The organism is Veillonella rogosae JCM 15642, from assembly GCF_002959775.1.
GTDB lineage: Bacteria > Bacillota > Negativicutes > Veillonellales > Veillonellaceae > Veillonella > Veillonella rogosae.
The window spans coordinates 115,343-230,685 of record NZ_PPCX01000010.1 but is presented as its reverse complement, the minus strand read 5'-3'; the positions used below and the strand labels follow the sequence as shown (position 1 = coordinate 230,685).

The 115,343-nt window shown below is 40.6% G+C and carries 100 protein-coding genes and 1 other RNA gene (2 of these 101 running past the window's edge); 76 read left to right on the top strand and 25 right to left on the bottom strand.

All coding sequences use genetic code 11. The features are described from left to right. A protein-coding gene (locus VRHSUH09_RS06270; protein ID WP_105081703.1) for a PD-(D/E)XK nuclease family protein crosses the window boundary here: on the top strand, positions 1-2,026 show its 3' portion. Its footprint begins 1,487 nt before the window's first position; only the last 2,026 of its 3,513 coding nucleotides appear in the window; its start codon lies off the left edge, out of view; the stop codon is at positions 2,024-2,026. Next, entirely contained in the window at positions 2,016-5,930 is a 3,915-nt protein-coding gene (gene addA, locus VRHSUH09_RS06265) for a helicase-exonuclease AddAB subunit AddA (RefSeq protein ID WP_105081702.1), read from the top strand. Before VRHSUH09_RS06270 ends, addA begins: the two co-directional genes overlap by 11 nt. A 245-nt stretch (positions 5,931-6,175) precedes the next feature. On the opposite strand, the gene VRHSUH09_RS06260 is transcribed toward addA, so the two are convergent. Beyond that, complete coding sequence (locus VRHSUH09_RS06260; RefSeq protein WP_105081701.1) at positions 6,176-7,117, bottom strand: diacylglycerol/lipid kinase family protein; 942 nt, start codon at positions 7,115-7,117, stop codon at positions 6,176-6,178. A gap of 224 nt (positions 7,118-7,341) precedes the next feature. Here VRHSUH09_RS06260 and VRHSUH09_RS06255 point away from each other — a divergent pair, with 224 nt between their 5' ends. Beyond that, positions 7,342-8,049, top strand: coding sequence for a GntR family transcriptional regulator (locus VRHSUH09_RS06255; RefSeq protein WP_054746960.1), 708 nt, complete (start codon positions 7,342-7,344; stop codon positions 8,047-8,049). 160 nt (positions 8,050-8,209) lie between these two features. On the opposite strand, the gene VRHSUH09_RS06250 is transcribed toward VRHSUH09_RS06255, so the two are convergent. Continuing rightward, the gene (locus VRHSUH09_RS06250; protein ID WP_043006169.1) at positions 8,210-8,605 is read right to left on the bottom strand and encodes a helix-turn-helix domain-containing protein; all 396 of its coding nucleotides are present in this window, start codon (positions 8,603-8,605) and stop codon (positions 8,210-8,212) included. A 189-nt stretch (positions 8,606-8,794) separates the two neighbouring features. On the opposite strand from VRHSUH09_RS06250, the gene crcB reads away from it, so the two are divergent. Continuing rightward, positions 8,795-9,175, top strand: a complete 381-nt coding sequence (gene crcB / locus VRHSUH09_RS06245) for a fluoride efflux transporter CrcB (protein WP_054746956.1) — start codon at positions 8,795-8,797, stop codon at positions 9,173-9,175. Between the two features lie 114 nt (positions 9,176-9,289). Continuing rightward, positions 9,290-10,270, top strand: coding sequence for a molybdopterin-binding protein (locus tag VRHSUH09_RS06240; protein ID WP_105081700.1), 981 nt, complete (start codon positions 9,290-9,292; stop codon positions 10,268-10,270). A gap of 197 nt (positions 10,271-10,467) precedes the next feature. Here VRHSUH09_RS06240 and VRHSUH09_RS06235 read toward each other — a convergent pair whose 3' ends face one another. The 3 genes from VRHSUH09_RS06235 to VRHSUH09_RS06225 form a co-directional block, all read right to left on the bottom strand. Next, a complete protein-coding gene (locus VRHSUH09_RS06235; protein ID WP_005385164.1) occupies positions 10,468-10,698 on the bottom strand; it encodes a hypothetical protein in 231 nt (76 codons plus the stop codon). A gap of 9 nt (positions 10,699-10,707) precedes the next feature. Next, positions 10,708-11,520, bottom strand: coding sequence for a metallophosphoesterase (locus VRHSUH09_RS06230; RefSeq protein ID WP_105081699.1), 813 nt, complete (start codon positions 11,518-11,520; stop codon positions 10,708-10,710). A 138-nt stretch (positions 11,521-11,658) separates the two neighbouring features. Continuing rightward, on the bottom strand, positions 11,659-12,432 hold the full coding sequence (locus VRHSUH09_RS06225; protein WP_105081698.1) for a DUF4931 domain-containing protein: 774 nt from the start codon (positions 12,430-12,432) through the stop codon (positions 11,659-11,661). Positions 12,433-12,549: 117 nt separating this feature from the next. Between VRHSUH09_RS06225 and VRHSUH09_RS06220 the strand changes: the two genes are divergently transcribed. The 4 genes from VRHSUH09_RS06220 to VRHSUH09_RS06195 all read left to right on the top strand — a co-directional run bounded on the left by VRHSUH09_RS06220 (position 12,550) and on the right by VRHSUH09_RS06195 (position 16,576). Continuing rightward, positions 12,550-13,071, top strand: coding sequence for an 8-oxo-dGTP diphosphatase (locus VRHSUH09_RS06220; RefSeq protein WP_105081697.1), 522 nt, complete (start codon positions 12,550-12,552; stop codon positions 13,069-13,071). A gap of 90 nt (positions 13,072-13,161) precedes the next feature. Beyond that, positions 13,162-14,259, top strand: a complete 1,098-nt coding sequence (gene mutY / locus VRHSUH09_RS06215; RefSeq protein WP_105081696.1) for an A/G-specific adenine glycosylase — start codon at positions 13,162-13,164, stop codon at positions 14,257-14,259. Between the two features lie 16 nt (positions 14,260-14,275). Then, complete coding sequence (locus VRHSUH09_RS06210) at positions 14,276-15,457, top strand: metallophosphoesterase (RefSeq protein ID WP_105081695.1); 1,182 nt, start codon at positions 14,276-14,278, stop codon at positions 15,455-15,457. A gap of 717 nt (positions 15,458-16,174) precedes the next feature. Beyond that, entirely contained in the window at positions 16,175-16,576 is a 402-nt protein-coding gene (locus tag VRHSUH09_RS06195; protein WP_054746943.1) for a hypothetical protein, read from the top strand. Positions 16,577-17,218: 642 nt separating this feature from the next. Here VRHSUH09_RS06195 and VRHSUH09_RS06185 read toward each other — a convergent pair. Then, entirely contained in the window at positions 17,219-18,574 is a 1,356-nt protein-coding gene (locus VRHSUH09_RS06185; RefSeq protein WP_105081693.1) for a class II fumarate hydratase, read from the bottom strand. Positions 18,575-18,853: 279 nt separating this feature from the next. Between VRHSUH09_RS06185 and VRHSUH09_RS06180 the strand changes: the two genes are divergently transcribed. Both VRHSUH09_RS06180 and VRHSUH09_RS06175 read left to right on the top strand, forming a co-directional pair. Then, positions 18,854-20,935: an OPT family oligopeptide transporter gene (locus VRHSUH09_RS06180; RefSeq protein ID WP_105081692.1), complete on the top strand. Its 2,082-nt coding sequence runs from the start codon at positions 18,854-18,856 to the stop codon at positions 20,933-20,935. 11 nt (positions 20,936-20,946) lie between these two features. Continuing rightward, positions 20,947-21,789: a polysaccharide deacetylase family protein gene (locus VRHSUH09_RS06175; RefSeq protein ID WP_054746939.1), complete on the top strand. Its 843-nt coding sequence runs from the start codon at positions 20,947-20,949 to the stop codon at positions 21,787-21,789. 100 nt (positions 21,790-21,889) lie between these two features. Here the strand turns inward: VRHSUH09_RS06175 and VRHSUH09_RS06170 are convergent, their stop codons facing one another. From VRHSUH09_RS06170 to VRHSUH09_RS06155, 4 genes are all read right to left on the bottom strand, one after another. Beyond that, a complete protein-coding gene (locus VRHSUH09_RS06170; protein ID WP_245875964.1) occupies positions 21,890-22,693 on the bottom strand; it encodes an IS3 family transposase in 804 nt (267 codons plus the stop codon). Positions 22,694-22,716: 23 nt separating this feature from the next. Continuing rightward, entirely contained in the window at positions 22,717-23,268 is a 552-nt protein-coding gene (locus VRHSUH09_RS06165) for a helix-turn-helix domain-containing protein (protein WP_245875963.1), read from the bottom strand. Between the two features lie 240 nt (positions 23,269-23,508). Continuing rightward, positions 23,509-24,876: an S-layer homology domain-containing protein gene (locus VRHSUH09_RS06160; protein WP_054748166.1), complete on the bottom strand. Its 1,368-nt coding sequence runs from the start codon at positions 24,874-24,876 to the stop codon at positions 23,509-23,511. A gap of 180 nt (positions 24,877-25,056) precedes the next feature. Next, positions 25,057-26,700 (bottom strand): S-layer homology domain-containing protein, encoded by a 1,644-nt coding sequence (locus VRHSUH09_RS06155; protein WP_054748165.1) that lies wholly within the window; start codon positions 26,698-26,700, stop codon positions 25,057-25,059. 525 nt (positions 26,701-27,225) lie between these two features. Here VRHSUH09_RS06155 and VRHSUH09_RS06150 point away from each other — a divergent pair. The 6 genes from VRHSUH09_RS06150 to VRHSUH09_RS06125 all read left to right on the top strand — a co-directional run bounded on the left by VRHSUH09_RS06150 (position 27,226) and on the right by VRHSUH09_RS06125 (position 35,320). After that, the gene (locus VRHSUH09_RS06150; RefSeq protein WP_009352456.1) at positions 27,226-27,963 is read left to right on the top strand and encodes a (Fe-S)-binding protein; all 738 of its coding nucleotides are present in this window, start codon (positions 27,226-27,228) and stop codon (positions 27,961-27,963) included. A 12-nt stretch (positions 27,964-27,975) separates the two neighbouring features. Next, on the top strand, positions 27,976-29,421 hold the full coding sequence (locus tag VRHSUH09_RS06145; protein WP_105081691.1) for a LutB/LldF family L-lactate oxidation iron-sulfur protein: 1,446 nt from the start codon (positions 27,976-27,978) through the stop codon (positions 29,419-29,421). Further along, positions 29,421-30,143: a LutC/YkgG family protein gene (locus tag VRHSUH09_RS06140; protein ID WP_054748163.1), complete on the top strand. Its 723-nt coding sequence runs from the start codon at positions 29,421-29,423 to the stop codon at positions 30,141-30,143. The genes VRHSUH09_RS06145 and VRHSUH09_RS06140 overlap by 1 nt, the downstream gene beginning before the upstream one ends. A gap of 186 nt (positions 30,144-30,329) precedes the next feature. Further along, complete coding sequence (locus tag VRHSUH09_RS06135) at positions 30,330-31,721, top strand: cation:dicarboxylate symporter family transporter (RefSeq protein WP_105081690.1); 1,392 nt, start codon at positions 30,330-30,332, stop codon at positions 31,719-31,721. Between the two features lie 377 nt (positions 31,722-32,098). Then, entirely contained in the window at positions 32,099-33,652 is a 1,554-nt protein-coding gene (locus VRHSUH09_RS06130) for a nitrite/sulfite reductase (protein ID WP_105081689.1), read from the top strand. A gap of 852 nt (positions 33,653-34,504) precedes the next feature. Further along, on the top strand, positions 34,505-35,320 hold the full coding sequence (locus VRHSUH09_RS06125) for a nitroreductase family protein (RefSeq protein WP_054748161.1): 816 nt from the start codon (positions 34,505-34,507) through the stop codon (positions 35,318-35,320). A gap of 97 nt (positions 35,321-35,417) precedes the next feature. On the opposite strand, the gene VRHSUH09_RS06120 is transcribed toward VRHSUH09_RS06125, so the two are convergent. Continuing rightward, positions 35,418-36,236: a MetQ/NlpA family ABC transporter substrate-binding protein gene (locus tag VRHSUH09_RS06120; protein ID WP_009352377.1), complete on the bottom strand. Its 819-nt coding sequence runs from the start codon at positions 36,234-36,236 to the stop codon at positions 35,418-35,420. 263 nt (positions 36,237-36,499) lie between these two features. Between VRHSUH09_RS06120 and VRHSUH09_RS06115 the strand changes: the two genes are divergently transcribed. The 3 genes from VRHSUH09_RS06115 to VRHSUH09_RS06105 all read left to right on the top strand — a co-directional run bounded on the left by VRHSUH09_RS06115 (position 36,500) and on the right by VRHSUH09_RS06105 (position 38,903). Further along, complete coding sequence (locus VRHSUH09_RS06115) at positions 36,500-37,666, top strand: iron-containing alcohol dehydrogenase (RefSeq protein WP_054748160.1); 1,167 nt, start codon at positions 36,500-36,502, stop codon at positions 37,664-37,666. A 240-nt stretch (positions 37,667-37,906) separates the two neighbouring features. Continuing rightward, the gene (locus tag VRHSUH09_RS06110; protein ID WP_105081852.1) at positions 37,907-38,572 is read left to right on the top strand and encodes an AzlC family ABC transporter permease; all 666 of its coding nucleotides are present in this window, start codon (positions 37,907-37,909) and stop codon (positions 38,570-38,572) included. After that, on the top strand, positions 38,565-38,903 hold the full coding sequence (locus VRHSUH09_RS06105) for a branched-chain amino acid transporter permease (RefSeq protein ID WP_009352382.1): 339 nt from the start codon (positions 38,565-38,567) through the stop codon (positions 38,901-38,903). Before VRHSUH09_RS06110 ends, VRHSUH09_RS06105 begins: the two co-directional genes overlap by 8 nt. Positions 38,904-38,980: 77 nt before the next feature. Here VRHSUH09_RS06105 and VRHSUH09_RS06100 read toward each other — a convergent pair whose 3' ends face one another. Next, on the bottom strand, positions 38,981-39,832 hold the full coding sequence (locus tag VRHSUH09_RS06100; protein WP_105081688.1) for an aldo/keto reductase: 852 nt from the start codon (positions 39,830-39,832) through the stop codon (positions 38,981-38,983). Between the two features lie 111 nt (positions 39,833-39,943). Between VRHSUH09_RS06100 and VRHSUH09_RS06095 the strand changes: the two genes are divergently transcribed. The 14 genes from VRHSUH09_RS06095 to VRHSUH09_RS06025 all read left to right on the top strand — a co-directional run bounded on the left by VRHSUH09_RS06095 (position 39,944) and on the right by VRHSUH09_RS06025 (position 59,394). After that, on the top strand, positions 39,944-41,062 hold the full coding sequence (locus VRHSUH09_RS06095) for an efflux RND transporter periplasmic adaptor subunit (protein WP_105081687.1): 1,119 nt from the start codon (positions 39,944-39,946) through the stop codon (positions 41,060-41,062). A gap of 100 nt (positions 41,063-41,162) precedes the next feature. After that, positions 41,163-42,098 carry a DUF2156 domain-containing protein gene (locus VRHSUH09_RS06090; protein ID WP_054748155.1) on the top strand — a complete coding sequence of 312 codons (936 nt, stop codon included), beginning with the start codon at positions 41,163-41,165 and terminating at the stop codon, positions 42,096-42,098. 191 nt (positions 42,099-42,289) lie between these two features. Beyond that, positions 42,290-43,483, top strand: a complete 1,194-nt coding sequence (locus VRHSUH09_RS06080; protein ID WP_105081685.1) for a GNAT family N-acetyltransferase — start codon at positions 42,290-42,292, stop codon at positions 43,481-43,483. Position 43,484: 1 nt separating this feature from the next. Then, a complete protein-coding gene (locus tag VRHSUH09_RS06075; protein ID WP_105081684.1) occupies positions 43,485-44,354 on the top strand; it encodes an RluA family pseudouridine synthase in 870 nt (289 codons plus the stop codon). Between the two features lie 393 nt (positions 44,355-44,747). Continuing rightward, entirely contained in the window at positions 44,748-49,331 is a 4,584-nt protein-coding gene (gene gltB, locus VRHSUH09_RS06070; protein ID WP_105081683.1) for a glutamate synthase large subunit, read from the top strand. Positions 49,332-49,452: 121 nt separating this feature from the next. Beyond that, an RNA gene (gene ffs, locus VRHSUH09_RS06065) (signal recognition particle sRNA small type) lies at positions 49,453-49,552 on the top strand. Positions 49,553-49,786: 234 nt separating this feature from the next. After that, entirely contained in the window at positions 49,787-52,288 is a 2,502-nt protein-coding gene (dnaX, locus tag VRHSUH09_RS06060) for a DNA polymerase III subunit gamma/tau (RefSeq protein WP_105081682.1), read from the top strand. A 50-nt stretch (positions 52,289-52,338) separates the two neighbouring features. Beyond that, a complete protein-coding gene (locus VRHSUH09_RS06055) occupies positions 52,339-52,668 on the top strand; it encodes a YbaB/EbfC family nucleoid-associated protein (protein WP_008602262.1) in 330 nt (109 codons plus the stop codon). Then, positions 52,669-53,265 (top strand): recombination mediator RecR, encoded by a 597-nt coding sequence (recR, locus tag VRHSUH09_RS06050; protein ID WP_105081681.1) that lies wholly within the window; start codon positions 52,669-52,671, stop codon positions 53,263-53,265. It abuts the gene before it with no gap. A 1-nt stretch (position 53,266) separates the two neighbouring features. Next, the gene (locus VRHSUH09_RS06045; protein WP_105081680.1) at positions 53,267-53,521 is read left to right on the top strand and encodes a hypothetical protein; all 255 of its coding nucleotides are present in this window, start codon (positions 53,267-53,269) and stop codon (positions 53,519-53,521) included. A gap of 9 nt (positions 53,522-53,530) precedes the next feature. Beyond that, entirely contained in the window at positions 53,531-56,119 is a 2,589-nt protein-coding gene (locus VRHSUH09_RS06040; protein WP_105081679.1) for a 3'-5' exonuclease, read from the top strand. Then, the gene (locus tag VRHSUH09_RS06035) at positions 56,119-57,123 is read left to right on the top strand and encodes an RluA family pseudouridine synthase (RefSeq protein WP_105081678.1); all 1,005 of its coding nucleotides are present in this window, start codon (positions 56,119-56,121) and stop codon (positions 57,121-57,123) included. The genes VRHSUH09_RS06040 and VRHSUH09_RS06035 overlap by 1 nt, the downstream gene beginning before the upstream one ends. 311 nt (positions 57,124-57,434) lie before the next feature. Further along, positions 57,435-58,559, top strand: a complete 1,125-nt coding sequence (locus tag VRHSUH09_RS06030; RefSeq protein WP_105081677.1) for a cation diffusion facilitator family transporter — start codon at positions 57,435-57,437, stop codon at positions 58,557-58,559. A gap of 262 nt (positions 58,560-58,821) precedes the next feature. Further along, entirely contained in the window at positions 58,822-59,394 is a 573-nt protein-coding gene (locus VRHSUH09_RS06025; RefSeq protein WP_054748147.1) for an immunity protein YezG family protein, read from the top strand. Positions 59,395-59,472: 78 nt separating this feature from the next. Here the strand turns inward: VRHSUH09_RS06025 and VRHSUH09_RS06020 are convergent, their stop codons facing one another. Continuing rightward, entirely contained in the window at positions 59,473-60,915 is a 1,443-nt protein-coding gene (locus VRHSUH09_RS06020) for an amino acid permease (RefSeq protein WP_105081676.1), read from the bottom strand. A 286-nt stretch (positions 60,916-61,201) separates the two neighbouring features. On the opposite strand from VRHSUH09_RS06020, the gene VRHSUH09_RS06015 reads away from it, so the two are divergent. The 4 genes from VRHSUH09_RS06015 (at position 61,202) to VRHSUH09_RS06000 (ending at position 64,831) form a co-directional block, all read left to right on the top strand. Continuing rightward, entirely contained in the window at positions 61,202-61,714 is a 513-nt protein-coding gene (locus VRHSUH09_RS06015) for a pyridoxamine 5'-phosphate oxidase family protein (RefSeq protein WP_105081675.1), read from the top strand. 222 nt (positions 61,715-61,936) lie between these two features. After that, entirely contained in the window at positions 61,937-62,698 is a 762-nt protein-coding gene (locus tag VRHSUH09_RS06010) for a hypothetical protein (protein WP_054748145.1), read from the top strand. Positions 62,699-62,788: 90 nt separating this feature from the next. Continuing rightward, positions 62,789-63,463 carry a hypothetical protein gene (locus VRHSUH09_RS06005; protein ID WP_043006157.1) on the top strand — a complete coding sequence of 225 codons (675 nt, stop codon included), beginning with the start codon at positions 62,789-62,791 and terminating at the stop codon, positions 63,461-63,463. A 54-nt stretch (positions 63,464-63,517) separates the two neighbouring features. After that, a complete protein-coding gene (locus tag VRHSUH09_RS06000; protein WP_009352328.1) occupies positions 63,518-64,831 on the top strand; it encodes a hypothetical protein in 1,314 nt (437 codons plus the stop codon). 272 nt (positions 64,832-65,103) lie between these two features. Here VRHSUH09_RS06000 and VRHSUH09_RS05995 read toward each other — a convergent pair whose 3' ends face one another. Further along, positions 65,104-66,471: an NCS2 family permease gene (locus tag VRHSUH09_RS05995; RefSeq protein WP_105081674.1), complete on the bottom strand. Its 1,368-nt coding sequence runs from the start codon at positions 66,469-66,471 to the stop codon at positions 65,104-65,106. Between the two features lie 144 nt (positions 66,472-66,615). Here VRHSUH09_RS05995 and VRHSUH09_RS05990 point away from each other — a divergent pair, with 144 nt between their 5' ends. The 3 genes from VRHSUH09_RS05990 (at position 66,616) to aroD (ending at position 69,607) form a co-directional block, all read left to right on the top strand. After that, the gene (locus VRHSUH09_RS05990; protein WP_105081673.1) at positions 66,616-67,032 is read left to right on the top strand and encodes an RrF2 family transcriptional regulator; all 417 of its coding nucleotides are present in this window, start codon (positions 66,616-66,618) and stop codon (positions 67,030-67,032) included. 240 nt (positions 67,033-67,272) lie between these two features. After that, positions 67,273-68,505 carry an MFS transporter gene (locus VRHSUH09_RS05985; protein ID WP_105081672.1) on the top strand — a complete coding sequence of 411 codons (1,233 nt, stop codon included), beginning with the start codon at positions 67,273-67,275 and terminating at the stop codon, positions 68,503-68,505. 307 nt (positions 68,506-68,812) lie between these two features. Next, entirely contained in the window at positions 68,813-69,607 is a 795-nt protein-coding gene (gene aroD, locus VRHSUH09_RS05980; RefSeq protein ID WP_105081671.1) for a type I 3-dehydroquinate dehydratase, read from the top strand. Positions 69,608-69,812: 205 nt separating this feature from the next. On the opposite strand, the gene VRHSUH09_RS05975 is transcribed toward aroD, so the two are convergent. The 7 genes from VRHSUH09_RS05975 to aroF all read right to left on the bottom strand — a co-directional run bounded on the left by VRHSUH09_RS05975 (position 69,813) and on the right by aroF (position 77,958). Beyond that, positions 69,813-70,430 (bottom strand): type II toxin-antitoxin system RelB/DinJ family antitoxin, encoded by a 618-nt coding sequence (locus VRHSUH09_RS05975; protein ID WP_009352452.1) that lies wholly within the window; start codon positions 70,428-70,430, stop codon positions 69,813-69,815. Positions 70,431-70,790: 360 nt separating this feature from the next. Further along, a complete protein-coding gene (locus VRHSUH09_RS05970) occupies positions 70,791-72,026 on the bottom strand; it encodes a shikimate kinase (protein WP_105081670.1) in 1,236 nt (411 codons plus the stop codon). A 123-nt stretch (positions 72,027-72,149) separates the two neighbouring features. Then, on the bottom strand, positions 72,150-73,289 hold the full coding sequence (locus VRHSUH09_RS05965) for a bifunctional chorismate mutase/prephenate dehydratase (RefSeq protein WP_105081669.1): 1,140 nt from the start codon (positions 73,287-73,289) through the stop codon (positions 72,150-72,152). Continuing rightward, positions 73,276-74,370 (bottom strand): chorismate synthase, encoded by a 1,095-nt coding sequence (gene aroC, locus VRHSUH09_RS05960; RefSeq protein WP_105081668.1) that lies wholly within the window; start codon positions 74,368-74,370, stop codon positions 73,276-73,278. The genes VRHSUH09_RS05965 and aroC overlap by 14 nt, the downstream gene beginning before the upstream one ends. 72 nt (positions 74,371-74,442) lie before the next feature. Further along, positions 74,443-75,711: a 3-phosphoshikimate 1-carboxyvinyltransferase gene (aroA, locus tag VRHSUH09_RS05955; RefSeq protein WP_105081667.1), complete on the bottom strand. Its 1,269-nt coding sequence runs from the start codon at positions 75,709-75,711 to the stop codon at positions 74,443-74,445. A 106-nt stretch (positions 75,712-75,817) separates the two neighbouring features. After that, positions 75,818-76,870, bottom strand: a complete 1,053-nt coding sequence (gene aroB, locus VRHSUH09_RS05950) for a 3-dehydroquinate synthase (protein ID WP_105081666.1) — start codon at positions 76,868-76,870, stop codon at positions 75,818-75,820. Positions 76,871-76,944: 74 nt separating this feature from the next. Next, positions 76,945-77,958, bottom strand: a complete 1,014-nt coding sequence (gene aroF, locus VRHSUH09_RS05945; RefSeq protein ID WP_105081665.1) for a 3-deoxy-7-phosphoheptulonate synthase — start codon at positions 77,956-77,958, stop codon at positions 76,945-76,947. 728 nt (positions 77,959-78,686) lie between these two features. Here aroF and VRHSUH09_RS05940 point away from each other — a divergent pair. The 3 genes from VRHSUH09_RS05940 to VRHSUH09_RS05930 all read left to right on the top strand — a co-directional run bounded on the left by VRHSUH09_RS05940 (position 78,687) and on the right by VRHSUH09_RS05930 (position 80,717). Beyond that, positions 78,687-79,103, top strand: coding sequence for a GNAT family N-acetyltransferase (locus tag VRHSUH09_RS05940; protein ID WP_054748137.1), 417 nt, complete (start codon positions 78,687-78,689; stop codon positions 79,101-79,103). An 85-nt stretch (positions 79,104-79,188) separates the two neighbouring features. After that, the gene (locus VRHSUH09_RS05935; RefSeq protein WP_105081664.1) at positions 79,189-79,647 is read left to right on the top strand and encodes a DIP1984 family protein; all 459 of its coding nucleotides are present in this window, start codon (positions 79,189-79,191) and stop codon (positions 79,645-79,647) included. Between the two features lie 431 nt (positions 79,648-80,078). Further along, positions 80,079-80,717, top strand: coding sequence for a hypothetical protein (locus tag VRHSUH09_RS05930; RefSeq protein WP_054748133.1), 639 nt, complete (start codon positions 80,079-80,081; stop codon positions 80,715-80,717). An 83-nt stretch (positions 80,718-80,800) separates the two neighbouring features. Here VRHSUH09_RS05930 and VRHSUH09_RS05925 read toward each other — a convergent pair whose 3' ends face one another. Both VRHSUH09_RS05925 and VRHSUH09_RS05920 read right to left on the bottom strand, forming a co-directional pair. Then, on the bottom strand, positions 80,801-81,829 hold the full coding sequence (locus VRHSUH09_RS05925; protein ID WP_009352283.1) for a ribonucleotide-diphosphate reductase subunit beta: 1,029 nt from the start codon (positions 81,827-81,829) through the stop codon (positions 80,801-80,803). 74 nt (positions 81,830-81,903) lie between these two features. Further along, complete coding sequence (locus VRHSUH09_RS05920; RefSeq protein ID WP_105081663.1) at positions 81,904-84,186, bottom strand: ribonucleoside-diphosphate reductase subunit alpha; 2,283 nt, start codon at positions 84,184-84,186, stop codon at positions 81,904-81,906. Positions 84,187-84,626: 440 nt separating this feature from the next. Between VRHSUH09_RS05920 and VRHSUH09_RS05915 the strand changes: the two genes are divergently transcribed. After that, a complete protein-coding gene (locus VRHSUH09_RS05915; protein WP_105081662.1) occupies positions 84,627-85,142 on the top strand; it encodes a flavodoxin family protein in 516 nt (171 codons plus the stop codon). Between the two features lie 84 nt (positions 85,143-85,226). Here VRHSUH09_RS05915 and VRHSUH09_RS05910 read toward each other — a convergent pair whose 3' ends face one another. Then, positions 85,227-86,786, bottom strand: a complete 1,560-nt coding sequence (locus tag VRHSUH09_RS05910; RefSeq protein WP_054748128.1) for a hypothetical protein — start codon at positions 86,784-86,786, stop codon at positions 85,227-85,229. A 147-nt stretch (positions 86,787-86,933) separates the two neighbouring features. Between VRHSUH09_RS05910 and VRHSUH09_RS05905 the strand changes: the two genes are divergently transcribed. The 8 genes from VRHSUH09_RS05905 (at position 86,934) to tnpA (ending at position 95,317) form a co-directional block, all read left to right on the top strand. Further along, entirely contained in the window at positions 86,934-88,106 is a 1,173-nt protein-coding gene (locus VRHSUH09_RS05905; RefSeq protein WP_105081661.1) for an iron-containing alcohol dehydrogenase, read from the top strand. A 24-nt stretch (positions 88,107-88,130) separates the two neighbouring features. Continuing rightward, positions 88,131-88,961 carry a hypothetical protein gene (locus VRHSUH09_RS05900; protein WP_054748127.1) on the top strand — a complete coding sequence of 277 codons (831 nt, stop codon included), beginning with the start codon at positions 88,131-88,133 and terminating at the stop codon, positions 88,959-88,961. Between the two features lie 30 nt (positions 88,962-88,991). Further along, positions 88,992-89,858, top strand: coding sequence for a hypothetical protein (locus VRHSUH09_RS05895; RefSeq protein WP_105081660.1), 867 nt, complete (start codon positions 88,992-88,994; stop codon positions 89,856-89,858). 147 nt (positions 89,859-90,005) lie between these two features. Continuing rightward, positions 90,006-90,917 carry a hypothetical protein gene (locus VRHSUH09_RS05890; protein ID WP_105081659.1) on the top strand — a complete coding sequence of 304 codons (912 nt, stop codon included), beginning with the start codon at positions 90,006-90,008 and terminating at the stop codon, positions 90,915-90,917. Positions 90,918-91,026: 109 nt separating this feature from the next. Continuing rightward, a complete protein-coding gene (locus tag VRHSUH09_RS05885) occupies positions 91,027-92,064 on the top strand; it encodes a nicotinate-nucleotide--dimethylbenzimidazole phosphoribosyltransferase (protein ID WP_105081658.1) in 1,038 nt (345 codons plus the stop codon). A gap of 9 nt (positions 92,065-92,073) precedes the next feature. After that, complete coding sequence (locus tag VRHSUH09_RS05880; protein ID WP_105081657.1) at positions 92,074-93,387, top strand: DUF389 domain-containing protein; 1,314 nt, start codon at positions 92,074-92,076, stop codon at positions 93,385-93,387. Between the two features lie 361 nt (positions 93,388-93,748). After that, a complete protein-coding gene (locus tag VRHSUH09_RS05875; RefSeq protein WP_054748121.1) occupies positions 93,749-94,582 on the top strand; it encodes a MetQ/NlpA family ABC transporter substrate-binding protein in 834 nt (277 codons plus the stop codon). Between the two features lie 270 nt (positions 94,583-94,852). Continuing rightward, positions 94,853-95,317, top strand: coding sequence for an IS200/IS605 family transposase (gene tnpA / locus VRHSUH09_RS05870; RefSeq protein WP_038125930.1), 465 nt, complete (start codon positions 94,853-94,855; stop codon positions 95,315-95,317). A 240-nt stretch (positions 95,318-95,557) separates the two neighbouring features. Here tnpA and VRHSUH09_RS05865 read toward each other — a convergent pair whose 3' ends face one another. Then, positions 95,558-96,448 (bottom strand): PocR ligand-binding domain-containing protein, encoded by an 891-nt coding sequence (locus VRHSUH09_RS05865; RefSeq protein ID WP_105081656.1) that lies wholly within the window; start codon positions 96,446-96,448, stop codon positions 95,558-95,560. Positions 96,449-96,972: 524 nt separating this feature from the next. On the opposite strand from VRHSUH09_RS05865, the gene pduB (VRHSUH09_RS05860) reads away from it, so the two are divergent. The 23 genes from pduB (VRHSUH09_RS05860) to VRHSUH09_RS05750 form a co-directional block, all read left to right on the top strand. Next, positions 96,973-97,674, top strand: coding sequence for a propanediol utilization microcompartment protein PduB (gene pduB, locus VRHSUH09_RS05860; RefSeq protein WP_105081655.1), 702 nt, complete (start codon positions 96,973-96,975; stop codon positions 97,672-97,674). 21 nt (positions 97,675-97,695) lie between these two features. Further along, complete coding sequence (locus tag VRHSUH09_RS05855; protein WP_054748429.1) at positions 97,696-99,357, top strand: propanediol/glycerol family dehydratase large subunit; 1,662 nt, start codon at positions 97,696-97,698, stop codon at positions 99,355-99,357. Positions 99,358-99,366: 9 nt separating this feature from the next. Then, complete coding sequence (locus tag VRHSUH09_RS05850) at positions 99,367-100,065, top strand: propanediol/glycerol family dehydratase medium subunit (protein ID WP_008602326.1); 699 nt, start codon at positions 99,367-99,369, stop codon at positions 100,063-100,065. Between the two features lie 11 nt (positions 100,066-100,076). After that, a complete protein-coding gene (locus VRHSUH09_RS05845) occupies positions 100,077-100,613 on the top strand; it encodes a diol dehydratase small subunit (protein ID WP_105081654.1) in 537 nt (178 codons plus the stop codon). 18 nt (positions 100,614-100,631) lie between these two features. Then, entirely contained in the window at positions 100,632-102,458 is a 1,827-nt protein-coding gene (locus tag VRHSUH09_RS05840) for a diol dehydratase reactivase subunit alpha (RefSeq protein WP_105081653.1), read from the top strand. Continuing rightward, positions 102,455-102,829 carry a glycerol dehydratase reactivase beta/small subunit family protein gene (locus tag VRHSUH09_RS05835; protein ID WP_060924422.1) on the top strand — a complete coding sequence of 125 codons (375 nt, stop codon included), beginning with the start codon at positions 102,455-102,457 and terminating at the stop codon, positions 102,827-102,829. Before VRHSUH09_RS05840 ends, VRHSUH09_RS05835 begins: the two co-directional genes overlap by 4 nt. A 27-nt stretch (positions 102,830-102,856) precedes the next feature. Continuing rightward, positions 102,857-103,912, top strand: a complete 1,056-nt coding sequence (locus VRHSUH09_RS05830) for a cob(I)yrinic acid a,c-diamide adenosyltransferase (protein ID WP_060924421.1) — start codon at positions 102,857-102,859, stop codon at positions 103,910-103,912. A 10-nt stretch (positions 103,913-103,922) separates the two neighbouring features. After that, positions 103,923-104,645 (top strand): MIP/aquaporin family protein, encoded by a 723-nt coding sequence (locus VRHSUH09_RS05825; protein ID WP_060924420.1) that lies wholly within the window; start codon positions 103,923-103,925, stop codon positions 104,643-104,645. A gap of 80 nt (positions 104,646-104,725) precedes the next feature. Beyond that, positions 104,726-105,088 (top strand): ethanolamine utilization microcompartment protein EutS, encoded by a 363-nt coding sequence (gene eutS / locus VRHSUH09_RS05820; protein WP_008602338.1) that lies wholly within the window; start codon positions 104,726-104,728, stop codon positions 105,086-105,088. A 13-nt stretch (positions 105,089-105,101) separates the two neighbouring features. Beyond that, on the top strand, positions 105,102-105,542 hold the full coding sequence (locus VRHSUH09_RS05815) for a EutP/PduV family microcompartment system protein (protein ID WP_024066327.1): 441 nt from the start codon (positions 105,102-105,104) through the stop codon (positions 105,540-105,542). A gap of 18 nt (positions 105,543-105,560) precedes the next feature. Beyond that, positions 105,561-106,568 (top strand): nicotinate-nucleotide--dimethylbenzimidazole phosphoribosyltransferase, encoded by a 1,008-nt coding sequence (locus tag VRHSUH09_RS05810; RefSeq protein ID WP_054748421.1) that lies wholly within the window; start codon positions 105,561-105,563, stop codon positions 106,566-106,568. Positions 106,569-106,612: 44 nt separating this feature from the next. Next, positions 106,613-106,894 (top strand): propanediol utilization microcompartment protein PduA, encoded by a 282-nt coding sequence (pduA, locus tag VRHSUH09_RS05805; protein ID WP_008602344.1) that lies wholly within the window; start codon positions 106,613-106,615, stop codon positions 106,892-106,894. Between the two features lie 2 nt (positions 106,895-106,896). Continuing rightward, on the top strand, positions 106,897-107,739 hold the full coding sequence (gene pduB, locus VRHSUH09_RS05800; RefSeq protein ID WP_105081652.1) for a propanediol utilization microcompartment protein PduB: 843 nt from the start codon (positions 106,897-106,899) through the stop codon (positions 107,737-107,739). A gap of 91 nt (positions 107,740-107,830) precedes the next feature. Beyond that, positions 107,831-108,010 (top strand): hypothetical protein, encoded by a 180-nt coding sequence (locus VRHSUH09_RS05795; RefSeq protein ID WP_105081651.1) that lies wholly within the window; start codon positions 107,831-107,833, stop codon positions 108,008-108,010. 59 nt (positions 108,011-108,069) lie between these two features. After that, positions 108,070-108,615 (top strand): BMC domain-containing protein, encoded by a 546-nt coding sequence (locus VRHSUH09_RS10600; RefSeq protein WP_218017064.1) that lies wholly within the window; start codon positions 108,070-108,072, stop codon positions 108,613-108,615. A gap of 44 nt (positions 108,616-108,659) precedes the next feature. Continuing rightward, the gene (gene pduA, locus VRHSUH09_RS05785; protein WP_005385294.1) at positions 108,660-108,935 is read left to right on the top strand and encodes a propanediol utilization microcompartment protein PduA; all 276 of its coding nucleotides are present in this window, start codon (positions 108,660-108,662) and stop codon (positions 108,933-108,935) included. A 6-nt stretch (positions 108,936-108,941) separates the two neighbouring features. Continuing rightward, the gene (gene pduL, locus VRHSUH09_RS05780) at positions 108,942-109,562 is read left to right on the top strand and encodes a phosphate propanoyltransferase (protein ID WP_105081650.1); all 621 of its coding nucleotides are present in this window, start codon (positions 108,942-108,944) and stop codon (positions 109,560-109,562) included. A 10-nt stretch (positions 109,563-109,572) separates the two neighbouring features. After that, a complete protein-coding gene (gene eutJ, locus VRHSUH09_RS05775; protein ID WP_245875997.1) occupies positions 109,573-110,412 on the top strand; it encodes an ethanolamine utilization protein EutJ in 840 nt (279 codons plus the stop codon). A gap of 1 nt (position 110,413) precedes the next feature. Next, a complete protein-coding gene (gene pduM / locus VRHSUH09_RS05770; protein WP_105081648.1) occupies positions 110,414-110,905 on the top strand; it encodes a PduM family microcompartment protein in 492 nt (163 codons plus the stop codon). Next, positions 110,892-111,158, top strand: a complete 267-nt coding sequence (locus tag VRHSUH09_RS05765; RefSeq protein WP_009352229.1) for a EutN/CcmL family microcompartment protein — start codon at positions 110,892-110,894, stop codon at positions 111,156-111,158. Before pduM ends, VRHSUH09_RS05765 begins: the two co-directional genes overlap by 14 nt. A gap of 128 nt (positions 111,159-111,286) precedes the next feature. Next, complete coding sequence (locus tag VRHSUH09_RS05760; RefSeq protein ID WP_245875996.1) at positions 111,287-112,717, top strand: aldehyde dehydrogenase family protein; 1,431 nt, start codon at positions 111,287-111,289, stop codon at positions 112,715-112,717. Positions 112,718-112,728: 11 nt separating this feature from the next. Next, entirely contained in the window at positions 112,729-113,847 is a 1,119-nt protein-coding gene (locus VRHSUH09_RS05755; protein WP_054748413.1) for a 1-propanol dehydrogenase PduQ, read from the top strand. 436 nt (positions 113,848-114,283) lie between these two features. Next, a protein-coding gene (locus tag VRHSUH09_RS05750; RefSeq protein WP_105081646.1) for an acyl-CoA dehydratase activase-related protein crosses the window boundary here: on the top strand, positions 114,284-115,343 show its 5' end (the start). 3,197 nt of this gene lie beyond the right edge of the window; 1,060 of the gene's 4,257 nt are visible here — the first part of the coding sequence; it begins with the start codon at positions 114,284-114,286; its stop codon lies beyond the right edge, outside the window.

Sequence of the window (115,343 nt, the reverse complement as noted above, 5' to 3'; positions counted from 1 at the left end):
ACAAGTGCCTGAGCGTCTCTATGAATGGGCAAAAGACGCTGAAACGGTGGGGGATCAAGAGTCTAAAGCCAGCCATGAACAGATGTACAATGCGGTTATTTCTTTCATAGATGAAATCTCTATGGTCATGAAGGATGAAGTGTTGACCCTAGATGAGATGATGTTGCTCCTCGAAGAAGGCTTGAGCGATGTAAATTATTCCATGATTCCTCCGTCCTTAGATCATGTGGTAATCACTACCATCGAACGTGGTTATAGCCAATGGTGGCCTAAGGTATTTGTAATGGGCCTCAACCAAGGTGTATTCCCACAAAGCATGGGTGATGAAGGCCTTATTAAGGATAAAGAACGTCAGGAATTGGCGGAGGCCGGCATTACTTTGGCGGAAGGGGCGTTGCCGAAGGCTTTCAACGAAAATTTCCTATTATACCTAGCTATGACGCGAGCATCCGATTCCTTGACGCTGTCCTATGCAAGTTCTGGCGAAGATGGAACAGGCCTTGAGCCATCCCTCGTGGTGAAACGACTAGAATCCCTTGGTTATGTAGATAAGGCGGTAGAGATTCCACTCTCCATTGCACCTGATACTGAGTCGGATTATGTATGGAGACCTTTACAGAGTTTGTCCCTGTTGTCTGAGCGCTGGGGCGCCCTCTTTAGTGGTCATGAGGTCAATCCATTGTGGTGGGGCCTCTATAACTGGGCTCGTGAAAGCGACACCTACCGACCTCGTTTAGGTGAAGTATCTCGTGGTATTCGAGACAATAATGATGTACCTGTCATTACAAAGGATTTAGTGAATGGATTGTTCCTATCTAAAGGCTATATGTCTGGTTCTGTGACGCGTCTAGAGAGATATCAGCAATGTCCGTTCAAGTTCTATGCTCAATATGGTTTAAAACTAGAACCGCGTCGGGTGCGCTCCTTTGGTGCTCCTGAAATAGGTACATTCCTTCATGCTAACCTAGAGCGTTTAGGTAATTATCTATTAGATAACAATAAACAATGGCGTGACCTTAACGAAGAGGATCAACATAACTTGTGCCGTACGGTAGCGGAAGAAATTTTACAAGAGAATCAGGGCGGCGAGGAAACGAGTGATGCCTACCAAAAGGCAATCGAGCAGCGTGTACAACGAACATTACATGTGACGGTAGATCGCCTTGTGGAGTGGTCGAAGCGCAGTGATTTTGATACGAAATACTTAGAGCAAGATTTTGGCCGTCAAGGTGGCTGGGATCCAATTCGCGTACCCCTTGGGGAAGACCGTTATTTACGCCTCATCGGTCAAATTGACCGCATCGATGAATATACAAGAGATGGTCAAACCTATGGCATGGTTATTGACTACAAATCGGGCGGCGCCCATGTGACGGCCCAAGATGTATACTATGGGCTTAAATTGCAGCTTATGACCTATCTATTGGCCTTAGAATCCGCTTATGGTAAAACGCAAGGCGAATCTATAGCTCCTGCGGCTGTGGTGTATTCCTATGTGAAAAATCCTAAAATTCCTGCCGATGCGCCTATATCTTATGAAGATGCAATATCTTTGGCTAAAGAAAGCGATGCATGGCAAAACAGTGGATACTTCTCTGATGATATCGAGTTGTTGACGCATATTGACAATAAATTTTTGTCCTATGGAGCTAAACGGGGACCATATGTACCAATCGCTACGAAAAAGGATCAAACTATTTCTAGTAGAGATTTACGTAAGGTTAAGAATCCTGGCGAATTTGACGTGATGTGTCGTTACACCAATCACGTAATGGCTGACATCGGTCGCCATATCGGGGACGGTCAATTCCCAATTCAGCCTTACCAGTTAAATAAGAATAGACCTTGTACATACTGTGATTACAATACTGTATGCCGTTTTGACTCTAGTCGAAATCGATATAATTATTTGTCTAAACTGTCCGAAGCTGATGCGTTAGAACGGATGAAAGAGGCTCTAAACGACGGAAATAACAGTAGCGATAGAAATAATAGTAACGAAGGAGGTGAAAACCATGGGTGTTAAATGGACGCCAGAGCAGGAGTCTGCCATCATAGCGCCTAAGGACTCGTCCTTAGATAATCAAACTTTGCTAGTCGCTGCAGCTGCTGGCTCAGGCAAAACGGCGGTTCTCGTAGAGCGTATTATTACTCGTCTTAAAGACATGGATAACCCGTTATCTGTTCAAGAGCTCATGGTTGTAACCTTTACAAAGGCGGCAGCTCAAGAGATGAGTGCTCGTATTGGTCTTGCTTTGGCTAAAGCCATGGAATCCACCGAGGATGCAGCCATGCAAGAGCGCCTTGAACGACAGCTCAACCTGTTGCCATCTGCTCATATTTCTACATTGCACTCCTTCTGCCAATGGGTGATTCGGTCTTACTTTTACAAGCTAGATATTAACCCTACAGCTCGTATCGGTAACGAAGCAGAAATGGCATTGTTACAACAAGAGCTGCTAGCTGATTTATTAACTAAATCCTATGAAGAGGGCCTTTATAATATCTATGAATTGGCGGACTTCTTCAGCGATGATAAATCGGATGCAGGCTTAACGGCGAAGATTATGTCTTTATATAACTACGCCATGTCTCTCGCTAATCCTGATGGGTGGCTACGAAAATCCTTAGAGCCTTATAAAGAGGCTATGACTGCAAACCCAAGTGATACACTATGGGGCCAATATATGTGGGATAACCATGTAGCTGTTATCGACCGCATTCGCGAGCGCTTAGAGCGGATGGAACAAATCTTATTGGATCCAGTGGGGCCTCATAAATGGCAAAACATATATGATAACCAACTAGCTGCACTAGGCATGCTTTCATCAGCTCAAACTTGGGATGATATGGGTGAAGCTTGTAAGCATACGGATACCTTTATTAAGGACCAGTTCCGCATGGGGTCAAAAGAGGCACAAGCCTTTGATCCTATATTGGTAGCAGAGTTTAAATCCTTAGGTTCCCAAAATAAAGATGACCTTAAAGCGATGCAAGCTTCTGTGTTTACCGTGCCAGAAGCTACCTTGCAAGACCAGTTCAAGGCTCAATATCCAATCATCGAAGGTTTAGTAGAGCTCACGATTGCGTTCCATAAGGCGTATCGAGATATGAAACAAGAACAAGGTATCATGGACTTTAGTGACTTGGAGCATCTATGCTTAGCCCTTCTCGTTGAGCCGGGCACAGAGGATGATCCTCAGCCGTCCGATGTAGCGAAGGAACTGCAAGATACTTTCAAAGAAATCATGGTCGATGAATACCAAGATACGAACGGCGTGCAAGAGACGATTATCAACTTGATTTCTCGCGTCGATAACAGGTTCTATGTAGGGGACGTGAAGCAAGCGATTTATAGCTTCCGTATGGCCGACAGTTCTCTATTTATGGAGAAATACAATACCTACGGTGACACTGATGCGGTAGAGCGCCGTATCGACCTAGCAAAGAATTTCCGTTCTCACGAAAATATTTTGGCTGCTACGAACTTCTTGTTCTATCAAATCATGACGGAAGAGGCGGCAGAGCTCAATTATACTGAGGCAGAATCCCTTATTCCTGGTCGCATCGTAGAGGATGCACCGGAGGATTGGGTTGGAGGAGACGTGGAATTGCAGCTCTTAGATGTTAGTAAGGATACCCTCAGCGCTAGTGAAAGCGACGAAGACGAAGGGGATGATCCTGAAAATAACGAGCGTGAGCTAGATTTCATCATTCAAAAGATTAAGGAAATTCACGGTGCCAAGAAAAAGGTGCAAAATCCAGATGGTACGTTCCGTCAAATCGAGTGGCGCGATTTTGCTATTTTGCGCAGATCCTTGGCTGGTTGGGGCACTCGTGCTGTAGAGGCTATGCGCCAAGCGGGTATCCCTGCGGTGGTAAACGAGCGAGATGGCTACTTTGAAGCACAGGAAATCCAACTTTTGCTAGCGTTGTTATCCATCATAGATAATCCGGAACAAGACTTGCCAATGGCAGCAGTCTTGCACTCTGGTCTCGTTGGCCTTGATGCAAATGAACTAGGTGCACTGCGCCTATCTGGAGATGGTTCTCTGTGGTCTCTCATGCCAGCCTATGCTGAAGAGGCTCAAGATGAGCGTTTATTAGCGATTATTGACCATATGGAGCGTTGGCGTACCTTGTCGCGCCGTCACGGTGTAACAGATTTGCTATGGGATATTTACGAATCTCAAGATTATGTAAACTATGTAGGTGCCATGCCGAATGGTCTCGTGCGACGTGCGAATGTACTCGCTCTGTATGACCGAGCTAAGGGCTATGAGGCATCTGGCTTCCGTGGACTCTTTAGATTCTTGCGCTTCGTTGAAAGCTTGCGCGATAGCAACCAAGATATGCCTCTTGCCAATGTGGTGAGTGAAGCGGACAATGTGGTGCGCCTCATGACCATCCACAAGAGTAAGGGCCTTGAATTCCCTGTGGTGTTCTTATCTGGCGTTCAAAAACGGTTCAATATGATGGATCTTCGTTCAGAGCTCCTCATCGATAAAAACGCAGGACTTGGTCTTAAGGGATACTTCCCAGATATTCGGGTGTCTTTCCCAACTATGCCGTGGTTCTACGTGAAAGACGTCAAAGAGGCGGCCCTCAAAGCAGAGGAACAGCGTATTCTCTATGTAGCGTTAACACGGGCTCGAGATAAATTGTTCCTAACGGGCTTTGTAAAGGGGTTCAAGAATTCTGCAGGTAAATTATCTAGTCTTGGGGAACTCATTAACAATGTTGCCGCTGTAGAAGGCCAACAGTTGCCGACGGATATTATCACCCAAGCTAATACGTATTTAGAATGGTTAATTATGGGCTTTACCCGTCATTTAGACGGTGGTAACCCATTACGCGTAGCCATTGAGTACGAAGGACCGACCTATTTTGACTTACCAGATAAAAAATGTCATATCAAGGTCGAAATCCACGATGGCTCTCTCTACGGTGACCTCGATTATAAAGCAGATATCGATGAAACTACCATCAATAAGGTACGAGAATTGCAAGCTGTTAATTCCGTGGAACTGCCACCGGAAATCGAAGACCGTTTTAACTATACCTATCCGTACAGCGACGCTACGCGGCGCACGGCTAAGATTTCCGTCAGTGAATTGAAACGACGATTCCAAGAACGAGAACTTGAAGCAGGCACTATTGATACCCTAAACGAACCGATTATAACGGTAGATGCAGGGGCTAAACGAGCCGTTTCAGATGCAATCTTAGGTCAAGCTATTAAGCTAGATATTCGTAATGCTAATAGCGATGCTACAAATAATGCTGATAGCGACGCTACAAATAATGTTGATAGTGATGCTACAAGTAATGATACTGTACCAACTATTACAGTTTCAGCTGATGATTTAGCGAATTCCGTATTCGGCCGCAAGCCTCAAGCACTGCAGTCCGAAGAGGATGTGTTGACGGGGGCTCAATGGGGTACCTTGATGCATGAGGCCATGCAATGGCTTCCTCTTGCACAGTATACTCAAGCTTCTTTAACGAAAGAGCTTGATGCACTTGTAACGAAAGGGACTTTCACAGAGGAAGAACGAAATCTATTGAGTGATACAAGCCTCTATAAATTCTTTAGTTCTGACCTTGGGAAGCGTCTTATCAATGCGAAGCGCATAGAACGTGAATTGCCGTTCAGTATGCTTTTTGAAGGGAAACGCGTATATGATACCTTAGAGGATGGGGAAGATCTATTCCTCCAAGGTATTATCGATACTGCCTTTGAAGAGGACGGTGAGTGGGTTCTCGTAGATTACAAGACAGACCGCGTCAAATCTGGGGAAGACCTCATCAAGCGCTACAAAATACAAATGGACCTCTACAAAGAGGCTTTGCAGCGATTGACGGGGATGCCTGTGAAAGCATGTTATATCTATAGCTTCCGCTTGCATGATGCAATCATTATAGATTAGCCTATAAAAATCCTATGATTGGCATAAGGCTGTACTTATGCGTAGTGTATAAATCTATACAGATGTAGCCTATAGTCTAGCAAATATAAAAAGCTCTTTATCCTTGGATAGAGAGCTTTTGTGTTATAGATTACTATATAGTTTCGTGTTATAGATTACTATATAGTTTCGTGTTATAGATTACTATATAGTTTTGTGTTATAGGTTGCTATATAGTTTCGTCTTATAGATTTCTCTACAAGTACTTAAATGTGCGGTAGTTTAGGCAAATTCAAAGCCTTTTTCTTTTTGTGTTTTGATGGGGCAAATACTTTTAATACCCGTGGCAATACTTCGATATCTACTGGCATAGATGGGCCTGGATCGCCATCCATATTGGTTGCTAAATCATCAATATTAGATAAGAGCTCGATGGATGCTTTATTCACAGTTAATGTAGTTGTATAACGAGAGTTATAAATGGCACCACTAATGATGAGCGGTATTACGCTGAGAATATCGAGAATAAAGTATTCTTTGAAGATGATGATACGCATGTAGCCATCATCGACAGAGGCTTCAGGCATAAACCGTTCAAAACTAGATACTACATTGGTAAGCAATGCTAAAACGAGAGGGGATTTACAGATAAAGTCGTCGTTCTCCGTTTTGATGCGGTATGTATAGTCTTTAGTGGTAAATAACGCTTGGCCTGCGCGCAAGAAGTAGGCGAGAGGGCCGAGTATGCTTTTCTCCTTTGGCGTAACCTCTTCTACTACCTTAGGGATAACGCCTGCTGCGATGTTGTTGCAGAAATATTTGTCATTGCAACGACCAATATCAATTGTTCTTGTTTCATTGATATCGATGCGTTTGATCGCTTGAGTTGGATTTTGGTGAATCCCAAGTGCGCGAGACATATCGTTAACAGTTCCAACAGGGATAAAGCCAAAGGTAGATTTGAATCCCCCTTGAGCAATGCCATTGACAGTTTCGTTAACAGTACCGTCACCACCCATGCAAAATACTGCATCGAACCCGCGTTCGCAAGCGTCTTTAGCAAAACGTGTCGCATCGCCTTCACCGGTGGTGAATTTGACCTCAATCGTTTCGAATAAGGTGCTCAATTTCCATTGTAAGTCGAGGGCATACCGGCGTGCCGCCCCGCCCCCTGATACAGGATTGATGATAACCAAACAACGGCTCATAGTGTACTTCCTTACTTTCAAAAATGAGATATAGCTAGTATCTATTGTTAGATTACTAGATTGACAGTTTTAGATATGAGTTTTATAATTATTTTGTATACACTGTATTAGATATTGTGTGCAACATATTTTATAAAAATGTTTCGTATAATATATTATACTCATTTTAACCGTTCTTTGAAAGTGTGAAAGATAGGATGAGTATTAAGGTTTAGGGGATTTAAATGGGAAGACAAGATTCTAAAGATAGATATAATTTGTCCGCAGTGGACTCTATTGAACGATTGCCACTTAGCGAACAAGTATATTTAACATTAAAAACAGCGATTTTAACAGGCGAATTGATGCCTCAAGAAAAGCTAAACGAAGTAAAGATTGCAGAACAGTTACAAGTGAGTGCTACACCAGTACGTGAAGCATTCCGTAAATTGGCTAAAGATAACCTCGTAGTTATCGTTCCTTGGAAAGGTGTTACTGTAAAAGCAGACACTCCAGAGGAAATCATTGCATTATATCAAGTGCGCGAAGTAATGGAAGGTCTTGGTGCAAGACTGTGTGCACGTCATGCTACAGAAGAACAAATTAAAGAATTGCGAGATATTTGTAAAGAAATGCATAAAATCGAAGATGCTACAGAACGCGTTGAGATTAACAGTCGTTTCCATACAATGATTGCTCATTACTCTGGTAATGAACGTATCGTAGACTACTTAGCAAGCTTCCGTGAACGCGTTAATCGAGACATGTACATCAGCTCCTTCAATGCAGTTCGTACACATGATTGCGATGATGAACATGATCAAATCGTAGACGCTATCGAACGTCATGACGAAGTAGCGGCAGAAACAGCTATGCGTCAGCACATCAACAATGCATTTATCTTCAAAAAAGCAAATGCTGAAGTGCAACACAAAAAACTTAATGAAGTATAATGTCTAACGTGCCCATAGGCATAATGACACAAAAGGCTCCGCCCATGGCGGAGCTTTTTTGACTGATAAAACAGTTAAATCAGTTAAACCCGTTAAAATAGTTAATCTAGTTAATCTAGTTTATCTAGTTAATCTAGCTAATTTAGTTAATTTAAGATAACTAATTAACATGAGTTTTTTTGTGTAAGTTGTTAACGGTTTGGTTTTTGGTATGGTTTAGAAACTCTAGCCTCTTGTAGTGTGATGTTAGGTGAGCATTGCAGTTTTTATAGTCGACGATGCGCAACCGCACTAGTTGGCCTACGTCGATTTGAAAGGCTTGAGCGATTTTAAACAAAATCTCTAAGGACATGCCAGAAATGCCCGTGCCACACTCTAGTTTGCTTAAATAACTGCGGCTGATGCCGACGTGGCGGGCTAACTCATGTTGGGACATATTTAGAGATACGCGGATATTGGCGATTTTATGGCCTAAACATACATATTGATGTTGTAAAATTGGATCTTCGTACGTATTAATCCGCAGTTCGGTCAATGGTGCCGTTGAGGGGTTCATAGGGACTCCTTCCTTTTCCCGACTCTCTAAATATAGTATACTGAGACTGTTAGCGATTGACTAATATAGAAAACTAGATAATTATCGGTTATTACAGATAATTACACGAATTGTGAAAGTCTTACTACCTATATACTTTGGTACTGTGACCAAAGCAGTTAATATGTTGTTGTAAATAGAGGAGGCCTTATGGAAAAATATATAGCCGTTGCTCTCGGTGGAGCTGTAGGTGCATTATGCCGCATGGCTCTTGGTGAATGGGTGATGACAAAGGTGGGCTCCTTTCCGTATGGTACGGTCGTAGTTAACCTTATCGGTTGCCTCATCATCGGCCTCGTGTTAGGGCTCTACATGCAAAAGCCAGATTTACCACAATGGGCTAGATTCTTCCTTGTTGTAGGCGGTCTTGGCGCTTTCACTACCTTTTCTACCTTTGCCTTTGAAATGCTACAACTCATGATGGCTGAGTCCTATGTACAAGCCTTATTCTATGGCTTTGTACAAGTTGTAGGCGGGTTAATTCTTTGCTGGTTTGGTGTAGTATTGGCGCGTATGCTCTGGGCTATCTAATCCAAGCGAATAAGGTGACTTGAGTTACAGCGTAAATACATCGATTTTTATATGATTATTTAGTAAGAGATTTAGATAGAATACCAGATTATAGAAATTATAGAGGGAGATATTATGAAATCTATTAGAACACAAGATGCCGTAGGGCATGCATTATTACACGATTTAGTTCGCATCGTTATCGGCGAGGTGAAAGATACGCCGTTCCGCCGTGGTCATGTTATTACAGAAGAGGATATTCCTAAATTATTAGACCTCGGCAAAGAGCATATTTTCGTTATGGAACCTGAAGATGAAGGCTTCTTGCACGAAGAGGACGTAGCTCGCGCTTTGTATCGTATGGCGGACGGCGAAAATATGCACGAAGGCCCAATGGCACAAGGTAAAATTGAAGCCATTGCAGACGTAGATGGCTTATTCAAGGTCGATGTAGAACGATTACATGCTATCAACAGCATTGGTGAGCTTACTATTGTAACGAGATTTAATAATACACCTGTGAAAGCAGGCGAAAAATTAGCAGGCATGCGTTGTATTCCTTTATTATTAGAGGAACAACAAGTAGAGGATGCTAAGAAAATTGCTAATGGGGATCCTTTACTTCATGTAAAACCATTCGTGCGCAAAACAATGGGCATCGTTACTACTGGCTCCGAAGTATTTGAAGGTCGTATTAAAGATGCTTTCACCCCAATAATTGAAGAACGATGCGCAGAATTTGGCGTCACAAAAGTGGCTCATGAAATTGTAACGGATAATACGGATGATATCGTGGCGGCTATCGACAAGGTAAAAGCAGCTGGCGCCGACATTATTTTCTGTACCGGCGGCATGAGCGTTGATCCTGACGATTTAACACCGGGCGCCATTAAACGCTATGCAGATCGGGTAGTGACATACGGATTACCTGTATTGCCAGGTTCTATGGTTTGTATTGCGTACTGTGCTGATGGCACACCGATTCTCGGCGTTCCAGGTGGCGTATTGTTCAGCAAACCAACGGCATTTGATGAAATCTTGCCACGCCTCGTAGCAGACGATGAAATCACTAAAGAAGACTGCATTCGCATGGGTCATGGTGGTTTCTTAGGGTAGTCCTTTATCTATATAATGTATCAAAGTTTTACTGTACAATGGGTGAGTAGCCAATTGTAAAACTTTAAAATTATATACGCATATGTAAAAAGCGGGTAGATCTGATCTACCCGCTTTGTGATATTCAAGCAGTTATGTTTTATTAAATGATTTTTCCTAGTGTAGGTTGGCTATAGCGTTTTAATGTTAATGTATCATTAAAATGATTTTTTCCCCAGTGTAGGATGGCTACAGCGTTTTAGCGTTAGCGTATCAATCATGTGAACTGCTTCGTCCAAGGTGATATCTTCACGCTTTGTCGGTGTTTCGAGGACCGCCAAAGGATGGTCCGTGCCTACTTCACCAGAGGGCAAGTAAATATATTCTTGGTTGATAGTATCGCCAAAGATATAGCCCGCTTGTAAATGCTCTTTATGAATGCGACTCATAGTCTCTCCTTATATGATCTGTTTTAGTGTAAAGCCTAGATAGTCTGCAGATACTAGCTCTAGTTTGGTTGTGCCAAATTCCTTTGGAATGCGTTTAAAGGAAATTTGATCGTGTAAATGACCAAAGATACAAGTATCTACTTTGTATTGCTCCATAAGGTCCGTAAAGCCGGAAGGGGCGTTGGACTCGTTGAATGGAGGATAGTGTAACAATAGCAGTTTTGTTACTGGTATGGTGTGTATATCTATTGTTAATGGCTCTGATGTTTCAGAACCTGTTGTTTCCATGTTTGTTTCAGCTGTGTGCTGTTCTAGGAGTGTTTCCACAGCCCTATCCATTTCTTGTAATGCTGATTCGGTGCGCATCAATTCTCTTTCGTAAATAGATTGATCCGTTTCTGGTGAGAAATGGGAGTCACCAGGGCAGAGATAGGCACGAGTTCCACCAAAAGCGATGATGCGAGGGCCTTCTTCTGTTTGAATGAGCTCTGATGTGCCATGGCCTTGTATAAAGGTAATAGCATCACCCATGAGGTTACGCATCTTGTTTGCTGAGGCCCACCAGTAGTCGTGATTGCCGCGAATCATATATTTCTTGCCAGGCATGGATGCGATTTCTTGTAAATCGCAAGCCGCTTCGTCGAGGCGTAGTGCCCAGCTCATATCTCCTACGAGAAAGACAATATCATCATCTGTTACATTGTTAGCCCAATGCTCTTTGATGCGGGCCCAGTGATTATCCCAGTGGGGACCAAAAATATCCATCGGCTTTGTAGGAGGATTGCCAGATAGATGGAGGTCGCCGATGGCAAATACTTTCATAAAAATCCTTTCAATTATCTATGGTCAAAATCATAGATGTTCAAACCTTATGTAATTATCATAGATGGTCAAAATTTATGTAATTAACAATATGCATGTTCAAAATATATGTATATGAGAACTATTTAGTAGCTATAACTATTTAGTAGCCTGTAAATAAGGCGCAATATCGCGCATGATTTTAGCAGCCCGTTCTTCGTCACAGGTTTGTGGAATTTTGTAGCCCACGTAGAGAGGCGTCGTTACATAACGAGCCACCACCTTGATGTAGTCATAGCCGTCCTCGAGATTATAAAAGAAATAATTGTAGGACTGGCTAAGGTTAGAAAGGGTGTGCAACACATAGCGCAAAACTTGTTGTAATCGAATGGCTACAGGACGAACTGGCGTATCAGGTTTGAAGCGAATGTTGTACTCAAAGAACCCAATTATGGGATGAGTAGACAAGGTAATGCGTACATGCTGATCTTCGTGTAAGAGCCAGCCTTCCATGTTTTGAGCCGTAATATCCTTGTGGTAATCGTAATTTTCTAGACCAATGATTTGGCTGTGCGGATGGCGAATGGAGCCACCAGACATATAGCCATGGTTTTTGAAGAATAGTACAGATTTAAACTCCTGGCGTTGACGAGTTTCACGCCACTTATCGAGGCCGAATTGCAGAATGTGTGCTGCTTCGTCAGCAGGTAAGGTAGAAAACTCGCCTTCATCGGTTTCTGTTTCGATGATAACAGTAGGCCAAGTTTTTTCTAGCACAGGGTATTTGTTCATGAGCCAAATAATATGGCCCGATGTATCTAGGATATCCGTTAACTTTGAACGGTCGCAGAAGGGGCAACGCACTTGTTCATCGCGAATATTGACGGGTTTTGTGCGCCCTAATTCAATATTAAATCTAAGTGGTTTGTTCATCATGTGCCTCCTTCCATGCACGAAAATCTATACTCTTAATGATACCACAACTAGCGCATTCGCACACGAAATAATGGTATAATAATATAGTGTTATTTTAACGATTAAGGAGGCCCTATGAAACCGACTACGCTCGTATTTCCTATTGATGAACAAAATCGTATATTACTAGGTCGTAAGAAACGTGGTTTTGGGGCTGATAAATATAATGGCTTTGGCGGTAAATTAGACGACGGTGAAAGCTTCCGCCACTGTGCTATTCGAGAATTATTTGAGGAATCTGGCCTTCATGGTCGTCCCGAAGATTTAGAATGTGTGGCTGCTTTTGATTTTCAATTTCCTTTTGATGAAAGCTTAACACATGTAGGTTATGTTTACTTTTTGCGTGCTTTCACAGGCAATGTAGAGGAAACAGACGAAATGGAGCCTCATTGGCTAGAAGCGGATCAGATTCCGTACGACCGCATGTGGGACGGAGACCGTCAATGGTTACCGATGCTGCTAGAAGGCAAGAAGCTAAAAGGGCCTATCGTATTTGACCGAGACAACAGTACAGTAGATAAGATGGAACTAACCACTGTGGATACTGTTCTTGAAAGTGAACACTTGGCGCGCATTGATCTGTATATTAACGGATAAGTACACCGTATTGGCTGCAATATGTATGCAATATGCCTGTAGTCATGAAAGTGGTACTAGAGTCCTAAGTTTATAATATTTTGAGGTAATATGACTGATAAAAAGAACCCTAAGTGGGTGCCACAGCTGTTGGCGTGGTATGATGTGCATAAACGGGAATTGCCGTGGCGTGATTGTGGAGACCCTTATAAGATTTGGGTGTCTGAGGTGATGAGCCAGCAGACGCGCATTGAGGCAATGAAGCCCTATTATGACAATTGGATGCGTTTATTCCCAACCTTGGAGGACCTAGCAAAGGCCTCTGAGGATGAGGTGGTTCACGCTTGGCAGGGGCTTGGTTACTATAGCCGTGCTCGCAACTTACGCCTTGGCGTAAAGGACGTCGTGGAAAACTACGGTGGTATTGTGCCTCGTGACCGCAAGACGATGGAGTCCTTGAAGGGCGTAGGATCTTATACGGCTGGGGCCGTGCTATCCATGGCGTACAACGAACCAGAGGTAGCTGTAGATGGCAATGTGCTGCGCATTTACGCTCGTTTATATCGCATCTTTGATGATATTTTGAGCACTAAAGGTAAGAAGGCTATAACTGCCATCGTAGAGGAAACATTACCTCACGATCGACCTGGCGATTTTAACCAAGCCTTGATGGATTTTGGCTCTGCTGTGTGCATTCCAAAAACTCCTCGCTGTGGGGAATGCCCTATTGTAAATATGTGCGAAGCATACCAACATAAGGATACGGACAAATTACCAGTGCGTATCAAGAAAACGAAGGTTGTAGAGGTGCCTCTATTTGTGGGAATCTTGCAATACGAAGATTACTACCTATTGCATAAACGCCCGAATCGTGGGTTGCTACGGTCCATGTGGGAATTCCCTTCGGTGGAAATGGTATCTGCCTTTGACGAAGGTGAACGAGGCCTTGAAGAATTAGTTAAGGATCTAGGTTTTGAACTAGCTTTACAACCTGTATTAGTAAAAGAAATAACACATATTTTCTCTCATCGAAAATGGTTTATGAAAGCATTCCGCGGCGATTTGACGTACGCAGGAGATGCTAAAAATATAACAATCGGAGCTATCCAAAAGCAATTGCCAAAGGACTGGATGCTTATCAAGCGCGACGAGTTCGCTGACTATGCTTGGGCAGGTCCTCATGGTAAATTGACGGAGATGGCAAAATAATTTGTAGGAGCAATGAATGAGAATTCTATTTAATATAATTTTTGGCACCATCCTAGTATTAGGTTTGGTGGGCTTTTGGGCGCTATTCCTCAACTTGTGGAAGCCTAAAAAGAAATGGCCTGCTTGGGTAGGGTATATCATTTTGATCGGCGCGTGGTTCGGGGCCATCCGATACTACTTGTTACATCAAGTGGATTTATACGGCACGTTATACTATCCGCTAATGAATATGTTCCGTACTGAAAGCTACGGCTTCCTTTTTGGCTTATTCTTGGCTATTCCTGTCTTTATCGTCTTCAGCTTGTTATACTGGGCGGTTAATAAGATTTGGAGCAAAACGCCAGAGGAAAACAGAACTGGCCGACGTGCCTTCTTTAGAACTGCTGCAACCGTAGTGCCCTTGGCAACTATTGGTGGCTCTAGCTATGCTGCCTTTGCCGGTCAACAGGAGATAGTGGTTACGAATGAAAAATTTGGTTATACGAACTTGCCTCCAGGGCTAAAAGACTATAAAATCGTGCAACTTAGTGACGTTCACATAGGGGCTAGCATCGACTTAGACGACTTTGATGAAATCCTAAAATTGGCGCTTTTACAAAAACCTAACCGCGTCGTTATCACAGGCGATCTCATCGATAAACTAGCCTGGTTGCCTGAGGTCTGTGAAAGACTGACAACCTTTGCAAAACAAATTCCTGACGGTGTAGATTTCATCTTAGGTAATCACGAGTACCATCACGATGTAACTAAAGTGATTGATTCTTTCAAGCGAAATACACCGATGAATATCCTCTTGAATAGTAATATTCAAATTATGGGGGGCAAACAACCTGTATATATTGCAGGCGTTACATACGATAACAGCCGTCAAAAAGATAGCCGAGAAGCGATGATCTCTAAAGCTTTATCCGGTATTCCAGACTATGCCTTTGTTATACTATTGGCTCATCACCCTGAATTCTTTGAAGAAGCCATTGAACACAAGATTCCGTTGACCCTTTCTGGTCATACCCATGGTGGTCAAATTGTATTTATGGGCGTTCCTGTAGTGCCAACGGGCACTCCATATACAAAAGGGCGTTACGTTGAAGAACAAAGCGTGTGTTACGTCAATAACGGTACAGGCCACTGGTTCCCAATCCGTATCAACTGCCCACGAGAAATTACAGTCATTACATTCTTTGATGGAGTAGCTTAGAAGTAAAGATGAGTTCCTCAGAATAAAAAGTGAGCTCATTATAGGGATACAATCATGTATAGTAAATCCTTTATCCATAAATTTCTTATATGTATCATTCTACTTGCTCTATTTGATATCTCTCTGCTTTATGATATGACAGCGGATATATATAAGGGATATCTCAAAATAGCAATACTAGTGGCAATTGGATGCCATTTAGATATATACTTGGAACTAAGCAAACAAGAAGAATTGATAATACAAGCATTCAAGAATGATACATTTGATGAGACCTATGAACTACTAGATACGAAATATATGGTTTTTATCATATCCTTTGTTGTATTAATGACTATAAACCTTATAAAATATTAGAAAACCATAGGGTACAAATAAAAAGAGGTGTTGTATATGAAAATACAATACCTCTTTTTATTATATGAACTTATATAAAATTTATGATATATTAGAGTTATTATTTTTAAGTGTGTTGTGAAAGTATAGTTTTTATGGTGGGAATAAGTATATGTTTTTAAAAATCTATAATTATTTTGTACGAGGCTTAGTACTTTTTTTACTTATATGTATTCCATATAGTCTTGTCACAAATCCAGAGTTGATTGAAGATGAAATAGACTTTTATTTCTTTGTTATCGCATATGTATTAATACTTTTGTTTTATGTGGTATGGAACTATATTTATAACTATTTAAGACGTAAAAGAGGTTAGCATTTGTGCATATTCATTTACCATTAGTTTTAGAAGCTATCATTTTTTCGTGGATTGCTTTATATTGGCTTATTTATAAAATCTTATTAAGGAAAAAGCTTTCACCATTATTAGTATCTTTAATTGCTAATTCTGATTATGGTTTTATGAAGGTTCTTTCCTGGTCGGCAATTATTACATATCCGGTTATGCTGTTTAGCATGTTTTATTTCTTAGATTACATCGCTGTGCCAATTGTATTGGTGTGGTTCTTGCAGCCTGTTTTTGTGATAGCAGTATTACTAAAACAGCCACCTCGTAGTCGCTATTATGAATGGGCTAGAAAAAAGCAGATGTATGTAGTTCTTTTTGTTTTTGCTTACATAATGTCCGCACTAATTTTGTTAAAAGTTAATAAGCTGATATAGAACTTAATAGAGAGGTGTCTGTATAACAAATGTTTTTATTAACGGATATTGAGAATATAATTCTTAAAGAACCTATACTGACTTTAATAATATTAATATTTTTTACATATACTATTATAAAGGCATTAATAGTAATATTAAGAAAATGCGATCTTGTGTCTATTGAATTCGGGCGTGATTATACTTGGTATAATTTGTTGAGTCTTTTTAATATATGGATCTCGTTAGGTTTTGTTTTACTAGTCTTTGTTTTAGATAATACTTATTCTACGTTTACGATTATAGAAAGAGTTTTGTCAGGGATTATATTATTAGATGCTTTATTAGCTTTTAATATACATAACCATTTATTAGAATACAGATCATATACTGTTGGAATGATGAAACGCAGTGAATACATTGAGGTGAGGAAACAATATTTTAGACAAGCTATTTATTTGTTGCTTATGTGGGTACTGATAGTTTTGACATTTAATCTTGATTTGTTAATATATTGATACATTTTACATCGCTCAAATATTAATTATATATGGATGAGCCTCTGTAGAGAAAAAACGCTACGGCATTGCCGTAGCGTTTTTTATTCCGTTCATTTGAGGTATGAGAGGATGTTACATATATGTCATAGAGATGAGAGAGATTTTATTTCATGCGAACTGCTTCGGCAAATTCGTCTTCGGTCATGAGTTTTTCTTCCAAGATGATTTCTTTAATAGAGCAACCGCGTTTGTACGCTTCTTTTACAACCTTAGCACTCTTATCATAGCCGATATATGGTGTTAGGGATGTAGCGATCATGAGGGATTGTTCTACAAAGAAGTTGAGTTTTTCAGGTACGAATTCTACACCGTCGATACAGTGTGTTATGAAAGAATTCATCGCATCTGCGAGGAGGCGACAGCTTTCAACAAAGTCATAGATCATGATAGGCATGTACACGTTCAATTGGAATGCACCGCTACCTGCACAGATGGTCATAGTCGTATTGTGACCGAATACTTGGGCGCATACCATGGTCAAGGCTTCGCATTGAGTAGGATTTACCTTGCCTGGCATGATGGAGGAGCCCGGTTCGTTTTCAGGTAGATGCCATTCGCCGTAACCGCAACGAGGGCCAGAGCCTAAGAAGCGGACGTCGTTAGCGATTTTAAATAGGGTAGTCGCCAATGTGTTAAGTGCACCGTGAGCCATCATGAACGCATCTTTAAGAGCGAGTCCTTGGAATTTGTTGTTTTTCACGCGGAATGGAGCACATGTTACCTCTGGCAATACAGTTTCCATAACGTCTAGATAGCCTTTAGGCGTGTTTACGCCTGTGCCGACCGCAGTGCCGCCAAGGGCTACGTCGAGTAGGTAGTCAGCGTTTTGAACGAGCATAGTTTTTGCAGTTTTTAAGCCGTCCACAAAGGCACTGATTTCTTGGTCTACCATGATGAAAGTCGCATCTTGTAGGTGAGTACGACCAACTTTTTGTAAGCCTTTCCCCTTTTCTTGCAATTTCTCGAAAGATGCGATAAGGCCGTCCAAAGCAGGGATGACGCGTTTTGTAATTTCAAAGTATCCGCAGATATGCATTGCCGTAGGGAATGTATCGTTTGTACTTTGGCCGCGGTTTACATCGTCGTTAGGATGGAGCGGATTGCTTTCATCTAACTGTTTAGCCCGGTGAGCGATTACTTCGTTCACATTCATATTAGTCTGTGTACCAGAACCTGTTTGGAATACCGTTAACGGGAATTCATCATCCCATTTGCCGTCCACGATCTCATCTACTACTTGAGCGATGAGTTTCGCTTTTTCCTCGGTTACTGCGCCACACTTAGCATTAGTTAAAGCACATGCTTTTTTGACAAGCGCAAGCGCCTTGATTTGTTCAATAGGGATGCGGTGATCACCGATCTTAAAGTTATTGAACGAGCGTTGCGTTTGAGGTCCGTAAATTCGTCTAGCGTCGACTTCGACTGGTCCCATTGAATCGTATTCAATTCTTGTTTCCATAATTACAACCTCCTTAAAAGACATGCCGACCTTACTGTCGGTAATTTAATTATATAAAATCTTGTATATTTGTACAGAATAAAAGAGAATGATTTCTATTTTCATATAGAGAGGAGTTATATATGCGATTTATGCATATAAGGGGCATAATTTATATCTATTTACATGTATACATTATAAATATCGCATATATATTGAAATCATCGCTTTAACACGATAAAATGGAAGTAGCTTATTATATTGTTTTAAGCTCTAGTTTCACAGAGGAGGTAAGTACTTATGAAACATGACTTTATGAGCCATGACCTTCATCTGCCGGAACTGACGGTACGTGGGATGCTACTTGGTGCATTAATTACTGTTATTTTTACAGCATCTAACGTATATCTCGGTTTGAAGGTTGGTTTGACATTCTCGTCATCCATTCCGGCAGCCATTATTTCAATGGCAATTTTACGTTTCTTCAAGGATTCTAACGTTCTTGAAAACAACATGGTACAAACACAGGCTTCTGCAGCCGGTACTTTGTCCGCAATTATCTTTATCTTGCCAGGTCTACTCATGCTTGGGTATTGGAACGGCTTCCCATTCTGGCAAACATTCTTGCTCTGCGCATGCGGTGGTTCTCTAGGTGTGTTATTCACTATTCCATTGCGCCGTGCCATGGTAGTAAATAGTGATCTACCATATCCAGAAGGCCGTGCAGCAGCAGAAATTTTGAAAGTTGGCTCTCACAATGCTGGTGCAGGCCCGCAATCTAGCTCCGGTATGGGCGATATCGTATCCGGTGGTTTTGTAGCTGGTCTTATCAGCCTTTGTGCAAATGGTTTTAAAGTACTTGGCGACAGCATGAGCTTCTGGCTTCCTGTAGGTAGCAAAGGTATTACTCAAATTCCATTGGGCTTCTCTACAGCATTGTTAGGTGCTGGTTACCTTATCGGTATCGCTTCTGGTATCGCTATCCTCGTTGGTGTACTTATCGCGTGGGCTGGCTTCGTACCTTACTTCACTAACATGTTTGCTCCAGATGGTGGCGCTACTGCTAAGTTCGCAATGGGCATCTGGAAATCTAAAGTTCGTTTCATCGGTGCTGGTGCTATCGGTATCGCAGCGATTTGGACTTTGATTACTTTGATCAAACCTATCATCGAAGGTATGAAAATTTCTGTACAATCCATGAACAGCAGTTCTAGTGACCGCGAATTGCATCGCATGGATACAGATATGAGCACAAAATCCGTTTTAGGCGTGTTCGCAGTTATTCTTATTGGTTTAGTATTCACATTCTGGGAATTCGTTTCCGCAGTACCTATTAGTGCTGGCTTAATGTGGACTCTTGTTGTAGTAGGCATCTTAGTAGCTTTATTAATCGGCTTCTTCGTAGCTGCTGCATGTGGTTACATGGCAGGTCTTATCGGTACATCTGCATCTCCAATTTCTGGTATTGGTATCTTGGCGACTATTATTTCTTCCTTAGTGGTGTACTTCATCGCTTCTGAAAATAACTTGTTCGCTACAGAAGCAGGCGTACAATTCGCTACAGCTATGGCTATCTTCATGACATCCGTAGTTATCGCCATTGCATCTATTTCTAACGATAACTTGCAAGACTTGAAAACAGGTCAACTCGTTGGTGCTACACCTTGGCGTCAACAAATTGCGTTGTTACTTGGCTCTGTAGCTGGTGCAGTTGCAATTGCTCCTGTTCTTAACTTGCTTTACCAAGCATATGGCTTCACAGGTGCGTTACCACGTGCTGAAATGGACCCTAATGCTGCATTATCCGCTCCACAAGCAACTTTGATGACTACAATTGCTCAAGGTATCTTCAGTTCCAGCATGGATTGGGATTACATCTTGATCGGCGTTTGTGTTGGCGTAGTAGCAATCATCGTTAACTTGATTCTTAAGAGCACAACAGCTTCTTTAACATTGCCTCCATTGGCAGTTGGTATGGGTATTTACTTACCTCCAACATTGGAAGTACCTCTTATCTTAGGTTCTTTCATTAGCTATTTCGTAGGCCGTTACCTAGTAGCTCGTGCTAAAATGCGTGCTGGCGAACTCGCTGAGTACGATGTTGAACAATCTAACCGCCGTGGCGTTCTCTTCGCTTCTGGTTTGATTGTTGGTGAAAGCTTGATTGGTGTAATCATAGCTGTTATTATTGTATTGTCTGTTACAACTGGTGGCGGTGAATCTCCACTCGAATTAGTAGGTCCTGATTTTGAAAGCACAGCACAATGGTTAGGATTGCTTGCATTTGCATTCTCTGGTCTCTACCTTGTTCGTCGTGTTGTAACACACAAATTCAATAAAGAAGAAGCTTTAGCTATGAAAGCTGAACAAGAACAACAATAAGAGGTTAAACAATGAAATTAAAACAGTCTGTACTCATCATGATGGCTGCTGCATTGCCAGTAGTATCCTTCGCAGCAAGCGAAGCAATTCCTGTAACTAAAGATACTGCAACAGTGCAAGCGGCTCAAGCTGATACGAATAAAGTAAGCCGTAATGATTTAACACACCGTATCTCTAGCACTGCAACTCCAGAGCAAAATCGTGTGTTGCGTTCTGAAGTATCTAAAGTTGACCGCAATGCAGTTGAGGTAGTATCACCTAATGCGGACCGTTATATGGACCGCAAAGAGGTAGCAGTATCTCCTGTGGAATCCACTACAGATCATTTAGACTTAGTATTCCCAGAGGTTAAATCCGTTAGCCCAACTGTAGAAAAAGCAATCAATACAACTATTAAAAAATATGTTGCTAAAGTACAAAATGACGTAGAGAAATTAAATGCTAAAGAAGCTGATAAAACAAATGTAGTGATGTACTACGATGTTAAAACAGATAAAAATGGCATTCTCAGCGTATTGATTCACACATACACAATGCGTGATCGCGATGCAAATGGTGTGAACTATGTAAAAGGCTTCACGTTTAATACTACAACAGGTCGTCAATTATCCTTGTATGACCTCGGTGGTCTTAACAAAAAAGAGTTAGTGAATGCTATTAATAATAATCAAGAAGTGAAAGATAAACTAGGCAGCGATGTAAATATCGACAAAATGCCGACTGAGTTCTACACAACTGATGATTATTCCGTTGTAATGATCTTGCAACAAGACGTGGATACAATCCACAGTGCAGGCACTGTATATGTACCAGTTGGTAACTTACGTGACCGCCAAAATGATGTAACAAAATAATAATCGAACCGTGTGAATTCGATTGTGTGTATAGTAACAGCTGTTTAATGTCAAAAGAACCGCTCCCATGATCTGCACCCATTTTCTTGGACAGATATAATTAAGCTACTTTTTGGGAATGAGTTCGGTATTCTACCGGACTCATTCCTTTTAATTTGAGCTTAATGCGTTTTGTATTGTAATAATCAATATAATCTCTTAATTTGTTGATAAAATCTTCATAGGAAGTAAATTCCTCTAAATATAACAACTCTGACTTTAGTAAGCCAAAGAAGTTTTCCATCACGCTATTATCCAAACAGTTTCCTTTTCGAGACATACTTTGGATGATAGCGTGATTTTTTAATGTTTCTTGATAACTGCTATGCTGGTACTGCCAGCCTTGATCCGAATGTAAGATACAACCTTTGCTATGTGGCCTGTTTTTAAAGGCCTTATCTAGCATAGATAACACCTGTGTTAATACAGGGCGTTCTGATATTTCATAGGATACAATTTCTCCATTATACATATCTAAGATTGGTGATAAATAAACCTTACGCCCAAACAAGTGGAATTCGGTAATATCTGTTGTCCATTTTTGATCTGGCTTTGTTGCCGTAAAGTTTCGCTTAATGATATTAGGAGCAATTTTTCCTTCGGTACCCCTATATGAACGGTACTTCTTTAGACGAACTTTACATGTTAAGTTTTCTTCCTTCATAATACGCATCACAACTTTGTGATTCATATGGAAGCCTAATTTATGTAATGCTATTGTGATTCGGCGATATCCGTAGCGACCTTTATTCATCGTTACCAGTGTACGAATCGCTTCTCGTTCCTCTGCATATTTGTCTCCCTTTTTTATGCTAACCAAGCGTGCATAATATGTACTACGACTAATGCCAAAGTACTCAAGCATAAACTGAAGGGGATATATTTTTCTTAATCTTTCGATGGCAATTGTTTGTGCTTTTTTTTTACAGCTTTATTAGGTTTAGCAATTTCACGCATTTCTTTCATAAAGTCGTCATAGAAAGATATTTCATATTTCAACCTAGCGATTTCAGCTTCTAGTTCTTTTATCCGTTCTTTGTCTGATTTAATACATTGATCTTTTGTAGATGGTATTAGTTCTTTCGGTTTCATAGATGGTCTACCTTTAGGCTTGGGCTGCAACCCTAAAATCCCTTCGTCTAAATACCGCTTTTGCCACATGGCAATTAGACCAGGGTTATCTAAATTAAATAATTCTGCTGTTTCATTATAGGATAACTTATTCTTCCACCGAGTTTCAAGAACTTTACGTTTAAAAGCTGCTGAAAATACTTGTTTACCAATTTTATGGGTCAAATTATGACTAAGCTTAAACTTGTATAGCCAATTTCTTACAGTACTTTCTGGAACTTCAAGCTCTTTAGCAATTCTAAAGCGACTCCAGCCTTTTTTAGAAAGATAAATAGCCTTTTCTTTTACTTCTTTTGAATATTTTGACATAAAAAACTGCACCTCCAAAAATTGTGTCCAATTTTTGGGGTGCAGTTCACCATTGGGGGCGGTTCTTTTTTGTACATAATTTATATACGTTTTAATTAGATTAAACCAATTGGCATAGATTACTTGATAAGTAGAATTTGCAGGAATCTTAAAGTAATTAGTTCACAAGATTAGCATTATATATTACTAGAAGCATAATAAAAAGCCGTGTACGTACACGGCTTTTTAGAGTTCTCTTAATTACTGTTTGTCGTTGTAGTAGTTTACTCGTGGAGGCAATGGGAATTGAATTGCTCCATTTGTGTTTGTAAGTGGTTCTGGTGGTAGTTGTAGGAACACTTTCTCACCAAATTTCTTTTTGAATGCTTTTAGGGTTGGTTTTTGAATGGAATCAACGGTAATAAGAAGGGCACTTGTATCAGTGTTTGGTGCGATGGAAAGAATTTTTCCTTGCGGTTCCTTCTCTTGGTACAGGGCGATCGCATCGGATTGATAATCCTCTAGTTGTTCTTGTGTCAGTTTGCCTTTTGATACAACTACAGCTCTATCTAACTGTGGGTCGTGAGCTTGTGCGATAGCGTTAGTAACAAGGTCAGCTTTCTTTTGATCTGTTAAGGACGCATGTAATTGACCTGCTTCCCAGAAGAGGGCACCATCTTGACGGAATTTTGTGAAGTCATTGTCATAGTTTAAAGCTTTGCTGATGATCTTAGCTGTCTTATTTTCCACTTGTTGTTTGAACAATGTGTTGTGGAACGCAAGGGATTGTTCCGTTTGTGTCATGCGATATGCAATCTCAGCAGCCTCTGCACGTGTTATATATTTTTCAGGGTTGAATAATGTGCCTGGCGTGTAGAGTGTGAAGCCAAGGGATGCAAGTTCACGAACTGCATCTTGAGCCCAAGGGGCTACGAATTTTTGGTCTGCATAGGCAATATGATCGAGGGCTGTTGGATCCTCTGTAGTATAGCCTAAGTAGTGAAGGTAGTTATCTGCTACTACAGCAAATTCTTGACGAGACATATATTTTTCAGGTTTATATGTTTCGTCACCGTAGCCGCTAATGATATTTTTGCGAGCTACGGACTCGATGGCAAGAGCAGACCAACGGTCAGATGTAATATCTTTAAATTTGCTAGATAAGAATGCTGCTGTACCATCATCAGTAATATTGTTGAAGAGTGCCGCTACTTCTTCACGTGTCATAGGTTGATTAGGTCGGAATGTACCGTCAGAGTAACCTTTCATTAGATTTGCTTTTGTTACAGTACTAATGGAGTTTGCAGCCCAAAAATCGCTAGGTACATCTGTGAAGATATGGGCGCGAATTTTTTGGATGTCTTGCGGAGTACCAATAGATTTGTTTACAACTACAGGTGTTGCCTTTGTAGAGGATTCTGCTTTAGCAACGTTCACATTAGATGTATCTGCTTTAGCGGAGCCAACTGTAGGGGCTTGTAAAGTAGATTCAGCTTTAGTAGATTTAATTGTAGTTGTAGGAGCATTAGTCCTAGTTGTTGTATTGGCAGAGGCAAAACCAAGGCCTGTGGCAGCTAATAATGTGCCTAAAACAAGGGCACGTAATGCGTAAGAGGTATTCTTGTACATAAAATCCTTCCTAATCTTGGTAAAGGCTAACGCTCGATAGCCGTAGAATATAAACTTTCACCAGCATAAAAATCTATATTCGTCGTAATATAGTCAATAGGAGCATGCATAGTGATATACAACAAAGCAGCGTAATACTATCGAGTATACGCTGCCTTGGCTGGTTAAGTGTAACGCCGATTAGCGTTTTACTGTCATTTTTACTTTGGAACCGAATAATTTAGAGATTCCTTGTTGAGTGTCTTTAGATGCAGTGGATACTACAGCGTAAAGTTGGTTGTTTTCTACATCAGGGAATGTAGCTAAGATTGTGCCAGCTTTTTCGTTTTTGCTGTAGTAGTTGCGGAAGTTCGCATCGATTGCATCGTATTCAGTTTGGCTGTATTGGGATGGTTCAACTACAACGTAGTTATTAACAGTGGAATCGCCACGAGAAGCAAGGTTAGCTTTTACTGTGGAAATATCGCTATCTGATTTCAACGCTACGTGTAATTGGTTGTCACGCCAGTACATTACACCGTAATCTTGGAACGCTTCTGGAGTTTTGTAAGTTTTATTTAACTCTACGAATACTTTATCTTCCAAGGAGGATTGTTGTTTTTGATCGAGTGCTTTTAAAGTACTGCGACGAACAGGGCGAACTGTGCGCGTAGGTTCAGTTTTTTGCGCTACTGCTTCGTTTTTATTGTGTTTTACGTCTTTTTCTACTTTTTTAGCATCAGCTTTAGCAGCTTTTTCTGCTTTCTTAGCATCTTCTTTTACCGCTTTATCAGCTTTTGCAGCATCTTTTTTAGCGTCTTTATCTAGTTTAGCTACGTCTTTTTTTGCATCTTTACTTACTTTAGATGCATCTTTTTCAACTGCTTTTTCTACTTTTTTAGCATCTTCTTTTACAGCTGTTTCAGCTTTAGCTTCAGGTACAGCGTGTTTTGGTGTAGCAAGGCCAGCACCGTTAAGCATGCGGTTCAAAATTGTAGCCGCTTGTGCTCTTGTTACAGGTTGTTTAGGGTTAAAGTTTTCTGTTGTGCCAGATGCTACAATGCCACGTTCTGCCATGTAGTTAATATCTGCCACATAATCTAAAGAAATGCTATCTTCATCTTTAAATCTTATTTTTTCTGTTTTCACAGGAGTTGTAATGTTTAATTTTTTAGCTAAGCTAGCTGCGGAGGCAACAAACTCTTCACGGTTCATAGTTTTGCTAGGTGTGAAAGCTGTTTTAGATGTGCCTTGCATAACGCCTGCAGCGCTTACCAATTTGATAGCGGAGTTAGACCAACGATCTGCTTCTACGTCAGAGTAGGAAGTAGCGGATTCTTTAGTTACGATATCAGCTAATTCTTGTTCGTTTAAGTTGTGTTGCAACACTTTACCATAAATAGCAGCTGCTTGTTCACGTGTGATTTGAGCGCTAGGTTTGAACGTATTGTCAGAGTAACCGGAAAGGTAACCAGCTTGAGACATTGCTTGGATCGCATCGCGTGCCCAGTTGTCTTTAGTGTCTGTGTACACGCCTGCTGGCAATGCTTCTTTAGCTTTAGTTATTGTTTTAGCTTCTGTTGCTTTTGCAGTAGGTTTAGCTTCCGCTTTTGCTTCACTAGCTTTTTCAGCTGTAGCTGGTTTAGCTTCTGTAGCTTTAGTTTCTGTTTTTGCAGTTGTTTTAGCAGTTGTAGCTTTCGCAGGTGTTGCTTTAGCTTGTGTATTTGTTACTGTTGTTGTTTTTGCTTTTGTATGTGCCGCGGTTGTTTCAGCGTGAGCCATGCCGAATGTGGAACCAAGGGCCAATGTGATTGCCAAGGACAAAGATAATTTATTTAGTTTCATTGAAAAAGGCTCCTTTCAAACTATACTTATATAAAATAAATTATAACACTTTTTAAATTTATACACTACTATAAGAAAATGTAATATATAAGGATAAAATTTACATGAATTTGAAATTTGACTCCTATTTATGTAAAAATACGATGAATTACGGTAAAAATAAGGTTTTTTGACCTTTTAAAATGCGAAATGATAAACATTCGCAAAATCTAGGTTTTATATAGCTTTTACAAGAAAAATTGATAAATAAAATAATGAATGTGATAAAAAGCAATGTTTATTATTACAAAAAGTCATAACGATATAAGAATTAAAAGGGTACATACGAATATAGCAATCCTTTGGACATTTTCTATAGGATTAATTTATAATTATATCGATAAAGCTTTTGAATATTTATTTGAAAGCATAAGTAATGTTTCGGGCAGAAAATTATTGAAAAACTTTCACTAGAATTCTTGCCATAACGCATACATATCAAAATTTTTTATTAGGTTAAGTACTAGAAAAGACGAGGACGATAATATGAAAATTCATCTTTTCCAACAGTGTTTGATTGACATGTTCTACCCACATGTAGGCATGGCTGGTGTAGAAGTACTTGAAAGATTAGGTTGCGAGCTCGTAGTTCCTAAGAAACAAGTATGTTGTGGCCAAATGTTCACTAACTCTGGTTACAATGAAGCGGCTATGGACGCTATCAAGAACACAATCGAATGCTTCGAGAACGCTGAATATGTAGTCAGCATGTCCGGCTCTTGCGCATTTGCAATCCGCGATGAATACCATCATTTCTTGAAAGATCAACCTGAGTGGTTGGCACGTGCAGAACGATTGAGCGGCAAAATTTACGAGTTCACTCAATTCATTACTGACGTATTAGGTGTTGAAGATGTAGGCGCTCGTTTCAACGACTCCGTTACATACCACACATCTTGCCACGTAACTCGTTTGATGGGCATTAAAGAGCCTCCTTTCAAACTCCTTAAAAACGTTAAAGATATCAACTTGATCGAACTACCACGTGCAGACCGTTGCTGCGGTTTCGGCGGTACTTTCTCCGTTAAAAATCCTGAAATTAGTGAAGTTATGACACGCGAAAAGGCATTGGAAATTGCTAGCACAGGTGCTAACGTTATTTCCGGTTCTGACCAAGCGTGCTTGATGAACATCGCTGGTATGCTTGATCGTCTTCATAAAGAAGGCGAAATCGATCGCCGTATCAAAGTAATGCATATTGCTGAAATCTTAAACTGCCGTTAAGGAGGAGACGACATGGCACTTATATATGACAATCGCCCCTATAAAACACGTATACAAGAATGTTTGGCTGACGATTTCAAAGTAGCAGCCATCAAAAAAGCACAAGACGTGTTTTATGATAAACGTAATACAGTAGTTGCGGATGTTCCTGAATGGTTAGATTTCCGCGCTGAAGCAGCTGAAATTCGCGATCACGTACTTAATCATTTGGATTACTATGTAAACCAATTTGCTGAAAACGCTGAAAAAGCTGGTTCTAAAGTTCACTTTGCATTCGACGATAAAGAAGCGACTCAAATCGCTTTAGATATCCTTCGTCAACGCGAAGCAAAAATGATCGTAAAATCCAAAACTATCTTAACTGAAGAAATTGGTTTGAACGAAGTATTAGAAGAAGCTGGTATCGAAGTAAACGAAACTGACTTGGCTGAATTTATTTTGCAAACTGCAGTAAGCCCACCATCTCACATCGTAGTGCCAGGTCTTCACTTTGAACGTAACAAAATCCGCGAAATCTTCGCTGAAAAATTAGGTTACACAGGTACTGAAAACCCTACAGAAATGACTCACTTCGTACGTGGTTATGTACGTGAGCGCTTCTTGAAAGCTGACGTAGGCGTTAACGGTTGTAACTTTGCGGTAGCTGAGTCCGGTACTTGTACTATCGTTTCCAATGAAGGTAACGGTCGTATGGCAAGCTCTATTCCTAAGACTCAATTGATCTTCTTAGGTACTGAGCGTATCGTTCCTAACTTCAAAGCTCTTGACGTTATGATGGAAATGTTGAACCGCTCTGCAGTAGGTGCTAAAATTTCCAACTACTTCTCCATGATGACTGGTCCTGCTCGCGCTGGTGAAGCTGATGGCCCTGAAGAAACTCATATCATCATCATCGACAACGGTCGTTCCGGTATCTTGGGTGGTACATTCCAAGAAATGCTTCGTTGTATCCGTTGTGGTGCATGTATGAATATCTGCCCTGTATACCGCCACATTTCTGGTCACGGTTATGGCTCTGTATATCCAGGTCCAATGGGTGCTGTATTGACTCCATTGTTCAAAGGTTACGATGTAGCAGGCGACCTTCCATACGCTTCCACATTGTGCGGCGCATGTACAGAAAACTGTCCAGTAGCTATTCCATTGCATGAGTTGTTGATGGAACACCGTCACATTATGGCTGACATCGAAAAAACTCGTCCAAAAGCTGAAGAAGCTATCTTCACAGCAGCTGCTAAGATGTTCGGCAACTCCACATTGTTCGATCTTGGTACAAAAGCTGGCGCTATCGGTATGAACTTAATTAGTAACAAAGAAGGCAATATGCCTACATGGACTCAAGCTGTTCCAGTAATGAATGGCTGGACTAAATCCAAAGAAATGGGTACATTGAAGTTCAAGAAATTCCGTGATTTATATGCTGAACATGAAAAGAACAAGAAAAAGGAGAAAAAATAATGGATGAAGTTAAACGTAATCAATTTGTTGCACGTTTATCTCGTGCATTAGGCCGTGATCAAGTGCCTACATCTGTACCGGCTTTTGATTATAGCCATGGTCCTCAAGAAACTATGTTCAAAGAATTATCTCGCGAACAAGTTATCACTATGTTCAAAGAACAATGTGAACGCGTAGGTACAAAATTCGTAGATACTACACCTGATAAATTAGGTGAAACTATTATGGCTGTTATCGAAGAACGTGGTAATGGTAAGATAATCTTCCCAAGCACTTCTGAGGTTGAAGAATATAAATTAAAAGAATTATTCGAAAAAGACGCAGCTTCTAATGGTGGTGTTCGTACGTACTTCCAATGGGACCCAGCTAAAGGTCGTGAAGAAAATATTTCTAACACAGCTAATGCTGATATCGGTATTACATTCCCATTCTGTGGTATTGCTGAAACAGCTACTGTAGTACAAGCATCTTGTGAAGAGTCTGGTCGTGCAATCAGCTTGTTGCCAGAAACTCATGTTGCTGTATTATATACTGATACAATCAACCCACGTATGACACAAACTATGGAACATTTAGCTGAACGTTACCACAACGATCCGTCCAAATTCCCTACAAATATTTGCTTGATTTCCGGTCCGTCTCGTACGGCTGATATCGAGCTCGTAACTGTAGATGGTGCGCATGGTCCTATCCGCGTTACATATATCTTAGTTAATAGATAATATAATAACTAGATACAATAAAGGCGATCTTCCTTGGAAGGTCGCCTTTTATATGTCTGTATATTATATTGCAAAATAAAAATATATTTTATTATAAAATCACGAATATTGTACTTGTATTTTTTTCGATATATGCTATACTAAATTCATAACCTATTATTGTGATATGAATTAAAGAGGTGTATTATGAATATTCCATTCTTTACAGATTACCTCATGTTAAGCAATCCACTAAGTATTGGTATTATCGCAGTGTTTGTACTTGCGTTAATTGGTATTTTTGTATTGCAACGCAAGGGCACATCCTTCGGTAATCTCGTTATTATTGGTACTATTGTCGGTGCCGTACTTGGTGTAGCAATTCAAGTTATTGCAGGTTTCCCTGATGATCCAACTAAAGTTGTTTACATCAAGGAAAGTACGAAGTGGTTCTCCCTAGTAGGTGGCGGCTTCATCGACTTAATCCGCATGCTTGTTATTCCTATCGTTTTTATCTCCATTGTACACGTTATCTTGCACATGGAAGCAGGTGCTAATCTTAAAAAGTTAGTAGTGGCAATGGTTTCTACAAACCTCGGCATGGTAGCAGTTGCTGCTGTGGTCGGCCTTATCTTAGGTAATGCCTTTGGTTTAGGTCAAGGCTTTGATATCGTTGAGTCTGGTAAAAAGATTCGCGAAATTAAACCGATGGTTGATACATTCCGTGCTTTGATTCCTAGCAACCCAATCCAAGCGGCTGCTGAAACAAATGTTATCGGTATCGTAGTATTTGCGATTATCTTAGGCAGCGTAGCGCGTCTATTAAAACAAACTGGTACAAACTCCATGGAGATGTTCACTAAATTGTTTGATGAGCTTCACCAATTGATTTCTTGGGTGGCAGACTTCATCATTGGCCTTATGCCATATGGCGTAGTTGCATTGTTAGCTTCCACATTGGCAACTCGTGGCCTACAAGCTATCCTTGATATGGGCTTATTCGTAGTATTACTTTACGTTGGTATCTTGATTATGTTCGTTGTTCAAGCTATCTTGATTGCTAGCTTTGGTTACAACCCGATTACATACTTCAAGAAAGCGAAAGCTCCATTATTGTTGGCTTTCACATCCCGTTCCTCTATGGGCGTATTGCCGTTAACTGTTGAAACATTGACAAAACGTCTTGGCGTAAATGCAACAACTGCTAATACAGTAGCATCCTTCGGTACTACTGCAGGCATGCAAGGTTGTGCCGGCGTATTCCCAGCACTTGTTGTAGTGTACATTTCTAACGTAGCGAATATTCCATTCGATATGACTATGTACATCATGAGTGTTATCGTTATCGCAATCGGTTCCGTTGGTATCGCAGGTGTTCCTGGTACTGCTACAATGGCTGCATCCGTATCTCTTAGTGGTACAGGCCTTGGTGCGTACTTCACATCTATCAGCCCAATCCTTGCTATCGATCCATTGATCGACATGGGCCGTACATGCTTGAACGTATCTGGTTCCTTAACAAATGCTCTCGTAGTAGATAAAATCATGGGCACTATCGATAAAGAGGCTTATGATAACCCTAACGAAGGTCGCGTATAATCCTCAAGTGTAGGATATGACCTGAACTAGTTAATCTAGTACCGTTACTATAATTTCAGAACTTAATATAAAAGAACAGCTTTCGGGCTGTTCTTTTTTTGCCTTTAATGCACAAGGTATAGTTATTTGCTGTAGGTGATTATAGTAAAAGTACGCCATATGAGATATTAGTTTATTTTTGTCGGAAATACTTGATCTTTCTTTTACCGAGATTTTTATTTAAAAGTAATAATTATTACAGATTGTAAATTATAGTATTAATATTCGGTATTTATATTTGTGAGCTTAGCTACAAACATAGTTATGCGTATATGGTATACTAACCCTTACAAAGTTATGAATTATGCTTAATAAATATAAGCCAAGAGGGTAATAGTATGATTACACAAGAGTTGAAAGATCGATTAATTGCAGATTATCCAAAGTTTGAAGATATGACGCATAAGTTTTATAAAAAAGAAATGTCTATCGCTGATTATAAAGGTGAATCTGGTGCCTTTGGTAGCTACGCGGAACGGGGTGCTAAATCTAGTATGAGCCGTTGGCGTTTTAATGGAGGCCGCATGACGCGTGAGCATATGCAGTTTTTGGCGGACTCCATTCGTAAATACAATTTACAGCATGTGCACTTTACGACTGGTCAATGCTTACAAATGCATGGTCTTGATGGTGATACAATACTAAATCTTTTTAAAGAGTGTCATGAACATGGTATATATAATCGTGGTGCTGGTGGTGATAACCCTAATGTGGTGGCCAGTATTCTAAGGGGCATTGATCCTCGAGAAACCCTAGATATTACACCTTATGCGGCGGCTATTAGCGAGTTCCTTATGGAGCAAATGTTTTATATCAAGCTTCCACGTAAATTTAAAATGGCTATCGACAATGGTTTTGACAGTACGCCACACACTACGTTTAAAGATCTTGGATTTAATTTAACAAAATATAATACCTTTGATGTCTATGCTTGTGGTGGACTAGGACCAAACCCTCGCATGGGTATTCCTGTGGCTCACGATGTGCAACCTGAGGATGTATTGTATTATGTGAAAGCTATGCTTATGGTATTTGCTAATCACGGTAATTTTAAGAACCGTGGTAAAGCTCGTACACGTTACATGCCGGCTGAAATGGGGGGAGCCGAAGCTTTCATTAAAATCTATGAAGAAACCTTGGCTATGGTAAAAGAGGTAGAACAGCTAACGATAAATCCTGCTGATTACGCCTATGAAATTACAAAAAGGGGTAAACGCGACGACTCTGTGGTGAACCATCGTATTTACCGGCAAAAACAAGAAGGCCTTTACTATGTGGAATACCATCCAGTCGGTGGCGATGCAAACGTTGAACATCTCTTATCTGCTCTTGATTATGCAGTGACATTAGACCAAGTTGAAGCTCGTATTGCACCTGATCAATCACTGTATTTCATCAATCTCACTGCTGATGAAGCACGTAAGATTGCAAATTTGACAGACGATAGTGCTATCAATGAATTCCGTCGTTCCGTATCCTGTGTAGGTTCTACGGTATGCCAAATCGGGATTCAAGACTCGAATGGTCTATTAAAAGCAATCTTTACACACCTTGAAGAAATAGGCGTAGACACTAGAAAACTCCCTCGTTTACACATCTCTGGCTGTCCGCACTCCTGTGGTACACACCAAATTGGTGAAATTGGATTCCACGGCTCTGTTAAACTAGTAGATAAAAAACCTACCGTTTCTTTTATGCTAGTTGATGGTGGCTCTGAACACATGGGCTCCGAAAACTTCGGCAAAATGGCAGGGCACATTGTGGCTACAAAAATCCCTGAATTTATGGAAGCCTTAGCAAATAAACTAAACGAAGCCCCAGAACCTGACTTTGGGACCTGGAGACTGACACACAAAGCGCAATACATGGAACTTATAAAAGCATTTGAGTAAGTTTCATTTCCGCTTGTGATGGGGCCCTGTTCGATTGCTACAACTCAATAAATAATAAAAAGAGTTCCCTCTTTGCTCCGTTCTTCGCAAAGTCGCTGCATAGGGAACTCTTTTTATTATTTGAGCGCCTGCTATTAACTAGTCCCATCACAAGCTACATCTGACATTTACTCAATATGCTTTTATGGGGCGCGGGAAGCTTTTAGAAAACTAGGTATCTCCTTGCTCCGTCCTTCGTAAAGTCGCTGCAGAAATACCTAGCTTTATTTTTATAACACCTGCTGTTAACCAGTCCCATAGCAAGCGACTAATAGCCCACCATATATTGCTGATTCCCCATCACAAGCTATATTAGATATTTACTCAATCTGCTTTTGGTGGGGCGTGGGAAAGAACGCTAAGTAGTTTTGACTAAATTAGGTTTAAAACTAACCCGCGGACTAGCCTCAGGCTAGTCCTTCCCAGACGGAGGGCGTGGCGCCACTACTATAAAGTTTATTATAATGCGTAAAACCATAGTGTTTTTTGAGTTTTACTTTAGCGATAAATTGTAATGGAGCTAGGTTAGTTTTATAGATAGAGCATATCTGCCTTTGGGATGGGACACCTTTATAAGTAACGTGATAAAAAAGTAAGTATACACTTGTGCAGCGACATTGCGAAGAACGGAGCAAGCAAGTGTATACTTACTTTTTTTACCAAGTTGTACTAACGAAACGGGGCCCCATCCAAAAGGCAAATGTAGAAACAGGGATTAGCTCCATTACAATTAGACTAATTGGTTAAAACTAGATATCATATGATTTTGTGTGTTATAATAACCTTTATAGTAGTTTTTGGAGGATTTATCAGATGTTATTTACCGTCAATACAGAAGTCTGTACACGATGCGGCCTTTGCGTAGCTGACTGTCCGACAGGATTGCTGGTGATGTCCGATGATGGGCCTATAACTGGCAAGGGAGGTTGTATTTCTTGTGGGCATTGTATTTCCGTATGTCCCACACTTGCTCTCGACAGCGACTTGACACCGCGTAAGGAGCAAATCGATATTACACAGGAGCCTAAGTTAACGCCAGAGCAAGCTGAGTTGTTTTTACGCAGTCGTCGCTCTATTCGTAACTATCAAAATAAACCAGTTCCTGCTGAGCTCATTCGCAAAGTGTTAAACGTTGCAAGAATGGCACCAACAGCAACTAATACACAAGGTATTTCGTATATCGTAGTACGTGACAAACAAAAATTGCGTCGCATTGCTGATCTCGTTCTTGAGTGGATGCACTTAGCTGCAAAAACAGTACCTATCATGCGTCTGTATGCTCGTGTTGCTCAAGCGGAAGTAGATAAAGGCAAGGAATATATCTTACGCGATGCGCCAGCTCTCGTAGTGGCGATCGGTTCTAAAAAAGATATTCATCGTACTCATGATAGCGGGCACTCTTGTTTGTCTTATGCAGAGCTTTATGCACCAACTTTAGGTCTTGGTACTTGTTGGGCGGGCTTCTTTGAACATGCAGGCGAAGCAGAATACGAACCATTGTTGGAGCTTTTAGGTGTACCAGAGGATAAGATTATCGCTGGTGCCATCTTGATGGGCTATCCGCGCGTTCGTTATCGCAATATCGTGGAACGTCAACCTCTAGATGTTACCTTCGATACGGAAGAATAAAATAAAAGCGATACTCTAAATTGATTAGGGTATCGCTTTTTGGCATTATAAATAAAAGAACCGGCCTCTAGTTTGATAGAGGTCGGTTCTTGTTTATTTAGTTTGCAGATGTAATGGTACCTTTGAAAGTATCATTAATGAATTGTTTAATTGCATCAGATTTGTAGATGTCTGCAATTTTTTTGTATGTTTCGTTGTCTTTATCTTGTTCACGAACAGCAAGGATCATAACCGCTAAAGGCTCATCTTTAGGTTCTAAGAAGAAACCTTGTTTCTCTACGTTAAGGCCAGCGCTTTGAACGTAGTTCATAGGAATCGCTGCTACTACAACGTCATCTAGGCTACGAGGTAATTGAGCTGCTTCTAATTCTTGGATTTGAAGATTTTTAGGGTTAGATGTAATATCTGCTACAGTTGCTTTGAAGCCAACGCCGTCTTTCAAAGTAATAAGGCCTGCTTTAGCCAGTAGTGCAAGACCACGACCACCATTAGTTGGGTCATTAGGAATCGCTACGATGGAGCCTTCTGGAACGTCAGCTGCACTGCGAACAGAGTTACTGTATAAACCCATTGGCATTAAAATAGTTTTACCAATAGCTACTAATTTGGAACCGTTTTGTTTGTTAAAGTTTTCCATGAATGGTACGTGTTGATACGCATTTAATTGAATGTCACCATCAGCGAGAGCTTTATCTGGTGTTACATAATCGGAGAACTCTACTACTTTAAGGTCGATACCTTGTTTTTTAGCCTCTTTGGCAACTGCTTCAGCTACTTGGGCGTGAGGACCTGCAGTGGCACCGATTTTTACTTCTTTAGGCGTTTGGCCTGCTTGATTAGTATTGTTGCCGCAACCAGCGATGGCGAATGCAAGTACACCAACGAGGAGAGGGGCAATAAATTTTTTGAATTTCATAATAACATCCCTTTCTACAACATATGTAATGTAAATATCCTATCATGTGAGTTGGATTTTGTATATAGAGAAATACATATGAGTTAGCTATAGATTAAAGTTATATACCTTAGCATATCTAAAAATCTCGAAAAATGGTATAATATAATTAATAAATTTTATGCAACTTAATTTAAACGTTACAGTTTAATATACGCATTACAATTTAATATAAGTATTACAATTAATTTAACTGTAGATCTAGGTCTATATAGGAGGCTACCATGCTTAACTTCGATTTTTATAACCCTACACATATCGTATTTGGTAAAGATCGTTTAGGTGAATTAGATACATTGGTTCCAAAGGATGCAAAGGTGCTTATTACCTATGGTGGTGGCTCTGCAGTGCGCAGTGGTCTTATTGACCGCATTGTGAAAGCCCTTGGTAACCGTAAGGTAGAGCAATTCGGCGGTATTGAGCCAAACCCATCTCTTGAAACGTGTGAACGTGCGGTAGCTTTCATTAAAGAACATGGAGTAGATTTCGTTCTTGCTGTAGGCGGCGGTTCTGTAGTAGACGCTACAAAACTTATCGTTATGGGCGCTACTTATGATGGTCCTGTCATTGAAGTTATGAAAGCTGGTGTACCAGAGGTTCCAGTAGATATGGTGCCAAGTCCATTACCTTTTGGTACAGTTATGACTCTACCTGCCACAGGTTCTGAAATGAACAATGGTGCAGTTATTACTTATGGTGACGGTAAATTCCCTGTGTTCAGTAGCTTAGTATTCCCTAAGTTCTCCATGCTTGATCCAACATTGACTTTCACATTGCCTGAAAAACAAGTTAAGAATGGCGTTATTGATACATTTGTGCATACCACAGAACAATATTTAACATATCCTGTAGAGGGCCGTATTCAAGACCGATTCAGTGAAGGTATTTTAAAAACTATGATTGAAATCGGTAAAGAAACGGTAGAAAATCCAGAAAACTACGATATTCGTGCTAATCACGTGTGGGCTTCTACCTTGGCATTAAACGGCTTGATTGGTGCAGGTGTGCCACAAGACTGGGCAACACATCTTATCGGCCATGAGTTAACTGCGGCGTACCATCTTGATCATGGGATTACATTAGCTATCGTATTGCCTGCATTATTAGAAGTGAAAAAAGCAGACAAGCTTGAAAAATTGGCACAATATGCTACTCGTGTATGGCATATTACAGAAGGCACAACAGAAGAAAAAGCAGATAAGGCTATTGCTAAAACGCGTGAATTCTTCGAGTCCCTTGGCGTATCTACCCGTTTGAAAGATTATGGTCTTGGCGAAGAAGCAGTTGATAAAATTGTGAAACAATTGGAAGACCATGGTATGACTCGACTTGGTGAAAAAGGCGATGTAACACCAGAAGTCGCTCGTGAAATTTTAACGCGTGCTTTATAATACATTTGGTTAAAGCCATCAAAATTTGACACTAATTATATACAATGTATAATATAATAGCTCATATAAAAGACACCATATGGTGTCTTTTATTATTGTTCAAATTAGTTTTATCGTCTAGAAGAGGACTAAGATTAGTTTTGACTATCGTTTACATAATATATAATGTATGATTTCGAAAGGAGAAAATCCTTGAATGAAATAAAACATCGAAGTGCATTTTCTTTTGCGCTTCCTATAATGATTCCTATGGGGCTTAGCTTCTTCTTCCTTGGATTAGGTTTTGGCTTGTATGCTACCAGTCAGGGCTTGCCTTGGTGGACAGCCCCTGTTTTGGCTAGTACAATTTTTGCAGGCTCTATGGAGTTCGTAACTATTGGGCTGCTGATGGCAGGCTTTGATCCTGTAAATGCTTTTATGCTGACCTTGTTTGTTAACGGGCGCCATTTTTTCTATGGTTTATCTGCATTACAGAGATATGTGAATATGGGGTGGAAATGGTTTCCTACCGTTGCCTGGATGTGTGACGAAAGCTTTGCAATTAATGTATCTACGAAGTTACCCGATGATGTGGATGAAAAATGGTTCTACTTCCATGTATCGTGGCTTAATTATACCTTTTGGGTGGTGAGTACCTTTGTAGGGGGATTGTTTGGTGATTTATTAGCATCTGTAGATTTGCGTGGTATTGGTTTTGTATTACCGGGCTTATTTATTGTTATATTCCTTGAAATGTTATTTAATGCTAAGAGTAATAATATTCGAGGCTTTGGTGCTGTTGGAGCCGTTGTAGCCCTAGCCATGCTTCTGTTGACGGGAAAATCCTTGTTTATGCTTGCCTCTATGGTGTGTATGCTCATAGTATGTTATATTGCGTATAAGTGGGGAGGTGTACATCTTGACTAGTTTTGAAATGGTCATTACCGTTGCTATTGTCGTAGCAGCTACATTACTTACACGTTTCTCCGCTTTTCTTATTTTTCCACCTGGTAAAAAGGCACCAGAGTTTGTACAGTATTTAGGTAAGGCCTTGCCGGCAGCTGTTATGGGTATGCTTGTTGTATATACCTTTAAAGATACAATTGTGCTTTCCTATCCTTATGGCATTCCAGAACTTATTGCTTTATTAGTAACCGTTGGCATGCACCTATGGAAGCGAAATATGTTCATGTCTATTGGGGCGGGCACAGTAGTGTACATGATACTTATACAAGCCGTATTTAATGTACCTAAATAGAATAAAGTACAATAAAATAAATAAACCACTTATATCTATTCCTAAAAGAAGGGAGAAGATATAAGTGGTTTTCTTTTTTATCTTAGTTGTAATAATCTTTCTAGACCTGGTGCGGTGTGGTGATCTTCCAAGAAGTCTTGTTGATCTAATAATTCCATAACGTCCATGTCGATGTTAGTAAGCTTGAAGTCGAATACATCAAAGTTAGCTTCCATATGGCTTACGGTATTTGCCTTTGGCAATGGAATGATGCCTCGTTGGATATGCCAACGTAAGATGATTTGGTGTTTTGTGACACCGTATTTTTCGGCCAAACTTTTAATGATTGGGTGGTCGAAAATCGGTTGGCGATCACGAGTAAATGGTGACCACGCCATGCCTACTACTTGATGTTTACGCATTAATTGTAATAAGGACTGACGTTGGTTAAACGGGTGGCACTCGATTTGGTTCACCACAGGTTTTACATTACAGTGGTATAGCAAGTCGATGAGGCGATCTTCGTAGAAGTTAGAGAGACCTAGGCCACGCAATACGTTTTGGTCGTATAACTCCTCCATAGCACGCCATGAGCCGTAGTAATCGCCCAAAGGTTGGTGTACGAGCATGATGTCGATATAATTAGTGTCTAATTTTTTTAGAGAGCTTTCAACAGCGCGCATCGTATTATCATAGCCTGCATCGGTGTGCCAAATTTTTGTAGTAATAATGATATCTGTACGATTAACGCTAGATGCTTTGATACCTCTACCAACTGCTTCTTCGTTGCCGTAGTAAGCGGCTGTATCGAGCAAGCGGTAACCTACGCCAAGTGCATTAGCAACGGCTTGCTCTGTTTCCCCTTCGGTGCCTGTTTTATAAGTGCCATAACCGATAGAGGGAATAAAGCTACCGTTATTTAATATTCTAAAGTCCATCCGTTCTTCCATGAGAACCTCCGTTATATCCATAAATTAAAGAAATTAGCTTTCATACAATTCTAATTGATTTTATGATATACTAAGGTATTGATAAAAATCAATATGATAGGAAGTGACAGAATGAAAATCAATCGTTTATGTTCTGTAATTGCTATGCTTAGTGTTATGATAATGGTGCTGGCCATTGCCGGTTGCGGTACAAAAACCGTATCCGTTACTGACGTAACATACAAGGATATGCCGTTGCAGATACATAATGACGCCAATGTAACAGCCCTTAACAAGGCGACCGTAACGCCGACCTTAACAGGGCAGGTCGTATATGCTGTGAAAGTAGGCGACCAAGTACAGCAAGGCCAAACCTTGGCAACTGTAGATACAGCGGCTTTACAACAACAGCTGGCATCCTTACAAGGTCAGTTAGCGCAAGCTCAGTCGCAATCATATGCGACATCTGTGACGACTACGACGGCGGCGTCCGTAGATAGTGCTCAATTAGCACAGGCACAGAAAATGCGTGAAGCGGGCATGATTACACAAAAAGAATATGATCGCATTGTGGAACGATCTCAACCACAAACTACGACAGTAACAACTGGCGGTGGTGGCGGTGGCGCTAATGTAGCAGCTATCGAAGCACAAATCGCTCAAGTATCGGCACAAATGGCTGCATCCACAATTGTAGCTCCTATAGCAGGTACGGTGACGGCTATTTATAACGAAGACCGTCAAATGGCGATTGCAGATCGTCCGTTTATGATGATACAACAAACCACACCGATGGTAGCATCTCTCAGCATCCCTCGTGATGCGGCGATGAAACTCGGCACACCGGAGGCAAAAAATGGCATGAAAGTGCTCCTCAAGGTGGCTGAACAAGAATTACCAGGTGAATTAACTTATGTAGATATTACGCAACCTGAAACTGTGCCTAGCGTATTGGTGAAAGCAACTTTCAACAATGACAAAGGCCTCATTAAGGCTGGCGAATTCTATACACTTGTTATAGAATCTAATGTGAAAGCAAAAATGTTGACCGTACCGTCTAAGGCGGTTCGTGAAAATTCTGACGGCAAATATGTCTATGTATTGACTGAAAATAATACAGTGGACGTACGCGTCATAGAGGTAGGCATCACAGAAGGTGATGATGTAGCTATTATTTCTGGTCTAAACGCAGGTGACAAGGTTATCACAACTGATGGAACCTTTGTGTTAGGCGAATCTGTAAAATTGTAATTACGAACCGTAAGGTTCTGTACTAAAGTTTTAATATATGTTGAATGCATGATGGCAAGAAAACTTTCACACACTGTGAAAGCAACCTCGTAAGAGGAATCTGATAGGAGGGATTATTATTTTAGAATTTAAACGTTTTGAATTAAGAGATAAACCATTAATCGATAAGTATTTTGAACAACATCATTATGAAGCATCTGATAACTGTTTCACTACATTGTTCATGTGGCAAGATCCGTACGGCATCCGTTGGGCTGAAGAAAATGGTGTGTTGTACATTCAAGGTGGCGGTAAGCGTGAACCATTCCTATTGCCTCCGTTTGCTGGTAAAGATGCAAAGTTCCTTGATGGTTTATTGCGCGCTAAAGAATGGTTCGTAGAAAATAAATTGCCATTCCGTTTTAAAGGTGTTAGCAAAGCTGTTAAAGAGCGTATGGAAGACCTTTGTCCTGGTCGCTATGAGTTCACCCCTGACCGCGATAACTACGAATACATTTACAAGTCTGAAGATCTTATCAATTTGTCCGGTAAGAAATTCCGTCAAAAGAAAAACCATTTGAACCAATTCCGCATGCAATATTCTAACTATGAGTACTTGCCAATTACGGAAGATATCATTCCATTATGTCGCGAAACAGCAGCATCTTGGGTGGAAACTCACCACGAAGAAGGTATCGAAGACGAATTAGTAGCAATCAATTTGTTGTTCGACAACTGGGAAACACTAGGCCTTAAAGGCGGCGCCATTAAATTGTTTGGCCGTGTAGAAGCTTTCAGTATTGGTGAAATCTTAAATGATAGAATTGCTTTGATTCATATTGAAAAAGCAAATCCAGATATTCGCGGTTTGTACCAAGCGATTAATAATGAATTCATTCGTCATGAATTTAGCGAAGTTGAATTCATCAATCGTGAAGAAGATATGGGATTGCCTGGCCTTCGTCAAGCAAAGGAATCTTACAACCCAGATCACTTTGCTGAAAAATATGACGCAGTGTATGCTAACGAAGCAGATAATGCCACAGGCGGTAAATAAAAATCTGAGCTATGAAGCCGATGTGCTTCATAGCTCATTTTGTTATAATAGAAGTGTTAGCCTATCTATTTGTATGTAAATTGCGTATCATCATGGCGATGCGATGCGATGCGATGCGATGCGATGCGATGCGATGCGATGCGATGCGATGCGATAGATAGAGGCCTTTATGATATAACGAGGACATAATTATGGAATTTAGAATTGCAACGGCTCAAGATACTCCACATGTGGAAAATCTATGGGCATACTGCTTTGAACCTAAGGAAGATCCATTCTTCCAATATTATTTTACAAATTGCTATGAACCAGAACATACAATGGTTGGTCTAGAACAAGATCAGTTGTTAAGTACCGTTCATTTGCGCCAATATAATCTTAATGTACGCGGTGCTGTACTGCCTACAAGTTATATGGTAGGTGTTGCCACACATCCGGCGGCACGCCGTGGTGGTGTAGGTGGTGCGTTGTTGACTGCTGCATTAGAGGAAATTCGTAAGCGCGGTCAAGCCATGACGATTTTGATGCCCTCTAAAGCGGCTTTTTACCAACAATATGGTTGGGAACTCTATGCTCATCAATGGGTGAACACCATGTCTCTTGAAGACTTGCGCCCTATGACGGATAAATCTTTGAGCTTTGGCTTGCTTAATAGCGTAGAACAATGGACATTGCTAGATCCGGTATATAAAGCGTATACAGCGCGTTTATCTGGTTATGCAGAGCGCGGTGAAAAAGAATGGAAACGCTTGCTTGGCAGCTTCTTTGCGGAAGGTGTAAATATCACTGTTGTGCGCAATGATGAAAGTATTATCGAAGGGTATGCTGTATATCGTTTAGGCCAACCTGAAATCCCTGTTTCTGAATTGGTGTATACTACACGCCGTGCACAACGGGCATTGCTCAATTACTTCTACAATCATCGCTCCCAAGGCACTTCTATCCGTTGGAATGAAGGCCTTCACGATACATACTATCGCTTCTATCCAGATGGTAAAAGCGGACATTCCACAATGCCATATATGATGAGCCGTATTGTGGATGTGAAAGCGGCTCTTGAAGCGATTCCTGTAAATCCAGAGGCATTGATGATGCCTATTACTTTGACCTTTGGCGTTAAAGATAGCCTTTGTGCATGGAATGAAGGTCGCTACGAAGTACAATATGGCGGTGCATTGACGCCAACTGTTAAGAAAGTATCTGATACGCTTGAAGGTGAAGTAGATCTTACTGTTGAAGTGGGCGCTTTGAGCCAACTCTTGATGGGCACATTAACAGTACGGGATCTTGCCTTTGAAGGTAAACTTTCAGTCGGGGAAGAATGGTTAGATTATTTCGATATCCTCTATCCTGAACAAAAAACATATATTAACGAGTGGTGGTAATATGAGCTGGAAAACGTATACGGTAAAAGAACCGACAGAATTAACGGTCTCTAAATATGTAAAGGAACGGTTTTCTCTATCCTCTCGGGATATTCAAATGATGTTTCGCAAGAAACGGGTAAAAGTAAATAGCCGTGTAGCCCATTCTCAGCGTTCCCTCAAAAAAGGTGATGTCTTAACATTGGAACTGCCACAAGATAAGGATTATGGCGTAGATGTAGAAAAGGGGCCTATTACCGTTCTCTACGAAGATGCTCATACCTTGGTGGTTAATAAGAATCCTTTTATGCTCGTTCATCCAGCAGGTCAAACAAAGTCTTGTACATTGAGCAACTATGTGGCAGGTTATTATGCGAAAAAGGGCGTAGTCCATAAGGTGCGCCCTGTGCATCGCCTTGACCGCGACACATCGGGTTGCATTCTCTTTGGCAAAACTAAGGAAGCGCAGCAGTACTACACAGATGAACTACAAGCTGGTCGTATCGATCGCATCTATACTGGCCTTGTAGAAGGTCGCATTGACTCAGATGGTGTTGTCGACGCGCCTATCGGTGTAGATCCCGTATTTGATAACCGCCGTGTCATCGATGAATTTGGTCAACCGGCACAAACGGAATATACCGTCCTTAGTCATGATGGGGATCATACTTTACTGCGATTTAAATTGCTCACAGGTCGAACTCATCAAATTCGTGTACACATGGAGCACATCGGACATCCTATCGTTGGTGACGCTATGTATGGCACACGTAACAAACCCTATACACGTCAATGCTTACATGCGTCAGAACTCACTTTTGTACCCTATGGTAAGGACGAGCCTATAACGGTAACCTGTGAAGTAGGGGACGACTTTGGTCGTGAAAAATAGTAATTGCTTTTATAAGGTATATCAACTATAATCTAAATGATGATGTGGTCATAGAGCATGCCACGTAAAATAAAGAAAGCTCAATCGTTAGATGTGGACATAGAGCGTGCCACGTAAAACAAAAAAAGCTCAATTGATGATTGTGTATTCGTGTATACAAAAAACAATAGTGATAAAAACGCATAGTCTATGCATCAAAAGCATAGACTATGTTTTTTTTATATTTTCAATTCACAGAGGACAGGTGTATACTATGCGTAGACATAAAATTCTATAGACTATAAAGTTTATAGATTTATTATGAAATAGTTTGTTAGTTATACTTTCACCAAGCCCGAACGGAACGATGCCGCAGCGCTTGGGATGATCAAGTGATATGAAGGAGTGCACGTTATGGATATGAATCAGAGCACAATCGAGCAACAACGTCTAGATCAAGCTAGACTCGAAGCCAATGGTATGTACAGCAGCCAATTTGAAAAGGATGCGTGCGGCATGGGCTTTGTCGTTAATATTAAGGGTAAAAAATCCCATGATATTATCGATGATGGTTTGCGTATTTTAGAGCGTCTTGAGCACCGCGGTGGTGCAGGCGCCGATAAGGACACAGGGGATGGTGCCGGTATTTTGGTACAAATTCCACATGAGTTCTTTAAGCGCGAATGCGAAGTGCTTGGCATTAACTTGCCTTCCGCTGGTGATTACGGCGTAGGTATGGTCTTTGCCCATAAATATGAAAGTCTCCGTAACGAGCAAAAACGCATTTTTGAAGAGGTTGTTCGCGAAGAAGGTCAAGTTGTTCTCGGCTGGCGTGAAGTACCAGTTGATGGTACAAAGGTTGGTCAAGAGGCGGCTGCTATTCGTCCTTGGATGATTCAAATCCTCATCGGTAAAGGTCCAGATGTAACGAATAATAAAGAATTCGAACGTAAATTGTACATTATCCGTAAATTGGCGGAAAAACGCATCATTCCGTTGAGCAAGGAATTATCTAGCGATTTTTATATCGCATCTTTGTCCTCTAAAACAATCGTATATAAAGGTATGTTAACACCTGGTCAATTGCGTGACTTCTACCTTGATTTGAGCGATCTTGACTTTACATCTGCATTGGCTATGGTTCACTCCCGTTTCAGTACGAATACATTCCCAAGCTGGGCTCGGGCGCATCCTAACCGTTTCTTAGTGCATAATGGTGAAATCAACACTATCCGCGGTAATGTAAACTGGATCAATGCTCGTGAAGGTAAAGCAGAATCTCCATTATTCCCAGATATTAAAAAGGTATTCCCTGTAGTAGATGACAGCGGTTCTGACTCCGCTATGTTCGACAACACCTTGGAATTCTTGCACATGACAGGTCGCTCCTTGCCTCATGCAATCATGATGATGATTCCTGAACCTTGGGAACGCAATAATCTCATGAGCCAAGAAAAACATGACTTCTACGAGTTCAATAGCTTCATGATGGAACCATGGGATGGTCCTGCCGCTATGGGCTTCACTGATGGTACTGTTATCGGTGGCGTACTTGACCGTAACGGTTTGCGTCCTGCTCGTTACTATGTAACAACTGATGATCGCGTTATCATGGCATCTGAAGTAGGTGTAGTTAACGAAAACGCTGAAAATATTCGCGCTAAAGGTCGCTTGGAACCAGGCAAAATGCTTCTCATCGATACTGAAGAACAACGCATCATTTCCGACGAAGAAATCAAACAACGAGTTGCTACTGAATTGCCATATAATGAATGGGTAAAAGAGCACGTTATTCACTTGTCTGAAATTACACAAGCTGATGAAAGCGACATTCCAAAAGTTGAAGATTTATTCAAAAATCAACAAGCCTTTGGTTATACTCAAGAGGACCTTGTACGTATGATTGTACCTATGGCAAAGGATGGTAAAGATCCTGTAGGCGCTATGGGTGCCGATGCTCCACTTGCTATCTTGTCCGATAAACCACAATTGTTATATAGCTACTTCAAGCAAATGTTCGCGCAAGTAACAAATCCTCCAATCGATTCCATTCGGGAGGAAATGGTTACATCTACGCGCGTTATGCTTGGTAACTCTGGTAACTTAACAGATCCTAACAAAGCTGGTACCTATGCATTGTCCATGCGTACACCGATCCTTACTAACCAAGAATTGGCATCCATTAAGGCTCTTGACTGCCGTCGTATGAAATCCGTTACATTGCCAATCCTCTTCGATCCAACTAAGGGTGCTGAAGGCTTGCGTGATGCATTAAATGAATTATGTGAAAAAGCAGAAGAGGCAGCACGTACAGAACAAAATGTATTGATTTTATCAGACCGTGGCGTCGATGAAAATCATGCACCAATTCCAGCATTGTTGGCTGTAGCGGCTGTTCATAATCACTTGATCAATAAAGTGTTGCGCACAGAAATCGGTCTTATTCTCGAATCTGGTGAGCCACGCGAAGTTCATCACTTCTGTACATTAATTGGTTATGGTGTAACAGCTATCAACCCATACTTAGCACTTGAAACAGTACGCGACTTACAAGCTCGTAAACGCCTTGGCGATATTACGGTTGAAGAAGCTGAAAAGAACTACATCAAAGCAGCTGTAGGCGGTATCATGAAGGTTATGTCCAAAATGGGTATTTCCACAGTTCGCTCCTACCATGGCGCACAAATCTTTGAAGCTTTGGGCTTGAATACTAACTTTATCAACAAGTTCTTCGTAAATACGCCAACACGTATCGGTGGTATCGGTCTTGGCGGTGTAGCACACGAAGCATTAGCTCGTTATGAACGTGCTTTCAAATCCGACGAAACTGTTCTTGAACCAGGCGGTTGGTATGGTCCTGTAAAAGATGGGGAAGAGCATTTGTTTAACCCTAAGACGATTGATTTGTTACAAGAATCCCTTATCAATGGCGACTATGCTAAATATAAAGAGTATTCTAAAGCAATTCGCAATGATTACCACGTTACATTGCGTTCCTTGATGGAATTGAACTACCCAGTAGGCGGCGGCATTCCTATTGAAGAGGTTGAAGCTGAAGAATCTATCGTAAAACGCTTTAAAGCAGGCGCTATGAGTTATGGTGCCATCAGTAAAGAGGCGCATGAAGCGATTGCTATCGCTATGAACCGCCTTGGCTCTACATCTAACTCTGGTGAGGGCGGCGAAGATGTAGCTCGCTTCAAACCATTGCCAAACGGCGATAGCATGAACTCCGAAGTAAAACAGATCGCCTCTGGTCGTTTCGGTGTAACTGCGAATTACCTCATCAACGCAAAAGAATTACAAATTAAATGTGCTCAAGGTGCTAAACCAGGTGAAGGTGGTCAATTGCCAGGTAAAAAGGTGTACCCTGAAATCGCCAAAGCACGTCACTCTACTCCAGGGGTTGAGCTCGTATCTCCACCACCTCATCATGATATTTACTCCATCGAAGATTTGGCTGAGTTGATTTACGATTTGAAATGCGTCAACAAAGATGCACGTATTTCCGTTAAATTAACATCTGAAGCTGGCGTTGGTACTATCGCTGCTGGCGTTGCGAAAGCAAAAGCAGATAATATCTTGATCTCTGGTTACGACGGTGGTACAGGTGCGGCAGGCCGTACGTCTGTAAAACACGCTGGGGTGCCTTGGGAATTAGGTTTGTCCGAAACGCATCAAACATTGATGCTCAACAGATTGCGTGACCGCGTTCAATTAGAAGTAGACTCCAAGTTGATGACCGGTTTCGACGTAGCGGTAGCAGCTATGCTAGGTGCTGAACTGTTCGGGTTTGGTACATTGCCACTCGTTGCAGTAGGCTGTAAAATGGCTCGTGTATGTAACCTCAACACATGCCCTTATGGCGTAGCTACACAAGATGAAAAATTGCGTGCGCGCTTTACAGGTAAACCTGAGTATGTAGAAAACTTGATGATCTTCATCGCTCGTGAGTTACGCGAAATCATGGCTCGCTTAGGTATTCGCTCTGTAGCTGAACTCGTTGGCCGTATCGACCTCGTTCGTCAAAAATCTCAAGACGATAATTTCAAATTGTCTCGCGTTGACCTTAAACGCGTTTTGTTCCGTCCATACATCGATTCCTCTGTAGGTCACATGCATACTGTTGACCAAGATCACGAATTGGAACGCACATTGGATATGTCCAAGCTCTTGCGTATGTGCCGCCCTGCTATTGAGGATCAAAAACCTATTCGCGCTAAATTGGCTATTACAAACATTAACCGTGTTGTAGGTACTTTGGTTGGCTCTGAGGTGACTCGTCGTTACGGTGAAAGCGGCTTGCCAGATAACACAATCAAGTTGAACTTTGAAGGCTCTGCAGGCCAATCCTTCGGTGCTTTCATTCCTAAAGGCATGACTTTAGAACTCGAAGGCGATGCGAACGATTATCTCGGTAAAGGCTTGTCCGGTGGTACTATCACTGTATATCCTCCTAAAGATTCTATCTTTGAAGCTGACGAAAACATCCTTATCGGTAACGTTGCCTTCTATGGCGCTACTTCTGGTACATCCTACATCAACGGTGTAGCTGGTGAACGTTTCGCCGTTCGTAATAGTGGTATTACTGCTGTTGTTGAAGGTGTAGGCGATCATGGTTGTGAATACATGACTGGTGGCGAAGTGCTTGTACTCGGTAAAATCGGCCGTAACTTCGCGGCAGGTATGTCCGGTGGCTATGCGTATATCCTCGATTGTGATGAACGCTATGTCAATACAGGTCTTGTAGAATTACGTCCTGCTAACACTGAAGATGACCTTAAACGCATTAAAGAATTAGTAGAACAACACGTATTGCATACGAACTCCGCTAAAGGCCGTCATATTCTAGAAAACTGGAATAACTTTGTAAATAGATTCACAAAAGTTGTACCAGTAGCATATGAAGAAATGCACAATGCTATTGAACGCTTCAAAACACAAGGCTTATCCTTAGAAGAAGCACAATTAGCTGCATTCAAAGAAAAATATGCATAATCTATTTATTTCCTAGTTAACTTCCGTTATATAAGATTAATACTGTAAAATGCCTCTATAGTTTTGACTACAGAGGCATTTTCATGTATAATATTTGTATTGCAATATTGGATCATGGCAGTTCTCGGGCCTGTGCAATGGGGGCCTGTGAATCGTGTCAGGACTGAGAGGTAGCAGCACTAAGCGGTAACCTTCATGTGCCACGGGGAACCCGGGGGCTGTCGTGATCGAATATTGCAGGGCGGCCTGAGGGGCCGCTTTTTTTATGTCTAATCCAAGGTCTAGGATAGTTTGCTAAGTCTAATAAGATGTTCTTTTGGCTAGTAAACATCGACATTATTTGTAAATAAAAATATTACCTTAGAATTATGCGATAAAGTCTATAAAATGAGTCAGATTTCCGTGAATATGGTATAATAAAGTATTGTAATTTTCGGAAAAAAGGGGGTGTTCCAATGGCATATATTGCGTTATATCGTAAGTACCGTCCGCAGACGTTTACCGATGTGGTTGGTCAGCATCAAGTATCGGATACGTTGATGCGTGCTATCCGCGAGGATAAGGTGGCGCATGCGTATTTATTTGCTGGTCCGCGAGGGACTGGTAAAACGAGTATGGCCAAGATTTTTGCGCGCGCTATCAACTGTGAGCATGGGCCAACGGATCATCCTTGTAACGAGTGTAGTGCTTGTAAATCGATTTTGAGCGGCCAGTCCATGGACGTTCTTGAAATCGACGCCGCATCCAACCGTGGTATCGATGAGGTGCGTGCCCTTCGTGAAAGCGTCAAATTCATGCCGGTTGAAGGCCGTAAAAAGGTGTTCATCATCGACGAAGCCCACATGCTTACGACTGAGGCTTGGAATGCGCTTTTAAAAACTATCGAAGAGCCACCAGCTCACGTTATGTTTATCTTCGCTACCACAGAAATTGAAAAATTGCCTGTTACTATCGTATCTCGTTGTCAACGCTATACCTTTAGACGCATTACGTCTGATGATATCGCACAGCGTTTATCCTATGTAGCGGAAAAGGAAGGCTTTGGATTAGATCCTGCAGCAGCACAGCTCATCGCTGTTCATGCAGATGGCGGTTTGCGCGATGCGTTGAGTATCTTAGACCAATGTGCCGGTATGGCAACAGGCATTATTACGCCGCAAGTAGTAGAAGAACTGATTGGTCTTGTTAGCAAAGAATGGATTATTCACTTCCTAGATGCGTTGCGCAACGGGAATGGACCTAAATTGCTGTCCTATATCCACGATGCCTTAGCAGAAGGTCGTGATGCGACGCAGATTATGGAAGCCCTCATTCAGCACGTGCGGGCCTTGCTAGTTGGTAAGGTAGCACCTGATGCGGACGAGCTCAAGGTATACGATGCCTTTAAGGCTGAGTTTTTAGCTCAAGCTGAAAGCATCGATTTTAATGAGCTTAATCAATATGTGCGCAGTGCTCAATCCATCATGAATGATGCCAAACAGGTGGATAATCCACGAACTATCATTGAAATGGGCCTTTTAGTACTTTGTGCCAAATTAAGCTCTGTTGATGAAAGCTTAGAAGACCGTGTGTATGCATTAGAGTCTTCAGAACGATCTGAACGAAATGATTTATTGAACCGCATGGCTCAATTAGAGCAACGCGGTCCAGCTGTCGCAACTGCACCTGCTTACGGTGCCAATGCCTTTGGCCCGACTGGTGGTTATGCTAATAACTTTGTTTCTGTAGATAATGCTGCTGTACAGAATGCTTCTATGAGTAGTACTCAAAATAGTACTGTTGGTACTGTGCCGCCTCCAAGTGGCGTAGGCGTGACACCACCGCCTACGAGTGTAGGCATGACACCTCCACCTATGGGTACACCAGGTAGTACACCGCCTCCTATGAATGGAGTAGGTATGGCTCCGCCTCCAATGGGCGGTATTGGTATGGCGCCACCAAGTACAAGCAGTGCACCAGAACGACCTGCTAGAAATCAAGCCAAAGGTCGTGGTAAAAAAGGTATTAGTACACAAGCTATTATTAGTGATCAAATCTTGTCGGCTCAAGAGTATCGCAATGTACAGTCCAATGTCATTAAATACTTGAAGGATAGCAATCGAAATATGACCTCTACTGTTATCGGCCAAGGTCAACTTGTATACGTAGATCAAAGCAAGGCGGTTATGGCCTTCAAAAATACATTGCACCTTAATGTAATGACCAACGAAGTAAACTTAGCAGAAGCGGCAGATGCTTTCACCTATACACTGGGTTATCCAGTACATGTGGAAATCGTAGATGCTCTTACACAAGTTTACAAAGACTATAAAAAGGCCTCTGGTAGTACGACGCAGCGCCAAGTAAAAACACCGCAACGACCGCAAGAGCCAATGGTAGATGTACATACAACATCTGGGGCACAGCCGACACAAATGGACTTAACTAATGATGAGCAACCAAGTAAGTCTGATTCTGCAGCGGTAGATGCGGCAAAGGCCGCAGCATTAGCCTTCTTAGCAAAGAAGACGGGTGATGCTGCTGTAAGTGCCACAACTGGTGATGATATTCCAGTTCATTCCTTTGATGATGTGCCTGTAGAGGATATGGAGGAATCTTACGTATCATCTTTAGATGATATGCCACCACATCCATTAGATAGTGTCACTGTTATCAGTGAAGATGGGGAAGTTCTAGAACGCCCTATGGATAGCGGTGCCCATATTGAGGTAGAAGCTGTCCCAAAGTCTAATGGGGGCGAACAGCAACAGGGAACCCCTTATCAAAGTGATGATCATACTATGCTTTCACAAGCACCTATTGAAGTTGCGCCTATCGATAGTGTGACGGTTGCTCGTGAATATGCATGGGACCCAGCAAATATGACGGAAGAGGAGCGAAATAATCCTCTCTTGGCAGAAACATTAGAAAAACTATCTGAAGACCACGACATCATCGTCGAGGTCATCGAAGAATAAATCAATTAGAATATTAGTATAGGACGTAGATCCTAAAAGGAGGAATTACAATGTTTGGTAAAGGTATGGGCAATATGGCTGGCATGATGAAAAAAGTTCAAAAAATGCAAGCAGATATGAAGAAAATGCAAGAAGAATTAAAAACTCGTACAGTAGAGGCTTCCGTTGGTGGCGGTGCTGTAACAGTTGTGATGAACGGTGAAAAAATCATCGAGTCTTTGAAATTGAACCCAACTGCAGTTGATCCTGAAGATGTAGAAATGTTAGAAGATTTAGTGATGGCTGCTGTAAACGAAGCTAGCAAAAAAGTAGACGACCTCTTGGCTCAAGAAATGGGCAAAGTAACTGGTGGTCTTAACTTGCCAACAGGTTTATTCTAAATGACAAATGCTTTAGAACGGCTCGTAGAGCAGTTGCGCCGCTTGCCAGGTATCGGCTCCAAGTCGGCTAGACGCTTGGCCTATCATTTGGTAGAAATGCCGAAGGAAGAGGTAGACCGTCTCGTGGAAACCATCGTGGAAGCGAAGGGGGCTACGCGTCACTGTTCTATTTGCTTTAACTTATCAGCTCAAGACCCTTGCGAATTCTGTAGCAATCCGAACCGCGATCAAACGACGATTATGGTCGTTGAAACATCTCGCGATGTCATTGCTATCGAGCGCAGTGGTGACTATAAGGGCTTATATCACGTATTGGAAGGTGCCTTGTCCCCTATAGAGGGCATCGGTGCTGACGATATTCGCGTAAAAGAATTGATTGCCCGCCTTCGCGATGGTGTCGTACAAGAGGTTATCCTCGCTACTGACCCAGACGTAGAAGGGGAGGCGACAGCTCTCTATTTGGCACGTTTATTAAGCCCAAGTGGTATTAAGGTAACGCGCATTGCCCGCGGTGTTCCTGTGGGTGGCGATATCGAATATGCCGATGAATTAACGTTAGGCGGTGCCGTAGTGAACCGCCAAGAAATGAAAGGATAATATGGAAGCTTTATTAGCATCACCGATTATTTCGGCGGTTGTATCCGTTGCTGTAGCCTACATTGCTTTCAAAGTAGCCTTTTTTACTCTTAAACGAGTATTTATGAATGCAGTAACTGGTATTTTGACGTATTTAGTATGCGTTCATATCCTCAATATTCCTATGGATATTGGTTTGGGCGTATGGGCTTTAACTGCAATTCTAGGCCCTATTCCAATGCTCATTGCTGCCGGATGGTACGGCTTTTTAAAATAGGAGGCTATCATGCTTATCAATCGTGAACAACAACGCGTTATTGATGAAGTTGAACAGAATATCCTCTTGTTAGCGTCCGCTGGGACGGGAAAAACGAATACACTTGCTTATCGAGTGGCTCACCTCATCGAGGGCGGCTATGCGAAGGCGGAGAATATCTTGTGCATGACCTTTACGAACAAGGCGGCAAACGAGATGAAAGACCGCATTCAATCGCTCGTAGGCAGTCCTGCAAAGGCTGTGGAGGTTAGTACATTCCACAGCTTTTGCTTTTTCGTACTCCAACAAGAGGGGAAGCGCAATGAAACCTTGTATACGGATGTAACTATCTTTGATGAAGAGGATTGCAAGGAATTGTCTGAACCGTATCGTCCAGGTAAATTGCGAGAAATGTCCTTTGCCAACATCATCGGTATGGTGAAAGAATATCGCTCCTTATATGGGTTCTATTCTGATGATCTCGTAGGCGATTATAGACGAACTATTGAGCGTTTGCAGAAGGAACAACGTGCCGCAATTGAGCAGCAGTTTTCTAGCTTTGGGAATGTGCTCTACAGTGAACTTCATGACTTCTTGAACCATGGGCACGAATGGATTGCCGCCTATGATGAAAGTTTAGCCTCTGTACATGGTCTAGATTTCACGGACCTCATCTGTGGTGTTCATCGTCTATTCCAAGATCCCGTAGTTCGTGAGCGTTGGCGTAGCCGTTACAACTATATCTCTGTAGATGAAATGCAAGATACAGGCGTACTAGAGTACAAGGTACTTGAAATGCTTTGGGAAGGTAATCACGTCCTATTATGTGGGGATTATTTCCAAACTATATACGAATGGCGTGGGTCCGATCCATTTCGTTTGCTCAAGCAGTTTGATGCGGACTTTAAGCCTTTAAAAATCATTTTTTACGAAAACTACCGTTCTAACTGGACGCTCTTTACGATGGCTTTTAAAACATTGCAGAATATGTTCCCTAATCTGGTAGGCTCTATATATACTGAATTGCCTCGCGCCAATAGTGAAAGAAAGGGGAAGCCTGTTCTCATTAAAGGCTGTAAAAATAGCTATCTTGAGGGCAGGTATATCTATGAAGCTATCTGCGCCTTGCCAAAGGATGCTAATATTGGCGTTTTAGTGCGGGATAATAAAAAGGCGCAACGGCTGAGCGACTCCTTTGAACGCCTCAACAATGAAAAACCTGAAGACGAACGCCGTCACTTTATGATTATTGATGAGTTTAAATTCTTTAGGCGCCAAGAAATCAAAGACGTTATGGCCTACTTTAAATTGCTTATGAACCCGAATGACTCCGTTAGCGCTAAGCGCATTATAAAACGCTATGTTGCTGGTATCGGTGACGCTCGTATCGCAGCTATTGAAAGCCCTGAGACGCGACAAGTGGGCTTAAAATTGACGGACTTTATGGATATGCCTATCTTTGAAGCAGAGCCTTATGCGAAGCTCGTCAGTGGTTTAGAACATCATGAGGTCGTGGTGTATGACGTAGAAAGTACTGGTACCGATACGTCTCAGGATCGTATTATTCAAATTGCGGCTATCCGTATCGATGAAAATGGACAGGTCCTAGAGACCTTTGAACGCTTTATCAACCCAGGCGTACCTGTGGGTCAATCCGAAGAGGTTCACGGCTTCTCCGATGCGTATTTACAAGAACACGGCGAAGAGCCAGCTATAGTACTACAGGCCTTTAAGGAATTCTCCAAGAATGCCATTATCGTAGGCCATAATGTAAACTACGATGTGACTATCTTTACTAATGAATTGGCACGCCATAATTTAGGTAATCCAGAATTCAAGGCTATCTATGATACACTCGATATTTACCGTCGCTTCTATCCTAATTTGCCAAACCATAAACTGGGCTTCCTAGCATCAGAGTTTCCTATCAATCATGAGCCTACGCACAATGCGATGGACGATATCTTGGCCACTGCACAGCTTTTAATCTATGCAGTGAAAGAAAATATCGTGCCTACAACGACTGGTCGTATGGTGGCAATCAATAAATATAAAGCTGCTTTCACCAATATTGCATCCCAAATGGCAACGTTACGTAGAAAGGCCTATACGGAATTGCCAACGAAGTTATTGGCGTACATAATGAATCAAATGGGGGTTCTAGAATACTATAAATCCCATGGGGAAGCAGCGAAGGTAGAGCATATACGGGATCTATATCGCATTATGGAAAAACTTGATGCTGCCTATGAGGGGCCAGCTGGGTTAGCTCGATTAAATCAAATCTTGCAGATGGCGGCCCTTACTGCAGGTGAGCCAGCTCAACAGGTACGAAACGAAGATCGCATTCCTATCATTACCATCCATCAAGCAAAGGGGAGCGAGTTTGACCATGTATTCCTAGCAGGCCTTAACGAAGGTACCTTCCCAAGCCCGTTTGCCATTGCAGAAGGGCGTGAAGACGAAGAAAAGCGCTTGTTCTATGTGGCTATAACGCGCCCTAAGCAAGAGCTGACCATTACCTTTGAACAAACCAATATACGTGGCCGAGCGGTTCAACCAAGCTCGCTACTGAACTATATGCCACGAGACAATGAACTCGTAGAAAGGAGATACTAATGGCGAGAAAAACACATCGTCCCGACGATATTTTGTGGACCGTAACTGCCCCAGATATAGACGCTGCACGTAGTGAAAAACAGGATATTACATTAGGTGCAGTACTAGATACAAAGTATCCTCGTAAATCCTTAGTAAAGTTATTTGAGGAAAAACTAATCCACATCAACGGCCATAAAGCAACGCCAAAAGATGTTATCTCCGAAGGTGACAAGATTTGGATTGCCATGGCGAAGGAAAAAATAGATCATGAACCAATTGAAATGAATCTACATATCTTATATGAAGATGATGATCTCCTCATTGTGGATAAGCCGGCTGGTGTGACAGTAAACTCCAAAGACCAAGTATCCCTTGCCAATGGTGTGGCGTATTACTTTAAAGAACATGGTATTAAGCGGAAGGTACGTTTCTTGAATCGCTTAGATAGAGATACAACGGGCTGTATTGCGATTGCTAAAAGTGGATTAGCCCAAAGTCTTTATCAACAGCAAATGGATGATAATACCTTTGAAAAGTGGTATATGGCTACTGTGGAAGGCATCGTAGAAGCTGATGAAGATTCCTTGGTATTCCCTATGGAACGCAGTGCTGATGGAATTCATTACGAAGTAAATCCTAAGGGAAAAGAGACTCGTACAGATTATTCCGTCCTATGTAGACACTCTTCACAGCCTGTGGATAACTCTGTGAATAAGTCCAAAAATTTTGTGGATATAGCATCAAAAAATGTGGATATAGAACTATCAGATGTGGATAAAAGTGGTCAAAATGTGGACAAATCTGTGTATAACTCCCAAGAATGTGGATATACAGAGGTTTTAGTCCGTTTGTACACAGGAAAAACACATCAAATTCGTGTGGCTTTCAGCCATATAGGTCACCCTCTCGTAGGGGATACCTTATATGGCGCACAACCAACGGGGCAGCCGTTCCAATTGCGTGCCCAAAAGGTTGTATTTACACACATGCGCACAGGCGAGCGTATTACGGTTACCGCATAATTACCTCTAATTACTTTGATACTTATCACTAGATAAGTATCAATTAGTACATAATATGTATTATGTATTAATAATTAGATAGTAGTTTGTTAATAATAGATCTACACTATAGATTGTGAAGTCACAATACATCAAATGCTCTAATTGAGAAATGAGAATTATTGATAATTCAGTAAAATCAACGATTTTATAAAAATTTTTCAAAAAATATAATGACAAATGATAATTGATAAGCTATAATAGAAATGTAAATAAATCGATATGCTTCGATTTATAGCTTAGTGAATTGAATGTAAGAGGTGTAGTATAATATGATTTTGCAAGAAAATAGTGCAGCACGTAATCGGGGGATTACGCTTGCTAGTATAAAAGGTATTATAGGTAACGTCGTTCTCGTTATTTTTAAAATGATTGTAGGCCTTGCGTCTAACTCTATTGCCATCATCCTTGATGCGGTAAACAACTTAACAGACGTTTTGTCCTCTGTGTTAACTATTGTTGGTACAAAATTAGCAGCTAAAGGTGCCGATAAGGAGCATCCATTTGGTCATGGTCGTATCGAATATATGACTACTATGGCCATTGCTTTCATCATCCTAGGTGCAGGCATTGGATCCCTCAAGGAATCTATTGAAAAAATTCTTCACCCTGAGGTATCTACCTTTGATATTCCAAGCTTGATGATTATCGCCGTTGCTATTGTTGTGAAAGTAGTGATGGGCCGCTATATTAAGGCGCAAGGTGAAAAATATAAATCCGATGCTCTCGTAGCATCTGGTATAGATGCCCTCTTTGATGCGGTGATTACCTTTGCTACATTAGTATCTGCAGCGTTAGTATTCTTCTTTGACTTTGACATTCAAGGTTATGTAGGTGCGGTTATCTCTGTTTTAATTTTAAAAGCTGCTTATGACATTTTAAAAGAAATGTATAATCACTTACTTGGCGTTCGTGCAGATGATAACTTAGTTCGTGAAATTAAAGAAACTATCGCTCAACATCCAAATGTGGGCGGTGTATATGATTTAGTATTAAATAGCTACGGTCCTGGTGAGACAATTGGATCTGTTCATATTACAGTGCCAGATACGATGACTATGGCAGATATTCATCCACTAACAAAAAGTATCGCCGTTCATCTTTATAAAAAATTTGGTATTGCTATGACCGTTGGTGTATATGCTGAAAACCAACCAAGTTTAGAAGTGCTTGAAGTAAGACAAGCTCTCGATCAAGTTGTAAGTCTATATACACATGTAGTACAAGTACATGCGTTCTACGTACAAGAAGAAAAGAAAGTTATCTATTACGATATTATCTTTGACTTTGACGAAGAAGATCCACATGGCACATTAGAAAAAATTAAAGCAGAAATGCAAAAACGCTGCCCAGAATATACACAATTTGCTATTGTGGATACAGACTTTAGTAACTAATAGTATAAAATAAAGGCTTCAATCCATTATTGACAGAATACGTTTTGTCGAGCATTGATTGAAGCCTTTTCTTTTATTAGGTTAGAGATTTAGTTATACTATACATAAGCGAGGTGATTCTATGTTGCGATGGAATCAAATAATCAAGAGTACTAGTTTTGAAAAGAAGAATGACTTGATATAAAGTGATATAATACATATAATGTAATTTGTTGTATAAAATATAATTTGTTTTAGTGTAACCTGACTAAGGAGAGATAGTATGAAAAAAATTGCTCTTACAACGTTAGCTGTAATGGCAGCTGTTGGTGTATTGGCAGTTCAGCCTGCAGATGCAAAAAAGGTACAACAAGATTCAGTGGTATCACCTATCGAAATGCCTATGAATGATGAAATTCAACAGGTAAATGGTGTATCCAAAGCCACTAATAAAGAAACACAACGCTTGTCTAATAAATTAGCAGACGCTACTAAAGCTATGGTTAAAAAGAACTGGAAAGCTATTTATGTTAAAGCAGTGCCTACGGGAGATAAGGCAGCTGTACGTTTCTATTATGTAGATACTAGAGGCCAAGTACATAATGGTCAAGTGATTAGAAATACAGGTTTATCTAAAGGTAAATACATGACAGGTTCTTTGCGTCAAGCTGAAGCTTTACAAGAACTAATTAACCATTTAGAGCGTACTGGTCAAGAGGTACCATCCTCTATCGATATCATCATTACGCAAGGTGGATATCGCAGCAAAACGATCTTTAACTACGATGAAGATACAAGCAATCTTCCGGCGTATCAACAACAATATGAACAACAAAACTTCCCTACTATGAAGTAAAAGAAGAGCCCGTGCTATGCACGGGCTCTTTGTTAAGTCACGTAGACAACTTTTATTAACTTATGTAATCGCCTTTAATTAAATTACGTAGTCATCGGAGTCGTCTTTTTTAGTTTTTTTGTAAATTTCTTTTACGCCAGCCATCTCGATAAGTTCTTCTCCAAGAGCATCTTCATCGTCCGTGTTAAGCATGGAGTAGAAGGCCCAAAGGATAACGAACCAAATTGGTGTGAACAAGAGGGCGATTCGCGTGTCTTCGTTTAGCGCTAGAATAGCTAGAACGAAAACGAAGAAGCCGAGAATCACGTAATTCATTACTGGATATAGTGGCATTTTGAATTTAGATTGTGCCGCTAACTCAGGGTTTTTCTTGCGATATTTAAGGTGACAAATAACCATCATGGCCCAAATAAAGATGAAGCAGAAGGTAGAGATAGATGTAATCATAACGAATACTGCTTCAGGCATTACGTAGTTAAGTACAACTGTAATCAATAATACGGCTGCAGAGAAAATCGTTGCTTGGTACGGTACGCTGCTGTGCGTTAAGCGACGCATAGAGCTAGGTGCGTGACCGCGTTTAGCAAGGGCATAAATCATACGGCCTGTACTAAAGATACCAGAGTTTGTAGCAGACGCAGCAGAGGTGAGTACCACGAAGTTTACAATGCCTGCAGCGGCTGCGATACCAACAGCGGTAAATACGGCTACAAATGGGCTAGCAGATGGGTTAACGGCCGTCCAAGGGTAAATACTCATGATGATGGCCAAGGAGCCCACATAGAATAAAATAATACGCAATGGAATGTTGTTGATGGCCATAGGAATAACCTTTTCAGGATCTTCCGTTTCGCCTGCTGTCAGACCTACGAGTTCGATACCTGTAAAAGCAAATACAACCATTTGGAATGATAAGATAAAGCCCATCGTTCCGTTCGGGAACCATCCTCCATAGTTCCACATATTACTAAAGGCGGCGACACCCGCATCAGTAGTAAAGCCCGTGAAAATCATGATGATACCGATAATAATGAGGGAGATAATGGCAATTACCTTAATCAAGGCAAACCAAAACTCCATTTCGCCGAAATATTTTACAGCTGTTAAATTCATTAATAGTAAGGCGACAAGGACAATCAAGGCTGGTATCCACTGTGGCAGCCACGGTATCCAGTACTGCATATAGAGGCCTACGGCCGTCAAGTCTGCCATGGCTAGTGACAGCCAACAGAACCAGTATGTCCATCCTGTGATAAAGGCAGCTCGATCACCTAAATAATCTTCCACGAAGTCGATAAAGGAGTGGTGATTCAAATTGGATAATAACAATTCGCCTAATGCTCTCATGATGAAGAAGCAGATAATACCTGTAATAAGGTAGGCGAAAATAATGGATGGACCGGCCAAGTGAATGGCTCGACCGGAGCCTAAGAATAAGCCTGTACCAATGGCACCGCCAATGGCGAGCAACTGTACGTGCCGGTTCTTAAGACCCCGTTTTAACTGATGCGTATCAGACATAGTAAAGACCTCTTTTCTACAAACTATCTACAAATATAAAAAGCCATGGAATGCTACCATAGCCTCTATAATCTATAGAATCTATAAAACTATTTTCTTATAATACAGTATCTATTGTAAAAAGTCAAATGTATTTATACAGTGGACATATAGAAAAAATAGTATTATTAATATACGAATAAAAGAGAAATTATTCATTTTAAGAGAATACTTAGCCTTAAAAGGTTTATAAAATTTGCTATAATGATACATAGAGTATATTTTACGTAAAACGATGGAGGCTATTATGAGACGACAAGATCGCATGGTTACCAATATAGATGAAATTAAAGGTATTTTAAGTAGCACTCGTATCATTCATCTAGGTCTGATGGATGGTGATTACCCTTACGTGGTGCCCTTACATTTTGGATATGAATTTATAGATGAGGTACTTTATATCTATGTACATGGCCATTATGAGGGAAAGAAGTTTAGTTTGATTCAAGCGAATCCACATGTATTTATTGAAATTGATGGTAGCGATGAAGCACTCGTTTCAGGTGGAGATATACCATGTAAATATAGCTCGGTATACTCTAGTGTGATGGGTCGTGGCGAGGCTACCTATTTAGAGGCTATTGATGAAAAGTCTCATGGCTTACAAGTATTGATGAAACATCAGACAGGTCGTGAGTTTACTTTTACGGACGCCATGGTAAACTCTGTAGGCGTAGTTCGAATTAAAGTTGTTGACTATTCGGCTAAAAGACGAAGACAACTTGAACAAGATGCTATTATGCCGCCATTAACTAAATAATGATACAACAATCCTATTGAACTCTATTATGATATAGCGTTCAGTAGGATTTTTTTGCAAAAAATATAATATAGCTCTCTTATTAGGAGAACTTACTTGCAGGATAGATTGTATAAAGGTTTTATGAAGTAGCACGAGCAACAGAATAATAATGGGATTTCTGATATATATAAAGAAATATATCATTATATAAAGCGTATAATCGCTTAATGAGGAGAGAATATGAAAAAATTAATATGTAAATCCATTTTAGCTGCTATAGCTGTTGGTTTAGTATCTATAAGCTATGTATCCGCAGATACTGTTGATCAGTCTGTATCGATTAATCATTCTGAGGCCGCATCTAAGTCTAACAATGTTACGCCAAACATGAATAATGCTTCTCTAATTATACAAATACCAAGAATGCAATTAGTAGGCTGGCCTATAATGACTCAAGACAGTGCTCGTAACTTTAAGGGGATAGCAGAGGTTACTCAGAAATTACCGTATGAGGCTGAGGCACCTAGTTATATACCTTTTGGATATCAGCTTTATACAGCACGTCTTGATCGAAATGATGTGCTAGAGGTTGTATATTACAAAAGAAATGCACCTATCTATCAGGCTGGAGAAAAATTTATTACTAATGTTATGGCCTATCGAATGGGATACTCCTTGGATACCGTAAGAGACACAGCGTATATTCCTGCAGAGTATAAGGACTATGAATGGTCTGAGCAAGGTGAATCTGGCAAGGTGTATTATACAGGTAAGCCAGGAGTACAATTGATCCGTAGCATTACGTGGACGGAAGGTGGCATGGCGTACTCCTTATTCTTCTTAGAACCTGTGAAAGCAGTTGATGCTGAATTCTATAAGGAACATGTGGTACCTGTAAAAAATATAGATAGCTCACGTTATGAATTATTAGGAAACTATCCGGTTACGAAGATTTCAAACAAAACAATTGATGAATATAATAAAGAACGAATGATTCCTTAGCAGATAAACTGATGTTATACAAATTGTATCTAGAACAATATATTGTGTAATAGCGGTAGAATTTGTAATCGCTTATAAAGAGGAAAAAATATGAGAAAAATAATGTATAAGTCCCTTTTAGCTGTTATCGCTGTTGGGGTACTATCTGTAGGAATGGCAATAGCAGAAACTATAGATACTCCTGCTGATACAGATAATTCTGTATCTACAAAAACGCTTAAGCTAGGACATAACTTTAAAAATGTAGAGCCTAGAATTGATAGCTTACAGTGGCACTTTCATGATTGGCCTATAGAGAATACAAAAAAGGCTCATACTTTTAAGGGACAACTAAAAGAGGCAGTTCAGAAGCTTCCATATGAAGTTAAGGCACCTAGTTATATCCCTTATGGTTATGAAATCTATACAGTGCGGCAAGACAAAAATGATGTATTAGAGGTTGTATATTTTATAAAAAATTCCCAAACATATCGAGTTGGGAAGAGAAACTCTGGTAGTATTTTCGTTTATAGAATGGGCTATTCAGTGAAAGATGTAAAAGATGTACCGTATGTTCCTGCTGAGTATAAGGACTTTGAATGGTCTGAACAAGGTGAATCTGGCGAAGTCTTTTACACCGGGGATCCAGCAGCGCAACTAATTCGCAGCATTACGTGGACAAAAGACGGTATGGCATATTCCTTATTGTTCTTAGAATCTGTGAAATCAGTTGATGCTGAATTCTATAAGGAGCATGTGGAGCCTGTAAATTATACGGCTATATAAATATACGATATTGGAAAAGCGGAAACCTGTGTAACCGCTCGAAGAGGAGAGAATATGAAGAAACTAATAACATCTGCTGTTTTATGTGCCGCGATGGCTACTACAGTAAGCACGTTTGGCGTACAGCCAGTTAGTGCTACATACCCATTAATTGATAAAAATGGTAATACCGTTCCTGTTGAACGAGATGTAGATAATAAAGAGCTCATCGATGATAATAAAAGACTCGCTGATCGTTATCGTTGGTATGATCAAGTTGATGATTATGATTTAGTTAACACTAATATTGAGAGTACCGCGCAGGAATTTGGCTATCCTATACAAGTTCCGTCTTATATGCCTAAAGATTATGCAGTACGTGATGTAAAAGCCAAGGACCATGACGTATTAGAAATAGTTTATACAGAAACGGGCCGTGATGGAGAATTTGGTCCGAAGCTAACCTTCTCTAATACAGATATTGTATATCGTATGGGTTGGGCTATTGATACAGTGGTAACACCTATATTAGAAAAGACAAATTACAATGCTAAGGATGCAGTTAGCTTTACTACCCCTAATGGAATTTCTGTATATACGTTAGGTTCTAGAAAAGACGCTATTCAAATTGCTTACTGGGAAAAAGATAATAAAGTTTATATGCTCTACTTTGCTTCTTTAAGAAATCAAAACTTTGTAAGCAAAATTGTAGACTCTGTAGGTCCTGTGAGTAACGTAGCCGTTGATGATAATCGACTACGTGGTGACCGCAATGATGAGCAACATATTGAAGAACCTGTTAAACAAAAGGTTGAAATAGATTGGCCTCCTTATGAAACGATTGGGTTGCCATTGCGTACACATACGAATTCTGTGTGGCCTATACTTACTAGCAAAACCATCGGTTTACCTAGCGGTGTAATTAATGCATCTCATAAGATGTCCTATGACGTATCTGTACCAAGTTATTTACCGTTTGGCTATACATACTATGCTACACATTTTTATGACAATGATGTATTAGAAACTGTATATTGGAAGCAAGGTGAAGAGTATCAAGAGCGCAGCGGTCGTTGGGTAACTCATACTATGGTCTTCCGCATGAGCTACTCTATGGATACTGTATGGCCTGAAGAATATATCCCAATGGAGTACCATGACGTACAGTGGAGCGACTCCACTCCAATAGGGGAGGTTCAATATACAGGGGATGTAGATAAGGGCTTGGTACGTAGTGTTACGTGGTACAAGGATAATATGGCATATTTCTTGTTCTTCCAAGTGCCTGTGAAAGCATCTGAAGCAGACTTTTATAGAGAGCATGTAGTGCCATTAAAAGATATCGACCCAAGTCGTACAGATTTAATTGGTGTAAAAACGATTCGTTAATACTAAAGAGTAATAATACTAAACAGTAATAAGACTATATAGTACAATTTTTGCTATCGTAAAGCATTAACATTTACCAAAAACAGTGCATAATGAAAAGAACCTATCTCCTAGATATATTACTAATATCTTTGAAGATAGGTTCTCTTAGTATATGTAATTTACATATATTATGCTTTTGGCATTTTAAATATATTTTGTTCTTAGCGTATTAGTGATGATAACAACCGAATGTTAGCTTTCACAATAGCTTAATTATGAGCATACGTTAATTAGAAGAATACGTAACGGATGATAACGAGTACCGCCAATACGTACATAATCCAGTTAACCTCTTTGGCACGACCAGAAATGATCTTGAGTAGAGGGTATGCAACGAGACCTGCAGAGATACCGTTAGCGATGCTATATGTGAAAGGCATCAAAACGATAACAAGGTATGCGGGGAAGCCTTCTGTCCAATCATCGAAGTCGATATTTCTGATAGCACCTAACATGAGGGCACCAACGATGATAAGCACAGGTGATGTTGCTGCGTTTGGCACCAAGGATACGATAGGAGCCAAGAACAAGCAAATTAAGAATAATACGCCTGTTGTGACAGCCGTTAAGCCTGTACGGCCACCAGCACCTACACCTGCTGCACTTTCAACAAAGGCAGTAATCGTAGAAGTACCGAGCAACGCGCCAGCACTAACGCCGATAGCATCGACAGTCATCGCTTTACCAAGACCTGGGAATTTACCAGATTTAGGATCTGCAATTTTCGCCTCTGTAGCAGTACCAATCAAGGTACCCATGGAGTCGAACAATTCTACGAAGGTGAAGGAGAAGATAATCGTGATTAAGCCCATGTGGAGCGCACTAGGAATATCTAATTGAAGGAATGCTGCTTTAGAGAAATCAGGAACTGCTAATACAGTGAAGTTCTCAGTCATTGTGGAAAGGCCAGTAGCATAGGAAAGAATTGTTGTTACTGCCACACCAATCAAGAGAGAACCTTGAATTTTACGAGCCATCAATAGAGCTGTAAAGATGAGGCTGAATAGTGCTAACAATGTTTCGCCACTGTGCAAATTACCAAGCGTTAAGAGCGATTCGGACGCAGGGGGCACTAAATTACCGTGCGTTTGCACAACTTGACCTAAGGAGTTTGGAGACAAACTAATGGAGATAGCCATCAAGCCGGATAACTTTAAGCCGATGATAGCGATGAAGAGGCCGATACCAACGGTAATGGCAACCTTCATAGAGGCGGGGATGCCTTCAACAATCATTTGTCGTATCGATGTAAGTGTTAATACGAGGAATACGAGACCTGAAATGAATACCGCACCCAATGCCGTTTGCCAAGTTACGCCCATGCCGAGAACTACGGTAAAGGAATAAAAGGCTAAGAGACCAACCCCAGGAGCGAGAGCAATTGGATAGTTAACGAATAACCCCATGGAAATCGTTACGAGCCCAGCGCCTAAAGCTGTTGCGATGAGGACTGCATCTTTATCCATGCCTGCAAGACTAAGAATGTTTGGCGCCAAGAATAGGATGTACGCCATCGTGATAAACGTAGTAATACCAGCTAAAATTTCGGTTTTAACAGTTGTACCGCGTTCACTGAGTTGAAATAGTTTATCTAACATTAGATAACATCCTCCCATATGAAATTAAAAAAATACCCAAATAAAATATTTCGATATATGTATAGTGTATCATATTTCCCACCATTTTTTGTATGAATTTATGATATACTATAAATATATTATGAATGACTTAGAGGTTAACTTATGAAAATATCTACAAAAGGGCGTTATGCCTTACGGATATTGGCGGATATTGCAGAGCACGGGGTAGAAAAAAATGTACCAATTCGTGAGATTGCAGAACGCCAAGGATTTTCCGATAAATACTTAGAGGGGATTGTATCTCGCTTATCTTCCGCTGGCCTCGTTAAAAGTGGACGTGGTAAATACGGTGGATATCGCTTGGTGAAATTACCTGCTGAATACAATGTATATGAAATTTTATATGCTGCAGAGGACTCCATTGCTCTCGTATCTTGCTTAGAAGACGATGTAGAACCATGTCCTATGTTTAACGATTGCTTGACTGCTCCGTTGTGGCAGTATTTGCAAGATGAATTCCGTCATGTAATGGAACGCGTTTCCTTGCAAGACGTAATGGATCACAAATTCCCAACGTAATAAATGATAGTCTAATCTAGAGGTTTCAGTATAAGTGCTAGTATTATTAGTACTAATTACCACCTATTGATATGGCTATCTGTCAGGTAATGTATGGAAAGAGTCGCGTTTTGTATGCGGCTCTTCTTTATATCTGTATTAATTTTTGAGTAAATAAGCTCGGTTACTTGATTAGCTTGATACCTTTGATGAGCTAAACAAGCTATATAAGCTATACGATTATATGGGGAGGAGGTCAATATGAGTACAACCAAATATGATGCTCGAGGTGGCATGCGCAATGTATGGATTATTACGGCTAGTATGACTGTGCTTGCTATATGCTACACCATGATTATTCCTTTCTTGCCAATCTATCTATTGGAATTAGGTGTACCAAAGGATGATGTAGCCCTCTGGTCTGGCCTTGTCTTTGGTATTACCTTTCTTATCGCCGGCATTATGGCGCCCATATGGGGAAAAATTGCGGATAATAAGGGCAAGAAACGGATGGCCTTACGAGCTGGTTTTGCGATTGCCGTTTCCTATATTCTCATTGGTATGGTTAGTAATGAGTATGAACTATTGCTAGGCCGTGCCTTTGTGGGCTTTGCCAATGGATTTTATCCTGCAGCTATGACCATGGTGTCCCTCAGCGTCGATGAGAAACAGGTAGGCCGCGCTCTTGGTATTTTCCAAACGGGCTTAATTTTAGGCAATGTAGTTGGTCCATTTTTAGGTGGTGCCATTGAAAGTATCGTAGGCATGCGTCCTGTATTTTATGTGTCTGGTGCTGCTGTATTAATCGCTACCTTAGCGGTATTATTCTTTGTAAAAGAACCGAAATTACATGATGTAGGTGCTGATGGAAAAGAGCAAGCTGCTCACCCTACAAAATCTACATCCTTGCGTGAGGACTTTAAAGCAGTCCAACAACAGCCTGTATTAGTACGGCTATTGTGGATTTTCTTCTTTATGCAATGTGCCATTATGATGCTACAGCCTATTTTGGCTCTTTATGTAGGGGATATGCAAGGCACAATGGAGGGGGCTGCGATTATTTCTGGTACCATCCTCAGTATCGGTGGCTTAGCTGGTTCTTTAACGACCAATATTTGGGTACGTATTGGAGAACGAAGAGGTTACTTTAAAACGATTTCCTATTGTATGTTAGGCAGTGGTATTGTCCTTTTATTGCAAAGCTTACCTGTTGGTATTTGGTGGTTTGGCGTACTACAAGTACTCATTGGATCCTGTATTGTAGGTATTAATCCATCCTTGAGTGCTGCTGTCACACTGAATACAGATCCAAGCTTTAGAGGGCGCATGTTTGGTATGACAACGACGGCGCAACAATTTGGGTCTATGGTAGGCCCTGTATTTGCAAGTATAGTATCCACCTACGTTGGCATATCCTATGTATTTAGCATTACCGGCTTGCTATTAGTTTATATGGGCTTCCAAGCTCGAAAAATATCCGTACAACATGATTAACATTAAAAAGATACCTTACTTAACTATTACAGCAGTTGAGCAAGGTATCTTTTTTAGTATAACTAGTTTTGTAAGGTTCATATAATATAATCATATTTTATTAGTCCTAAAGTTTTGGGCATAACAAAAAGTGATGTTAATCGTTAATCTAAGAATACTGTTTTAGTGCATAATAACAGGCTTTCATACGTTTTTTGTGAATAGCAATCCAATATAGGCTGATTGATTGCTTTTACAAAAATATTGGTATATAGTTAAGTTTAAGGTAAGTCATTTGTCTCACCGTGTGGGACGGAAAGGAGTTATTATGGTCCGTATCGGTCATACTGTACTCGGTGATAAGGGTACAAAGATATGTGTTCCTATTGTGGGCATAACCATGAAAGAAATTTTAGATGCTACTGCGGTTGCATGTAATACGCCGTGTCACGTTGTGGAGCTGCGCATTGACTATTACGAGCGGGCCCACTCTATTGACTCTATTATTGAACTATTAATGCTCATTAAGCCTCAGTTGAAAGGCCGTGCCTTATTATTTACTTGGCGCACAAAAGGTGAGGGCGGAGAGAAGTCTATTTCTACCAAAGATTATTTCACAATGCTAGAGCGTCTTATTCCGACTGGATTAGTAGATGCTATCGATATTGAGTTATTCTTCGATCAAGATAGAATGCTTAAAACGATAGAGTTTGCCAAGGTGCATGGTGTAACGATAGTTATGAGTAATCATGATTTCCATGGTACACCAAGCCACGAGGTTATTGTAAATCGTCTCATTCAAATGAAAAAATTCTTGGCGGATGTACCAAAGATGGCTGTTATGCCTCATACAACAGGGGATGTATTAACCCTCCTTGAGGCAACGGCTGAAGTTAAAGCCTTGTATCCAGCTGACCCAATCATTACGATGGCCATGGGACCATTGGGGGTTGTTACACGTGCAGCAGGTGCATTATTTGGTAATGCTATGACCTTTGCCTCCGCTGGCAAAGCGTCGGCACCGGGTCAAATCGATGTGTATGAACTAAAGCGCATCCTCGATACCCTCGACGTAGATGGCGTCTTCGATGAACAACAACATAAACGCATAAAAGTGCATTAAAAAAGTCGGCGAAAGCCGACTTTTTTATATGTTCATACCTTGCGTTAGTACTTTTTTAATTATTACAGTTTTATTTTTTATAGAGTATAAGACAATATAATGTTTAGTGACCATTTTTCGAAAATAATATATTTCATTATTAGTCTTATATATAGGATATCGTTCACTTCTTTTTCAGCAAGCTTACTAAATAAAACTTTATAGCTCATAAAAGAAGACCTTCTCTCTTTAGTTGCTCAAAAAGTTCTTCAGCTGAAATTAAGTTACCTTGTTCCATATCTATATATGCCATTTCCAGTAGCTGGTCGATTTCTTCGTCAGTAAGAAAGTCTGCATTCATAGAGTCACAAGCGATAGGCTTGTTTACTGACTTAGGAATTGCTTTTGAAAATTGTATTTGTTTGGAGATTAGTGTAATCAATAATGATATAGTTAATCCCATTTCTTTTAGGATAGCTGTTGTTAGTGTTTTGACTTTAGGGTTTATACGGATATTGAGTATGCCTGTTTTATCAATTTTATCAAAGGATATTTCTATTTCGTTTGTTGTTGATGTTCCGTATGTATTTATAGTATCTGAGGCCTTTAATGTTGTTTGGGGTTGTTCGTAGGTACCGTTATTGTTGAGTGTACTTGGCGTTGGTGTTTTGTCTGTAGGTGTTGTTGGTAACGCAATAGCGAAAGGAATGCGACGTTCTTTTATAATTTGACGAAATAGTGCGTCTAGCATAGAGGTATAGGATAGTCCCTGTGCCTTTAATATGCTAGATACTTCTTGTTTTAGATCTTCATTGATGCGGACTTGTAGATTTACTGTTTTCATAGTATCTCTCCTGATATTCTTTTGGATTATGACTATAACGCTTTGGTCATGTTGTTGATTTTATATTAAAAGTATTCAAGTTACTTAATTCTATTATTTGTAATTACATTGTAATTGCAAATGTAGTTTTCTACAAATACCTATAATTAATAGTACATATAAAAAAGCAGTAGTTATCTTAGGAATAACTACTGCTTTTAGTACTATATCTATGAAGTTAAAATATGAGTTTTAGTTTTATCTAGAAACACAGATGTAAATGCATTTACTTATAAAGCTATTGAGGCTCTTACTAATTCAGATGTAGATGCTCTTAGCCATTTATCTGTAAAGGGTTTTACAAATGTGATATACAGGCTCTTATAATAAGTTTGCTTCGAAGTCTTCTAGGATAGCTGCTACTGTTTCTGGTGCATTGCGGTTATGTTCTATTATGCATTGAGCGAAGCTTTCATACATTGGTGTACGAATTTCTTCGAGCTCGCGTAAGCGCTCGATACCGCCACTAGAGAGTACGCGGCCGGTAGTAGATAGGTTTTCTATCGGTTGTGTTAATTGGTAAATGCGACCGTTTTGGCGTAAGTGTGCGAAGTTTTTAGGCACTGTTACACAGCCGCCGCCAGTGGAAATAATAAGACCTGTTTGGGTACCGAATTTTGCAATCATTTCCGCTTCTTTTTCACGGAATGCTGGTTCCCCTTGCTCTGTAATGTATGTGGAAATATCACCGATTTCTTTTTCTAGCTCATGATCCACATCGATGCAAGTACGGCTCATTTCTTCACCGAGCGCTTTGCCGACTGTAGTTTTTCCTACGCCAGGCATGCCGATGAGAATGATGTTTTCCTTTTCGCGGCGCATATCGCGCAAGATTTGCTCGATTTCCTTTGTGCCAAAGCTTTCACCTTGGAAATGGTTAGCAGCCTCAACGCCTTGAGCCACGAGGAATGGCAAGCCATCACAATGAGGGATTTCCATCATTTCTGCTTGTAACAACAAAATCGTGCGGCGTGGATTATAGATGAGATCTACAACGCCTTCCAATTTGGAGAATTGCGTAATATCGATAAGGTTAGCTGGATTATGAGGATACATACCAATCGGTGTGCAGTTAATAATAATCTGTGCTGTTTCGTAGTAATTAGGCGCATCACCATAGAATGGTGCGGTCTTACGAGAGAGGTGAACTATGTTCTTAGCTCCTAAGTCTTCAAGAGCTACGTGAACAGTAGCGGAGGAAGCGCCGTCGCCAAGGATAATACATTCCTTGCCAGCTACATCAATGCCAGCATGTTGCAGAGTAAACACGAAACCATCGTAATCTGTATTATAGCCGTGCCATTTACCATCCTTGCGAACCATCGTATTCACACAGCCGATGCGTTCAGCGCGAGGGTCTACTATATCACAAGCTTCAAGGGCATTTACCTTGTATGGGATAGTGATGTTGATACCCTGTAATTCTGGATCCGCGAAGAACTCTTGCAATTGGCTCGGTTCGCGTTCAAATAATTCATAATTTGTATTCCCTAGTGCACTGTGAATGCGAGGGGAGAAGCTATGGCCTAACGTACGGCCAAGTAAACCAAATTTCATAGGACCTCCTAGGTCAATATACATAGAATGGCTAATAGGCTGGTACCTATTAGCCATTGAAGTTTTATAACTATATTCATTGTACTATATATGCCCTTATAGGGACTAGTAGTGATGAATATATTAGTTTTCAGGATAATTACCGAGTAAGCGGAACTTATCTTGGGATGTATGAAGCTCTGCTAGTACAGATAATACCTTTGGATCTGCTAAGGATGCTTCTAAGTCGAGGTAAAACAAGAACTCAAAGTTATGGCCTACGATAGGGCGAGACTCGAGTTTTGTAAGGTTTACGCCGATGTTAGCAAACTTGGTAAGCAATGTACCAAGACCACCTGGAGCGTGGCTTGCTGTAGTTACCACAGAGATTTTATTAGCCCCTGGGTATACATGGAAGTCCTTGCTGATGCAGATAAAGCGGGTATAGTTGTTATCGCTGTTTTGGATGTTGCGCATCAACGGAGACAAGTTGTACAAGTCTGCACATTGAGGTGCGGCGATAGCGGCTACACCTGGATCATCACTAGCCGCTACAAGCTGTGCAGCACGAGCAGTGTTATCAAAGGAGCGCAATTCTACACCTTCTAATTTTTCTAGGAAGTGGCTGCATTGGCCCAACGCTTGAGGATGGGAGATGATAGTGTGAATATCTTCTAGTTTTGTGCCTTTTTTCACGAGTAAATCGTGAGAAATCCATAGGCGAGTACCGCGTACGATATAGCATTTACGATCTTCTAGAAGGTCATACACTTCTTTTACAGAACCATTGGAGCTGTTTTCGATAGGTAATACGCCGAATTGACATTCTCCAGACTCAACAGCGTCGAATACGGCACGGAAGCCTGTTACATAGTGAATTTGGCTGAGTGGTAATAATTTATCGCACGCCACTTGCGCATTGCTACCAAAGACGCCAGCACAAGCTACGCTGCCACGTTGTGGAGGTAATGTAGGGGACTGCTCAATGGCCTTTTTCATTTTAACAGTGAACACATTATCTTGGAATAATTGTTCAGACTGATACGTACGGCTCAAGCTGAATAATGCTTCAAAGAAACGGCGTGCGTATAGGTCGAGGTCTGGACCTGCATCTCGCGTTACTTTGTCGAGGATATCGCGTTCCCGTTTGGCATCGTAAATGGCCTTGTTCATTTCTTTTTTCGCTGCTGCTACATCTTTGGAGAGTTCCATGCGCTCTTTGAAGAGGGCGAGCATTTGGTCGTTTATATCGTTAATTTTAACGCGTACTTCATCTAAGTTCATGGTCAATATCTCCTAAGAAATCAAGAATAACAAGGGCCGTAACAGCTTCGATTACAGGTACTGCACGAAGCGCTACGCATGGGTCGTGACGACCTTGAATGGTGAGCAATGTGTCCTCTTTTCGGGAAAGTGATACAGAAGGTTGTTCTTTATAAATGGATGGTGTTGGCTTGATGCCTACTTGCATAACGAGAGGCAAACCATTGGTAATACCGCCTTGGATACCACCGCTATTATTGGTAGTTGTTGTAATCTTGTCACCATCCATGGTGAAAGCATCATTCACTTCGGAACCAAGTTGTGCACACATATCAAAGCCACCGCCAAAGGATATGCCTTTAATGGCTGGGACCCCAAAGATTGCTCGGGCTAAGCGGTTTTCGATACCGTCAAAGTTTGGGTTTCCAAGGCCAATTGGTAGTCCTGTAGCAACGACTTCAACGATACCACCTGTAGAGTCCCCATCTTTTTTGAGGTTCATTACAAGGTTTTCTACTTCGCTACGTTTTTCTGGATCAACCATAGCGATCGGCTCTGTAGCGATACTAGCTAATGCTTTCATATCTGGATGAACCATATCAATAGGTGCATCTTGGACGGTTCCCACTTGTTTTAAATGGCCGTGGATTTCAATGCCTTTTTCACGTAATAGTTGTAGAGCGATGCCACCAGCTACGCAAAGCGGAGCTGTAAGACGCGCTGAAAAATGGCCACCACCACGCATATCTACCTTATCACCGTAGCGCATACGAGCTGTAAAATCCGCATGAGATGGGCGAGGGATGTCGCGTAAGTTATTGTAATCGCTAGAGTGTTGGGATGTGTTGCGAATCATAAATGCCAATGGAGAACCACTGAGCATGCCGTCTACCATACCTGCTAAAAATTCAGGTATATCGGCTTCCTTACGTTGTGTTGTTAATTGATTTTGCCCTGGCGCACGGCGCTTTAAAAAGGCTTTTAACTCATCGATATCGATGGTATGTCCACAAGGTAGACCTTCTACAATACCGCCGATGGCGTACCCATGAGAGGCGCCAAAGGTAGATACCTGTATGGTTTTACCGAAATTAGATGCCATTATATTAACTCCTACTATATAGTACGTACTATTTCTATTATCTATTAGATTACACTAGATACGATTAGAAATCTAAACTGGTTGTGCATTACCACCCAGTAAGTTCCAGTCCTCAAAGAAGTCTGGATAGGATTTTGTGATAGCTTCGCTATCTTTTAGTGTAACAGGATTTTCACTGATGAGAGCCATCAATGTGCCGGCCATAACGAGGCGATGGTCATTTACGCAATCACCTTGGCCACCTTTAAGTATACCACTACCGATGATATATAGGTCATCGCCTTCTTCACGAACTGTACCGCCTAAGTCTCTTACGAGATTAGCAACAGCTACAAGACGATCCGATTCTTTTAAACGTAGACGAGCACCCTTAACAAAGGAACTTTCACCAGAAATAGAGCAAGCGAGAGCCGCCATAACAGGCAACATATCAGGCATTTGCTCGAGATCTGCATGAATCGGTTTAGAAGCGCGACCTGTGACCGTTACATTCATACCATCCCATACAACATCACAACCAGCATCAATCATAACTTGCATGATGCGGCGGTCCGCTTGTACAGAGTTTTTGTTCATGCCTGTAATCGTAATTGGTTTGCCAGTCATACCAGCCGCCACCATCCAGATTGCTGCATTAGACCAGTCGCCTTCGATTTGGTAACTATCGCGACCGATGAAAGATGCACCAAATGGGACTGTGAAAGCCTCATTAATATCGGTATCTGGTAAGGTGTGCTCTACTTCTACACCAAAATCGCGCATAGTTTCAGTTGTTAATGTTACATAATCACTAGACTGTAGTGGTGTAGTTGACGTGATGGTAGATAGGCCGATTTGAGGAGCAGCCAATAATAAACCAGAGAAGAATTGGCTACTTACGTCACCTACCATGGAGAAATTGCCCCCTTGAAGACGACCTGTCATAGTAAATGGTGGTTTATCTTGAGAGAATGTTACGCCGTGCGCTTTCATTTCACCTAGCATAGGTTCGAGTGGGCGATCTGGTAAACGACCTTTGGCATCTACATCTACATCATTACAGATGGATGCTGCTACAGGTAACAAAAGGCGTAATGTAGTTCCTGATTCGTGAGGTACTACATTGCCCTTTACAGGAGCGGGGCCAGGAGTAACGGTAACAATTTTATTTTCATATACTACGTGAGCCCCTAAGCCTCGTAAGGAGTCCATCGTTGCATCGATATCCTTAGAGGTACGACTCAATAATATAGTAGATGGAGAGGTAGCAAGAGCTGCACAAATCAATGCGCGGTGTGCATGGGCCTTTGCTGGAATGGACGCAATCGTTCCTGTAGGAATGGCGTTCGTTACGGAATGCATATAAATCTCCTTTAAGTATTAGGTAAACCTTATATTACAAATAACGATTATGCAGGTTGTAGGCGTTAGACAATTTAAATAACTTAATCGTAATAGATAAGTTATCTTAATCAAGATAGGTTGCTAACTCTTCGTGGGTAACAACCTTGAGCTCGCTATGACCATAACTAGTAGGTACAACGATTTTTATAGTAGCACCTTCGCTTTTTTTATCGTGCTTAGCAGCTGCTAGGATTTCTTCTTTTGTTATGGTCGTAGTGGTTGGCAAATCGTGTGCTTCTATGAGGGCCTTTAATTTGTCTAATGCCTCTTTATCTAACTCTCCATGTTTGACAGCACCTTGAGCCATGAGAATCATACCGATGGCTACAGCATAGCCATGGTGGACTTCAAAGTGACTGGCCTTTTCGATGCCATGACCAAAGGTATGACCTAGGTTTAAGAGGGCACGAACACCGGATTCGCGTTCATCTTGTTCCACGATATCAGCCTTTGCTTGAACGCAGCGAGCGATAACGGCACTCACGCTATCGCGATGTTTAATTAATGGTTTATGTTCGAGTTGGGTTAATAAACCTGGTACATCGAGGAAACCATATTTGATAATTTCCCCACAACCATTTTTCCATTCCATGTCTGGCAATGTGTTGAGGGTTGTAGGATCACAGAGGACGAGGATAGGTTGTTTGAAAGCACCCCAAAGGTTTTTACCCGCTTCGAGATTGACTGCTGTTTTACCGCCTACAGAGGAGTCTACGGCGGCTAATAGAGAGGTAGGAACCTGTACATAGTCGATACCACGTAAGTAGGTAGCTGCTGCAAAGCCTGCCATATCGCCTACAACACCACCGCCAAGGGCGATGAGAAGATCTTTACGGGTTAACGATTGGGCCGCCATGTATTCTACTAAATCGATGAGTTGGTGTGCATTTTTGGAGCTTTCACCAGCAGGGAATACATAATCACAAACAGTATAACCGGCATGTTCCATATTTGCTTTCACAGAGTCCAAATAGTGCGGTGCCACATTGCTATCGCTGACGATGATAACACGACAATTTGGTTTTAACGGTTTAATATAATCGGTGATGCGTTGTAAAGCGCCTTCCTCGATGACAACGTCATACGGTGTGGACGCGTTAATATGGATGCGAGTCATAACGGTTCCTTTCTTAAAAGAATAAGCTAGTATCTATTATAACGGATACTAGCTCATTTGTGTGGTATGTGAGATTATTTAGTGCATTCTACCAATGCTTGGCGCAATGCGATAACTTCTTTCATAAGGCTAGTGAATTGGTCTGGACGTAATGCTTGAGGGCCATCGCATAATGCTTTGGATGGATCGTTGTGAACTTCGATCATAAGGCCGTCTGCACCGCCGCCTACAGATGCAAGAGAAAGTGGACGAACCATGCGGCTCATGCCTGCTGCGTGGCTAGGGTCCATGATGATTGGCAAGTGAGATAATTCGTGCATCATAGGGATTGCTGTTACATCTAAGGTATTGCGAGTTTTAGTTTCGAATGTGCGGATACCGCGTTCGCATAATACAACTTGTTCATTGCCTTCGGACATGATGTATTCAGCAGCCATCAACCATTCTTCGTATGTAGATGACAAACCACGTTTTAAAAGAATTGGTTTGTTTAATTTACCTACTTCTTTTAAAAGTGTGAAGTTTTGCATGTTACGAGCACCGATTTGAAGCATATCTACGTTATCGAAGTATTGTAATTGGGAAATATCCATTACTTCAGAAACGATAGGAAGACCTGTTTCTTTTTTAGCAAGCTCTAACAATTCCAAACCTTCTGGACCCATGCCTTGGAAGGAGTATGGGGATGTACGAGGTTTGAAAGCACCGCCACGAAGGATTGTAGCGCCTGCTTCTTTACAAGCTTTTGCAGTTTCAATTACTTGTTCCGGTGTTTCTACGGAGCAAGGGCCAGCCATAACTGCGAAGTGACCACCACCGATAAGTGCACCACCTACGTTGATTACAGAATCATCTGGATGGAATTTACGGTTTGCTTTTTTGTATGGTTCTTGAATACGAGTTACTTTATCTACGAAATCTAGGGACTCGATTTGGCGCGCATCGAGGGATGCAGTGTCGCCGATAAGACCTAAAATATTGTAGCGCGTGCCTTCTACAGGATGAATAACGAACCCTTGAGCCTCTAATTCACTGCGTAAACGAGATACCTCTGTTTGTGCGGCGTTTTGTTTCAATGTAATAATCATGATAATTCCTCCTTGTAACTACAGTGAATAGCTGGGCTTACCATACGGGATAGCAAACAAAAAAGGGCCACCCGTAATCTAATACGGGTAGCCCTTTTACTATTCTAAGCAACTAATAATAACTAAGTCTTAATTAGCGCACCACAAATAGTTCCTTACCCGTATGTTGGATAAAGAACCAATAAAAGTATTGTTTTGTAGCGAGGCTAATTTGGTTAGTCATCTTTGGTTGCTCCTTTCTAAAATGTTGGGTATAGTATAAACCCAAATGATAAAATTATGCAATACTTAAAATTAAATTTCATAGAAGTTTTAAAAATAATGTGCTTAATAAATTATTTGGAATGTAGATATAATAAGGCTTTTTGTATAAAAATGATTTTTGCTATTCATGACTAAATTGTAGTATAATAAGTTTATAAAGAGAGCCAATCAACGTGTCGGTAGCGTTAGGCTCATCTAAAATTTGGGTAAAAATGATGCGCCTAACGTGTTAGAGGTCTAGCCACCTCATTACGTTAGGCGTTTTCATTACCTTACTTAACTAAGGCAATGATAGTAACTACGGATAACAAAATTATGATAACTACATATGTAATTTCATGTTTTGTCATAGTATCACCACCTTTCGGTGATGAACCTAACTCACGTCAATTGACTCTCTTAGGTACAGTATAACAAAAATAATTTTACGCAAATAGCGATATATGAGTAGCAGTGGAGGCGATATGGTTATTCAAATTTTAGATCATATTACTGATGAAATAAAACAAATACGTATTGACGTGTTTATGAAGGAACAAGGTTTTACTGAAGAATTCGATGAAATCGATGAGACTGCAAAATTTGTTCTCTTATCCATAGATGGTAAAGCGGCTGGCACTTGCCGATATTTTCCAAGTGACGTAGCTGGAGATGCCCATATTGGTCGCATGGCGGTACGCAAGCTATATCGTGGACAACATCTAGGTACTAAGATTATGATAGCCGCAGAAAACGGCATTCGCCGCGATGGATTTAAGACCTGCTCCTTATCAGCGCAAGTACAGGCAAAACCATTTTACGAGTCTCTTGGCTATAAAGCAGAAGGGGAAGAATACCTTGATGAAGGCTGTCCACATGTGATGATGCGGAAAGTATTATAAGAAACTAGATACTAAATATAATAGTATGTATTAGTTCAGTCAGTATATTAATATCCATATATTTCAAAATATGAGGTGAGAGTTTATGAAACTAGCAGAAGCATTACAAGAACGTGCTGATTTGAATTATAAAATTAGCGATTTAGAGCTTCGTTTGACTCAAAATAGTTTAGTGCAAGAAGGGGAAGCACCGAATGAGAACCCTGAAGAGCTTTTAAAAACATTAGATCAATGTGTAACTAGACTTCAAAAGTTAATTGCAGATATTAATTTAACAAATTGCAAAACTATTGTAGAAGGTCGCTCTATTACTGAAATTATTGCGGAAAAAGATAGTGCTGCATTGCGTCTAAGTGCTTATCGGACATTGGCGTCTAGCGCAGGTAGTATCAATTTTCGTGCGAGAGGGTCTGAAATCAAATTAATCCCAACCGTCAACGTCAAAGATATCCAAAAAGAAGCTGACAATATAGCAAAACAAGTTCGTTTATTAGACAATCTATTGCAGTCTGCTAACTGGACCACCGAATTGATTGAAAGCTAATATAGTTGGTAGTTTGATACAGGGTGGACACAAAACTTTTGCTTTTACCAAGCGTTTTATGAATACATTCATGGGGCGAATGAAAATCTACAGTGTAGGCCTATTTGCGCACAAATGTATTGATACAATTTACAATGTATTACCATGTGTCGACTGTAAAAACGAGGGTGGCGTTGGGGATTATTTCTAAATATAAACTATAAAAAGATACCAAATCCAAAAATCTGGATTGGGTATCTTTTTTCTTATTATTCTAATTTATCAAAATCAAATACCGTAACCTTTGATTATAGGTACGTTAGCAGCATGATATATTTAATTTTTTAATAAGCATATAAATTTTACTTTTACTTAGTGAATTATGTTATAATATAATTAAATAATAATCATTATTTAATTATATAGAATTTCTTAAGTAAGGAGATTTCATTATGACAGCAGAACAAAAAGCAGCTACGGCAGCAACAAGTTCTACCGCAGCTAAACCAACACCTGAACAAGGTACCGAATGGATAATTTGCCGTGTATGCGGATATATTGAGGAAGCTAAGTACAGGGATCAACCTTGTCCAACATGTGGTTTCCCTCCAACAGTTTGGATGGATTACAAGCCACGTCGCATTAATCCAACACGCGAAAAATTGCTAGATCTTCATTTACATCCAATTGCGGTACATTTCCCAATCGCAGCAACAGCAGCTTCTTTCTTAGTACCTGTTATTGCATTGTTGATTCCATCTATTGCAAATGTATTATTCTCTGCTATTACATTAGTAGCAATGATTTTACCACTTCTCGTTATCATTGGTGGTATTTCTGGTTATATTGGTAGTATATTACGTTACAAAACAGGAAAGTCTAAGATTCCAAAAGCAAAAATTTACTTAACAATTATTTACTTCATCTTGTCCTGTGTACAAGCCTATATTGCTATTGCTGATGGCGTAAATGCAGATAATGCATGGATTATGATTATTTTAGGCATTGTAGCTTCTATCTTTGCTGCTAAACTCGGCAAAATGGGTTCCTACCTATTTGCTGGTCGATTCAGCCCATATACAGCTGGCTAACAGTTATTAACCGAATAACCTTTATAATGAAAAAAGTGATTCTCCCACCGTGAGAATCACTTTTTCTTTTATCTATTTTGTTATTATTCTAAATCATCGAAATCAAATGCTGCTGCTTTTGTATAGTTTGTAACTTTTGCTTCGAAGAAGTCAGTTTTTGTGCTATTCAGGTTGGAGAAGCTTTCGATCCATTCCATTGGATTATCCTTGATTTCAGGATATAGATGAGGTAAGCCGATTGCTTCTAAGCGGATATTTGCAAGGTATTTGATATAGCGTTCGATAAGAACGTTGTTAAGACCGAGGATTTTATCATCAGTGATGTATTGACCCCAAGCGATTTCATTCTCTGTACCTTGGCGAATCATATCAGTGATTTTTTCTTCTAGTTCTGGTGTGAATAAATCAGGGCGTTCACGGCGTAACTCGCGGATGATGTTTTGGAACAATACAAGGTGAGTTACTTCGTCGCGGTTGATATATTTGAAAATAGTGGATGTAGCTGTCATTTTACCTTGGCGTGCCAAAGTGTAGAAGAAGCTAAAACCAGAGTAGAAGTAGATACCTTCTAAGATATAGTTAGCAATGATTGTATGAATAAGGTTTGCTTCGCTAGGATCGTCGCTGAAACGTTGGTATGCATCAGCGATGAAGCGGTTACGAGCAAGCAATGTTTTATCTGTACGCCATTCATCGTAGATTTTGTCACGTGTAATAGGGTTCGTTACAGTGTCCAAAATGTAGGAATAACTTTGAGCATGAATTTCCTCTTGGAATGTTTGGATATTCAATAAAGATGCCACTTCAGATGCTGTAATATAGCGGCTCAAGTTAGGCAAGTTTTCAGACTGAATAGAATCAAGGAAGTTCAAGAATGCAATGATTTTATCAAATGCACGACGTTCGTAGTCTGTTAAGTATGGGAATTGCTTAACGTCTTCGTTCAAGGAAATCTCTTCAGGAATCCAGAAGTTGTTGAGCATCGTACGGTACATTTGGTTCGCCCAATCGTACTTGATACGGTTCCATTCGCGAAGGTTTGTGGTATTACCACCAATCATAGATTGCGTGCCACGGTCACCATGTTCGTTGAAAATCAGTTTTTTATCCATAGTAGGACTCCTTTATACAACGATGCGACCTATACTGCTATAGGTCGTCATCAGATTTATATACACATCTCGTATTAGGATGAGCAGCTTGTGCATTCATCCATTTCAAGGGATTGGTTACGGATGTAGTAGATTGTTTTAACCCCTTGTTTGTAGGCCTCAACGTAAAGGTCTAAGATTTCTTTCGCTTTCATTTGAGGTGTGATGTACAAGTTGAAAGATTGCGCTTGGTCAATATGACGTTGACGTACGCCACAAGCTTTGATGGACCATTGTTGGTCGATTGTATGCGCCTCTTTGTAGAGCCAGAATGTTTTGTTGTTCAAATCTGGAGCTGTTTTTGGTGTGAAAGAACCTTTCTTTTCTTCGATGAAGAATTTTTTGAAGATCGGATCGATACCAGCTGTAGTATTTGCAATGTTGGAAGTAGAACCGGTAGGCGCTACAGCCATCAAGTAACCATTGCGGATACCGTATTTAGCAACGTCTGCAGCCAATTGTTTCCAACGATCAGATGTGTAGCCACGACGTGTGAAGTATGCACCAGTTTCCCATTCGGAACCTTTGAATGCAGGGTATGCACCTTTTTCTTTAGCCAATTCCATGGACGCTTTGATGGCATAGTACGCGATATTTTCGAACAATTTGTCCGCTACTTCGATGTGCTCATCAGATTCCCATTGGATATCGTGGTTTACGAGGTAGTGATGGTAACCAGAAGTACCAAGACCAATAGCGCGGTATTTATCAGACGTCATACGAGATTCTGGCACTGGCGCTTGATTAATAGAGATAACATTGTCTAACATACGAATTTGAAGGGCAATGTTTTCTTCTAATTCTTCGTCAGTAATACGGCCAAGGCTGATGGAATTCAAGTTACATGTAACCATGTCGCCTGTATTTGTTTTTGTAGTGATAGTGCCATCTTCGTTGATAATTTCTTCAGCAAGGTTTGTGAAGCCAACGTTTTGTGCGATTTCGTGGCACAAGTTGGATGCGTAAATCATACCTGCATGTTTGTTAGGGTTTGCAGCGTTTACAGTATCGCGGAAGAAGATGAATGGTGTACCAGTTTCAACAGCAGAGCGCATGATTTTTTTCATCATGTCTAGGGCAGGTACTTCGATACCATGTAAGTTAGGATCTTGTTCACATTCGATATAGCGTTTTGTAAACTCTTTTTCGTCTTCTGTATCGAAGTAGTCCTCTAAGGCATAGCCTTTTACAGCTAAGATTTCATGAGGGTCGAATAAAGTAAAGTTTTCACGAGCTAACATACGTTCCATAAAGATGTTTGGAACAGAGATAGCAGGGAAGATATCATGTGCTTTACGACGGTCGTCACCATTGTTAGTGCGAAGCTCTACGAACTCGTAGAAGTCTTTGTGCCAAATATCAAGTGTTACTGTGGCGCCGCCTTTACGTTTACCCAATTGGTCTACTGCAACAGCTGTATCGTTGTACAAACGAATCCAAGGAATAACGCCACCAGAGGAGTTTTTGAAACCGCGAATGTCGGAGTTCAATGCGCGAACTTTACCAAGGTAGATACCAAGAGCGCCACCGTGTTTAGATACGCGGGAGAATTTGCTGTTTACGTCGTAAATGGACCATAAGTTGTCATCTACGCCAGAGATGAAGCAAGAGGACAATTGATGAAATGGTGTACCAGCGTTTGCCAATGTAGGTGTAGCTGTTGTCATTTTTAATTGGCTCATCAAGTCGTAGAATTTTTTAGCGTATTCTACTTTGTTTTCGCCTTCTACTAATGCCAAGTGCATGGCGATGGCCATGAAACGTTCTTGTGGTAATTCGTAGATTTCTTTGTTGAAGCCTTTTACCAAGTAACGGTCAGCTAATAATTTAAGACCTTCATAGTTGAAGAGGTAGTCTCGTTTAGGTTTAATGTAATCGCCTAACTCTTGCAATTCATCAGCTGTATATTCTGTAACGAAGAAGTCAGCGTATTTTTTCTCTTCTACAAGCATGTGTACAAGATTTGGGAAGTTGCCATAGCCGAACGCTTTATAGCGGCGAGTGATAGCAGCTTCTTTATAGAGGTCGAACAAGAATAGACGAGCCGCTACGAATTGCCAATCTTGGTTCATTTTATTAACTTGGTTGCCGAAGCCATCGTCTTTTTTAGAGATAACCTTTTCGATAGCAGTTTGTACTAAAGTTTTTTGAATCTCTTTAGTAGTCATGCCATCAACGAATTGTAACTTCGCATCTAACTCCAATTCTAGTGGATCACAAGAATCTAACCCCAAACATGCGAAGGCAATCATACGTTTCGTTTTTTCAACGGATAAAGGCTCGAAATGGCCATCCCGTTTCTTGATCATAATCTCCATTACTGTTCCCCTTGAGTCTTAAAAGTAATAAAACTGTTAATCTAAGCATATATAAGATTAGACTGAAAAGTATAAAATATCTTTAAGTTAAGTCTAATCAGAAAAATAAGAAAACTACTATATGTTGTAGTTTTCCTATTGAGCTTATACATTATGTTACGATTATAGCTAAAAAATTCTATACATTCAATATTGACATTTAGAAATTTATAAATATAGTATGCTTAATTTTATCGATATAGTTATAAATGCTAGAAAGTACTATATGGGATGCATATATGATGATTTTGAATGATGTATCTCTTTTGTGAATAGTAAAATAGTACGCGGCAGTATATAAAATTCCGTTCTATATCGTTCTATATACTATTGTGATTTATTTTATTAAAAGCATGTCATACATGCCCTATAATAGATATATAGTAAATAGGAGGTAAGACATGAAGTCTATTGTTATATATTCTTCCCTTACGGGAAATACTAAACAAGTGGCAGAGGCTATTACTAGCGTATTGCCAGCAGGTACACCGTGTGTATCTATGAAAGAATTGCCGTCTGATTTATCATCTTACGATCTTGTATTTGCAGGATTTTGGGTGGATAAAGGGACAGCTAATAAAGAGGCTCGTGATGTGCTAGGCACATTACATAACTCTCACATTGCTCTGTTTGCAACAGCAGGCGTACCACCTCAAATGGCACATGCAAAGGAAAGTTTAATCAATGCAGCAAACTGTTTACCAGATGGCGTAGAGCCTGTAGGGACTTTCATCTGCCAAGGCAAGGTAGACCCTAAGGTCATCGAAATGATGTATAAGATGTTCCCCAAAGGGCATAGCCACGGTCAATCTGCTGATCGCGATGCACGTCACAAACAAGCTGTAGTACACCCAAATGAAGACGATTTTAAAGCGGCCCAAGACTTTGCCCAATATATTCTAGCCAAGTTAGATTGATGAATAAAAGCAGTACCCCTGTGGGGTACTGCTTTTGTCATATTATATATGATGTTGTAATTATTACTATATTGTATTATATGCTTAATTATAAAGTACATTAAATTTAAGTTTACGTGTATCGAATTGGTTTATGAAGTACGATGTAATCAATAGTTTGTATCCAGTGCCTTCTATAATGACAGGATCGATAGCTGTTTTATCGACTGTAAGGAACTTATCATAAATATGATGCACCTCTGTTACTCCATTTGGTAGAGATACCTCTAAATCAAGGCCTTTGTTGAGGAACTTGAATGAGATGGAGTCGAAGTTGGCAGATTCTACTTCGTATTCCTTAAGGTCTCTTTCGTAGACTATTAATTCGATGTTTTCAATGTATTTATCGTAGCCTGCAATAGAGATAACCTTTGGTGCAGACAAAGCATCAAAATTGATATACTCGACGCGTCTGCCGTTTGCTGGGTTGGTATCTGGCAGTTTTAAATCGTCCACAGGTACATATGGTGTGCCGTAGTCTGTGAAGTTAGGATCAAAGGTGGCTGCTATTGGTAGGCTTGCATGCCATTCGCCATCGACTTTAGTATAGGTCACAAATTCACGATACGTTGTATAGCCTATGAATGGTGTCAAGAGAACAGCACCTAAGGCTAGAGCCATAACTGTTGTGTGTACAGAAGGTTTTAAACCTTTCACAAGAGAATAAATATTGTGTACTAAGAAGATGAGATTGAATGCACTCACATAAATTGTATTGAGCCAGAGAATTGGTTCATTAATAACACGCTTACCGATTAGGGCTAAGCACAATGTAGTTAACGTAATGAACAAGAAGCACAAGATTTGCTGAGTTCTGCTACTTTCACTAGATCTAAAGCTAGCCAAGTAGAATAGGTAGAAAATGGCTACATACGGATAGTAGGTGTAGAAGAAACGCGTATCTTCTCGAAGCCCTAACAGGATTAAGACTAAATAGATGTTAGCTAGAATACCTGTAATAATGGACGCCTTGGGCAAGATAATGCCGAACACAACGGTAAAGAATTTACTTGGTTCTGCGGGGCCCTCTGGATCTTCTTTGTAAGAACATACCATAGATAGACAAATGAATATATTAATGGATGCGAGCACCTTAAAAATGGTTTCTTCAACGTCGAATGGCTGGTCAATGATGATGAAGAAGAACCATAAACTCATGATGATAACAATGTTATATAGCGTAGATGTAACAAGGGTGATGCCAATCCGTTTGATGCGGTTGATGATTTCACCGATGTAGTGTTCACCAGACGAGGTGAAATACAAGGCAATCATGGAGTATAGCCATAGGTACGATATATTTTCCGTAGCTAGCTCAATGCCCCGCACATACCCGTACGTTTCGTGAATCATATAAAGACCAACGCTGATTCCGATACTTACTAAGGTATATACTATGGAAAACTTTCGGGCTCTCGTTATATAGCTTTGTAATATAACGATAAAGAAATACAGTGAGTATAGCTTAATGTCGATTTCGGCAAACCAATCTTGTTCAATATACAACGGTGTACATGAAAATACGGCAATCAATGCCAGCAATATAGGTGACTGCGTTGCTAGGTCCCGCAGCGATGACCATAAATGTTTAATGGCAAATTTCATAGATGTCTCTCCCTCTATAAATATAAATATCCCCTCTTATTATTAGTATACCTGTTTTCTAGTGAAAGTCCTATGAGGTTTTACATGCCCTTAAATATACATTACAATAGCACTAAGAAGTAGTTTTCAGAGAAACGAGGTTGTCACATGGAATTCTCTTATTTTTTACCTGTAAACATCCAATTTGGTTGGAATAAAGTAGATAATATTGCTGATTTTGCTGCACCGTATGGTAAGAAAGCCCTCATCGTAACAGGTCGCACTAGTGCGAAGAAATCTGGTTTATATGACCGTGTAGTAGCAAAATTAGAGACTGCTCATATTGACCATGTGTTGTTTGATCAAGTTGATGCTAATCCATTAACGACGACTGCTTTAGAGGGCGCTGCTTTAGCTAAATCTGAAAGCTGTGATATGGTTATCGCTATCGGCGGCGGTTCTATCATGGACTGTGCAAAGGGCATTGCCTTTATGGCCGTAAACGAAGGGGATATTAACGATTATATCTTTAATCGTAAAACGAGCGATACCGCATTACCACTCATTGTCATTCCTACAACATGTGGTACCGGCTCTGAAGGTAATGGCTTTGGTGTGCTTACCAATCCTGAAACGGGGGATAAAAAATCTTTGCGTTGTAATGCAATCGTGCCGAAGGTATCTATTGTAGATCCTGCTGTGATGGGAACCATGCCACCTCATGTGTTGGCCTCTGTTGGCTTTGATGCACTATGCCATAATATCGAGGCTTACACCTCTAAAACGGCACAACCTTTTACCGATGCATTATCTTATTATGCAGTAACATTATTAGCACAGTATCTCGTACCTCTATATAAACATGTGAAAGCCGTTGTTAATGGTAAACCTGAAGTACTGAATGAAAAACAACTCACAAAAGCTTGGGAATCGGTAACCCTTGCTAGCACTATTGGTGGTATGGTAATCAATACGGCCGGTGTCACACTAGCCCATGGTATGGAACACCCTGCCAGTGGCCTTAAAGATATTACACACGGTGTGGGCCTTGCCGTTATTGAACCTGTGGTAGTGGAATACACTTGGAGTGCTAACCCAGATAAATTTGGTGCATTAGCTCGTATCTTTAACCACGGTGATGGCTCCGAACTAGGTGAAGCACTACGCTTTATCGTACATGACCTGGACCTTACTACAAACCTTACAGAACTAGGCTTTACGAAAAAAGACATCCCTTGGCTTGTAGATAACGTGTACGTTGTAGCTACAGGGAATATTGCTAATACAATGGCAGAAATAAGCCGTGAAGATATTGAGGTGTTGTATAAGAAAATGTTTTAAGTGTTGTCATTATAGGAGAGAGTTTTGTTCCAAGGATTTTATGGCCTATTAACGGTTATGCTATGCGTGTTGTTTGCAATTGTGGTAGTGCTATTTAATATAGCGCCTATTACATATATTGTTTTTAGTATAGCCATATTGTTGAGTGTATTTTTACAATATAGGCGCTTTAAGAAACAGTCTATATCTGAACGTACCCATAGTCGATTGGCTTGTGCGTTGTTTATTGCCATAACTTTTAGCATATCTTGGCTCGTAGCTGATTGGGTTACGTATGATATTAATACAAGCGTTGATCAGTTTGAGGATTTTGAGTACAGTACCACTGATTGGAAACGGGGATGGCCAAATAATAGCGAATTACCAGAAGGTCTTAAATCTCCTGGGCAGCTTTCGGAAGGTATCGATAAGGTATCTATGGTACGAACAGATGTTGCTTGGGCTACTGCGTATCCTTATCGTTATGTAGTTTTAGAGGGAAATCCTAAAGTAATTGCTCAATATGAGGCAATTGCAAAACAACATGCTGCCTATACAGCTCAAATTGATAAATATAATAGGTTACTAGATTTTGAAAGTGGCGAAGTAAAGCGTTTTATATCGCATCCTGATAGTTATTACATCATAGATAGCATTGAGGAGGAGCCTCTAAATTTACCAAAACGGAGTTTCATAGAGTGGTTACGGTTTGCACCTCGAAAAGAAACGAAAAGAGTGGTAAAGGACACATATAATTCTACTCGAAATCATAGATTATATGTGTTTGTAGATGATGGGAATACCAAAAGACCTCATTTTGTGGAACTTTTGGTCAGTAATGATGGGACACGAGCTGTGTTTTATCAATCTAAGTAATTTGAGTAGGTATTGTTGTGGAGAGCGTAAATGCAACAGTGTTTAATTTACTTGAAGAAAATTTTTTTTTCTGATCCTTATAGAAAGAGTATATGGTTCTTTATAACTCTTTGGATATTAACTTTTTTGTTCTCGGATGAGATATCATATTCTGGATTATACTATTTGATTTTGTTAGTAGCTACGATTGTACTGTTGTTTGAGAAATGTGAAATAATCGATAATGAGAACGCTATACGAAAAAGATTTTTAACATATTTTTATGTAATCTTTTTTCTATGTATGCTTCCTACATTAGCTGTTACCTTAGTGTTTTCTGCTGTAGGGATATCCCATTATGATACTCAACGGTGGCACTCTACATGGCCTTCATCTAAGGCTGGGTATATTCCGTCTCCATTACAAGCACCTAAGTTTTTACCAGAGAGCCTGAAAGTGATTTCTTCTGCTGAGGTAATTGGAATAGGAGGGAATCAACGCTATTTAGTATTAGATGGTGATAAAGCAACGATTTCACGGTATGAGGAAACTGTTAAATCTAATGCTTGGTATACGTTTATAAATGGCAGGGACAAGGATACTACAGTAGAAGTACTTAATTCGTTTACATATCCAAAAGATAAAACTGTATTGGTTAGTGATATAGACAATTATTATGAGATTATCACTATTCAACGACAAAACTGGAAATTATTTTCCTGGTTAATTGATGGCAGCCAGAGTGTCGGTGATGATCCTAATGAAGATTTTTATTATAGCACTCGAGTATCAGCTGAGAAATATGTAGTATATGTTGTTTACAATAACTTTGATCATGACCAGCCAAGAGTGATTTACTTTATGTTTAATCCGGAACGAACGCGAATGATTACAGTAGATATAGATATGTATCATTAGAGTTGTGCAGAGCTTGTATATAAAATTTGGAACAAAGGGGCTGTTTTGTTACAGCCCCTTTGATGACTCTACAAGTATTAAAAGGTACAATACTAGTAGAGATTGAAGTTTATTGTAGTGGTTGTTATAAAGCTAAGGAGTTGTATTGTGAAAAGAATATATTCATACCTTGCTGCACTGTTAATGCTAAGTCTTATGGCTTCACAAGTACATGCAAAAGAGCAGGTTACTCAAAGTGATATTTCTGGTAGTGCTAAAGAGAAGTGCGTTAGTAGTGAACAAACTAATAATAAGATTGAAGCTGATTTACAAAGACATTTAGAACGAATGAGGACCGAGGACATAGCTAAGGGGTATTTACGTGAAGAAGAAACGTATGCTCAAGAATTAAGTTTAATTCAGGGGAGATTGTATCATTCAACGGATAAGTTGATTCATAATGAGAAGAAGACTACTCTTTTATCGTATCCAGTAGGAAGCAAGGTTCCTTGTAAGAAGAATTTAAATGATATAGATTCATATACAGACATTATTACTCGTAAAGGCATGACATTCCGCATTCCTAAAGGTGCAGAGTTAAAGATGTTCTATATGTTAGATAACAATATTTTTATAGAGTATGAGATAGGAGATATTTGGTATTCTATTCAGATTATTCCTCTAGATGTAGATCATCCTGATAGTAAAGATATAGAAAATAAAGTGCTTGTAGATAAAGAGTATAATTTTTATCACACATTGCAAGTATATTGGCGTATGTGGGGAATTCTTGATGAGTCTCTAAATCCTACTTATTCAGCGGTATGGAATAATGGCTTGCCTGGAATATTAGTGGATTCATACAAGCCAGATACGAAATCTAAATTGCTATTTGCTGCATATGATGGACGGTATGCTGTATTTAATCAACTTGTATATAAACCAAGCACTAGTCCTTTTACTCATGAGCAGTTAAGAAATACGATTGAATATTTTGATTCTAATAATAATCCGGAGTTTAAGGCTAAAAAGCATAGATTATTCCCTGATGAGAGGATAATTCGTATATATGAGTACTAGTACAAACCTTATATTACTAAAACATATAATTTGTGTTATACTTTCATATAGAATAATATCGAATTAATAGAAGGCTAGTCGATGCATTAAGTACCGTCTAGATAATAGAATGAAAGATAAGCCAAGCACAGCCATAGAGCAACAACTGAATAAATTTCTCCAAGCTAAATGCTTAATTCCAGGAGGACTTGGCTTGTGGGAAATATATTTCCGTAAGATTTGTACAGCTTGGGGCGAGATTAGTGGTGAAATTCGACCTCAGCATATCATATTTTCCGCCGATAATGGTTGTACTATGGAAGGCTATGTAGGTTATAACTACGAGGTAACGCAAAAGCAGTCGCGTAATATGTTATTAGGTCGTTCGTCGGCCACACAATTTTGTGACTTTAACAACATTCCTTATGAAGTTGTGGATGTAGGAATTGCCTCAGATGATGGCATCGGAGTGGATCGCAAGGTCGCAAAGGGGACAAAGAATATTTTAAACCACCCTGCTATGACTGAGGATGAATTTAATCGTGCCTTTCAAGCTGGCTATGAACGAGTTAAGCATTATGTAAAGCAAGGGATAAATCTTTTTTCCTTTGGTGAAATGGGACTCGGTAATACGACGACTTCTGCCTGTGTGTTGTCTGCCTTAACTGGAGCGGATCCCACTGAAACGGTAGGTCCTGGTTCTTGGCCTAATAAACCAGATTTGATGAAGCGTAAAATTGATTTTGTGCGCGCTGTATTAGATAAGCATAAGGCTAGTATTGTTTCTGACAGTGAAGCTGAAAGAGTTCGTAAAATTGTAGCCCATGTAGGGGGCTTTGATATTGCAGCTATTCTTGGGGCTATGCTGGCTTGTGTTGAGTTTAAAAAGCCCTTTGTCATTGATGGCTTTATTACAGCTGTAGCAGCAGCTTGTGCGGTACATATGAACGAGCGCATTACAGACTATGCATTGCCGTCACATCATTCCCGCGAAAAAGGCACAGAGCTAGCTTTAGCAGAGGTAGATATTACACAAGACATGGTTCCTATTCAAGCCCACATGTCGATGGGGGAAGGGACAGGAGCTATCTTAATGGTTCAAATGTTGAAAACGACACAGCATATGTTTGTACATGTGGGCACCTTTGCGGATTTGATGAAATTATAAGGAGAAAGAATGGAAATAAATAAATACTTTGATATACATTTTGAGCGCGCCGATGATGCAACTATTGCTAAAAGATTGATAGGTGGGGCTAAGATTAAGGGACCTGCGTTGGTTACCCTGATTCTCTCCATATTTATCGCCTCTATTGGGTTGAATATGAATAGTACGGCAGTTGTTATTGGTGCTATGCTTATATCGCCGTTGATGGGACCTATTCTAGCAACTGGCTTTGGCTTCGCTACGCTTAATTTTACAGTTGCGAAGAGTGGTATTTTAAGATTGTCCTTACAGATGACGATTGCTGTTTTGGCATCTGCTTTATATTTTTATATTTCTCCCGTTCAGACGGCTACATCTGAACTATTAGCGCGTACAGAACCGAATATTTTTGATGTATTCATTGCTATATTTGGTGGGTTAGCTGGGATTATTGGGCAAACGCGTAAGAGCTTAGATAATGTTATACCAGGGGTGGCGATTGCGACTGCACTTATGCCACCACTGTGTACGGCAGGATATGGACTTGCTAATGGAAATTGGCAATATTTCTTTGGGGCTAGTTATTTATTCTTTATAAATGCATTCTTCATCTTCTTTGCAGCTTTTATTGTTTTAAAGGGCGTATATAGTTTGCCATTCCATGAACAAGCTGAAGAGCGTATTCGTCGTAATCAGCTAATATTTCTTGTGATTGGCCTTATTATGGCTATACCAAGTATTTATGCAGGCTATGATATGACCATCAAGTATTCTGAGTCAAATCATTTAGAGCAGTTTATTAAGAATGATATTAATCAAGATGGACGTCGACAAGTGATTGATTATTCATTGGATCGAACGAATAAGCTAGTAGACATAGTAGCTATAGGCGCTCCTGTGACTTCAGAGGAGCAAGCCCAGTTGGATGACAAGTTACAGAAGGATGATTACTTGCAGCCTTATACATTACGATTTGTTACTAGCGTAGATGAGAAAAAATCTACTACGGATAAGGTGAACTCGAATAAATCTTCAGAGAATCTTGAAACATATAAAAACTTGAGTAATCTGTACCAACCGACTTATGAATTAGTAAGTGAAACTATAAATACTATGAAAACGACAGATGCTGAAGCAAAGGTGTTATTCCCGTTTGTAAGCAAAGTGGAAGGTATGCCTTTAATAGATAATCTAGAACAGCCTAAAGCGAGTCGCTATATGGTGATCATCCATACCACATCCGCTGTATCTGATGCAGATTCAGGACGAATAAAAGCTTGGTTAGAGGCTAAATTATCAGCACCTGTAACTATTTCTGTGGAGCAAACAAAGTCAACTTTATAATTTGATTTTGATTAGGTTATTTATTATATAAAGCAATATTTATAACGGTACTAAGTTTGATTTTAGCTATTAGGTATATTATCTAGTAGTACGGGGAATCATCTTAGTACCGTTTTTATGTACTTGGCATAGCTAAATGTAATTACTCTTATCTTGCTATAGATTAAAGTTATATTATTATATATATAAAATCTATTATACGAGTAGGAATTAAATTGCTATACTTACTACATCGAAATTATTAAATAATTAAATGTAGATACAAGATAAGAAGAATAGATTTATTACAATGTCTACGAATGTTGTATACGTATGAGTCCTCGTCAGAGATGTAGGTTTTCATCGTAGATAGGAGGATTACATGAAAAAATGGTTAGCATTAGCAGCGACGGCCGTACTGGGTGCGTCCTTATTGATTAGTGGTTGTGGTTCTTCCACAAATAACGCAAGCTCCAGTGGTGCTAGCAATTCTAAAGCAGAGGTATTGAAAGTAGCAGCAAACCCTGTACCTCATGCGGAAATTTTGAATCAAATTAAGCCTTTATTGGCTAAAGAAGGTGTAGATCTTCAAGTCGTTGAGTTTACAGATTATATCCAACCAAACATGGCGTTGTCTAGTAAAGAAGTAGATGCAAACTTCTTCGCTAACGTGCCTTACCAAAATAACTTCAATAAAGATCATGGTACAAACTTCGTAAGCTTTGCACCAGTTCACATTGAACCATTGGCGATTTACTCTAAAAAAATTAAAGATTTGAAAGACTTGCCAAATGGCGCAAAAGTAGCAATTCCATCTGATCCAACAAACAGTGCTCGTGCACTTCTCTTGTTGCAAAGTGCGGGTCTTGTAACTTTGAAAGATCCAACTGGTTTGACAAACACACCATTTGATGTGACTAGCAACCCTAAAAACATCCAAATTACTGAGTTAGAAGCGGCTCAAATTCCTCGTTCCATCGAAGACTTAGACGCAGCTGTAATCAATGCCAACTATGCATTGCCAGCCGGCCTTAATCCTACAAAAGATGGCTTATTCGTAGAGAAAGCTGACTCTCCATATGCAAATCTTCTTTCCGTTAACCCTGGTGATGAAAACAAACCAGCTATCCAAAAACTAGCTAAAGCATTACAATCTCCAGAAGTTAAGAAATTCATTGAAGAACACTACAAAGGTGCAATTATTCCAGCGTTCTAATCAATTGAATAGTTAATAACATAAATTAAATCGTTAATAACATAGTATATTTCACAAAAGATCTCCTCAGATTAACTCTCTAATACAAAAAAGGCGTAACACCATTTGGTGTTACGTCTTTTTGTTCTTGTACGCCGAATAGGCATGACTAAACCCCCAGTTAAACTGGGGGTCGGTAAAAAATTCTTAGAGAAAAGGAAAGAACCTCCTAGTGATAGAATGAAGTTGGTCTGGCAACCACAACATTTCAACATAGGAGGTTCAATGTCAATGAATGACGTAAAAAGCTTATCACATAGTAAATGGAGATGTAAATATCATATTGTTTTTGCTCCAAAGTATAGAAGACAAATAATTTATGGTCGGATAAAAGCTGATGTAGGTAAAATCTTACGAGATTTATGTAAGAGGAAAAATGTAGAGATTATAGAAGCGGAATGCTGTCCGGATCATATTCATATGCTAGTAACGATACCACCACATTTAAGCGTATCGAGTTTTATGGGATATTTAAAAAGCAAAAGTAGCCTCATGATATTCGATAAACACGCAAATTTAAAATATAAGTATGGAAATAGACATTTCTGGTGTAGAGGATATTATGTGGATACGGTAGGACGATATGAAGGAGCGATAAAAGAGTATATTCGCAATCAACTACAAGAGGATATAGCGCAAGATACATTAAACTTTAAAGAATACACCGACCCGTTTACGGGTGAGCCAGTAAAATAGGCAAAATAAAAGCCCCCGAGTAGGGGGCAGCCAGTGGTAATAGAGTGGTTGTCAGATCATTCAATGCCCTCTTTAGAGGGCCACCACTAGAGAAAGACCCTTATAGGGTCAGAGCAAACCACCCGTTCTACGGGTGGTTATGATTTTCACTGTTGTGTAGAAATTGATTTATATATTGCTAAAGGGCTCTATTTTCAATATAGAGCCCTTTAGCTTTGCTAGTTATTGTTTGCTTTTTGACTATGCATCAATAGGTTTAGCATATTTTTTTCTGTACGAATGAGGTGTTTCCGTAGTGGCCATTTTAAAAATCTTGCAGAAGTAACTCGTTCTGTTATATCCCAAGGTTTTACTGATTTGATTGACTGTTAATTGGGAATAGACCAACAATTTTTTTGCTTCCTGTATACGGAGTAGTGTTATATATTGCACTACTGAAAGTCCCGTATCATCTTTAAAAATCTTGGAGAAATAAGACTCACTTAAATGAATATGTTCAGAAATCCGCCTGAGCGACACTCGTTTGCTTAGATTTTTTTCTATGTATAAGATAGCTTTTCTGATTTCTGGACGATTAATAGGTTGCTCAGACTCGACAAAGTCTGGTAATTGCTCATATGGTAGTTCTTCTGCTACTGAATCATTGAATGGGAAGAAATGCTCTACTAAGATCCGTAACACCTTTGTAGCACTATAAATTTGTTCAGCTGTTAAAACAGGCAAGGTCCGATATAAAGCACGGAGTTTAGTGTCATCATGCCAATCTGTCTGGGTAGGTAAAATCGGCTTGATTGTTGTATCTTCTGTTTTTGTTTGTCCTGCCATGATGAAGCCTAAGATGGCGCCATCTTTCATGATTGGCACGGAGAAATCTATAAGGCCCATGTGACAGCGATATGGGCAAGAAGATAGTTCTTTTGTCGCATCGAGTCCGCCATATAGATCACATTGATTACATCGCTTGGCATAAGCTGGATTACGCCTTACTACCTTACAGAAGGGGGAAAAGTTATATTCTTGAGATAACACTTTTCCACGATTATTGACAAAAATGGCAGCAATTTTTGTTATGTTTGTGAAATCTCGCATGATTTCGTTGATAAGTTTAGTATCTTCCCGAGTACAAATCATAGTGGAACCTCCAATCACAAATGTGCTGAGAGGTCTAGTAAGCTCACCGCTATAATCGCCTTAATTGCTCTCTATTTTGTGGGCTTGCTCATAAACCTAAGAAAAGAGAAAAGTGACATGCCACTTGAAATTCATATACTTATAACTCTACGTTATTACTAATACATATTCGGCTATATATGTATTAGTATAACAGGATTGTGGCATTTTTGTAATAGAAAAATCGCATTTTACGAATACACAAAAAAAAGTTGTATTACAGAATTTTTATAATAAAGGTAGAAAAACCCTTATATTACATATATTTAGAAAGGATTGAGCCCAATGGACAGTGACTGAATAGCAAGGCATGCTCTATAAAATTATATGGTGTACAGGGGATATCGTTGCATATATATGAAAAATAAATGAAACGATAAAAAGCGATATAAGGCGACTTAAAACAATATCAAGAGATATAGCATAACATATTGCAACATACATTCCTGTACAAAGATACTTTCATTACACGTATGGAGGGTATTATGGCGACAACATGTGGATTAACTGAATTTGTAGGGACTAGCAAAACTGGTGATACTATAGGTCTCGTAATTGCTAATGTAGATCAACAAGTATTAGATGCAATGCAATTGAAGAAAAAATATCGTTCTATCGGTATTTTAGGTGCACGTACTGGTGCAGGTCCTCATATTATGGCAGCTGACGAAGCAGTAAAAGCGACAAATACTGAAATCGTTAGCATTGAATTACCTCGTGATACTAAAGGTGGCGCAGGTCACGGTTCTCTTATCATCTTTGGTGGTGATGATGTATCCGATGTAAAACGCGCTATTGAAGTGGCATTGGCTGAAGTGGAACGTACCTTTGGCGATGTATACGCAAACGATGCTGGTCATCTTGAATTGCAATATACAGCACGCGCTAGTCATGCAGTAAATGCAGCATTTGGTGCTCCTGAAGGTAAAGCATTTGGCCTTATTGTAGGTGCTCCTGCAGCTATTGGCGTAGTGATGGCCGATGTAGCTGTTAAATCTGCTAACGTTGATGTAATTGGTTATGCATCTCCTTCTGCAGGTACAAGCAATTCTAACGAAGTTATTTTACAGATTTCTGGCGATTCTGGGGCTGTACGACAAGCGGTTATTTCTGCTCGTGAAGTAGGCAAAAAATTGCTAGCTACGATGGGTGACGAACCAGTGAACGGAGCCCCTTCCTATATCTAATCTGAAAGGATGGTATGCCCTATGAAATCAAAACGTTTCGAAGTCTTAAGCCAACGTCCTGTCAATCAGGATGGTTATGTAAAGGAATGGGTAGAGGAAGGTTTTATAGCTATGGAATCTCCTCAAGATCCAAAGCCTAGTCTCAAAATCGAAGGCGGCCGCATCGTTGAACTCGATGGTAAACGCCGTGAAGACTTTGATCTTATCGATACATTTATTGCAAATTACGGTATTGTTTTCGACGGTGCTCAACAAGCGATGGCAATGGATTCAAAAGACATTGCTAATATGATGCTTACACCTTCAGTACCTCGTGAAGAAATCGTTAAGATTTGTAAATCTATTACTCCCGCAAAAATGCTAGAAGTTGTTTCTTCTATGAACGTTGTTGAGATGATGCAATGTATGCAAAAAATGCGTGCTCGTCGCACAATGGCTAACCAAGCCCATGTAACAAATGTAAACGATAACCCAGTACAAATTGCAGCCGATGCTGCGGAAGGTGCACTTCGTGGGTTTGCGGAAGAAGAAACAACAGTAGCCGTTGCTCGTTATGCACCACTTAATGCGATTAGCTTACTCGTAGGCTCTCAATGTGGTCGACCAGGCGTATTGACTCAATGCTCCTTGGAAGAAGCAACAGAATTAGAACTTGGTATGCGCGGTTTCACAGCTTATGCAGAAACCATTTCCGTATATGGTACAGAAGATGTATTTACCGATGGTGATGACACACCTTGGTCTAAAGGCTTCTTAGCATCTGCTTATGCATCTCGTGGTCTTAAAATGCGCTTTACTTCTGGTACAGGCTCTGAAGTACAAATGGGCCAAGCAGAAGGTAAATCCATGTTGTACCTTGAAATCCGCTGCCTATACATTACAAAAGGCGCCGGCGTACAAGGTATTCAAAATGGTTCTGTAAGCTGTATCGGCATTCCAGCAGCCGTACCTTCTGGTATTCGCGCTGTATTGGCAGAAAACCTTGTAGCAGCTATGCTCGACCTAGAATGTGCATCTAGTAATGACCAAACATTCAGTCACTCTGACTTGCGTAGAACAGCACGTACATTGATGCAATTTGCACCTGGTACTGACTTCATCTGCTCTGGTTATAGTTCTACACCAAACTATGACAATATGTTCGCTGGTTCTAACTGGGATGCAGAGGACTATGATGACTGGACAGTTATCCAACGTGACCTCAAGGTAAATGGCGGTCTTATCCCTGCTCGTGAAGAAGAAGTAGTGGCGGTTCGTAATAAAGCAGCTCGTGCACTTCAAGCCTTGTTTAAAGCATTGGGCTTGCCTCCAATTACAGATCAAGAGGTAGAGGCTGCTACCTATGCAAATGGCTCTAAAGACATGCCTCCTCGCGATAAGGTCGCAGATATTAAAGCGGCTCAAGATTTGTTAAACCGTGGTGTTACAGGCGTCGACTTCGTAAAAGGCTTAGCTAAAGAAGGTCACCCTGATGTAGCACAAAGTGTTTTGAATTTATTGAAACAAAAAATCTCCGGTGATTACTTACAAACATCGGCCATCTTTGACCGTGATTTCAACGTTATCTCCGCGATTAACAATAGAAATGACTATCAAGGTGTTGGCACAGGGTATCGTGTGGAAGGTGAAGATTGGGAACGTATTAAAGATATTCCAAACGCCATTGATCCACGGGATATATAAGGAGGTGTCATGATGGCTGAAATTAACAGAGATGTATTACGCTCTATTATCCTAGACGTTTTACAAGAAATGGGCGGCGTTCATGAGGCGCCACAATTCAAGACTAATATTGGTGAAAGTACAGCACCAAGTGCAGCACCTAGACATGAAGACCCAACTGGCGATGATAGCTGGCTTCAAACAGGTGGTCCTGCACAACCTGGTACAAGCGCAGACGAAGTAGTCATTGCAGTAGGACCGGCTTTTGGTCGTAGTCAACGACAAACTATCGTTGGTGTACCGCATCAAGAAGTAATTCGCCAAGTAGTAGCAGGTATTGAAGAAGAAGGGCTTAAAGCTCGCGTAATTCGCGTATACCGTTCCTCTGATGTAGCGGCTGTAGCCGTTGAAGGTGATTCAATTTCTGGTTCCGGCGTATGTATCGGTATTCAATCTAAAGGTACAACCTTGATTCACCAACGGGATTTACAACCACTTTCAAACTTGGAATTATTCCCTCAAGCACCTCTATTAACAGCTGAAACATACCGTGCCATCGGTAAAAATGCTGCTAAATATGCTAAGGGCGAATCCCCAACACCAGTACCAACATTGAACGATCAAATGGCTCGTCCAAAATACCAAGCATTATCTGCATTGCTTCATATCAAGGAAACTAAGCATGTAGTAAAAGGTAAGCCAGCTGATGAAGTTCGTGTCACTGTATAAGGAGGTTTACTATGGCTAACGAATTAGAAGCCTTAATTCGGCAGATCGTATCTGAAATAGAAGGGGCAAAGGGAAATACCACACAATACTCTGCGCCTCATACATCATCTACACCTAATACAACAGTTGTAGATAGGGTGGTTACCATCAAGGATTATCCGATTGCTAAAAAACATCCAGAATGGATTGATCTTGGCCAAGGTCGAGACTTAAGCCATATTACGATGGATAACGTAATGGCCGGACATATTACAATGGACGATTTAAAAATTTCTCCATCTATTTTGAAAGCTCAAGGTCAAATTGCTAAGGCTGGGGGTCGCGATCAAATTGAACTCAACTTCTCTCGCGCTGCAGAAATGACGAAGGTAAGTGATAAACGTTTACTTGAAATGTACAATGCACTTCGTCCGTATCGTTCTTCGAAACAAGAACTATTAGATATTGCTAGCGAACTTGATGGCCTAGGTGCTCCTATTTGTGCAAACTTTGTACGTGAAGCCGCAGAAAACTATGAGCGTCGTAAAAAATTAAAAGGTGATAATTAACCTATAGGAGATGTCATTATGAAACGAATTGTTGGCATCGATATAGGAAACTCGACAACAGAAGCGGCCTTGGCCGAAGTGCATAGCAATGGTGAGGTAAAGTTCTTGTCTTCTGCTATCGCTAGTACTACAGGCATTAAAGGAACACGCGAAAATATCGTAGGTCTCATGGATGCCCTCAAGTCGCTAATCAGGTCTGCTAATCTTACACTACGAGATATTGACTTAGTTCGCATTAATGAGGCTACACCAGTTATCGGCGATGTGGCTATGGAAACGATTACAGAAACCATAATTACAGAATCGACCATGATAGGGCACAACCCTAAAACACCAGGTGGTTTAGGCCTTGGCGTAGGCTATACGGTTCCCATTGAGCAACTGATTGATAAGCCACAAGGTCAGCCATACATCGTGGTAGCTCCAAAGATTATCGATTTTGAATTGGTAGCACAGCTTATTAATGCGTACTGTAAGCGAGGTTATGATATTCGGGCTGCTATCCTTCAAGCCGATGACGGTGTACTCGTTAATAATCGATTAGATAACAAAATTCCTATCGTAGACGAGGTTGCGTATATCGACAAAATTCCAATGGGCATGCTCTCCGCAGTAGAGGTAGTAGAACCAGGACAAGTGGTATCACAATTATCTAATCCTTATGGGATTGCCACTGTATTTGAACTTTCACCAGAGGAAACAAAGAATATTGTGCCTATCGCTCGAGCCCTTATTGGTAACCGATCTGCAGTCGTTATTAAAACACCTGCAGGGGACGTTAAGGAGCGGGTAATACCGGCAGGATCCATCATTGTTATGGGGAATGATCGAACTGTATCCGTCGATGTATCTGCTGGGGCCGAGAGGATTATGGAAACCCTCGAATCTGTTCATCCTATCGATGATATCAGTGGTGAAGCAGGTACGAACGTAGGTGGCATGCTTGAAAAGGTTCGCCTTACAATGGCGCAATTGACAAATAAATCACCGCAAGATGTATTCATCCAAGACTTGCTAGCCGTAGATGTAGCTGTTCCTATCAATGTAAAGGGCGGTCTTGCCGGTGAGTTCTCTATGGAACAAGCCGTAGGCATTGCTTCCATGGTTAAGTCAGATCATCTACAAATGGAAATCATTGCAAAGCAGGTAGAAAAAGAGTTAGGCGTACCAGTTGAAATCGGTGGTGAAGAGGCTGAATCAGCTATCTTAGGTGCTTTGACTACACCGGGGACAGCAAAACCAATGGCCATACTCGATTTAGGGGCAGGTTCAACTGATGCATCCATCATCAACCAAGAAGGAAAAATTAAAGCCATTCATCTTGCTGGAGCGGGAAACATGGTAACGATGCTCATCAATTCTGAACTTGGTTTAGAGGATATGCATATTGCAGAAGCCATCAAACGAGATCCATTAGCTCAGGTACTTAGCGTATATCACATTCGTCATGAAGATGGAACGGTGCAGTTCTTTAATGAACCGCTGTCGGCTACATTGTTTGGCCGTGTTGTTATCGTCACTCCTGATGGACTTGTTCCTGTAGAGCGAGATATTCCGCTAGAAACGATTAAAAGAGTTCGTCAAACCGCAAAGAAACGGGTATTTGTCACAAATTCACTCCGCGCTTTGGCATCTGTTAGTCCTACTCATAATGTGCGAGATATACCATTCGTTGTTATTGTAGGTGGCTCTGCATTAGACTTTGAAATTCCTCAACTCGTAACCGATGCACTTTCACAATATGCATTAGTAGCGGGGCGAGGCAATATTCGAGGCATTGAAGGGGCACGAAATGCGGTAGCAACAGGATTAGTATTATCCTATGCACAGAAGGGAGGCTTATGATGGATCAAAGCATCATCAGTAAGCCAACCATCTTGCTCTATACTACACCGTATATCGGTGAGGATGTATTAAAGCCTGTTTTATATGGCATTGAGGAGGAAGGACTGCCCGTGGTAATCGAGGCCCATAGTGGTACTCACATGGATTTGGCTGATTTAGCATCTCGAAACTCAGCTTTGTCAGTAGGTATTGGTGTTGATGAGCAGGCTATTGTATTGACGTATAAAAATATACCAGCTCATCAATTTATCTATCGACTTACGGGCTATGCTCAATATCCAGATAGCTTGCGCACATTAGGTGTAAATGCAGCTCGCCTTGTAAAAGGTAATCCATTCGCTTCTGATGAACGATTGGAAGTGGCCTTTTAAACACAATGAAATTGAGAGGTGGTGCATATGGCTATTTATACGAAAACCGGTGATGCAGGTACAACGGCTCTCTTTGATGGCACTAGAGTACCTAAGAATTCACTTCGTGTGGACACATATGGAACCTTTGATGAATTAAATGCACAGGTTAGTGTTTGTGAGAAATTAGTTATTTCACAGGACAATAAACATGTGCTTCACACATTACAACATCAGCTATTCCGCTTATGTGCGGAGGTAGCAACACCTCATGTTGAACATCTTAGTGAAAGTAGTAATTTGATTTCACAACAAGATATAAGCGAATTGGAATACATGATCGATGACTATACGAAGCGTTTGCCACAGCAACACAGCTTTATATTAAGCGGTAATTATTTATCTGCCGCAGAGCTTCATGTGGCGCGCACTATATGTCGTCGAGGGGAACGATTACTCATTAGTTTAGGTGAGGTAGAACCAATTCGCGATGAGGTTCGAAAATTTATTAATCGATTATCTGATGCTCTTTATATCATGGCTCGCATGGAAGACTATGTGCAATTTGTAGAAACAATTGTAGAACGCGTAGCAGAACGTGTTAAGAACAATCATGCAGAAGTACTGGCAGAAACGAATCGGAGCCTATGGGATATGGAGCATACTACTGAAAATGGAGTTAGTTATATGGCAACTAGAACAAAGCTAGAACAAATTATGACGAAACTTTCACAAACCGCCTTGGACTATGCTCAGTCCATAGGCGTACCTATTGTTGTATCTATTGTGGATGCAAAAGGTGTATTAATGTATTTCCATCGTATGTCAGATGCATTGCTCATCAGTAACGATATCGCACAGGCAAAGGCGTACACAGCAGTGGCTCTCAAAGCGGCAACTCATGAAGTACATCAAAGTGCACAGCCTGATGGCGATCTATTCAACATTGAATCCATGGTAAATCGTAAAATCTGTACCTTTGGTGGAGGTTACCCAATCATCATCGATGGCGAAATTGTCGGTGGGTTTGGTATTAGCGGTGGTACCGTGGCAGAAGATATGGACATTGCATCTCATGCATTACAATCTTTGTTAACTCGATGAGGTGAAGACAATGGACGTAACGCAAATGTATATTAGTGAGTTTGTTGGTACTGCCGTTTTACTCGCATTTGGTAATAGTACAAATGCATCGATTTTGTTAAAGAAAACCATCGTTGGTATCTTTGGTACTAACTGGTTACACATTATTTTTGGATGGGCCTTTGCAGTAACCTTCGCTGTGTATATAGGAATTACACTAGGTGGACCTGGTCATTTGAACCCTGCCGTTACCTTTGCTCTTGCAGTAGCAGGTATCTTTCCATGGGAACAAGTAATTCCGATGTCTATCGCTCAAATTGCCGGCGCTTTTGTAGGTGCTACTATTGCAGCAGTATTCTATTATCCGCACTTCAAGGAAACAGGCCCTGATGAAGGTAACTGCGTAGGTATCTTCGCGACTGGTCCAGCTATTGACCATAAACCTTGCAATTTGATGTCTGAAATCATTGCTACCTTTATGCTCATTCTAGCAATCCTTTGCTTGGGCAAGATGGCAGATGGCTTAGCTCCAGTGGTTATCGGTATCCTCATTGCATCCATCGGTATGTCCTTTGGTGCAACTACAGGTTATGCGTTAAATCCAGCTCGTGACTTCGGTCCTCGCCTGGCATATACTATTTTGCCTATTCCTAATAAGGGAACGGCGAATTGGCAATATGCATGGGTTCCATTTATTGGTCCATTGATTGGGGCTGGTTTAGCAGTAGTATTTTTTAAATTAGTGGCACCTTAAGGGAAATCTATATTGAAAGACTCGTATGTATGGTCCGTGTCACTATATGAACTATACATTTTGTATTAGGAGGAGATTATATGGCCTTTCAAGAGGTAATTGATGCTAAACAACGCATCATCCAAGAATTTGTACCCGGAAAGCAGGTTACTATAGCGCATGTTATTGCTAATCCTAAGCCTGATTTGTTTAGAAAAATGGGGCTTGAAGAAAAAGGACGCAATGCCATTGGAATTCTTACAATCACACCTGGCGAAGGGACCATTATTGCAGCCGATATAGCAAGTAAGTCTGGTGATATTGAAATTGGTTTCATCGACAGATTTTCGGGAGCACTTCTCATAACGGGAGATGTATCTGCTGTTGAATCCGCATTGCAGAGCGTTATTGAAGGCTTGCAACGCATATTAGGATTCTTCCCAACGGATTTAACAAGATCCTAATGAAAGGGTAATTATGAGTACCGAAAAGAAAGAAAAACGCATCCTTCTCGTAGGGCGCAGCGGATGTGGTAAGACCACATTGGCAGATACGATTACTCATGGCTCTGCAACGTATCACAAAACACAAGCCATAACTCGAGTGGGTAATTTTATTGATACCCCTGGGGAATACATGGAAAATCCTAATTACTATCGAGGGATTATCTTGCATGCCTATGATGCGGATATAGTGATTTTTATGATTCCTGCAGGTGATGAAACAACAATTTTCCCACCTAGTTTTGGGAACTCTTTAAATCGAGAAGTTATCGGTGTTGTGTCAAAAGTTGATACGGGAAAAGATGTGGAGGCTCCTCGTCGCAATCTCAAGCTAGCGGGAGCTACTAAGATTTTTGAAATATCCGTTCACGATCAAGAATCGCTAGATCGTTTATGTGACTACATATACAGTTAGTTGAAAGAAGGTTTTTCCATGGACAGAGGTTTTGAAGAACAACTTAATCAATTTATTTTAAATAAGGCGATCATTCCAAAAAGCTTGGGTCTATGGGAACGATATTTCAAAAAGATGTGTCTTGCTTGGCAAGAAATTCGGCCTGAGATTCATGCACAACATATTATCTTTTCTGCAGATAACGGAATCTCCGTAGACGGACTGATCGGTTATAACTACGAAATTACTCGTAAACAATCTCAGAATATGATTGACGGTAAAAGCGCAGTTGCCAATTACTGTATCTTTAACCATATTCCTTATGAAGTAGTAGACGTTGGTATTGCGTGCCCTAAAGGTATCGGGATAGATCGAAAAGTTAGTCAAGGTACAAAAAATATTTTACATGGTGCCGCTATGAGCGGCGAAGAATTTGATTTAGCATACCAAGCTGGTTACAACCGCGTTATATACTATGCGGAATCGGGAATTAATCTATTTTCCTTTGGTGAAATGGGCGTTGGTAATACTACCACATCGGCAGCCGTGTTAAGCGGGCTTACAAAATTAGACCCACGGATAACTGTAGGACCTGGCTCTGGTCCCGATGACGAAGCGTATATGAATCAAAAACGTGAGTTTGTACGGACTGCCTTAGCGCATCATAAAGGGCATCTCAATACACCAAAGGATGTTATTAGTCGCGTTGGTGGTTTTGATATAGCCGCAATTACAGGTGCGATGGTAGCTTGTACAGATTTACATATCCCATTCGTTATCGATGGGTATATTACAGCGGTGGCAATGGCTTGTGCCACTCAAATGAATGGAGACGCTCCATTATATGGTATTCCATCTCATTATTCTCGCGAGGTAGGGATGGCCGCAGCATTGGCTTATGCAAATATTCGTCTTGATGAAGTTCCAATCCATGGACAAATGGCGTTAGGTGAAGGTACTGGTGCTGTACTCATGGTACAACTACTTAAAACAGCGCACTTTGCCTTTATGAATATAGGTACTATGGTGGAACTATTAGAAAAATAAATTTGTAATCTTTATTCTATGTTTTGTAAAAGGAGAGAAAACAGATGACACAAGAAGCATTAGGTATGGTGGAAACTAAGGGCTTAGTAGGCGCTATTGAAGCAGCTGATGCAATGCTTAAAGCAGCTAATGTGGAACTAGTGGGCAATGAAAAAATTGGCTCTGGTCTCGTTACTGTTATGGTTCGCGGTGATGTAGGTGCTGTAAAAGCTGCCGTAGATGCAGGTGCAGCTGCTGCGGAACGCGTAGGTGTTGTTATCTCTACTCATGTAATTCCAAGACCACATAAAGATGTAGAAGGTATTTTACCAACAAAGGGTGAATAATTATGGCCGATACTAAAAGTATGGTAGATGAGATTTTAAAGCGCGTATTGATGCGTATCGATAGTGCTGATTTAAGCAAAACTTCAGGCGCGACTAGTAATGCATCATGTGCTTCAGCACCTGTAAGTTCACCTGCTGTAAGTCAACTACAAACTTCTATGATTACTGAACACGTAGGTAGCACTACAACAGGCGATACAATTGGTCTAGTAATTGCCAATGTTGATAGTCAAGTATTGGAAGCTATGAAGCTCACTAAGTCATATCGATCTATCGGTATCTTAGGCTCACGTACTGGTGCAGGGCCGCAAATTATGGCCGCTGATGAAGCTGTAAAAGCAACAAATACAGAGATTGTAAGCATTGAACTTGCTAGAGACATGAAAGGTGGCGCTGGCTCTGGTTCCCTCATTATATTCGGAGGCGATGACGTATCCGATGTAAGACGTTCTGTAGAGGTAGCATTACGTGAATTAGAACGGACCTTTGGCGAAGTATATATGAATGAAGCAGGTCATGTGGAAATTCAATATACAGCTCGTGCAGGCGATGCCTTAGTAACGGCCTTTGGAACTCCAGAAGGTAAAGCTTTTGGCTTAATTGTCGGTGCACCAGCTGCTATCGGTGTAGTTATGGCCGATGCAGCTGTTAAATCAGCTAATGTAGATGTGGTAGGCTATCAATCACCATCGAGCTCAGCTATGTCTAACGAAGTAATTTTACAAATTTGTGGTGATTCAGGGGCTGTTAAACAAGCCGTTAAGGTAGCTAGAGAAGTAGGGATTACATTGCTTGGCACAATGGGTAGTGAGCCTAAAAATACAGGTGAGTCCTACATAATCTAATGTGTTGATTATGGGATTGTAAACTTTAAATAACTGTAATCGTTATGATGAAATAGATGATACTTTCACAATGTGAATAGGAGGATTCATAATGGCAGAACTAAATGAACAAATGTTACGGGCTATCATTATGGACATAATGGATGAAGTGGGGATGCTCAAAGAGGAACCTGTTCAGGTTCAACCTAAAGAAGAACTTAAAGCAGAGCATCAAGAGCCAGAGTTAAAAGATTTGATTCGTCAAATGTTAGTAGATATGCAACGTAACTAGCATTATAGGAATGCTTGAATCCAAAGAGCGAATCATCCAAGTATTAGACGGGAGGTGGCATGGTGAAAGAGTCACTAGGACTACTTGAGGTGGCTGGGTTATTGGGAGCTATTACCGCATCAGATGCAATGGTTAAAGCTGCCAATGTAAGGCTAGTAGGCATTGAAAAGGCTAAAGGATCTGGGTGGATGACTGTTAAAGTTGCCGGCGATGTAGCCGCTGTAGATGCAGCCGTTCAAACAGGCATTGCTATAACAAAGGGAATGAATCTATATGTAGCTCATAAGGTGATTCCTCGGCCAGCAGAAGGTCTTGTAGAAGCTTTCAATGAAGACTTTAAGGAACAGTCGGCTAAGGTATCTGTTGAAATAGAACCAGTAAAAGCAGTAGTTAAAGAAGAATCTACAAAAGTAGTTAAAGATGATGCTAAAGATGGTTCAAAAGAAAACAGTAAAGCTGAAGGTGCTGAAGAGAAGAAGTCTTCTCTAGATGAAAAAGCTGTAAAGGTGTTGAATGAAATCGTTTCCACCATTATTGATCCAAAGGATTCCAAGAAGGTAGTAACGAAAAAAGTACCACCAAAAAAAAGCGCTAAAAAGAAATAAGTTAAAAAAGTGTTTTAAAGTAAGAAGAAATAAAGGAGATTATCATGAATAACGCATTAGGCATGGTAGAAACAAAAGGTTTAGTAGGCGCAATTGAAGCGGCTGACGCAATGGTAAAAGCAGCTAACGTTACATTAGAAGGCACTGAAAAAATCGGTTCTGGTCTTGTAACTGTAATGGTTCGCGGTGATGTTGGCGCTGTAAAAGCAGCAGTTGATGCAGGTTGTGCAGCAGCTCAAAAAGTTGGTGAAGTAGTATCTACTCATGTAATTCCACGCCCTCATAGCGACGTAGAATTAATCCTACCTAAGAAAGGATAATAGCTTATGGATCGGGAACAGATTCGTGCTATCGTACGAGAAGTAATCGAAGCCATGTTTGAATCGTCCATTCCCGTAGGTGTTAGCAATAAACATGTCCATCTATGTCAGGAGGACTGGAATATATTATTCCCTAATCAGTCTATCACTAAGAAAAGTGACTTAAAGCAAACGGGAGAATTTGCTTCCGAACAAACTGTTACCTTAGTGGGACCGAAAGGGGCAATCCAAAATGTGCGCGTTTTGGGGCCTCTTAGAAAACAGTCACAAGTGGAGGTATCTTTGACTGATGCTCGTGCATTAGGTCTAAAACCTCCTATTGTGCTATCTGGTCATTTGGAATCGGCCGTAGATATTACTCTATGCACCGAAAATGGTGAAGTTTCTAAACCTATTTGCATTGTTGCGAAGCGCCATATTCATATGTCGCCTAAAGATGCAAAACGGCTTCATGTAAATGATGGCGATAGTGTAAGCGTAGAATTGCAAACACCTGAGCGCACTACTGTATTTAGTGATGTCATCGTTCGAGCTGTACCAGGGTTTGTTCTAGAACTTCATATTGATACAGATGAGGCTAATGCTGCCAATGTACAAGGTACAGTGATGGCGAGAATTGTACAGTAAAGTAGGTGATATGATGAAAGGTTTGAAAAAGGCAAATAATACCTTACAAGAGTTCTCCGATCTTGTAGAGTCTAAACAAGTGAGCTCTCATAATCGAAAGAATTTGCGCGTAGGTATTGACCTTGGTACATCATCTATTGTCCTATCCGTAGTAAACGACAAAGGCAAACCTATATATGGTGCCTTTGAATATAATGAATCCATTCGAGATGGACTAGTTGTTGACTATGTGGGTGCTGTTACAATAACGCGTGCTTTAAAAGCCAAGGCAGAAGCAGCTTTGGGCACAGAACTTGTATATGCCGCGGCAGCTGTACCACCTGGGACGATAGGCAAGAATAAAGATGTAGTCGGTCATGTACTAGAAAGTGCAGGTTTTGAAGTAACTTGTATCTTAGATGAACCTACAGCAGCTGCTAACGTGCTAGGAATCACTGATGGCGCTGTTATTGACGTCGGTGGTGGTACTACAGGCATAAGTATTTTAAAGGATGGCCGAGTTGTATATACCGTGGATGAGCCAACAGGCGGCACCCATATGAACCTCGTTATTAGCGGGGCCTATGGCATCTCTATTCCTGAAGCGGAAGCTTATAAACGGAATGAAGCGAATAAACGTGATGTATATGCAACAATACGGCCTGTAGTTGAAAAAATGGCAGCTATTTCTAAGCGTGCGTTACATGAGGGCGGCTATGAAAAAGGAACGCCTATAGTAGTTGTGGGCGGTGCCTCTAATTTTGAGGAGTTCACAAAGACTTTCAGTCAATATATAGGGCTACCTGTTCATAAGCCACTGTATCCTGAATTTGTAACGCCCTTAGGGATTGCCATGGGAAGTGAGCTTTAATATGGATGCATTAGTTAAACTGGTGCTAGAACGCCTAGAAAAGCGTATGACATCCACTGCAACCTTTATGGTCATGGAAAATACTAGCTTTGATGAGCATATATTGTTGCAGAACCAACTCATTTCTTTCGCTGGTATAGATTATGGTCATATACGAGAGTTAATGAGCGATACATTGGTGCCTTGGGTAGCCTGTTTGCACCGTGCATTGGCCTATGACTGCGAGGTGACAATACGCCTAGCAGTTCCTGTAACCTCGTTGATGAATCCATCAGTCATTCTTGACTGGCCCATCAAATTTCTAGATAAATTTGGACATCCTGTATATGCTTTTTCACAAGGCTGGATAACGGCGTCTTTTGTAAGATCTTGTGAAAGTCAGTCTGTTATCGTCATATATAGGGGACAACGGTTTACCATGGCTGCTCGTGAAGAGGTTGAACGCCTAGGTATCACAATAATTGAAGGGAACGAGAAATATGCAAGTCGGTAAAGTAGTGGGTAGTATCGTATCTACTCAAAAGCATGAATCTCTAAAGGGAATGAAGCTGATGATGGTGGATATTCTCGATGGAGAACAAGGGTTGACGGGGCGCATAGAAATCGCCGTCGATACAGTATGTGCCGGTGTTGGTGAATATGTGCTTTTAACTCGAGGCTCATCGGCACGGCATATTTTCGAAAATGATAAAGGCACCGCAGTAGATTGTGCTATTGTGGGAATTGTAGATAGTTTTGAAAAATAATTGTATAGGAATTAGCTGGTGCCAGAGTTAAACCTAGTTATTGTGTCACATCATGAATGTATCACTGATTGTGTACACCTTAAGTCGACATGGACATTGCATCAGCAATGCAACCTATATGGAGGTTCATGATGGAAAACAATACACAGTTGAAAGAAATGATCCGCTCCATGGTTATAGATGTATTACAGGGGCAAAAGCAAGAAACAGCCTCATCGCAATCGGTTAAACAAGTATCTCGCGGTCAAGAACCCGGTGTGTTTGATACGGTAGATGAGGCTATTCGAGCAGCAAAAGAAGCGCAATTGCGTTTTGAAGATTGCACCTTGGCAACTCGTGAGAAGGTAATCGCAGATATTCGTGCTGCTATGCGCCCACGAGTACAAGAGTTGGCTCAAAAAACTGTTGAAGAAACAGGAATGGGCCGCGTTGCGGATAAAGTACTAAAATTAAACCTTACACTAGATAAAACACCAGGTGTAGAAGACCTTGTTACAGAGTGTGAAACTGGTGATAATGGTATGACATTATATGAATTATCAGCCTATGGTGTCATCGGTGCTATAACGCCAAGTACGAATCCAGCAGAAACATTAATATGTAATTCCATCGGTATGCTGGCGGCCGGAAATGCTATATTCTTTAGCGTTCATCCAGGCGCCAAGAATTTGAGTCGGGAGCTTGTTAGTGAGCTCAATCAAGTTATTGCTAAATCGATTGGCATTGAAAACCTCATTGTTACACTTCGCGAGCCATCTATTGAGTCTGCCCAAGAGATGATGTTACATCCAGATGTAAGCTTATTAGTTGTTACTGGTGGCCCTGGGGTAGTAAAACAAGCACTTCAAAGTGGTAAAAAGGTTATCGGTGCTGGTGCGGGTAATCCGCCAGCTTTTGTAGATGAAACGGCCGATATTAAAAAGGCAGCCCAAGATATCGTTCTCGGTGCTAGCCTTGATAATAACATCCTTTGTATCGCTGAAAAGAGCGTTGTGGCCATGCGTCAAATTGAGCCACAACTCTTTCAAGAAATGGTGAAAGTAGGATGTGTCCTCGTTGATAATCAACAAGATATTCAACGGTTGGTGGACTTAACAGTCTTGCCAAATGGGACGCCAAACAAACAGTTTGTAGGTAAAAATGCCAGTGTTATCCTTGATGCGGCTCACATTCCGTATAACGGTGATCCACGATTGATTATCTTGCGAACTCCAAAAGACCATCCATTTGCAGTAATTGAAATGTTAATGCCTATTCTACCTGTTATAACAGTAGATAGCTTTGATGAAGGTCTAAATGTATGCTTGATGTTAGAAGCTGGTTTACATCATACGGCAACGATGCATTCCTTAAATATGGAACGCCTCAATCAGATGGCACGTAAAATGAAAACGTCTATTTTTGTTAAGAATGGTCCATCTTATGCTGGCCTTGGTTTTAGTGGAGAAGGAACAACGACCTTTACTATTGCTACACCAACAGGAGAATCTACTACATCTGCTCGATGCTTTGCTCGTCGCCGTAGATGTTGCTTAACAACGGGCTTTAATATTCGATAGGTGGTGAGCATATGAATCAATGGACATTCCCAACCAAAATTTATGCAGGGGAAGATTCATTACAACGTCTTACAGAATTTAATAACGAATCTATCCTCATCATATGCGATCCATTTTTGAAGGACTCACCAAACCTTACGTATGTGATGAGCCTAATGGACAGTAGAAATAAGGTAACTATCTATACAGACGTAGTACCTGATCCGCCCATAACTCACGTAGTAAAAGGCATTGAGTTTATGGAAGGTATTAAACCAACTGTTATTATCGCTATAGGTGGAGGGTCCTGTATCGATATGAGTAAAGGGATAGCCTATTTTGGTCGTAAGCTAAAGCATATGGATATCAAATCCTTCATCGCCGTTCCTACCACAAGTGGAACAGGCTCTGAAGTAACAGCCTTTGCTGTTCTTACAGATAGCGAAACACAGATTAAATATCCTCTTGTAGATGATGCGGTATTACCAGATGAAGCTTTATTAACGCCATTATTTGTAAAAACATCGCCTCCAAATGTTACTGCTTTTAGCGGGATGGATGTACTCGTTCATGCGCTTGAAGCTTATGTGGCAACGGCGTCAAATAACTTTACTGACGCATTGGCACAACAAGCGATTGAGCTTGTCTTTGAGTACCTACCAAAATGCCATAAGCCAACAGCGACAGAGCATGATCGCATGTCAATGCACGAAGCATCTTGCTTAGCAGGACTTTCCTTTAATAGGGCTGGTTTAGGTATCGTTCATGCTATGGCACATCAATTGGGAGGACAATTCCATGTGCCTCATGGTTTAGCTAATAGTATGCTCTTACCCTATGTAATCGGCTTTAACTGCTCCCACAATCCGGCGGTAGCTAAAAAGTATGCTCATTTATCTGCTAAATTAGGCTTTGCAGGTCATAATGCAACAGAGGCGGATAAATTAGCTGCTCTTATAGAGGCTATCGTTACATTGCAGCATACATTAAGTTGTCCAATGAACCTTACCGCCTTTGGTGTAGATAAAGCTACTTCAGAATCAAAGGTCGACCTTATGGCAGATAGAGCTCTAGAAGACATGTGCTATAGATTCAATCCATATCCTGCTAACCATGATGATCTAGTTAGCTTGTATAAAAAAGTGCTGTAAATCCATATAAGACCGATATTAATATAATGTTTTGAAAAGAGACTTCGATGATTTCATTGAAGTCTCTTTTCTGATTTTTATATGACTGTTATCAGTTTATTTAAGTACTGGTAGATACATCTTTTTTTATGTTAAAGTGTTATAATATTCTTTATATCCTATAGGAAATACGACGTTGCAATTCAAAATTAGTTATATTCTTTATAACTCTTTGGAATATAAGAAAACTTAGATTTTAGCTGCTTTTGTTGTATAATATAGGTAGGATATTTAAAAATTTAGATATTTTCGTGAAAGTATAATATCCTCATCTAATTTTTAGTTTTACAAGTTAGATGTTTAGTACATCGTATTTGGTATTTTATGATGTGCTACTTTCACAAAAACGAGTATGATCGCTTAGGCGGTCATACGGTTGTTAAAAAGAGAGGTATTTATGCAGCACATGCTACGCATGGGTATTGACGTGGGGTCTACAACGGTTAAAGTTGTACTATTGGACGAACACGATAATTATTTGTATAAGAAGTACGTACGCCATTATGCGAATATTTTGGACACAGTATATACCTTGCTTCAAGAGGCTCAAGTAGGCCATGAAGATGATCTAGTTCACGTATGTATTACTGGTTCTGGTGGTATGGCGATGGCCGAAAAGGTGCGCATTCCATTCGTACAAGAGGTTATTGCTGAAACGCGAGCTGTGAAAGCGCTCTATCCAGAAACAGATGTTATCATCGAACTTGGTGGTGAGGATGCGAAGGTTACTTACTTAGGTCAAACTGCAGAACACCGTATGAATGGTTCCTGTGCTGGTGGTACAGGTGCTTTCATAGACCAAATGGCGACCTTATTGCAAACTGATGCATCTGGTCTCAACCAATTGGCTATGAATTCTGATACAATTTACCCAATTGCGGCACGTTGTGGCGTGTTTGCAAAAACTGACGTTCAAGCCTTGTTAAATCAAGGGGCATCCCATGAAAACATTGCTAAATCTGTATTCCAAGCTATTGTAAACCAAACGATTGCAGGCCTCGCATGCGGCCATAAAATCGAAGGTAATGTGGCATTCCTTGGCGGTCCGTTGACATTCCTGTCCGAATTGCGCCAATGTTTCTGTGACACATTAGAGCTGGAAGAATCTCAACGCATCATCCCTGAGAATGGTGAATTGTTCATCGCTTTAGGGGCGGCATTGATGAAAGATGAATGCCGTGAGATTACGGTTGGTCAATTGACAAAGGAAATCGGTGCTCTTATCGGTATTCCTATGGAAGCTACAGACCGTGTAGATCCACTATTTAAAAATGAACAAGAATTAGAAGAATTCCGAGCTCGTCATGCTAAGGCGGTAACGCCAAAGGCGAATATTGAGGATGCTCAAGGTCCTTGTTACCTTGGTATCGATGCTGGTTCCACTACTTTAAAAGTAGTGCTCATCAACAGCAATAAGGAAATTATCTTCTCTCACTATGGTCCTAACCATGGTAAAC

Excerpts from the sequence above, each read along its gene's own strand:
- VRHSUH09_RS05905 (WP_105081661.1), top strand. The coding sequence starts at position 86,934 with ATGGAATTCTCTTATTTTTTACCTGTAAACATCCAATTTGGTTGGAAT.
- VRHSUH09_RS05915 (WP_105081662.1), top strand. The coding sequence starts at position 84,627 with ATGAAGTCTATTGTTATATATTCTTCCCTTACGGGAAATACTAAACAA.
- VRHSUH09_RS05995 (WP_105081674.1), bottom strand. The coding sequence starts at position 66,471 with ATGTTAGATAAACTATTTCAACTCAGTGAACGCGGTACAACTGTTAAA.
- VRHSUH09_RS05815 (WP_024066327.1), top strand. The coding sequence starts at position 105,102 with ATGAGTACCGAAAAGAAAGAAAAACGCATCCTTCTCGTAGGGCGCAGC.
- VRHSUH09_RS05875 (WP_054748121.1), top strand. The coding sequence starts at position 93,749 with ATGAAAAAATGGTTAGCATTAGCAGCGACGGCCGTACTGGGTGCGTCC.
- VRHSUH09_RS05935 (WP_105081664.1), top strand. The coding sequence starts at position 79,189 with ATGAAACTAGCAGAAGCATTACAAGAACGTGCTGATTTGAATTATAAA.
- VRHSUH09_RS06140 (WP_054748163.1), top strand. The coding sequence starts at position 29,421 with ATGGATGAAGTTAAACGTAATCAATTTGTTGCACGTTTATCTCGTGCA.
- VRHSUH09_RS05925 (WP_009352283.1), bottom strand. The coding sequence starts at position 81,829 with ATGGATAAAAAACTGATTTTCAACGAACATGGTGACCGTGGCACGCAA.
- dnaX (WP_105081682.1), top strand. The coding sequence starts at position 49,787 with ATGGCATATATTGCGTTATATCGTAAGTACCGTCCGCAGACGTTTACC.
- VRHSUH09_RS06120 (WP_009352377.1), bottom strand. The coding sequence starts at position 36,236 with ATGAAATTCAAAAAATTTATTGCCCCTCTCCTCGTTGGTGTACTTGCA.
- VRHSUH09_RS06240 (WP_105081700.1), top strand. The coding sequence starts at position 9,290 with ATGAAATCTATTAGAACACAAGATGCCGTAGGGCATGCATTATTACAC.
- VRHSUH09_RS06250 (WP_043006169.1), bottom strand. The coding sequence starts at position 8,605 with ATGAACCCCTCAACGGCACCATTGACCGAACTGCGGATTAATACGTAC.
- aroC (WP_105081668.1), bottom strand. The coding sequence starts at position 74,370 with ATGGCATCTAATTTCGGTAAAACCATACAGGTATCTACCTTTGGCGCC.
- VRHSUH09_RS05840 (WP_105081653.1), top strand. The coding sequence starts at position 100,632 with ATGAAACGAATTGTTGGCATCGATATAGGAAACTCGACAACAGAAGCG.
- mutY (WP_105081696.1), top strand. The coding sequence starts at position 13,162 with ATGACTGATAAAAAGAACCCTAAGTGGGTGCCACAGCTGTTGGCGTGG.
- VRHSUH09_RS06165 (WP_245875963.1), bottom strand. The coding sequence starts at position 23,268 with ATGTCAAAATATTCAAAAGAAGTAAAAGAAAAGGCTATTTATCTTTCT.
- VRHSUH09_RS06005 (WP_043006157.1), top strand. The coding sequence starts at position 62,789 with ATGAGAAAAATAATGTATAAGTCCCTTTTAGCTGTTATCGCTGTTGGG.
- VRHSUH09_RS05940 (WP_054748137.1), top strand. The coding sequence starts at position 78,687 with ATGGTTATTCAAATTTTAGATCATATTACTGATGAAATAAAACAAATA.
- VRHSUH09_RS06095 (WP_105081687.1), top strand. The coding sequence starts at position 39,944 with ATGAAAATCAATCGTTTATGTTCTGTAATTGCTATGCTTAGTGTTATG.
- eutJ (WP_245875997.1), top strand. The coding sequence starts at position 109,573 with ATGATGAAAGGTTTGAAAAAGGCAAATAATACCTTACAAGAGTTCTCC.
- VRHSUH09_RS06020 (WP_105081676.1), bottom strand. The coding sequence starts at position 60,915 with ATGTCTGATACGCATCAGTTAAAACGGGGTCTTAAGAACCGGCACGTA.
- VRHSUH09_RS06010 (WP_054748145.1), top strand. The coding sequence starts at position 61,937 with ATGAAAAAATTAATATGTAAATCCATTTTAGCTGCTATAGCTGTTGGT.
- VRHSUH09_RS05880 (WP_105081657.1), top strand. The coding sequence starts at position 92,074 with ATGGAAATAAATAAATACTTTGATATACATTTTGAGCGCGCCGATGAT.
- VRHSUH09_RS05835 (WP_060924422.1), top strand. The coding sequence starts at position 102,455 with ATGATGGATCAAAGCATCATCAGTAAGCCAACCATCTTGCTCTATACT.
- VRHSUH09_RS05930 (WP_054748133.1), top strand. The coding sequence starts at position 80,079 with ATGACAGCAGAACAAAAAGCAGCTACGGCAGCAACAAGTTCTACCGCA.
- VRHSUH09_RS06130 (WP_105081689.1), top strand. The coding sequence starts at position 32,099 with ATGATTACACAAGAGTTGAAAGATCGATTAATTGCAGATTATCCAAAG.
- eutS (WP_008602338.1), top strand. The coding sequence starts at position 104,726 with ATGGCCTTTCAAGAGGTAATTGATGCTAAACAACGCATCATCCAAGAA.
- VRHSUH09_RS06055 (WP_008602262.1), top strand. The coding sequence starts at position 52,339 with ATGTTTGGTAAAGGTATGGGCAATATGGCTGGCATGATGAAAAAAGTT.
- VRHSUH09_RS06015 (WP_105081675.1), top strand. The coding sequence starts at position 61,202 with ATGAGACGACAAGATCGCATGGTTACCAATATAGATGAAATTAAAGGT.
- VRHSUH09_RS06180 (WP_105081692.1), top strand. The coding sequence starts at position 18,854 with ATGAAACATGACTTTATGAGCCATGACCTTCATCTGCCGGAACTGACG.
- VRHSUH09_RS05975 (WP_009352452.1), bottom strand. The coding sequence starts at position 70,430 with ATGAAAACAGTAAATCTACAAGTCCGCATCAATGAAGATCTAAAACAA.
- pduA (WP_008602344.1), top strand. The coding sequence starts at position 106,613 with ATGACACAAGAAGCATTAGGTATGGTGGAAACTAAGGGCTTAGTAGGC.
- VRHSUH09_RS06100 (WP_105081688.1), bottom strand. The coding sequence starts at position 39,832 with ATGGAAGAACGGATGGACTTTAGAATATTAAATAACGGTAGCTTTATT.
- pduM (WP_105081648.1), top strand. The coding sequence starts at position 110,414 with ATGGATGCATTAGTTAAACTGGTGCTAGAACGCCTAGAAAAGCGTATG.
- VRHSUH09_RS06160 (WP_054748166.1), bottom strand. The coding sequence starts at position 24,876 with ATGTACAAGAATACCTCTTACGCATTACGTGCCCTTGTTTTAGGCACA.
- VRHSUH09_RS06170 (WP_245875964.1), bottom strand. The coding sequence starts at position 22,693 with ATGCTTGAGTACTTTGGCATTAGTCGTAGTACATATTATGCACGCTTG.
- VRHSUH09_RS06225 (WP_105081698.1), bottom strand. The coding sequence starts at position 12,432 with ATGAACAAACCACTTAGATTTAATATTGAATTAGGGCGCACAAAACCC.
- VRHSUH09_RS05865 (WP_105081656.1), bottom strand. The coding sequence starts at position 96,448 with ATGATTTGTACTCGGGAAGATACTAAACTTATCAACGAAATCATGCGA.
- VRHSUH09_RS06115 (WP_054748160.1), top strand. The coding sequence starts at position 36,500 with ATGCTTAACTTCGATTTTTATAACCCTACACATATCGTATTTGGTAAA.
- aroF (WP_105081665.1), bottom strand. The coding sequence starts at position 77,958 with ATGATTATTACATTGAAACAAAACGCCGCACAAACAGAGGTATCTCGT.
- VRHSUH09_RS05910 (WP_054748128.1), bottom strand. The coding sequence starts at position 86,786 with ATGAAATTTGCCATTAAACATTTATGGTCATCGCTGCGGGACCTAGCA.
- VRHSUH09_RS05970 (WP_105081670.1), bottom strand. The coding sequence starts at position 72,026 with ATGAAATTTGGTTTACTTGGCCGTACGTTAGGCCATAGCTTCTCCCCT.
- VRHSUH09_RS06220 (WP_105081697.1), top strand. The coding sequence starts at position 12,550 with ATGAAACCGACTACGCTCGTATTTCCTATTGATGAACAAAATCGTATA.
- VRHSUH09_RS06175 (WP_054746939.1), top strand. The coding sequence starts at position 20,947 with ATGAAATTAAAACAGTCTGTACTCATCATGATGGCTGCTGCATTGCCA.
- VRHSUH09_RS05965 (WP_105081669.1), bottom strand. The coding sequence starts at position 73,289 with ATGAACTTAGATGAAGTACGCGTTAAAATTAACGATATAAACGACCAA.
- VRHSUH09_RS05920 (WP_105081663.1), bottom strand. The coding sequence starts at position 84,186 with ATGGAGATTATGATCAAGAAACGGGATGGCCATTTCGAGCCTTTATCC.
- VRHSUH09_RS06045 (WP_105081680.1), top strand. The coding sequence starts at position 53,267 with ATGGAAGCTTTATTAGCATCACCGATTATTTCGGCGGTTGTATCCGTT.
- VRHSUH09_RS10600 (WP_218017064.1), top strand. The coding sequence starts at position 108,070 with ATGGTGAAAGAGTCACTAGGACTACTTGAGGTGGCTGGGTTATTGGGA.
- pduB (WP_105081652.1), top strand. The coding sequence starts at position 106,897 with ATGGCCGATACTAAAAGTATGGTAGATGAGATTTTAAAGCGCGTATTG.
- VRHSUH09_RS06000 (WP_009352328.1), top strand. The coding sequence starts at position 63,518 with ATGAAGAAACTAATAACATCTGCTGTTTTATGTGCCGCGATGGCTACT.
- VRHSUH09_RS06135 (WP_105081690.1), top strand. The coding sequence starts at position 30,330 with ATGAATATTCCATTCTTTACAGATTACCTCATGTTAAGCAATCCACTA.
- VRHSUH09_RS05985 (WP_105081672.1), top strand. The coding sequence starts at position 67,273 with ATGAGTACAACCAAATATGATGCTCGAGGTGGCATGCGCAATGTATGG.
- pduB (WP_105081655.1), top strand. The coding sequence starts at position 96,973 with ATGGCGACAACATGTGGATTAACTGAATTTGTAGGGACTAGCAAAACT.
- VRHSUH09_RS05990 (WP_105081673.1), top strand. The coding sequence starts at position 66,616 with ATGAAAATATCTACAAAAGGGCGTTATGCCTTACGGATATTGGCGGAT.
- VRHSUH09_RS06255 (WP_054746960.1), top strand. The coding sequence starts at position 7,342 with ATGGGAAGACAAGATTCTAAAGATAGATATAATTTGTCCGCAGTGGAC.
- recR (WP_105081681.1), top strand. The coding sequence starts at position 52,669 with ATGACAAATGCTTTAGAACGGCTCGTAGAGCAGTTGCGCCGCTTGCCA.
- pduA (WP_005385294.1), top strand. The coding sequence starts at position 108,660 with ATGAATAACGCATTAGGCATGGTAGAAACAAAAGGTTTAGTAGGCGCA.
- VRHSUH09_RS06075 (WP_105081684.1), top strand. The coding sequence starts at position 43,485 with ATGAGCTGGAAAACGTATACGGTAAAAGAACCGACAGAATTAACGGTC.
- tnpA (WP_038125930.1), top strand. The coding sequence starts at position 94,853 with ATGAATGACGTAAAAAGCTTATCACATAGTAAATGGAGATGTAAATAT.
- VRHSUH09_RS06230 (WP_105081699.1), bottom strand. The coding sequence starts at position 11,520 with ATGAAAGTATTTGCCATCGGCGACCTCCATCTATCTGGCAATCCTCCT.
- pduL (WP_105081650.1), top strand. The coding sequence starts at position 108,942 with ATGGATCGGGAACAGATTCGTGCTATCGTACGAGAAGTAATCGAAGCC.
- VRHSUH09_RS06125 (WP_054748161.1), top strand. The coding sequence starts at position 34,505 with ATGTTATTTACCGTCAATACAGAAGTCTGTACACGATGCGGCCTTTGC.
- crcB (WP_054746956.1), top strand. The coding sequence starts at position 8,795 with ATGGAAAAATATATAGCCGTTGCTCTCGGTGGAGCTGTAGGTGCATTA.
- VRHSUH09_RS06210 (WP_105081695.1), top strand. The coding sequence starts at position 14,276 with ATGAGAATTCTATTTAATATAATTTTTGGCACCATCCTAGTATTAGGT.
- aroB (WP_105081666.1), bottom strand. The coding sequence starts at position 76,870 with ATGACTCGCATCCATATTAACGCGTCCACACCGTATGACGTTGTCATC.
- VRHSUH09_RS06150 (WP_009352456.1), top strand. The coding sequence starts at position 27,226 with ATGAAAATTCATCTTTTCCAACAGTGTTTGATTGACATGTTCTACCCA.
- VRHSUH09_RS05825 (WP_060924420.1), top strand. The coding sequence starts at position 103,923 with ATGGACGTAACGCAAATGTATATTAGTGAGTTTGTTGGTACTGCCGTT.
- VRHSUH09_RS05765 (WP_009352229.1), top strand. The coding sequence starts at position 110,892 with ATGCAAGTCGGTAAAGTAGTGGGTAGTATCGTATCTACTCAAAAGCAT.
- VRHSUH09_RS05855 (WP_054748429.1), top strand. The coding sequence starts at position 97,696 with ATGAAATCAAAACGTTTCGAAGTCTTAAGCCAACGTCCTGTCAATCAG.
- VRHSUH09_RS06040 (WP_105081679.1), top strand. The coding sequence starts at position 53,531 with ATGCTTATCAATCGTGAACAACAACGCGTTATTGATGAAGTTGAACAG.
- aroD (WP_105081671.1), top strand. The coding sequence starts at position 68,813 with ATGGTCCGTATCGGTCATACTGTACTCGGTGATAAGGGTACAAAGATA.
- VRHSUH09_RS05755 (WP_054748413.1), top strand. The coding sequence starts at position 112,729 with ATGAATCAATGGACATTCCCAACCAAAATTTATGCAGGGGAAGATTCA.
- VRHSUH09_RS06185 (WP_105081693.1), bottom strand. The coding sequence starts at position 18,574 with ATGGAAACAAGAATTGAATACGATTCAATGGGACCAGTCGAAGTCGAC.
- VRHSUH09_RS06235 (WP_005385164.1), bottom strand. The coding sequence starts at position 10,698 with ATGAGTCGCATTCATAAAGAGCATTTACAAGCGGGCTATATCTTTGGC.
- VRHSUH09_RS05795 (WP_105081651.1), top strand. The coding sequence starts at position 107,831 with ATGGCAGAACTAAATGAACAAATGTTACGGGCTATCATTATGGACATA.
- VRHSUH09_RS05830 (WP_060924421.1), top strand. The coding sequence starts at position 102,857 with ATGGCTATTTATACGAAAACCGGTGATGCAGGTACAACGGCTCTCTTT.
- VRHSUH09_RS06030 (WP_105081677.1), top strand. The coding sequence starts at position 57,435 with ATGATTTTGCAAGAAAATAGTGCAGCACGTAATCGGGGGATTACGCTT.
- VRHSUH09_RS05895 (WP_105081660.1), top strand. The coding sequence starts at position 88,992 with ATGCAACAGTGTTTAATTTACTTGAAGAAAATTTTTTTTTCTGATCCT.
- VRHSUH09_RS06025 (WP_054748147.1), top strand. The coding sequence starts at position 58,822 with ATGAAAAAAATTGCTCTTACAACGTTAGCTGTAATGGCAGCTGTTGGT.
- VRHSUH09_RS06080 (WP_105081685.1), top strand. The coding sequence starts at position 42,290 with ATGGAATTTAGAATTGCAACGGCTCAAGATACTCCACATGTGGAAAAT.
- VRHSUH09_RS05760 (WP_245875996.1), top strand. The coding sequence starts at position 111,287 with ATGATGGAAAACAATACACAGTTGAAAGAAATGATCCGCTCCATGGTT.
- VRHSUH09_RS06260 (WP_105081701.1), bottom strand. The coding sequence starts at position 7,117 with ATGAGCCGTTGTTTGGTTATCATCAATCCTGTATCAGGGGGCGGGGCG.
- VRHSUH09_RS05885 (WP_105081658.1), top strand. The coding sequence starts at position 91,027 with ATGAAAGATAAGCCAAGCACAGCCATAGAGCAACAACTGAATAAATTT.
- addA (WP_105081702.1), top strand. The coding sequence starts at position 2,016 with ATGGGTGTTAAATGGACGCCAGAGCAGGAGTCTGCCATCATAGCGCCT.
- VRHSUH09_RS06145 (WP_105081691.1), top strand. The coding sequence starts at position 27,976 with ATGGCACTTATATATGACAATCGCCCCTATAAAACACGTATACAAGAA.
- VRHSUH09_RS05850 (WP_008602326.1), top strand. The coding sequence starts at position 99,367 with ATGATGGCTGAAATTAACAGAGATGTATTACGCTCTATTATCCTAGAC.
- VRHSUH09_RS06110 (WP_105081852.1), top strand. The coding sequence starts at position 37,907 with ATGATTCCTATGGGGCTTAGCTTCTTCTTCCTTGGATTAGGTTTTGGC.
- VRHSUH09_RS06155 (WP_054748165.1), bottom strand. The coding sequence starts at position 26,700 with ATGAAACTAAATAAATTATCTTTGTCCTTGGCAATCACATTGGCCCTT.
- VRHSUH09_RS05810 (WP_054748421.1), top strand. The coding sequence starts at position 105,561 with ATGGACAGAGGTTTTGAAGAACAACTTAATCAATTTATTTTAAATAAG.
- VRHSUH09_RS05845 (WP_105081654.1), top strand. The coding sequence starts at position 100,077 with ATGGCTAACGAATTAGAAGCCTTAATTCGGCAGATCGTATCTGAAATA.
- gltB (WP_105081683.1), top strand. The coding sequence starts at position 44,748 with ATGGATATGAATCAGAGCACAATCGAGCAACAACGTCTAGATCAAGCT.
- VRHSUH09_RS06035 (WP_105081678.1), top strand. The coding sequence starts at position 56,119 with ATGGCGAGAAAAACACATCGTCCCGACGATATTTTGTGGACCGTAACT.
- aroA (WP_105081667.1), bottom strand. The coding sequence starts at position 75,711 with ATGCATTCCGTAACGAACGCCATTCCTACAGGAACGATTGCGTCCATT.